Here is a 115,343-nt window from a genome sequence, read left to right as displayed (position 1 = left end):
CGTCGAAGATTTCAGGATCATAGGCGCCATCGAGCATCGGACCGAGAAACACCTCATTGGAAAGCAGATCATTACGATGCTTGGCCATACGATCCGCCTCACTGTCGCTTTGCGCGACGCAAGCGCTCAAGTTCAAAGTGACGGATACCTTGGCCCGCTCGCCGAGTGTGTCGTGAACAGCCAAAGCGCCTAAGCCATGGGCAAGATTCAAGTGATGCACCGCCGACAGCGCCTTGCCGTAATCACGCACACCCGGCGCATGGATGCCATTGCCATATCCGAGATATGCCGCGCACCATGGCTCATTCAACGTAGTCCATGTATCGACGCGATCGCCGAAAGCCTCGGCCAGAGCATGTACGTAATCGCCGTACCGCAATGCCGTATCGCGATTCGCCCAGCCTCCCTGGTCTTCCAAGTATTGCGGCAGATCCCAGTGATATAGCGTGACGACAGGCCGAATACCCGCATCGCGTAGGGCATCTAATACCTTGATGTAATGCTCCACGCCTTTGGAATTGACCTTGCCGTCAGCCAAGGGAACGATTCGTGGCCATGCAATGGAAAGCCTATAGGCGTTGACGCCGAGTTCTTTAAGCAACGTTATGTCTTCTGGGTATCGGTGGTATTCGTCGCAGGCCACCTCGCCGGAGGAATGATCTTCGATAGCACCGGGAACCGCACAGAAAGCATCCCAGATGGATGGCGTGCGCCCGTCTTCGTGAATGGCACCTTCGACCTGGTACGAGGCTGTCGCCACCCCCCATGTGAAATTTTTCGGAAAAACGAATGTCATAATCAAGCTCCTCATGAATTATGGAAAGTGAAAACGCTCCGCCCGGCATGACCGGTTCATTGTGTACCGAGCAGAGCGTGAAATTTCAGAACATCGAAACTGAGAATCAGCCCTTCACCGCACCGGCCATGATGCCGGCGACCAATTGCTTGCCTGCCACGAAGAATAGCAACAGCAACGGTGCCGTAGTAAGAATGACACCGGACATCACGATGGTGTAATCGGTGAAGTGCGCGCCCTTCAATGCAGCCGCAGCGGTGGTGAGCATGTAGCTCTTGTTTGCGCCGAGCACCAGCATGGGCCAGAAATAGTTCGTCCATTGGCCGATGAACGTAAACAGAAACAGCATGGAGGCCGCAGGACGCGCGGCGGGAACGCCGACGGAGATGAAGGTGCGGAACATGCTGCAGCCATCCACTCGCGCCGCCTCAATCAATTCGTAAGGCAAGGCGTCGGTGATGTACTGGGTCATCCAGAACACGCCGAATGCACTGACCAGACCCGGGATGATCACAGCGAGCAGATTGCCGTACAATCCGGCCTTGTTGGCCATGATATACAGTGGCACAACAGTGAGCTGCTGCGGAATGGTCATAGTGGCGACCACTGCAGTAAGCAGAACGCTGCGACCGCGGAAATGCAATTTGGCAAATGAGTAGCCGGCAAGCGTGCTGAAGAACACGGTGGATACGGATACGACCACGGCCACGGTGACGGTTCCGCCGAAAGCCTGCCAGAATTTCAGTTCGCCGAGCGCGCGACTGAGATTATGCAGCAGTGCAGTGCCCGGAATCAGAGCTCTCACACCATACTGGTTGCTTGGCGTATTCTGCGATGCGATAGACAACGCGTAATACAACGGGAATACAAATATCAGCAGTGTGACAATAAGAATTGCATAGCTTCCCCAACCAGGCTTACGTCCTTCGGATGTCATGCCGAGACGCGCATTGCGCTGCCGTTTGGCCGCACGCGCGACACTCTTTCCATAGACCTGTTCCAGGGCCGGAACGCCCACTTCCCTCTTATCGGATTCATTGGTCAAATCAACCATGATTTCCTCACTTTCTCTCTGCCACCTGCTGTGCGTCCATGCGGCCATTCACGCCAGTGCGGATGGCCTTCTGACGTTCGGCTTCATCCCGTTGCGCAGAAAGTCGCGCGGCTTCCTTGGACTCTCTGGATTGCCCGCCCGTGGCAAGACGCTGGGTCAGCGCATAATTCAGCAAGGAGATAGCGACAACAATCAGGAAGAGGATCCATGCCACAGCGGCCGCTCTGCCCAGGTTCGGCTGTCCGGGGGTCACACTGACGAAGCCGAGCTTGTACAGGTACAGGCTAACGGTTAGGTATTGGTTGTTCGCACCGCCACCGGCGGAAGCGCCGTTATGGAACATCTGAGGTTCATCAAAGATCTGCAAGCCACCAATGGTCGAGGTGATGATGACGAAGATTAGCGTCGGCCGAAGCATCGGCAGAGTGACAGAACGGAACGTACGCCATTTGCCCGCACCATCCACGACGGCCGCTTCAAGCACATCGCGGGGAATGGCCTGCATAGCGGCAAGCAAAATCAGCGTGTTGTAACCGATATAGCGCCAGTTAACAATGGTCGCGATGGCGACATGCGACCAGAATGTGTTGCCGTGCCACATGATCGGCTGCATGCCGATTTGCTGTAGCAGTACATTGATGGCACCCATTTTGTCGGAGAAAACCTGCGAAAAGATAATGCCCGCAGCGGAAGGCGCGACGATGTACGGCAGCAACACGCCCATACGCCAGAACGTCTTAGCTTTGAGATTTGCGTCAAGAACCCATGCGAGCCATAGCGCGATGATGATCTGCGGTATGGAGCTCAGCAGGAAGATAGAGACTGAGTTGCGCAATGCCACGTAGAAGGTCGGCTGATGCAGCACCCACATGAAGTTGCCGAACCAAGAAGCATTCGTGGTGCCGCAAGTGGAACCGCACACCGCGAATCCAGCATCGCCGGTGAGCGTGTTGAACTGCCTAGTCGCGATCCACATGGTGTAAAGCAGCGGAAACAGCCCAACTATGAGGAAGAGGATGAAGAATGGAGCGATGTAAAGGTATGGAGACGCTTTCCATTCGAACATCTCCAACCGGCTATGCCAGTCTTGTTTCGACTTGGCTTGGCTGTGACTTTGCCGTGCCGTCATATTGTTTTCCTTCCAAATAAATCTCTCATCGGGGAGGATGTACGCCCAGCGACACATCCTCCCCGATGTGCCAGTCGATCAGGACAGGGACTTCACGTCGTCGACGTATTGCTTCCACGCCTGGGACGGTGTCTGCTCCTTATTGACATCCACACGATCCAATGCGTTGCCGAACTTCGAATCGATATCGAAATACTGGGCACCCATATATGGAACAACCTTCACAGCCTTCGCTCGGTCTGCGAAGATCTTGCCGGTCGGAGCATTGTTGAGGAAGGTATCCACTTTGTTTGAAACGGTATCATTGGCCATTGCAGTCGGCGAGCTTGGATAGTTCGAAGCGGCCTTGAAGGTAGCTACCTGCTGCTCAGGGGCGGTAAGCCATGCCACCAGTTTGGCGGCCTCCTCCTTTACCTTGGAGCTCTCCGGCACTACAAGCCAGGAACCACCTTGGTTGGAACCGCCACCAGGAGTGACATCAGCGATGTCCCATCCCTTGAAATCGGAGCCTGCATTGCCTTTGATGTTGTTGACCAGCCATGCGGGACACATGATGGTGGCAAAGCCCTTATCAGACTTGAATTGCGCGTTCCAATCATCGCTCCACTGAGTCAGATGGGCGGACATATCGGTGGTGGCAGTCAGCGTTTCGAAGTTCTTCTTCATTTTGTCAGTGGTGGCAACGATGGTGCCGTCCTTCTTGACGTAGGCTTCCTTCATTTGGGATTTCATGGTGCCCCATAGCCCGCCCATGGCGTCATACCACGGCAAGCCAGTCTTCTGGGTATATTCACGGCCTACCTTGAAGTACTGATCCCAGGTCGCAGAATCTCCACCGAGCATCTTGGCGACTTCGGTACGATCGGTGGGTAGACCAGCCTTCTGGAACAAATCGGAACGGTAGCACACGGCAGTCGGACCGATATCGTTACCTGCGCCAATTATCTTGCCATTGGTCTTGCCGCCTTCGACCTTCCAGTCAAGCCAATCGTTCTTTTTGAGGTAGCTGCTCAGATCCATGAAGGAATCAGAGATCGCAAGCACTGATGGCATCCAGGCAATGTCGGCGGCATAGATGTCGTAGGCGTCAGAACCGGAAGAGATGGCCGTGTTGAAAGCCGAACGCGCCTCATCGGAACCCGAGGCGATAGTCTCTTCGATTTTGATGTTCGGATGCAGCTTTTCGTACTTGCTCCACAAGTCAGCACTTGGGCGCTCATTGGTGGGCTTACCATAGCCAAAATTATTAAAGGTTTGAATCTTGATAATCGTTTTTCCATCTTTAGTGGTAGCGTCTCCACTATTATTAGCAGTACCGCAAGCTGCAAGGCTCGCCACGGTAGCAACAGCTAACACAGCTGAAAACATCGCCTTTAACCTCTTCATTTTATCTCCTTCCGCATCACTGCGCTCGATTCGGAAAGCCTCATTACTTCCCTTATTTTTGGAACCGTTTCCAAAAACAGTTCTAGAGTAGCACACCCTACGAAAAACAACAAATCCATGCCGGATTAGCATTCGGGCATGGATTTCAAAAAATACAACCGCTGATTCGGGCAATACCATCAGACGCTATCACGTTTGATTAGTGACGCAGGCAACACTTGTGCCACAGTGTTCCATTCCCCGTGCTCCAACCGCCAACACAGCATTTCGGCAATCGCCTGAGCCATATCGTGCAACGGCTGGGCAAAAGTGGTCAGTTTCGGATTCGCCATCGTCGCAACCGGGAAATCATCGAACCCAATCACCGATACATCATTGGGCACTTGCCTTCCATGCTTGGCCAGCGCCTGCAACACACCCACTGCGATCTGATCGGACTGCGCAAAAACACCATCCACTTCGGGATACTGCTCGAGAATCCTTTCGCATGCCTCAAAACCGTGCTCCGCAGTATATTCTCCCGAGATCACTGCCAACGGCTTCATCCCCTGGTCAGCAAGACCGTTCACACACCCCATAGTGCGCTGCTTCGGTGCCACCATATCATCCGGCCCGGCAATGATGCCTATATTTCTGCGGCCTCTCTCAACCAACAATTCCGCAGCACAGTACGCCGCCCCCTCATTATCGACGTCCACATACGGATATCTCATACGAGGAAACGGGCGGCCTATGAATACCGTGGGCTTATCGAAATCATGAAAGACCTGTGCCAATTGTCGTGAATAGTGGAAGCTCAGCACCACCACTCCGTCTGCGCTGGAATCACGTAGCAGACGTTCCAGGGATTCCGTGTCCTGCAGTTCGGTCAACGCAAGGAACGGTAACATACGACGCTCGCTGAATGCCCTCGAAAGCTCACCAAGAATCCCCGCGACGAACATATCCTTGAAGATGAAATCCGTACGTTCAGGAATGGCTATGGCGACAATATTGCTTCGCCCACTCATCAACTGACGTGCTGCTGGATTCGGTACAAAATTCAGCTCCTCTGCGGCACGAAAGACCTTCTCACGGGTCGCTTTTGAAGCCGAGCCATGACTCAACGCACGCGAAGCCGTCGAAACAGCCACGCCGGCCCTCTTAGCCACGTCACGAATAGTTGCCTTCTGCCCGTTTGCCACGTCTCCTCCTGTCGCCGATCCCACCGTTCATCCATTGTAAGGCCACAACCCATATATCTCCCATGGCAGTCGATTCGGACGAAATCCGGCTTGAAAACGTCCGAATCGACATCCATCCTGCACCATCCGTCCGAATCAACCGCACACCGGGGACGACAACAGGGACAAAAAACAAAGCCAGACCCCACCCATACAACACAAAAAGCGCCGTCCGCGTGAAGCGGGCAGCGCTTTTGTTATCTCTCGTTACGAGCCTAGTGAAAGAATCTCACTGAACCTGGGTACGAGCGATCTTGCCGTTAAAGGACTCGGCCTCGTCCTTATCCTTGGCGGCGTCGTTGTTCCAGGAGAACATGGCAAGGATGACGATGCTGATATGGCCACCTTCACCGGCAAGATCGCCCGTGGCTGAGTGACTTAGGGCTTCGCTTAATCGGGATTCCGATCAAGCGGCCTCGGTCCATCGGAATCCGGTCAATTGGTCCCGATGGACCGGATCGCAAGCCTCAATTACCAATGGAAGGCCGTCGCCCGTTTGTGGGTGTCGGTCTTCCTCTATTTTCAGAAGATTTCACGGTTTTGAGGTTTCAAGGTTCCGAGATTCCAGAACCACGGTTCCAACGAATAACCCCGTACTCGAAAAAACGCGATCCTCGCCACCAATCCCCGGCCAACACAGGCAAGGGGGCCCTGAATCGACAGAAACCAGAAGAAACCATACCCCCATACACGAAAAACCCGATTCATCGCACCAAACACCTGTAGTGTGGCAAAAGGAGCCAACACAACGCAAAAGACCGCCGTCCGAACGAATCGGGCGACGGTCTTAATGCTTCAGATTCCGGCTCTCAGCTCGGAATCAGGCGATCTCACTGAACCTGGGTACGAGCAATCTTGCCGTTGAAGGACTCGGCCATATCGGCATCGGCGTCCACCTGGTTGTTCCAGGAGAACATGGCGCGCAGCTTCGGACCAACGGTCTCCAGGTGCGGGTGGCTGTACTCTTCCTGCAGCTGCTTGAACTTCGGAGCGCCAGCGGCCTGATCATCCATGAACTCCTTGGCGAAGGAGCCATCCTGAATGCGCTTGAGCTGGTACTGCATGCGCTTCTTGGTCTCTTCGGTGATGACGGTGGAGGTGTAATCGCCGTACTGGGCAGTGTCGGAGCAGCTCCAACGAGCCTTGTTCAGGCCGCCTTCGTTGGCCAGATCCACCAGCATCTTCAGCTCGTGGAACACCTCGAAGTAGGCGATCTCCGGCTGGTAGCCAGCCTCGGTCAGCACGTCGAAGCCCAGATCGCACAGGTGGTTGATGCCACCCATGAGCACGTCCTGCTCGCCGAACAGATCGGTCTCGGTCTCCTCGGTGAAGGTGGTCTTGATGGCGCCTGCACGCAGAGCGCCCAGAGCCTTGGCGTAAGCCAGGCACAGCGGCCAGGTCTTGCCATCCGGATCCTGCTCCACGGCCACAACGACCGGGACGCCACGGCCGGCGGCGTACTCACGACGCACGATGTGGCCCGGGCCCTTCGGAGCGACCATGAAGATCGGGTGGTCCTCGGACGGCTTGATGTAGCCGTAGTGGATGTTGAAACCGTGAGCGAAAGCCAGAGCAGCGCCCGGCTTCAGGTTCGGCTCAACCTCTTCCTTGTAAACCTTAGCCTGGTACTGGTCAGGCAGCAGAATCATGACCACGTCGGCTTCGGCGACGGCCTCGCCGACCGGCTTGACTTCCAGGCCCTGCTCCTTGGCGTAATCCACGGACTTGGAGGTCGGACGCAGACCAACGACGACGTCCACACCGGAATCGCGCAGGTTCAGTGCATGAGCGTGACCCTGAGAACCGTAACCAAGGATGGCCACCTTCTTGCCTTCAAACACAGACAGATCGGCGTCCTTTTCGTACCAGATAGTTGCTGCCATGATTGGCGCTCCTTTTATTTTCTTTTATCGCTTCGGGATCGTACTTTCCCCGAAAAATCTTTCGATTTCTGTTACTTGTTCGGTTGTTGCAACGGCTTATGATTCCTAGGATGTTACTCCCCCCGGATTGTGTCCGAGAAATCACACCGCCTCTCCTGCGGAACCGTTCTAGTCCCGTTTTCTTTATATTGGTTGCTGACGTTCACATAGTGGTTATGTTTTGCGTCAAACGCTTTTTGTGAGGGCTTCGGGCGATTCCACCCGGGCACCGCCGAAGCCCTCACGGACATCACTTAGTGAAATCGACGTCCTTAGTTTCCTTGCAGCTCAGCACCGCAACAAGGCAGCACACGGCCATCACGCCGAGATACAGACCGACGGAGTGCACACCCCAGTGGTGGGACAGCCAAGTGGCGATGGTCGGCACGAATGCCGCGCCGACGATGGCGGCCAGATTGTAGCCGATGCCGGAGCCGGAATAACGCACGTTGGCGTCGAACAGCTCCGGCAGGAACGCGCCAATCGGACCGAATGCGGTGCCCATCAACGCGAAGCCGATGCACAGGAACAGCAGGTTGGCGGCGAAATTACGCTGGCCGACGACCGACGGATCAAGCAGGAACGGGAAGAGCAGCGCGAATGCCACGAGGCAGCAGGACGAGATGACGATCACGCGCTTGCGGCCGAATTTATCGGCGTTCACACAGGAAATGACGATGAACGCGGCGAACACGCAGATGGCAAGCATCAGCATGAGCAGGTATTCACGATTGGTGAAACCAAGGTTGCCGCCGCCCTGCTCGACGGTTTTGGTGCCCCAAGCGAGGGACCAGGTTGCCAGCGTGTAGAACAGCGTGTAGGTGACGGCCACCAAGAACGTGGCTTGGATGACTTCCTTCCAGCTCTTCTTGAACACTTCGGTCAGCGGAGACTTGACGACCTTCTTCTGTTCCTGAGCCATGCGGAAGATCGGGGTCTCCTCCATCTGCACGCGCACCACAAGACCGACGATCACCAGCACTGCGGACAGCAGGAACGGCACACGCCAACCCCATGCCAGCATCGCATCGTCATCGTTGAACGTTTCCAACAGGAAGTAGGTGCCGTTCGACAGGAAGAAACCGATCGGAGCACCCAATTCCGGGAAGGAGCCGTACAGCGCACGCTTGTCTTCCGGAGCGTTCTCGGTGGCTACCAAAGCGGCACCCGACCATTCGCCGCCCAAACCGATGCCCTGCACGAAACGGCACAGGCACAGCGCAGCGACAGCCACAATGCCCCACTGGCTATAAGTCGGCAGGCAGCCGATCAGGAACGTGGCGACACCCATGGTCAACAGCGAAACCACCAGTGTGGTCTTGCGGCCCATGCGGTCGCCGAAATGGCCGAACACCAAGGATCCGAGCGGACGTGCAATGAACGCGATGGCGAAGGTCAGCAGGCTGGCTAGCAGCGCGACGGTCGGATTGGTGGTGTCTCCGAAGAACACCTTCGGGAAATAGTTCGCAGCGGCGGTGCCGTATGCGTAGAAGTCGTAGAACTCGATGGCGGTGCCGACCATGGAAGCGGCGATCACGGTTTTCACCGAATCGCGCATCATTGCCTGCGCTTTACCAGCGGCTGCTTCGACTGCACTCATTGGATTACTCCTGTTACGTCTGTCATGTGCTACCGGCTCTCAACATGCGCCGATAACGTCTTTCTTCTATTCTCTTGTTGCAGTCTTCATTTCGTTGCCTTACGCCTTGTGGGCGGCAACAAAAAGGCCCCGCAGTATGCAGGGCCATCAACGTGTGTGTTTTGCGCGCCTCAAACCCTGCCTCCGTTGGCGAGGGATTGAAGCTGCATTGCTCGAATCAGTCCGCCAACGAAAGCGGAATAATAATTCGTGCGGACAGCAGTACGCGTGCAACCATTCCGTTCATCGTGGCGAACCTCCTTTCGCAAAGTCTTGTATTCGGCGGGCGATCCGCTCGAACTAAGCCGTAAAGATAAGCGCGTCCACATATCCTTTCTACTAAAGGTTCACTATGTGGACGCGCAATTTTGAATTTGATATTCGTTTTTCGGATTATCTCAGATCATCCAAATCATTTCAGCAGCAACGTCAGCACGCCCGCAATAGCCATGCAACCGGCGGCAACAGCGAAAATCAGCAGATACTCGCCAGTCACCGCAATCGCAATCGCGCAAACGACAGCGCCAATCAACGAACCGAACGTATTCGCCAAACTGAACGCGGCCAACGAACGACCAACGGAACGCACATCCGGTAACGTCGCAAGATTCAACCCTTGGCTCACGCCGTCATACACCACATACGCGAAACCTGCAAACAGCGCATACAACGCGACTGCCATCGCTCTATCGATCGGTGTCAACGGAAGTACTACAGCAACCACAAACAACAGGCAGGCGGCAATTGCGGAAATACGGGAATCCTTGAAAGCGCGGGCGATACGACCAAGCAGAAGCGCAGCCAACAGCGAGCCGACGAACGCGGCAACGGCCATCACCGACATAACCGCAGCCGCTCCGGACAAACCAAACATGGCGACCTGCGAAACATCACCCAAACCATCCTGCGCAAGATACCACTGGTAAATCGCAATGCCGGAAGTGGCTGCGATGGCAAACATGCGCGCGGCAAACGCAATGAAGAACTTCGGAGCGCCCTTCGGCGGGCGATACTGCGAAAAATAATCGCCCTTCTTCACATCCTCACGAGGCAAATAGCTGCTGGAACCCTCAAACGGCAACACCAGCAACGTAGCCATACCAGCCACCACCAGGCACAACGCAAACACCATCATGGCGAAACGCGTGGTGCCATTCCAACCGGAATCGTCGGCGGCCCACGTAAGCGAAACGGCCGCGATAATGCCCAACACCTGGCCGAACGCCTGGCCAACGCCACGCCACGCGTCCGCACGATCACGGAACTTGTCGGGCACGCGCTCACCGAAAGCGGCCGCCAGCGGCATCGACACCATCGCATATCCGATCAGCGTAAACAGCCAGAACACGATGACCAACGGCATGAAATCGCATGTGGAAAGAATCGCCACCGACGTGGCAGTCAGCACCGTGCCGGCGATGATCCACGGGGTGCGGCGGCCCAGCGGGCAGTACGAATGGTCGGATCCGACGGAAATCCACGCGTTCATCAGGAACGTCAGCAGCGTGCCAACGACGCTGAGCAGCGCCAGATCGGTGACGCGGTCGGTGCCGGAAAGACGGCTGATGGTCTGTGGAATGAGCACGGAGTTGAGCGCGGCCATCGGCGCGGTGAACAGCAGCGCGCCAAGCGCGAAGCCGGCGGTGAGGCGATGCACCTGCGGCTTGGTGGGCGTAGTGCCGTCGGGCGCGGTCATCGGATCGCGCAGGTCAAGGAACGACGATTCGAGGTTCGGCACGGCGGCATCAAGATGGGCGAACGCGGTCAGCGGGGAGCCACTTTCCGTGTTGATGAGGGTCTGCTGCACTTCCGGGCGCTCGTTGGAAGCCTCGGGCACGCGCGGATTCTGCTGTACGGCCAGGCGCTTCAGGGCCGCTTTGGCCTCTTCGGTCAGCGTTTTTTCGTAATCGGGACGGTCATCGATGCCGGGGCGCACAAATACCTGGCCCGGCAGCGGCTGCGGCTGCATTGGAGTCTGCCGCTCATCTGCATTATGTTGATTGTCTTCAGTCATCTCTTGTTTCTATTCCTGTTTTTCTTGTTTTATATTGTCGCTTCTCGTTCTTGCTTCTATTTCGTTGCTCGTTTCGAAATGTCACACGAATATTCAGTACATATGAGAATCGCCCGGACGCACTGCAACAGTGCATTCGAGCGATTCTTTCGGCGAAATCAACCATATCAATACGTCCTGTCAGACAGCAGAAACATGCGACGGCAATCTCAATATCGATATCGCATAAGAAAAGCCCGGATGCGATTATCGCTTCGTATCCGGGCCGGTTGTGTGAGTCTGTTCAGTTATGATCGCGGATTCTGTACCGTTCGATCAGCCCTTGACTGCGCCGGAGGTGACGCCTTCGACGATGTAGCGCTGCAGGAACAGGTACAGGATGAGGATCGGCAGCATGGCCAGCAGCAGGGCCGCCATGATCAGGCCGATGTCGTTGGAGTATGTGCCGTAGAAGATCTGGGTTGCGATCGGGATGGTGTACAGCTCGCGGCGACCCAAGACCAGGGACGGCAGCAGGTAGTCGTTCCAGAAGGCCATAGCATCAATGATGGCCACGGTGGCCACGGTCGGCTTGAGCAGTGGGAACACGATCGTCCAGAAGGTGCGCCACTTAGAGCAGCCGTCAATGCTGGCGGCTTCCTCAAGCTCGTTCGGAATGTTCGTCTTGATGGCGCCATGGAACATGAACACAGCCAGGGAGACCGAGAAGCCGACGTGCATGAGGATCAATGTGACACGGCTATTGAGCACGTTGAACAGACCGCCATAGACGGAGACCAACGGAACCATGAGCACCTGGAACGGAATGACCATAGAGGCCACCATGAGCGCGAACACGATGCCGCAGAACTTCCACGACGGGTTACGCACAATCACGTATGCGCACATCGCGGAAACCAGAATAGTCAGGATGGTGGCGCTGACGGTGACGATGGTCGAGTTGCCGAACACGGTGAGGAAGTTCATCTTGTCCATGGCCCTCGGGAAGTTTTCCAGAGTGAAGCCATGCTTGCCAATCAAGTCCATCGGAGCGGTGTTGATATCCGCCTTCGTCTTGAAGACGTTGATCACGACCAGAATGAACGGCGCGATGAACAGCAGCAGCAGAATCGTCAGAACGACGATCATCAGTGCATGCAGAACCTTGGTGCGAGTGCTGGTTTGACCCTTCATTATGCTTCCACCTCACCCTTCTTACCGACGTACACCTGCAGCAGGCCGATCACCGCACAAACGATGAAGAGGACCAACGCCTCGGCTTGGCCTGTGCCGTAGTTCTTGTACACGAACGCCTGGTTGTAGACATGCATTGCCGCAAGCACCGACTGGTTGAACGGTTCACCCTTGGTAAGTGAGAGGTTCAGGTCGTAGACCATGAAGCAGCGGGTGGTGCTCAGGAAGATGCACTGTACGAAGGAGGAGCGCATCAGCGGGATGACCACGTGCCACATCGCCTTGCCCTTGTTGCAGCCATCGATCATGGCCGCTTCCTTCAAACTCTGGTCGACGCTCATGAAGCCTGCCACGTAAATCAGCATCATGTAGCCTGCGTACTGCCAGACCGAAACGAGGATCAAGCAGAGCATTGCGCCGTTTGGCGTGGAGAGCAGTGATGCGTGATCTGTTTGCGTCGCTGCTTCGGCGACGGCCACGAATGCACGGTTGAAGACGAACTTCCACACGTAGCCCAGAACGATGCCGCCGATGAGGTTCGGAATGAAGAAACCCGCACGGAAGAAGTTCTGGCCCTTGATGCCGCTGGTCACCAGATAGGCGAGCAGGAAGGCGACGATGTTGGTCAGGATGACGGCGATGACGGAATAGACGAATGTGCGGCCAAGCGACTGCCAGTAAGCGGTGTCGGCGATGGCTGCCTGATAGTTGGTGAGACCGACGAACGGCTTCTTTGTCGAAACGCCATCCCAGCTGGTGAATGTGAGGTAGAGGCCATAGAAGAACGGTAGAACCACAACGGCGAAGAACAGTACCGTCGCCGGACCACCGAACATCAGAAACTGGCTGATCTTATAAGAAAGCTTGTTTTGTTTCATGATGGATCCCATTCTTGACGGGGATGTAAGGCCCGCAGTCGATGTTAACTGCGGACCTTGCATCATGTTGCCTTATTAGTGGGTTCAGGCGGTTGCGCCAGTAAACTTGGCGGACTTCCAGTAGGTCTCGACGTCCTTGGCGAGGGTTGCACGATCCTCATCGCCGGCAAGCCACTTCTGGAACTTGGCACCCAACACGGAGTAATGATCATCCGGCAGGTAGTTGTAGTTGTCGATAAGCTTGCCTTCGTCGGCATAGGACTTCACGGACTTGCCCAGCGGATCGGCCGCTTCAATCTCGTTGTTCTTGAACGGGGAAATCAGAGCGGCATCCTTGGAGATGAACTCCTGACCTTCCTTGTCTTCGGCAAGCCAGTTCAGGAAGTCCTTGGCGGCCTTACGCTGCTCGTCAGAGGTGTTGTCGGAGGAGTCGATGAAGAAGTACTTGGAGCCGCCGCCGACAAGCTTCTCATTGGAGCCGTCATCGGTGTTCTGCGGAACCGGCATGAGGCCCATGTTCTCGGTGTAATCGTACTGGTTAAGCACGGACCAATCCCAGTTGCCGCCGAACATGAAAGCAATTTCGCCCTCGGCCAGCTTCTGCTCAGTCACCTCACGCTCGGCGGAGATAGCGGAGGACTTGGCGTAGTTGTTGTCCTTCATCACGTCGAAGAAGTCCATCAGGGAGTTCCACTTGGCGTTGGAGCTGAGGTCAACCTTGCCGTCCTTGAGCTCATGGCAGAAGGCGTCCGGATCTTCCTGCTCCTCGTAGACTTCCGGCAGGAGGTGCCCGGCGAGGGACCAGTCTTCCTTCATGACACCGGTCGGGGATTCCATGCCGCCGGCCTTGAGCTCGTCGATGAGATCCTTGAACTCGTCAAGGGTCTTGTAGTTCTCAGGCTTGAATTCCTTACCGGTGACCTTCTTGATGGCGTCAGCATTGTAGATCAGGCCACGGGCTTCGACGGAAACCGGGAAGCCGTAGGTCTTGCCGTCGATGCTGATGGCGTAGTCAGTGTCCTTGACCCAATCCTGATCGGACAGGTCAACAGCGTGTTCCTTGGCCAGCGAGTAGACATCCTTGGCATCAACCATGGAGATGGTGTATGGATCCTTGGAAGCGTACTTAGTGGCGAGGTGAGCGGAAACGGTGTCGTTGGAGTAGTAGACCTCGACGTCTACGCCCTTCTCCTTGGAGTATTTCTTGGCCATGTCCTCCATCTGGCTTTCAATCTCGACCTTGGAGTTGAAGATAGTGACCTTGGTTCCGCTGGAGCTTGACGATCCGCACGCGCCCAGCATGCCGACGGTCATCATGGCAGCCACGACTGCCACACCGGCTTTCTTCCATGAAGAGAACTTATTCATTTCCAATCCCTTTCTATCCACGATCCACCCCGCAGCTTTGCGTGGTGAAGTGATATCGAACAGCGAGACCCAACTTTCCTTGTTGTGTTCCTCAGTTCTTGATAGATGACTTTATCAAACCGGTTCGAGCCTTGTCAAACCGGTTCGAGAAAACCTTGGAAAGCCCCTCATCATCGGCGTGTCGCAACGCCTTGAAGCGTTGCAATCATTGATTGATTACAGTTAATAAAAAATGGCGTGCGGTATAATGACCATCAAAACCGCACAGCCCGTCCCAACACCTGTGATACAGCTGTGCATCGTAACGAAGACGTGCGTTTTACGGAGGACAAATGGCATCCTGGCTCAACAATGCGATTTTCTACGAGATCTATCCGCAGTCGTTCAACGATACGAACAGCGACGGCATCGGCGATTTCCAAGGCATCATCAACAAACTCGACTACATCAGCAACCTCGGCTGCAACGCAATCTGGATCAACCCCTGTTTCGACTCATCGTTCTACGATGCCGGCTACGACGTACGCGACTACTACACCACCGCCGAACGCTACGGCACCAACGAAGACCTGCACCGACTGTTCGACCGCGCACATGAATTCGACATGCACGTGTTGCTTGACCTGGTGCCAGGGCACACCGCAATCGACAATCCATGGTTCCTGGAATCCGGCAAAGGCACGCGCAACGCATGGACCGACCGCTATATCTGGCGTCCGATGACACAATCGCCGAATCTGAATTCGCCATACGAATCAATCCGAGGCTTCCTTGGCGGCATCGCGGAACGCCCCGACGCCGCGGCCGTCAACTGCTTCTCCACGCAAGCGTGCCTCAACTACGGATTCGGAACCGTCACCGAAGACTGGCAGTTCGCCGCCGACTCACCCGAAGCGCAAGAGGGACGCCTGCTCATCCAAAACATCATGGATTTCTGGCTCGGACTAGGCGCGGACGGTTTCCGCGTAGACATGGCCGGCAGCCTCGTCAAGGAAGATCCCGACTATTATTGGACCAAACAGCTGTGGCGTCAGGTGCGCGCACACCTGGACGAAACCCACCCCGATGCCGTGCTGATCTCGGAATGGGGCGATCCAGTCAATGCGCTGCACTCCGGATTCGACATGGATTTCCTCCTACATTTCGGTCCCTCGCACTACCTCGACCTGTTTCGAGAGAACCCGTATTTCTCCGCCTCCGCCAACGGTGACATCAAGGCGTTCGTAGACACATATCAGGCCATGCTCGCCGACACCAAAGAACTGGGATACATCTGCGTGCCGTCGGGCAACCATGACATGATCCGCATGCGCGACACTCTCACCCCAGACGAGATGAAACTCGCCTTCGCGTTCCTACTGACCCTGCCCGGCTGCCCGTTCATCTACTACGGCGACGAAATCGGCATGCGCTACGAGCACGGGCTACTGTCGAAGGAAGGCGGCTACGAACGTACCGGATCACGCACGCCGATGCAGTGGAATCGCAATACCAACGCCGGTTTCTCGGCGGCGCACAGCGGAGACCTGTATCTGCCGATCGACCCCTCCGACGACCGTCCGGACGTGGCTTCGCAGGAAGGCGACGCAGCGTCGCTGCTAGAAACGGTACGGTCGTTCAACACCTTGCGACTGGCTCATCCCGCGCTGCAGGCCGACGGAGCAATCGTATTCCTACATGCCGAGGACCATGCCCACCCACTGGTATACGCGCGCAGCGCAGGCGACGAGCGAATCGTAATCGCCATCAATACGTCCGACGCCGACGCAAGCTGCACGCTGCCCGACGATTACGCGGACCAGCTTGCGCACGCCGACGTCCTGCTGGCGGTTGGCGACGCAGCGGCCCGCTGCGACGGCACCTTGCTGCATACGCCCGCCGGCAGCGCGACGATATTCGGATAAGTCACAATATACGATCAGGGGGCATTTCGACCAAGTCGCGAAATGCCCCCTGATTACTGTGGAAGGCTCGTTCAGGAACGCTCAACCTTACGCCCCTTCGTATCGATCTCACCATCGACACGGCGAAAAATCCAGTTGTAAATCCATGCGCAGCAGTATTGCGGTAGCGAAATACCCATCATCAGCAATAGCGGAATAGCGTAGACGAAAAACTGCACGTATAACGCGGCGAAAGCGGCAAGTATCACCAGCATGCACAGCGTGCATGGGAAGAAGCCAAGCGCGAGTTTCGCCGCGTTCCTCAGCATCGTCGACGTGGGATTGTCGTAACGGGACAGCAACGGGAAAAAATACTGCGCAATCGCAATGATGACCAGTCCGGCGAACACCACGACGATCATCATCGGAATACGCAAAGCGTCCGACGACCAAGCGAGCATGCCGTCGACCGTCAGCACCGCCGCAGCCAACAGGAATGCCAGCCACGGCAGCAACGACTGCTTGAGGTTGCGCTTGAACGAGTCAAAAAACTGGCGCGACACATACGTCTCCTCATGACGGACCATGTGCCACAGCACGTTGTGCATTGCCGTGAACGAAGCGCCAGCCGTAACGATCGGAATGCAGCAGAGCAACGTGAGCACGTTAAGGATGATGAGATCGAACAACACACCCATGATGGTGAAGAACATGTTGTCCTGATCGAACAGGTTCGACATCTTTGACATACTGCACACCTTACCCGCTTGTGCTTGGATTTCAGCTGATTCTCGGGAAAAACGATTTCTTGAGAACCAGAATGCGAATCGTCCTTCCTGAAGGAGAGGTGACAAGAAGGACGATTACAGATTTATGGATGCACGCGCGATCAAGCGACGACCGGTGGGTTGATGATCAGATCGTCCGTACGATGTTCACCCGCGGAATCACGCCATGCGAGCGTGGCGACCGGCGTGGTGTTCTCCACACCAAGACCGCGACCCGGCTCGAACGTGAGCGTAGCCTCGGTAGTTGCGCCCTTCCACGTGAAGCTGATGGACGTGTCACCGTCGGCGCTGTACGAAAAGGTTCCGTCGAACGCGTCAATCTCATTGCGGAACTTGGCGAGCGCATTCAACGCCTTCACCACCGGACGCTGCAGATTCTCATCAATCTCAGCAGTGGAATAGTAGTGACGATTGATATCGCGGCCATTGTTGGTCTTGCGCAGCAGCTCCATGTCGTTCTTGCCGGCAAGCGCGCCAACATAGTAGACCTGTGGAACGCCTGGCAGGAAGAACTGCACTGCGCGAGCCGCAATATAGTGCTGATCGTTGCATCCCAGCGCCGAATAGTAGGTGCTGTTGACCTGATACAGATCAAGATTGGACGCGGCAGCGCCGGTAGCGGCCTGCGATTCGCCGTGCGTGTTCGCGTGAATGGTGTTGACGAGATTGTCAACGTCCTCATCAGGCACGAGCCCCTTGAGCGAACGATCCAACTGGTCGGAACCAATATCGATCACTCCGATGCCATCATGCGTATCGAGTACGGTGACGGCATTGTTCGGACGGATGTCGGTCCAATGCGCGACCGGCTCAACGTGACCGGTATTCAACGAATGCAGCAGCAGCGGCGGAAGCGCGAAATCGTAGACGCGATCGACCTTCGATGCAATCTCAACCTGCTTCTTGTAGTAGGAATGCACTTCGATGAGGATTTCCAGACCGCGCTTGACACCCTCTTCACGCAGGCGGGAGATGAGCTTGAACGTCTTCGGAGTCATGAAGCAGCTCGTGCCAGCTTCCTTAGCGCCGTAGCCGACGGCGTCGAGACGAATGTAGCTGACGTGGGATGCGGCCATCTGATCGAAGATGGACATGAGGTATTCCCAGCCCTTGTCGGAATCGGTGTCGATGTCCACCTGCTGCGGGGTGAAGCTGACCCATACCAGACGGGTCTTGCCGGCGAACTTGTAGTGGGTGAACGGCAGGCCCGGGCGCGGGCGGTAAATGCCGGCCAGATCCTCTTCGGTGGCGCCGTTCGGGAAGACGGAGCTCATGGTCAGAAACATCGGGTAATACTCGGATTCCTCACCTTTTTCAAGCACGTCTTGGAACTGCTTGGATTCCCAGCTCATGTGGTTGACGATGGCATCGACCATGATGCTGTGGGTCTTGGAAAGTTCAGCAACGTCGTCCCAGCTGCCGAGACGCGGGTCGACTTTGGTGTGGTCGATCGGGTCGAAGCCTGCATCCGCACCATCGAACGGAGTGAAGAACGGCAGGATATGCACGCCGTCATACACGCCGTCGAAGCGGGTGCGCAGGATGTCGGTCATCGAGCTAAGAGTGCCATCGCCGAGACGATCGGCGTATGTGATGAGTTGCACTTTGTTTTTCATGGGACCTCCCTTGGTTCATGGATGCAGGTGCAATGTGTGCGCAGTGTATGCGTGCTTTTACATACTTGTATGTATCGAACCGGTTTGATATTACCTCGAAAGGGACGTTGATGTCCAGTAATACCGCAAAATGCGCGTGTCGAACCGGTTTGATGCGGTGTTCTACACAACCCAGCCTGTCCGACCCCAATGTGTCCGTTTCTGCAGAATCGGACATCCAAACATCTCACACATCACACATGTCCGATTCAGCAGAATCGGACACATATGCACAAGTCGGATGATGAGCACGACTATCGACGGGCGTCCGCTGGTTGTGGACGCCGCTGAAATCGATGCGATCCACACCGGGCACACGCATGAAGACGCGCAGCATCAACGCGTGGTATCGCCTGGCACCAGCGTCATGGGAATAAGCACGTTCGGCTCGAACGGCTTGGGGATGTTCCTGCGTGAAGCGTTAGCCGCGGCCACTTCCTCATTGGCAATAGCCTGCACGATATGGTCGGCCACCGACTGTGCGATCGCCGCGAAATCCTGCGCGGCCGCGGTCAGCTTCATGCCGGCCAAATCAGTCAAATACGTACCATCGTAGGCAACGATCTGCAGCTCGTCAGGAATGGAAATTCCGCGGCTCAACGCTTCGCGCACGCAGAACGACGCACCAATATCGGAACTGACCACGGCATCGACGCCGTCGGCCGTCACCTTGTCGAGCGCATTGTTGACCGCACGATGATAGCCGGCAAAATCCATCACTTCGCCAGCTTCAACATACTCGTATTTCACGCCTGCGGAGGTCAATTCCTGTTCCAACGTGAGGTAATAGCGCACCGTCGGGAACGTGGTCTTTCCCAAATCGAACGGTCCTTCCTCGACTTCTCCGCGCGCAGCCAAATCGAAGAATTGACCTCGCGGACCGCCAATCACCACCACATGTTTGACACCATTGCGGATCAGCATCTGCGCAATCAATCGCCCACCCTGCTCGTGGTCGGATCCGATCGACGAAATACCGTCTCCAAGCACACGGTCGAACGCGACGATCGGGCGATGAATCGACGTCCAATAATCGCCGGGATGCGAAGTGTGCGCACACATGACGATGCCGTCCATCATGTGCCGACGCAACATGTCGACATACTGGATTTCGCCGCCCGCCTCATCTGCGGTAGAGCACAGCATAGTGCGTAATCCTTGCGCAGCGAGCGCATGCTGCAGATGTGCGGTAAACGTTGCAAAGAACGGGTGGCGGATGGTGGGCACGATGACGCCGACCAGATTCGTACGATCATGATACAGATTGCGGGCAAGCTCGTTCGGCACATAATTGAGCAGTTGCATGGCTTTGCGCACACGTTCGCGCATGTCATCAGACACGTACCCGTTGCCGTTCACCACCAGCGAGACGGTGCTCAGAGACACCCCGGCCTTCTTCGCCACATCGCGCATACCGACCATGATCACACCTTCCCCGTCATCACTGTTCTATCGCTGTATTCTCACGTGCTTACCGCTAATATTACATTCATTTACATTCTCTCGAACCTGTTCGACAGTCCGGTGTGTATATCGTTCGCCGGGGGCACCCCTAACTTTATTTCCATCATGTGATTTTCATGATGCCCTCTTGAAATCACATTCATGGGCCACTTTTGCGCTGCATTCGATACCGCATCGATGGAATATTGGCCTGAATGGTCTTGCCGTCAGCACTGCCGCCTTTCTGCGCAGCGAGAGCCGCCAGAATAATGCCATCGTAGGTTTCAGCACCATACGTGGTGGTATTCTTCAGATCCACATCAGTGGATTCGAGACGCTTGATGAAATCGTCAGACGGGTTGGCGCCAGGAATGGTGCCCTTCGAACCTTCCAACAGGCCGGCGTCAAGCTCACTCGAATAGTCGGAAGTGTTGCCGTCAACGAAATACAGCTTCTTAGTGTCGACTCCCACGGAAGCGAGGGCCTTCAGCAGCGGCTTGGTCCGGTCGAATGCAATCACCAGCGTTGCATCCGGACTGGCGGCCTTGATGGCGGTTGCGCCCAGCTTCTTTCACGTTACTCAGCGACCGTCCGTGTAACGTGAAAATTACGCCGGATTGGCGAGCAGCGCAATGCCGAAACCGGTGGCCACGCAAATGAGAGGCACCGCGACGGTTGCTATTCCATAGCCCAGAGCCAGCGTAAAACGACGCTGGCGAATCAATGAAACCACTTCGTTGAGCGCCGTGGAGAATGTTGAGAAACCACCGAGAAATCCGACAACGAACATCATGACCGTGTCCATATCCACCGATTGCGAATAGTAGGACATCATGGCGATGCCTGCGCATAGCGAGGCGACGCCGTTGATGACGAGCGTGGATAACGGGAAGTTGCGGTTCGTTCTCCGATTCTCGCGGTTCCAGCCTCGTTGAATTGACACGTCGAGCACGTAACGGGCCATGGCGCCCAGACCGCCGAACAGACAGATCATCCACATCATCAGCGCACCTCCCCGGTAGCCGGGTCGGCGACAAGCGAAATCTCCGCAGTGATCGGTTTGGGCTCGAAGCTGGGCGGAAGCAGGTTGGCCGGCTGCTGGATTGGTTGCGACTGCTGGATCGGCTCGGGCAGCTGCCCCAAGTCTGGAGTATCCGGCTCGCGCAACAACGGCTGCGATGACTGTGCCAGCTGAGGAACGACCAGCGGAGGAATCTGCGGAACGCGGCCTGTCTGCATAGGCTGGATGGCAGTCGACGGCACGGTTGGCGTTTCGACTCGCGGAACCTGTCCCGTCTGTGCAATCTGCTGGGCCGTCTGCGCGGCCTGCTGCGCCGCCTGCGCGGCTTCCATTGCGGCCTGCGCGGCAGAACGCGCCACGTCGGCCACTTTCACATGGCGTACGCCCTGCGTGTCCGATTCGGCAGAATCGGACACGGAAACAGCTGAAAACGCACCCCGAACCCGCTTTCGAGTACTCCGTGACAGCAGTGCCTGCATCAGAACCACGCCGGCGGTGGCAGTGAGCAAACCACCTGCAAAATTTCCCGCAAGATAGCCAAGCGCACTGGCGATATGCCGCTCGTGCAAACCTTCCATCGTTTCCAGCATCACGCCGGACATAGTCGAAAGCCCGCCGAGCAAGCCGAGCCCAACACCACGGCTGACAACCTGCCGCACCCGGCGACGCAGCCACGAAGCGGTCGCCATGAATTCGGTCAGCATCGCGAACAGGAAGCAGGCGACCATATTCGACACAAACGTGCCCACAACGAACGGCGTCCCGCCAACCGACGGCAGAAGCATATCCAACGCATGCCGACAGCCGACTCCAACAAATCCACCGACGAACACCACAACATACATCAGTCCGTCGGCGAGCGGATTGAACCGCGCCTGCATACGTTTCATCGGTGCCAGGGGAATCGTAGGCGGATCCATGGTGTTAGCGGCGGGCGCGGTTGTACCAGCATGCGTCACCTCAACAGCGTCGATTGCCTGCGTGATAGGATGCGAGTCCTCACCCGCAGTCACCACGTCTCCCAGCGATTGTTCTTGCGATTCCATTGCGCTCCCCCTGTACTGGCCTTCCGTGGACAGCGTTGTTCCGCCCATAGGCCGTGCAACAACGAGCTGGGCCGCGGTTGCTGCCTTCCTAACGCATATGAGTTTACACGGAGCGCAAACGTATGCACCCTAGATATCCGATTCCGCAGATTCGGACATCCAGAGTCCAGCCGAATTCAGCCAGGCTCAGTCAAGCCGGGCATCACACAGCCGCCGCATCGCAGGTCGCACCTCGCGCTCCTCCTCGCCACTGAACAGCACCACCAAATAGTCACCGGCACGCAGCCGCGTATCACCGCGCGGCACGATCTCACTTTCGCCGCGACGCAGGCCGATGATCAGACACCCAGACGGCCAACGCACGTCACGCACCCGCTTGCCGTCCGCAATCGCCCCCATTTCCAATGGCAGTTCCATAATGCCGCTGCCCACATGGCTTGCGATCGCCATCTGCATGCCTTGCGCGCGCACATACCGCTCCAGCAACTCCCCATAGATCGGTTTGGTGCGCAGCAGATCGGACACCAACAGCGCGATGAAAGCGACGGCCGCGACCGGCAGCATGTGCGTCAACGTTCCAGACATCTCCACAGCCAACAGAATCGACGTGATCGGCGTTTTCACGGACGCGGCGAGCGTGCCCGTCATCACGCACACCGCAAACACCGCCACTGCGTCGGATGGCAGATCACCGAATCGATGCAACACTTCACCGCAGATGCCGCCAGCCAACGAACCGACCGCAAGAATCGGCATGAAAATACCGCCAGGCGCGCCTGAGCCGAAACTCGTGGATGTGAACAGCATCTTCGCCACGAACAGCAGACACAGCATTCCCAAGCCGACGCGCGCATGTTCGGCGGTATCAATCAGATTCGAGCCGCCGCCGAGCACATCGGGCAACCAGATGCCGACAGGCAACGCGATCGCAATCGCAATCATCGGGCGGCTCCATGCCGGCAGTTTGCCGTACAGCGTCTGGAAGCCAAGCAACGAGCGGTTCATCAGCGAACCAACCAAACCGGCCACCAATCCCAACGGAATCAGCCACACATACTCTTCCAACGACAGCTGACCGATATCACCGAAATCCAAAACCGGACGCAGACCGAAACAGTATTTTGAGACGAAATCGGCGGTCAGCGATGCGGCGGTGGCGCCCATCAGAATCGCAGGGGAAAAACTCCGATGCACCCCTTCCAAAGCGAACATCATGCCGGACAGCGGCGCGCTGAACGCGGCGGACAAGCCGGCCGCGGCACCGGCGGTGACCAGATAATGCTCCTGCATGTCCTCACGGCGGCGGCCGCGCAAACGGTGGGACACACACTGCGCGCCCGACGCACCAATCTGAATGGACGGCCCCTCACGGCCGAGCGACAGACCAAACAACGCGCCCAACAGTCCGCCGACGAAACGGACTGGCAGAATCGTCTGCCAACGCATCTTCAAGCCGCATATCACCACGCCGTTGGTCTGCGGGATGCCACTGCCACCAGCCATCGGCTCCTTGCCGACCATCCACGCGATCGCCAGCGCGGCCGCCACCGCGGCAACCGCCCACGGCGCAATCAGCCACGGGGTCTCGCGAATCCGCGCATATATCCAACGGGACGCATCCGTGCCGTATTCGATGCCGAGACGGTATACGACAACCAGCAATCCTGAAACCAGACCAATGACTATGCCGGCCGCCGCCATCTTCCACTTCAAGTGGTCGAATCGCGGAATCAGCCGGCGGATATCATGTGCCGCGTCGTTACCAGTCAAGCCGGGAAATTCGTTGCAGACGGTCAGTCGACCAGCGAATTGATCTGGATGACATGGTCGCGCTGTGGGCCGGTGCCGATCACGGAGATACGGCAGCCGGACAGATCCTCAAGACGCTTGACGTAATCCTGACAGGTCTTCGGCAGATCATTGAAGTCGTGGATTTGGGAAATATCCTCGTCCCAACCCGGCATGGATTCGTAGATTGGTTTCGCCGCCGCGAATTCGGACTGATCAGTAGGCATATCGTCGCGGCGTTCGCCGTTGACATCATAGGCCACGCACAACGGGATTTCCTTCAGGCCGGTAAGCACGTCAAGCTTGGTGAGCACGATGTCGGTCAGGCCGTTGACCTGAGCCGCATAACGATTGACGACCGCATCGAACCAGCCGCAACGACGCGGGCGACCCGTAGTCACACCATACTCATGACCCTGCGCACGCAGCCACTCGCCATCCTCGCCAAACAGCTCAGTCGGGAACGGACCCTCGCCTACGCGGGTCACGTACGCTTTGGAAACGCCGATCACGCGGGTGATCTTGGTCGGGCCGACACCGGTACCGGTGCATGCGCCGCCGGCGGTCGGGTTGGAGGATGTGACGAACGGATACGTGCCGTGATCCACGTCGAGCATGGTGGCCTGTCCGCCTTCGAACAGCACGGTCTTGCCTTCGTCAAGTGCCTTATTAAGCACCAGCGAGGTGTTGGCCACGTACGGCTTCAGACGTTCGCCGAGCTTGAGCAGCTCGTCGGTAGTCTCGTCCACGTCGATCGGACGACGGTTGTACAGCTTGACGAGCATCTGATTCTTCTGATGCAGGCTCGCCTCGACCTTGTCATGCAGATGTTCGGCGTTGAACAGGTCGTGTACGCGGATGCCGACGCGGTTGATCTTGTCCGCGTAGGCCGGACCGATGCCGCGGCCGGTGGTGCCGATCTTATGCTTGCCAAGGAAGCGTTCGGTCACCTTGTCGAGCGTGCGATGGTACGGCGCGATCACGTGCGCGGCTTCGCTCACCAGCAGTCGGGAGCAGTCCACGCCACGGCTTTCAAGACCATCGATCTCCTCGAACAGCACTTCGGGATCGACGACGACGCCGTTGCCGATCACGGGGGTCACGTTCGGGCTGATGATGCCGGAGGGCAGCAGGTGCAACGCATACGATTCGTCGCCGACCACCACGGTATGGCCCGCGTTGTTGCCGCCGTTGAAGCGGGCGACGTAGTCGACCTTCGTGCCGATCAGATCCGTTGCCTTGCCTTTGCCCTCGTCTCCCCACTGGGCACCGATCAAAACAATTCCAGGCATATTGTTGCACCTCCGTGCGTACGCGATTCTGCCTTAAGCCTTGCGCCTAAAGCCTTACAAAGGTTACTCTTCACCCTCTACCGTGTCTGGGGGATGCTCACGGCTCCGGACCGACCGTAATCGGATTGCAACCGGTCCGAAAAACAGACCAGAAAACGCCCGAAAACAGTTCGAAAGACCGTTGGCTAGTTCAGCGCGCGCCCGGCACTGCCGAGCTGCTTGCATGCTTCGACCACACGCGCGGCCATCGCAGATTCAGCTTCACGACCCCAGGATCGCGGATCGTACAGCTTCTTGTTGCCCACCTCACCGTCGATTTTGAGCACCGAATCATAGTTGGAGAACATGTGACCGGCCACCGCACGGCTGAATGCGTACTGCGTATCGGTGTCGATGTTCATCTTCACCACGCCGTAGCTCACGGCCTGCGCGATCTCCTCCGGCGCGGAGCCGGAACCGCCGTGGAACACCAGGGCGAACGGCTTACCGGGAGCGACATCCAGCGAGTGCGCGGGGGCGGGCATTTCGCCGGCCTTGATCGCGAGCGCGACCGTGGTCTGGATTTCGTCGAGCAGTTCGGGGCGCAGTTTCACCACGCCCGGTTTGTATGCGCCGTGCACGTTGCCGAAGGTGAAGGCGGCCATGTAGCGTCCGCGCTCGCCGAGGCCGAGTCGTTGCGCGACGGCGATGCCTTGCGCGGGCGTGGAATACAGTTTGTCATTGATTTTGGCGCTGTGCCCGTCTTCTTCGCCGCCGACCGCGCCGATTTCGATTTCCAGCACGGTGTGCGCGGCTTGGGATTTGTCGAGCAGTTCTTCTGCGATGTCGAGGTTTTCGCCCAGCGGCACTGTGGAACCGTCCCACATGTGTGACTGGAAGGTCGGTTCCTGACCGTGCTTCACCTGTTCGACTTCATGGTCGAGCAGGGGGCGCACCCATTCGTCCAAATACTGTTTGGCGCAGTGGTCGGTGTGCAGGGCGATGGTGATGTTGGGGTATTTCGCCGCGACTTCGTGCGCGAAGGCTGCGAAGGCAAGCGAGCCGGTGACGCGGTCGTTGACGCGTTGCCCGGAGAAGTAGGCGGCGCCGCCTACGGAGACTTGGATGATGCCATCGGATTCCGCCTCGGCGAAACCCTGAAGTGCGGCGTTCAAGGTCTGCGTGCTGGTCACATTGATCGCGGGATAGGCGTAACCGCCGCGGCGTGCGGCGTCCAGCATTTGCGCATAACGTTCCGGCGTTGCAATAGTCATGCCTCCATTATCGCCCAACCCTATCCCACTTGTCATGTGACAACATTCGCCATCTTTCCTTTCCGCTTTCCCGACCGTCCGCTCCATATCCAGGTCACCCGCCCCACTAGGGCCATATGCCGAGCGTTTTCGTCTCATATCCCGACACTTGCGGGACCGACCAATAAACATGGCGAAACCATTGCGATCGTTCCATCGGAAGTCATAGAATATCCACCGGATCGCGCGACGAAGAGCCCAACCGGGTATTCCCGCACGGGCATGCCGCCGCACGTAGATGTTGCGACCAATACCCACGAGGAGGCTTGATGCACCAGGTTTTCGCCATCTTCCTTCGAGACGTGAAACGCATTCTGAAGAACCCCGTGGCGCTCGTCGTCACGCTGGGTGTGGCCATCATCCCATCACTGTACGCATGGTGCAATATCCTCGCCAACTGGGACCCGTACGCGAACACGGGCAACATCCAAGTCGCTGTGGCGAACGAGGACAAGGGCACAACCTCCACGCTGGTCGGCCATCTCGACGCTGGCCAGCAGACCGTCAACCAGCTTAAGAAGAACCATCAGCTCGGCTGGCGTTTCGTTCCCAAGCAGCAAGCCATCGAAGGCGTGGAATCCGGCAAATACTATGCGGCGATCGTACTGCCGGAAGACTTCAGCTCCAGACTAATCGGCACCGTCACCGGTAAAGGCGACCGACCGTCGATCACGTACTACATCAACGAAAAGCTGAACGCGATCGCGCCGAAAATCACCGATACGGGCGCGACCACGATCGACGAGCAGATCAACACCACTTTCGTTTCCAGCGTGGCCGACGCCGTGGCAAAGGAAGTGAAGGAGGCAGCGGGAGAAACCACCGACAGCGTGAAAAACGCGCAAAGCGACGTCGTCAACGATCTGACCGACACCATCAACCAGCTCGAAACCGTCCAACAGCAGCTGCGCGACACCCGTTCCACGCTCGACAAGGCCCTCACCACCATCGATTCGGCCAAACAGTCCAACATCGCGCTCGCCTCGGAAATCACCAACTCGCTTGACACCGTCGGCAAGGCGTCCGACTTGCTGAGCGAGACGCGCACACAAACCGAACGATTCTCGAACACGCTGGTCGGAGCGCTCGACAACGGCAGCACGCAACTGTCCGGCCTGCAGGTCAACGTGAGCAATGCCACCGGCACCGTGCTCAGCGGACTGAACACTACGCAGGACGCGCTCGACCAAGTGTCCAGTACCATGCATCACGTCAACACCACCACCGGCAATGTGCTCGACGGCGTGGAGAAGGCGTTGCAGGCCAGCCAGCTGGATCCGAACAGCCAAACGTATAAGGATCTTTCCGCGCAGCTCACCGAAGCCCGCAAACAGCTGACGTTCCAGCAGCAGCGCATCGACGCCTTCGATCAGGACACCACGGCTACGATCAACGCGGGGAAGAACACCGCGAACGGGTTCAACGACGATGTCACCACGCTGGCGAAGAACGGCACGGCGTCGATGGCGAGCGCACGCACGACCATCACCGGCACGGTCATGCCGAATCTCAACACCGGGCTCGATACACTCAGCCTGGCCAATGGGTCGCTGTCCGGCACGCTTACCACGCTGCAAAGCACGCTGGAACAGGGCAACGGGCTGCTCGACCAGTTGTCGCGCACCGTGACCCAAACGAACGCCACCATTGCTGGCACACAGACGCAGCTCGCCAATCTCGCCAAACAGCTCAACACCACGCGCACCGATGTGGCCGCGTTGAGCAGTTCGGCGATGTTCCAGCAGCTTTCCCAAGCGCTCGGACTTGACGCGAGCGAGGTCGGCTCGTTCGTGGGCGAGCCGGTGCATTTGGACGAACAGGTCCTCTACCCAGTCAAAAACTATGGTTCCGCGGTCACGCCGTTCTACACGAATCTTGCGCTGTGGGTCGGCGGATTCGTGCTCGTCGCGATCTACAAGCTTGAAGTGGACCGCGATGAGAAGATCCGCATGTACACGCCACGCCAAGGCTATATGGGCCGTTGGCTGCTGTTCGTCACGGTCGGATTCCTGCAGGCGATCATCGCCACGATCGGCGATCTCGCGCTGGGCATCCAATGCGAGCATCCGTTCCTGTTCATCCTCGCCGGCATTTTCGCCTCGTTCGTCTACGTGAATATCATTTACGCGCTCGCCGTGGCGTTCCGGCATATCGGCAAGGCCGTCGCCGTGATTCTGGTGATCATCCAGATTCCGGGCGCGGCAGGCCTCTACCCCATCGAGATGATGCCGGAATTCTTCCGCCGTCTGAAACCGTTCCTACCGTTCACCTACGGCATCAACGCGATGCGCGGGCCGATCGGCGGCATGTATGCCAACCATTATTGGATCGACATGCTCTCGCTGTTCTGGTATCTGCCTGTGGCGCTGTTCATCGGCTTGGTGGTCCGCAAGCTGGCGTTGAACCTCAACCGCCTGTTCGACAACCGTCTGGCAGACACTGATCTGATGATCACCGAACATAACGAAGGCACGGTGGAACCGTTGCGGCTCACCGAGACCGCGCAGCAGATCGCCGAGGAGTTCCCCGAACTCGCCCGCAGACGGGCGATTCATTTCTTCCGCCTGTACCCGCGCCTGGTGCGTTGGGGATTCCTCGCGCTGGCGGTACTGCCGTTCGTGTTCCTGCTGTTGCTATTCATCACGCGCATGAAGCTCGCCATGCTGCTCGGTTGGATCATTTCGATCATCGCCATCGACACGTATCTCATCGTGGTGGAGTATCTGCGCGAACGGTATGCGAATTATCTGGGCGAGGAAGCGATGAGTGCGGAAGAGTTCCGCAGTGCGATCCTGCACGAGAACCTGCTGTTCCGGCCGGGCATGCATTACAAGCCGATGCATGCCGTACGTACGAGGCTGTATGAGGCTGCGCATGGTGGTTCAGCCGGACATGCGCCTGAACATGCGGCTGGAAACACGGACGGAAATGCTGGCAGGAGTCTGCGTGAGGAGGGGAACGAACAGTGAAAATGATCTGGGGCATCTTCAAGCGGGACATGTGCCACGCCACCCGCAACGTGATCGCCGTGATCGTCTCGATGGGTCTGGTGGTGGTGCCGGCGCTGTACGCCTGGTTCAACATCGCGGCCAGCTGGGACCCCTACGGCAACACCAAGGCATTGAAGGTCGCCGTGGCCAATAACGACAAGGGTTACAAGTCGGATCTCATACCGGTGCGCGTCAACGTGGGCGAAACCATCATCAGCACACTGCACGCCAACGACCAGCTGGACTGGCAGTTCGTGAAAAGCGACAAGGCAATCGACGGGGTGAAATCCGGCGAATACTATGCGGCAATCGTAATTCCGAAAGGTTTCAGCGCCGACATGATGACGCTGTTCTCCCCCGACATCAAACACGCGCAGCTCAAGTACTATCTGAACGAGAAAATCAACCCGATCGCCCCGCATATCACCGATCAGGGCGCGACAACCGTGGTCAACACGATCGACAAAACCTTCGCCAAAACGATTGCGCAAGTCGGACTCGACCTGGCCTCAAGCATCCTACACTATTCGCAAAGCCCGCAAATGGCCGAATACATGCGCAACCTCAACGGCAATCTCACCACCACGGCGGATACGCTGAGCGGCGCATCGCAGCAGGTGACGTCGTATTCGCAGCTGCTCGGCTCGGCGAACGACATCGTGGATTCCACGGGCAAACTGCTCGCCTCGGCGACCAAGGCGGGCAAACAGGCCCAGAACGCGTTGAAGCAAGGCAAATCAGGTGCCACGTCGCTCACTTCGGCAGGTGCGAACGTCACCTCCTCGGTGAACACCGCGCTCGACCAGGTGTCAGGCGCGTTCGACCAAGTAGCTGCCAAGGTGAACAAGGCGTTCGACGCGATCGGCAAGGGCTCAGACACCGCAGCCAGCCAGTTGACAACGTTGAGCGAACAAGTCTCCAGCGGCGAATCGCTGTACGACACGTACATCACAAGCCTCAACCACATGCGCGAATCGGTGGAACAACTACCGGACAGTGATTCCGCGAAACAGGCGCTGCTGGAAGCCATCGACCGGGAGATCACGCTGCTGGAAGCCGCCAAAGGCGATTCGCAGAAGCTCGCGCAGCAGCTGAAAGACGCTTCCACGCAGGTCACGCAGGATACCGCAGCCGCGGAAAGCTCCCGCAAGGAGATCCTGAACCGCATCACCTCCGCGAAGCAGTCGATCAGCAATGTGCGCGACGATTACGCCACGAACGTCAAGCCGAAAATCGACGCGCTCGCCTCCACAGTCAGCACGCTGATCTCCCAAACCGACAGCATAATCACCCAGCTGAGCGGCACCGCCGACGGTCTGGACGATGTGACGGGCGATGTGGGGACGAATGTGACGTCCATCCGTTCCACGCTCGGCGCGATCGCGAAGAAACTCGACTCGTCGGCAGCGACGGTGAAGGAGCTGATCACGAAGCTGGAGACGGGCGGGAACGCCGGTGACGGCAACAGCGATGGTGGCGACGGTGACAACGACGCCAGTTCGTCCGATTCGGGTGAATCGGACGAACTACGTGCACTGGCCACCGCCAACGCGTCCACACTGTCCACGCTGATTTCCGCGCCCGTCGCACTGCATCGCGTCTCGGTGTACCCGATCGCGAACTACGGTTCGGCCATGGCGCCGTTCTATACGATCCTGTCAATCTGGGTGGGTGCGATCATCCTGTGCGCCATGCTGAAAGTGACGATTTCGGACCGCGAGAAGGCGCATGTGCTGGGCTTGGGCGACACGCTGCCGCGCATCGCCGGCCCGTCCGGCCCGGGGAACGCCTCACGTTGGGGACTGCGCCTTGACCACGAGTATTTCGGACGGTACGCGATCTTCGCACTGCTCGCGTTGCTGCAGGGCACACTGGTTTGCCTGGGTGACACGTATTTCCTTGGCGTGCAGGCGAATCATGCGCTGCAGTTCCTTGCCGTGGGGTGGCTTGCCGCGCTCGTGTTCTCGAATATCGTGTATACGCTGACCGTGTCGTTCGGCGATATCGGCAAGGCCGTGGCCGTGGTGCTGCTGGTGATGCAGGTCGCCGGTTCGGGCGGTACGTTCCCTATCGAGACGCTGCCGAAGTTCTTCCAAATGCTCTACCCGTTCCTACCATTCCCGCACGCCATCGATGCCATGCACGCCGCGATGGCCGGATCGTACGGCAATGAGTACCTGCTTGACATGGTGTATCTCGCCTTGTTCCTGATTCCTTCGCTGCTGCTGGGATTGGTGTTGCGCAAGCCGGTGATCCGGTTGAACAACTGGGTGAGCCGCAATCTGGAGTCCACCAAGGTGATGTAACGAGGCGGATTTGACCGGGCTGGTTTGAGCCGGTTTAGATCGGTTTCGGCTGGTACACGGTCTGGAAGTCCGATTCGGGAGAAACGGACAACCAAGATGGGCGCATTACACCTTAGACGTCCGATTCTGCAGAATCGGACAATCAGCGGCGTCGCGCAAACCACACGTTGATCAGAGAACCGGCAACCACCAGCACAACACCGATCCAGAACGGCATGCCCAGCGCCACGCCCAACAGAAGCGTGCTAGAAGCCGTGGAAAACAGCGGAGTCGCGTACGAACCAATCGCAAGCGTTTCCATACTGCCGTGCAACATGCCGTATCCCCAGCACGCGTAGCCGCCCGAAATCGAAGCGGCGCACGCAATCAGCGCAGCATATCCACCGATGCCGGGCGCCGTGTCCGGCAAACCGTCTCCCGAAACGAAATGGATGGTCCACAGCACAACGGCCACACAACAGAAGAAAATCGTCGTGCCGTCGTAACCGCCGGACAACGACGGCGTAAAAGTCGCATAAATCGCCCAAATAAAGGCGCCAACAAACGCGAGCACATACGGTAGGGGGTTACTGGCGATATTGTGGACCGCTTCCCGCATATCAAGGCTTTCTCCGCCAACCGCCATCGCCACACCGATGGTTGCGATCACCGCGCCAGGAATCGCTTTGGCGACCGCACCACGTTTGTGCGACACGGCGGCGGTCATCAGCACCAGCAGCGTCGGCCACAAGTAGTTGACAAGGCTGACTTCCACGGATTGCGCGTTCGTTGTGGCCAGGCCAATCGACAGCGAGATTGACGCCTCGTATGCGATGAACATGAGTCCGCCTGCGATTAGGTACTTGCGTGGCGCTTCGCGGATTGGTTTCGGACGGCGCACAATGAACAGCATGACACCACCGACGGTGTAGACGAGCGCCGAACCGAGCGTGGCTCCGAACGATTCGGAAACGAGTCGCACGAGGCCGGCCATGAAGCCCCACAGGACGATTGCGAACAGGCCGATGAGTGTCGCCGCATGTGATATGGCATGGCCAAATAGGGGGGTACTGGGGCATTCGCCTGCGGATTCGGCGGGAAGTTTCTGATCCGTATTCACGGATTCCAGCCTACCTGCCGCCCACCCCGCATGTCCGATTCACCAGAATCGGACATTCCTGCGACCTGAGATGCCGCAAAGCATCAGCAGCTTGTCATAAACGTCGCATTCCACGCCACCATCTTTCGGCTGCATTGCGATTCGCAACCGAATTTTGCGACGCAACCGACAGTTGCGCGGCGCGAAGTTGATTTCACGGGTCTTTTACGGCAATAGAAAAACCCTTGGAATTCCAACGATTCCAAGGGTTTCGAATGGAGCGGATGACGGGAGTCGAACCCGCCTTTAAAGCTTGGGAAGCTTTCGTTCTACCGATGAACTACATCCGCAAGGTTGTGCCTTTTGGGCACGAAACTTCAGTTTAGCACGCAACGGATGCGTATGCGGACACAGACCGACATGCGATACCAATTTTCCGCAATATCACGGAGACTCAACCACGCGGCCGCTGCGAATAGTCGCGAGAATATCTGCCAGCCGAGCCGCCCGAATCATGCGCGGATCCATACTGCGTTCCAAATTGCAGTCCACCGGCACCAGCCATCGCAGAACGTCCGCCTTGCCGAATATCCGCCGCCGCAACGCCGCTCGTGGCATAGCCACCGGCCAAATATCCGGACTGCACGCCCTGCTGACGCATCTCCTGCCCCATCTGCATCAGCCGCGCAATGCGATCCGAGGTCGGCGGGTGCGTAGAAAACAGCTTGGAGAAACCTTCCGCCGAAAACGGATTGGCGATCATCATCGCAGCCACCGACTGCGTTCCCGCGGTCTTCTTCATCGGCATCGCGGCCGCGCCGCCGGAAATCTTGTTCAACGCGGAAGCGAGCGCCTCCGGATCTTCCGTAAGCATGGAACCATCTTCGTCAGCATCATATTCTCGCGTACGTGAAATCGCCATCTGAATAAGCGAAGCGGCAATTGGCGCAAGAATCGTACTCAACAGCACACCCAGCAATCCCAAGCCGCCGGAATCGGAACCTTCGCGGTCGTCACGGGAACGGCCGCCGCCGAAATACATGAGCGAATATCCGAGATACGAGATGACGGTGGCCATTGCGGACGCAATCGCGGATGTCAGGATGTCGCGGTTATAGACGTGCATGAGCTCATGACCGAGAACGCCGCGGATTTCACGTTCGTTGAGCATCTGCAGAATGCCCTGTGTGCAGCAGACCGCCGCATGACGTTCATTGCGTCCCGTTGCGAACGCATTGGGACTCATGGTTGGGGCGATATAAATACGTGGCATAGGTTTGCCCGCCTTCGCCGACAGTTCGCGCACGATTTTGTACAGTACCGGCGCTTCCTGCTCGCTGACTTCCTGCGCGTGCATGCTGGCGATCGCCAGCCTGTCGGAAAACCAGTAGGAGGCAAACGTCGATCCCAGACCGATGAGAATGTAGAATCCGAGCGTACTCTGACTGCCACCGGTCGCCCACCAAATGAGCATGATGACGCCCCACATCAACGCGAATAACAGCGTTGTCTTCAAGCCATTGCAATGGCCATGCACCTGCAATTTGCCGTTCATGGGCACCAGCGTAGAAACGGAGTCTGAGTTTTTGCTGGATATGCGCTGGAGACTGGGCCGTGGGAAGGACTAGGGGCAGTTGCGGAAGTTCGCACGCTCAGCTTCTCCCGGATGTCCGATTCTGGCGAAACGGACAAGCAGCAGGTCTTTCGCGCACATTACATGTCCGATTCACCAGAAGCGGACAAGTACAGGATAAAAAACGTCTTGGGTGTCCGATTCTCCAGAATCGGACACCCAAGACGCATGAAAAAAGTCTGAAACCTATCGGACCGGGTTTCAAACACCCACCTTAGGCGTGAGCCAGGGCGCGCATCTGCTCCGGATCGATGACCTTCTTATGCTCGCGGCCTTCCTTCGCACCTTCGGCACGTTCGAACGCGTCGACCTTCTTCCAACCGGCGAAGTCGATCGGCTTGACACCGCGCGACTCCAGCAGTCGGTCGATGGATTCCGGATCGCGGTCCGCCGCCACACGACCACCTTCGGCTGCCTTGGACAGATCCTCCAGCATGTTGGTGACGATGAGCAGCGCGTCGGACTTGGTGGAGCCGATCAGTCCGACCGGGCCGCGCTTAGCCCAACCGGTGGCATACAGACGTTCACGCACCTGCGCGCCGTCCTCGGCCGAAGCGGTCGTGGTGATGCGTCCGTCACCGTTCGCGTTCGCCAGATGCGCGTGACGCTCGTCGTACGCGATGCCCGGCGCGGTGGCCGGCTTGTAGCCGATCGCATGGTACACGGCCTGCACCGGATACTCTTCAAACTCGCCGGTGCGGCTCATCTTGCCGTCAGCCGACGTTTCGGTCTTCTCCACGCGAATGCCAACGACCTTGCCGTCCTCGCCCAGCACTTCGACCGGCGCGGAATTGAAGTGCACATAATACTTGCGATCAGCCGTATTACCCTCGTAATCCACGTCACCGTCATCTTCCATGTCTTCCGCCATCTCACGAATCGTGAACAGCTCTTCGACCATCTGACGGGTCAGCTTGTCTTTGCCGGCCTCTTCAATCGTGTCTTCATCCAAATCGAAATCGTCTTCGTTAATGATCAGCTGCACTCCCGGCAGCTTCTCCATCTCACGCAATTCCTGTACGGAGAACTTGGCTTGCGCCACACCGCGGCGGATGAACAGGTGCAGCACGCGAGCCTTGTTCGCCTTGACACCCTCGTACACATTGTCTGGAATGTCAGTGCGTTCCTTCAGATCGTCGGCATTGCGCATGAGTTCGCGCGCCACATCCATGGCCACGTTGCCACCGCCGATCACGGCGACTTCCTTAGCTTCAAGCGGCCACTCGCGAGCGCCGGTCGGATAACCGTCGTACCATTCCACAAACTTGGCTGCGCCATACACGCCATCCAGGTCAGCGCCCGGCAGTCCAAGCGGCTTGTCCTCAACGGCACCGGTGGCGAACAGCACTGCGTCGTAGCGTTCCAGCAGCTCGTCGAGCGTCACGTCCTTGCCGAATTCCACGTCGCAGTACAGATGGATGTCCGGATTGTCGAGCGTCTTTTCGAGCGCCGACGCGATGAATTTGATGGACGGGTGGTCGGGGGCCACTCCGTAGCGCACCAGGCCGAACGGCACAGGCAGCTTTTCGAACAGGTCGATGCGCGCGGCAGTGCCGAGGCCAAGCCCCTCGCCGAGCTTCTTCAACTGGCGCAAGAAAATGTCAGAGGAGTAGACGCCTGCAGGGCCGGCGCCGATTACAGCAATACGAAGTTCATTAGTTTCAGTCACGCGCTCTAGCCTAATGCATTCCCTGCATTTGCGACAGGGGTGCTTATGCACTTTCTTACGACTTCTTCGCCTTGTGCGCACTGGCGTTGGTGTTTGCACTGAATCCAGATGAATCCAACGTGTGGCTGCATTAATCGTACGCAATGAGCGCGGCAGATGCACGTACAATCGCAAGTAGTCGCAGAATCGCGGGATGTAGGAATCCGAAATATCGGAATTCGCCCATCCCGCAATCGCAAGCAAGTACTTATCAAGTACCAAGCAATCGTAAGAAGGTGGCAATGCGCATTCACATCACATATACCGGCGGCACCATCGGCATGATTGACTCGCCGAACGGCCTGATTCCGGGAGCCGACACTCGCGGATGGCTGTTCCGCCTGCTGGAGGACGCGCACATGGACGCAAGCCTGTTCACGTTCACCGAGCTTGATCCGCTTATCGACTCGTCGAACGCGACGCCTGACAATTGGCAGACGATGGTTGATGACTTGCGTGCGCATCATGATGATGCCGACGCGTTCGTGGTGCTGCATGGCACCGATACGATGAGCTATTCGAGCGCCGCGATTTCGTATGCACTGGCTGGTTTCGGCAAACCGGTGATTTTCACGGGCTCGCAGCATCCGCTCGGCAAAATCGAATCGGATGCCATTGCGAATGTCACGGGCGCGCTGAACGCCGCGATGAGCGGACGATTCCACGGTGTGGGACTGTTTTTTGGACATCACCTGTTTGCCGGAAATCGCGTGAGCAAGTCGTCGAGTTGGGCGTTTGAAGGATTTTCGGCGCCTTCCGTCGGACCGCTGGCTCGTACGGGCATGCCATGGCACTGGTATGCAGACGATGTTGCTTCGGTCGGTTGCGGCTGGACGTCACCTCAGCCTTACTCCCGTCACGATGTTGCTGTGATTGATATGACGCCCGGCATTTCCGCGGCGCGATTGGAAGCGATGCTTACGCCGCATCCGGAAGCGGTATTGCTGCGCGCGTACGGCGTCGGCAATGTGCCGAGCGACGAACCGGGATTGACCGACGTGATTGCCGACGTGCTGCATGACGATGTTCCCGTTGTGATCGCGTCGCAATGTCAGCAGGCGGAAGTGCTGCTCGGCCATTACGAGACGGGCGATGCGATCGCTCGTGCCGGCGCGATCGGAGCCGGTGATATGACGCTGGAAGCCGCGTATGCGAAAATCATGTTCCTGCTGTCACAAGGCGTGACCGGAGCCGACTTTGGCAAGTGGATGCGCGTATCGATCGCTGGAGAAATCTCGCCAAGCTCGTTGTAAACGCTTCCCCAAAACGCCGCGCATGACACCGCTCCCCGCAATCACGCGGATTCGCCGCGGTCGAAAAGCACAGTGAGCGCCCACAGAATGCTGACCACGTCGATAACCTCCTGCATGAATGCGCCAACGACCACGGGAATCAGGTTGAATGCGGCTGCGACCATGCCGATGATGGCGAGGCTGAGACCGATCAACACCGCCTGAAGCATCACGTTTTTCGTACGGCGTGCGATGGCGATGGCACGCGGCACAGAGGCGATATCATCATTCATGATGACCACTTGCGCGGATTCGGAAGCTGCGGTGGACGTGCCGTCGGTCATGGCCATGCCGATGTCGGCGACTGCAAGTACAGGAGCATCGTTGACGCCGTCGCCGACCATCATGGTGACTTGGCGATTCCTGGATTCGCCAGTTATACGCCGCATGATGCGGGCGGGCATGGACTGGTTTTGATGCGTGGACTCGGTGGCGTTCTTAACAGCGGCAACCTTATCTTCAGGGAACAGCTCAGATTGCACGTCATCGATACCGACCTCATTTGCGATGATGCGAGCGGACGCGGCCTTGTCGCCGGTAAGCATGGACAGCTCCTTGATACCAAGCTCATGCAGACGGGCCAAGGAACGTTTCGCATTCGCACGGGGCACGTCGCGAAGCACGATGCGGGCGGCCAGTTTGCCGTCAATCGCCACGTATGCGGCCATCTCGTCCGGCGCAAGCGGAGCGAACAGCGAGTTTGCGGTTTCGGACTTGCGGACGGGCGTCGTCTGCGCCGCCTCGGCGGAAGGGGTGATGGAGGGGTTTGCGGCCGCAGGCTGCGCATCGTCAGACATTCCGTCTCGTACTCCTAGAGTGTCCGATTCTGAAGAATCGGACAAGCAGCGTTCACTCGGCGCATGCAGCACCGGCATGAATCCGGATTCGTCGGCCGTCGCATACGCAAAACGCCCCACACGCACCCGGTGCCCGTTCACTTCGCCGGAAACACCTTTACCTGAATCCTCCACAATGTTCTTCACCACCGGATAGTCGCGCCCATGCCCAGGCAAATCACGCTCAGCGCATAACCGCTGCCCTGACGCATACCGCGCGTACAAGTCGTCCATGGCCTTGCGCCCGGCCGCCGCAATACCTTTCGACAGAATGTGCACCGAGTAACTTTCCACCACACCGGCCATCATGAGAATATGGTCTTCATTGAACGGCGAACTCGTTCCGAACGGTTTCTCCACGCGCACGACCTGCGGTTGCTTGACGGTAAGCGTGCCGGTTTTATCGAAGAAAATATGCGATACGCGGCCTAGATTTTCCAACACGTCCTGTGCTTTAATCAGGATTCCCGCTTTGGCAAGACGCCCTGTTCCAGCCACATACGCAACCGGCGCGGCAATCAGCAGCGGGCAAGGCGTGGCGAGAACCAGCACCTGCGCGAATCGCAGCGGCAGCCCGGAAACCGCCCATGCAATCCCAGCAATCGCAAGCGAAAGCACGGTAAACGGCACTGCAAGCATATCCGCGGTCTTCACGACAGCGGGGCGCGACTCTTGCGCCGACGAAACCAGCTCGAGAATCTTCTGATACTGCGAATCCTGCGCAAGTTGCGTGGCACGCATGGTCAACGTGGTCGAGCCATTGACTGCGCCAGACATCACGCGAGCGCCCGCATACACTTCACGCGGCACAGGCTCGCCGTTGATGTTGCTTAGATCCAGCGTGGCTACACCCGACAGCAGCTCGCCGTCGACAGGCACCGTTTCGCCAGGCAGCACCAGAATCACGTCGCCAAGCCGCACCTGATCGACGGGGACCGTTTCGAAGCGCTCTCCAGCCGCATCATACGTTTGCGAAGCACCTTTTGTGTCCGATTCTGGAGATTCGGACACATAAGCATGCTTTTCACCGTCTTGGTTGTCCGTTTCTGCAGAATCGGACATTCTGACGGCACGGAATCCGTCGGCTGTCACGTCGGCCGTATGCTCGCTGCCCGTAGCATGCACATGCCCGCGCACTCCCGGCAGCGCAACCACGTGCGCGGTTCGGGGTGCCGCGTCGATCAGTGCGGTCAGGTTGCTTTCGGCCTTCGACTGCGCGAATTCCTCGATCGCCTCGCCGGATGAGATCATCAGCACCACGGCCCAAGCGGCCCAATATTCCTGCACTGCAACCGTCGACGCAATCGCAACGACCGCCAGCAGATCGACGCCAACATGGCCGTTCCGTAGATCGTCGATCATGCCACGCACCGTCACCACAATCGTGTATACGACCAGCGCGATCACTATCCACTGCCCAACACCCGGATTAAACGAGCTCAGCCAACCAAAGCCAGCATGCAAATCGTGAGAAACCCACGCAGCCTCGCCCCACGGCCTCCACTCCCCCAGCAATGCCAACGGAATCGCGGCCAGAATGGTGATCGGCAGTAACGGAACCTGCTTGCACAGTCGCCAGCAAATATCGATGATTCTACGCATGAGAATCTCCTTACGCTCGTATCGGACGCCTTGTTAACCCATCGGCGCCTCGCCCGCGCGAGCCATCGATACACGGCGTAAAAAGATATTTCCAGCGTAGCAAACAATTGCGATTTTCGTGTCGCAATTGCCAAAAAATAGAAAAGCAGGACTGTACGATTGTTCGCACAGTCCTGCTTCTGCTTTTAACTTTTATTGGTTTTCGTTGGTTTTCCGCGGTTTTACCGTTCTCGCGATGACGTTCACAAGACGTTCTTGCGATTAAGCAACTCCAGTTACGTCTTCGCCGTCAGCCTATCGGGTGGTCGCCACCCGTATTGCAGTCCGCCGCAGCCGACCGCAACCTTCCACGGCCAACCGCGGCGGTCTGCGCTTTACCACAGGCCGAACGGGTCGAACAGGCCGCCTCCGTCACCGTAGCCGTTGCTACCGTTGCCGTCGCTCTGTCCATTTCCGTTGCCGCCATTGCCGCCATTGCCGTCGTTACCGTTACCGTAACCGTTGCCATTGTCGTTCTGGCTCTGGCCATCATTGCCGTTGTTCTGCTGGTTCCGGTTGTTGGAGGAGTTCGTCTGGGATTCCTCTTGGTCGAGCGTCACGTCAAGCTCCATGGTGTTGCCGTCGCGCACGACCGTCAATGTCACCTTGTCGTTCATGGCGGAGGCGCGCACGTAGCCGAGCAGCGAATAGTTGTTGTTCACCGCCTTGCCGTTGAACGCCACGATGGAGTCGCCGGCCTTCACTCCGGCCTTGGCCGCCGGGCTGTTGTCGACCACGGACTGCACCTGCGTGCAACCGCGGGTCACGCCGTCCGCCTCGACCGTGGAGCTCTTGATGGTGACGCCGAGCGCCACATGCTGCACGGTGCCGTTGTCGATGATTTCGTTGGCCACGCGCTTTACCAGGTTCGACGGAATGGCGAAGCCGATGCCGATGGATCCGGCTGTGCCGGAAGATGTTGTGGTGGATGCGATGGATGAGTTGATGCCAATCACCTGGCCGGCCGCATTGAAGGTCGGACCGCCGGAATTACCTGGGTTGACGGCCGCGTCAATCTGCACGGCGTTGGTGACGATGTCGTTGTTGTTGTCATCGGACACGGTCACCGGGCGGTTGAGCGCGGAAACGATGCCGACGGTTGCGGTGTCATCGTAGCCGAGCGGATTGCCGATGGCCATCACGGATTCACCCACGGCAAGATTGTCGGAATCGGCAAATTCCGCGGCCTTCAGACTGCTCGGAGGATTGTCGAGCTTGATTACGGCCAGATCGGTGGTGGTGTCAGTGCCGACGATTTGCGCTGAGTAGATGGTGCCGTTGGCAAGCGTCACTTGAATCTGCTTCGCGCCGGAAATCACATGGTTGTTGGTGACGATGTAGCCTTTGTCGCTGATGATTGCACCGGAGCCTTTGGCGCTGCCGTCGCTGGTTGCCACGTCAATGGACACCACAGAATCGGACACTTCTTTCGCCACTGCGCTCCAGTCTGCGGCCTCGCCGGATTTGGCTTTCGCCGAACCAGATCCGGACGTGTTGGATTTCACGCTGGTCAGTGAGCTGGAGGTGGGTACGGTCACCCATCCATTGGTGATTGCCGCGTAGCCGACTCCGAGGCAGAGGACCGCGGAAACAAGTGCCGCCACCACGCCGGTCATCACATGACCGGTCACGCCGGAAGCGAACTTCGGCTTGGCTGCAGCGCCATTTTGCTGCGGGGTACCGAACGGATTACCGTTATTCGGATTCCCAAACGGATTACCGTTATTCGGATTATTCGGCCCGGCCGGCGGCACGTTGGCACCGCCTTGCGCCGTGGGCTTCATGAACGGATTACCGTTATTCGATTGCGCGTTCTGCTGATTGTTCTGCTGATTTCCACCCACATACGGATTTCCGAAGAAAGGATTGCGAGACCGCTGCGACTGCTGCGGAGCCTGCCCGTATGTGCCATATTGCGGCTGCGGAGGCATGTTCGGCGCGTCACTCGCCGTACCGTTCGCAGTGCCGTTCGCGGCTGCGGTGCCATCAGTCGGCTGCGTCGGCACGGGACCGTACGCACCATATTCCGGTGCCGGACGGTACTGCTGGGCCGGCGCATCCTGCGCGGAACCGCCAACCACGGTACGCTCGCCCGCTGCGGAAGCGTAATCCGGAGTATCGCCCGCCACAGTCGCGGATTCCGCCGAAGCGTCGTCGTTCGCAACAGGCATGGCGGCCGTCGGCTGATTCTCAATACCGCTCTGCACGTCAATCGGTTCGGTAGCCGACTCTGCAGCATACGGCTCGCCTGCGTAAGTTTGCGTCTGTTCCGCATCAACCGGCGGCATCGGCACGGTCTGCTGTTCGTCATTCTGCGGCTGCACGGCGTTCTGGTCGTTCTCTTCAGCCATTTTCGCTCCTTATTCGTCTCGCGGCATTTCACAAATCAGCAATCGTGCCGCTCGAACTGCTATCTACGAGTAAAGATACTCGCTCTGGAAGTTTCCTGAATGTTTGTTGAAAGTAGCAACCAAATACGTTCAACATCACCATTGAATCTGAAAATCGCGCCAAAATGCGATCGGCACCTTCATCGCACGTTCCGCATCTTCCTTGTTTTCATTTCACCAATCGCATTCTTTGCAGCACTTTCAGGAATCGCCGTTATCGCATAAAATATTTCGCATGACAAGCCTCATCGAATCATCTACCGACATGGCGCAAGACACGCAAAACGCGGCAACCGCAGTGTCCGAGAATCTCATCGAACATCCGCGTGGAGCGGAACCAGGCAAGCCGGGCCGCCGCGACGCCTTCTATTTCGAGCAGAAAACCCGCCTTCCCGACGCGGCCGACGGCAAGGGACGCGGCGGCGCACGATACGGCCGCACCGGTACCATTCATACCCCCCACGGCGATATTCACACTCCGGCGTTCGTGCCCGTGGCCACGCAGGCCGCAATGAAAGCCGTGCTGCCCGAAACCATGAAGGACCTCGGCGCACAATGCCTGCTGTCCAACGCGTTTCACCTGTATGAACGCCCCGGTGAGCAAGTGCTCGACGAAGCCGGCGGTCTTGCCAAATTCATGAACTGGAACGGTCCGACCTTCACCGATTCCGGCGGTTTCCAAGTGCTTTCGCTCGGCGCGGGCTTCAAGAAAACCCTCGCCATGGATGTGACCGGAATGAAATCAGACGACGTGATCGCCGAAGGTAAAGAGCGCCTCGCGTTCGTAGACGAGGACGGCGTAACGTTCAAATCGCCGCTCAACGGCTCACTGCACCGTTTTTCCGCCGAAATTTCAATGGGAATCCAGCATAAGATCGGTGCCGACATCATGTTTGCGTTCGACGAGCTGACCACACTGATGAACACGCGCGGCTACCAGGAACGTTCCGTGGAACGCACCTACCGTTGGGCGCAGCGTTGCGTTGCCGAGCATAAGAGGCTTACCGAAGAGCGCGTCGGTAAGCCGTATCAGGCGCTGTATGGTGTGGTGCAGGGCGCGAATTATGAGGATTTGCGCAGGCATGCGGCCGAACAGATCGCTTCGCTGGATTTTGACGGCGTTGGCATCGGAGGCGCGATTGAAAAGCGCATTATCGGCGACACTTGCGCTTGGATTTGCGATGCGATGCCGGAAAGCCGGCCACGTCACGTGCTCGGCATCGCTGCCGTCGACGACATTTTCGCATGTGTCGAGAATGGTGGAGACACGTTCGATTGCGTCGCGCCGGCGCGTTGCGGCCGAAATGGCGCGATTTTCACGCGCGACGGACGTTACAACATCAAGCGCGCGCAATTCAAGCATGATTTTGGCCCGCTTGAAGAGGGCTGCGATTGCTACACGTGCACGCATTATTCGCGCGCTTACGTGGATCATGCGTTGCGCGCCCGCGAATTCAACGGTTTCACGCTGGCGACGATCCACAACGAGCACTTCTTCGTCAAACTGCTGGACGACATTCGCGCGTCGATTGACGGCGGATATTTCGACGAATTCCGCGACGAAGCCTTGGCACGCTTCTACGCCAACGGTTCCCGCGGCTAATGCATTTCACGTGGGCTTTCCGCCCAAACGAATGCTGAGCCACACTTCCGCATTCCAAGGCGCCGACGAACAAACCCGTCGGCGTCTTTTTTCATGCATGTCGCACCGCTTGAATTTTCCTACGGAAAATGGCGGAATTTAAGGATGGCTCCGTCGTACGGAAGCTCCCAGAGCTTCCTCCCTCCTCGCGTCGCGCCGCTTGAATTTTCCTACGGAAAATGGCGGCGCGACACGCCGATTTGAGGTTGCGTGGGTTTTGGTGTAGATTAATTCACTGTCTGCGAGCGTGGCGGAATGGTAGACGCGCTGTCTTCAGGTGGCAGTGAGTGTATGCTCGTGGGGGTTCAACTCCCCCCGCTCGCACCATGATGAAAGGCCGGAGCCGAAAGGTTCCGGCCTTTTTCGTTTCCCAAGCGGCAGTAAGGCTCAGCGGCTCCCGACACCTCCAGTGACTGGAAAAATCAGGACTCGTGTTCGTCTCGGTAATGGTTCCCCCATGTCTTCATCGCCTTGATGATCGGACGTAAGCTTTCGCCGACTTCGGTCAGCGAGTATTCGACGTGGTCGTGAACGCGGTCGGCGCTTGGACCGAAGAGACTCTGCCGGCAATCCCGAACACTGCCAAGCATCTGGCCGACGTGGTCGGACGTGCGCACCATAAGTGTCCGATTCTGCAGAATCGGACAGTTTGTAGAGAATGGTTAGCGCACGAGGAAGACCATGATGATGATCATAGCGAAGCCGGTCAGGTCGGTGAAGGTGAACGTTTCGCCAGCCCATGCCACTGCGGTGATGGTGGCCATGACCGGTTCGCTGGTGCCGAGCATGGTGGCACGCACCGCGCCGACGCGCATCACGCCTGCCATGTAGAGCCAGAACGCGAGGAACGTGCCGCATACGATGGTGTAGAGCAGCAGGAGCACGCCTCGCGCGTCCAGTGCGGGAATGTTCGCCCACGGTTGCGCGAACGGGCATAGAATGAGTCCGGACATAAGGAATGTGATGCCGTTGATGGTCATGTTGCCCCATTTGAGCATGAGCATGACCGGCAGGATGGACATGGCCGCGGTGCTCACTGCGTCAACCAGTCCCCATGCGAGCCCCTGCCATGGCAGCGACAGCGAGGCGAAGTTGCCGCCGGTGGCGATGAGGAACGTGCCTGCGAATGCCAGGAGCACGCCGACCAATTCATGCTTGAGAGGCAGTCGTTTGACGCGCAGGCATACCCAGGTGAGCACGAAGACTAGGTTGAGCGTCTGCAATACGGTGGCGGTTCCGGAGTTCGTCCAGTCGATGGTCATCAGGTAGGAGACCTGCACCAGAAGTACGCATATCAGCGTGGTGACCAGATATTTCGGATACGATTTGACGTCTTTGACCGCTCCGGCGAGTTTCTGCGGCGTGGTGATGGCCGATCCGACCAGGAAGATCAGGCTGGCGAATAGCGCGCGCACGCAGGAAAGCCAGACCGGATCCAGCTGGTAGTCGCGCATCAGCAGTTTGGCCACGGTGCTGTTCATGCCCCACATGGCACCGCCCAGCAGTGTCATGCCAGTGCCGATGAACAGACTTTTCGGCGTCTGCTCCAGCACATGTTCCGTTTTTTTCGCGGTTTTTTTCGCAATTTTTTGCGATTCGGAAGTTTTCTGCGATTGCGACGCCTGTCCCGACGTTTGCTTTGCCACGGCCTATCCTCGCTCTCTCCACGGCTTTCACGGCAAATTCACGGCGATTGTAACGCACACGGTGCGCATACTAAACGTCAGTTATGCAAAACAGATTTATTCCGCCAAACTTGCGTTCGGCGCCGCCAAAAAACCGAGGATTTTGTCAAGATATGATTCGAGCACGGCATTCGGCATGGAGAAAATTTCGTGCAATGACTGGCTGTACCACACTTTTTCGATGGAACCGCCACCTTCTCGCACACGTTCAACGAAGTCATCTTGTGGTCCGTTGAGCACCCACACGTCGCGGCCGGCTTGGAATAGCAATACCGGGGCTTCGATGGCTCCGCACATGTCGGGTTTGAGCACGGCTCGGGAAAGCGCCATCGCCTGGTTTGCCCAATCGAAAGTGGCAGCATTGGTCTGGCATGATCTGTCTGTCAAGCGCTGTTTGTGGAACCAGCGGATGCGTGCTTCGGAAGCTCCCTTGTAATCGTCGGGATTGAGGTTTCCGTCGAAATCGGTATGGCCGAACACGCGCGATTTGCCGAAGCCAAGCCCGCAGATCACGCCGACCACAATGCGTGCAATCCACGTTGGCATGCCGACCACCGGCGCAATCATCGGCGCGGACAGTACCGCTTTGTCGAACAATGACGGATAGCGTTCCAGCACGGCCGCGCCGATGCCGCCGCCCATGGAATGGCAGTACAAGTACATTGGGCCATCTCCAGCCACTTCGCGACCCACGGTCTGCGCGAACGTGGCGAAATCGGCCACATACCGGCGCCAATCGTCGATCCATACCAGGCTCGGGTTGCTCATGTCGTGCGTGGAATGGCCATGTCCGCGATGTTCGAACACGCATACGGAATAGCCGGCCAGTAGGAAGTACCACACCATTTCGCTGTATTTGCGTCCGAATTCGGTGAATCCGTGCGAAATCACCACCGCACCGCGGAATACGCCCGATGCGCCGTCTTCACGCAATGTGTCGAATTTGTGCGCGTCGTAGCAGTAGTAATGCAACCGTCCAGAATGCTCCAGCTTAGGTAGCGTATTGCCATCCCAATCAACGACGGCAGGTTCCATCCAGCCCTCCGCCATGCAGTTACGCAGCGCAGGCAGTACCGTTTCGTCCATTTCGGCGTCGTAGCGCGCCTCATCGATGAGCGTGATAGTCATGAATTCCATCTTAGGCGAACAAAGCCAAGACAAAACTAAGCACAAGCATGTGCGCTGTATAACGATGTATCAACAGTGCGTCACGTACTGTATCGCCACCCCGCGCGTCATCCTCGCATACTATGGAAGCATGAAATGTGTTTCACTACTGATGGTGGTGACGTTGTCTCTCACCAGCACACCAGCATATGCGTATGCAACAACTCCCGTTGACGGCAACGACGATATCTCCACTGCCGCGAATCCCAACTGCCCAACATGGCTGCAATGGCTGTGTGGGAAAAGAAAGTGATCGCATAATGACCACGTCGGAAAAGCATCCTAAGATTCATCGCATCGCGTTGGTCGACAATGACCCGCGAGCGCTGGATTCGCTCAGTGCCGTCATTGCCTGCAAAGTGCCGACCGCATATGTGGTGTGGACTGCGACTTCTGGCGATGAGGCGATAGAACGCTGTCAGGACGCGAACAGCAATGTCAGTTTGTTGATTCTTGATATGTCGATGGAGGGTTTGCAGGGGCCTGCTACTTGTCGTCGGTTGCGTTTGATGGGCAAGCATATGCCGATTCTTGGTGCGACGAGTTTTTCCATCAAGAGTTATCGGGACAAGCTGGTGGAGGCTGGTGCGCAGGGTTTGGTTGGTAAGGAGAATGCCGACCAGTTGGCGCAGATTATTATGCGTATGTGCAATGGCGAGGTGATGGAGGGGTTTGAGACGCCTGCGTTGGCTAATTTGCGTATTAGCAGGGAGGCTGAGACTGCGCCTTCGCTCACTGTTCGTGAGGAGCAGATTATTTCTTTGTGTGCGGAGGGCATGCTTGATCGAGAGATTGCCGAGCGTTTGGGGATTTCCGAAGCCACCATCCGCAAGCATATGCAAAGTATTTTAAGGAAACTCAACTGTAAGACTTCGCGTCAGGCAGTGGCATTGTGGGTGAGGTCCAATGCGTTCTAAACCTGCAGCTCAGTACATTACGTGGCGGAATCGTGTGCGCACGTTGCATCCGAATTTGTGGCATCCAATCCGTTTTATCATCATGTTGATCGTGCTCGTATGGACCGTATATGGAGTTTGTTACGAACCGCCTACCGACATATCTGGCGTGGTTTGGATTGCGATGCTGGTTGCAGCGCTCGTGGTATCTCCATTATTCCCAAAAAGCATGTCGGTGGCGATTATTGTGATTGCCTATGCTGGCGATCTGTTTACCTCTTACGCAAGTTCGGGTAATTCTCTTCCCACGCATCTCTACGCTTATGGCATGCTTGCGTACAGTACCAATGTCATTATCGCGGCAGCGCTGTTCACATATTACATTGCTACTATCCTGCTGATTTCGCCTCCTAGCCCAGGCACTAACCCTGTCTCCATGATCAGCATGTATGCCATGGTGCTGCTGCTCGGCAGGGCGTTGAGTTGGAGCGAGAAAACGACGCGGAAGCGTTTTGAAGCGGCGCAAAACAAGAATCGGTTGCAGGAGTTGGAAAGCCGCGCACGCATTGCCGACGCTATTCACGATGCGGTGACGGGCGATTTGTCGGCGGCGGCGTTTGTGGCACAACGGCATGTTGACGGCGTTTCAGGCAGCCCTAGTGTCACTGCCGGAAGCCCTGTCAGCGCAGCCGATGCAGCCGACGCCGAAGACTGGCGTCAGATCAACGAATACATTCTTTTCGCATTGACGAATGTGCATCGCGTTATCGACGAATTGAATATGGATGCCACCGTCCTCCCCGGCGATGCTGACGGCGAAGCGCTGGCCAACCTGCTGCGAGCCACCATGAACGACGGCGACCGACGTTTGCGTAAACTCGGCTTCGAAATCACGTCCATATGGCACTGTGCGGGTGGCAAACCGAGTGCATCGCGGGAGACCGCCGAGCTTGTCAATAATCTGCTGCGTGAAATCTATGCGAATATCGCTCGTCATGCTGCCCCGGGAAGCAAGGTTGATCTTTCGGTGATACTTAGACCGAATGCCATTGAAATCACTCAAATCAATCCCATGAAAGAAGGGATAGCCGGAGCTGACGGGCACGATAACGAACTTCCTGGCGGCCATGGGCTTGCCTCGTTCAAGAAGCAACTTGAATCGCATCAGGGCACGCTCACCGCGTCCGCGCAGGACGGCAGTTGGACGCTTTTCGCGTATATTCCGGTGACTGTCATCGACGATTCGCCGGGATTGTTTGAGCAAGTGCAGGCGTGATCGTGCATATTGCTATTGCAAATCTGACGTGATTCACGTGTTTTCTGATGTGATTCACGTTTCGACTTTGCTTGGCATTCGCCTATTTCTAACGATTTTCGGCTTTTCCAAGCCCAAATTGGGGGGGGGTACACAAATGTGGTACCCTCTCGCTTGCGAAGTCGCTTTCGCCTGTTTTATGTTGGCAATCGAGAAGGGAACGCGTTCGCCCACGACGCTCGGATGCTTGGCAGTCCGTGAGTCGCGGGGGAACGCGTTTTGCTTTTGTTCGTCGCTTTTGCTTGCGATGTTGCAGCCATCATTACAGCGCTATCGGCTCAGCACTACCGTTCCAATGCTTCCGCGAGGAAATCGCGCTGCAGGATCAGCAGATTTTCAGCGACGGTTTCGTCATTGGTCATATGCGTGATGCCGGTCAGCGGCAGAAACGTGTGCTTGCGTCCGGCCGCCATCAGCGCTTGGCTCAGGCGTAGGCTGTGCGCGATCGTCACATTGTCGTCGGCGAATCCGTGAATGAGCATGAGCGGGCGATCAAGCTGAGGCGCGTCGGAGATGATGCTGTTACGTTCATACACGGCCGGATCAAGACCCAAGTAGCGTTCGGTGTAGTGCGTGTCGTACAACGTCCAGTCGGTCGGGGGTGCGCCCGCGCAGGCCGCAGCGAAGGTTTCCGGCGCTTCCAGCACGGCGAGCGCGGAAAGGAATCCGCCGTACGACCAGCCGACCATGGCTACACGGTTGAGGTCGGGTTGCGGGATGGTGGTTTCCGAGGATTCCTTGTTTTCTTGCGCAGCCAGTGTTGCCAACGCTTCCGGTAGCGCACGTACGGCGTCTACTTGGTCTTCGAGCGTCACGGATTTCATGGTTTCGTAGATGGCACGGTCCCATTTCGGCCCGCGTCCGGTGGTGCCGCGTCCGTCGGCGGTGACCACGATGTAGCCTTGGTCGGCCCACCATTGCGCATCCCAGTAGAAGGATTGGTTTTCGACGACTTGCTGGAATCCGGGACCGCCGTAAGGTTTCATGAGTACCGGCAGAGTGTCGGCATGCGCGTATTCGCTGCTAGCCGAAGGGAGCACGATTGCCGTGTACAGGCCACGTTCGCCAAGTCGGGTGAAGTGTACGTTCGGCGTGAATCCGGGGGTTTCGGCATGGTTTTCGATTGGTGAGACCACCATTGACGCCACGTCTGTACCATTTTCGTCGGTTGTGACGACGTTCATGCAATGCTGCATTTGCACAGTTGCATCATCCATGCCGCGTCCGGTCACCACGCAGCCGTTGCCCGCGCGAGACATGGTCCATTGACCGGGCGCGTAGGTGAGGGGTTCCCATGTGCCGTCATAGCGGATCGACACCACGTCGAAGCTGCGGGCGTCATGATCGGCGGCGTTGGACTGCCAGAGGAATGGCAGGCTGTCGTCAGGCAACAGTTCGGGGGTACGTTGTACCACGCAGAGCACGTCGTCGTCGGTCACATTGAGCACTTCGCGCACCTGCAGTCCGGCCGGCGTGAAGGGCACGCCATCGACGGTAAGGCGGTTCGTGTCGGTATCCATGTCGTTCATCGCGCAGATCAGACGTCCGTTCGGCGTGAACGCGGGCGTACCGTGGATCAGGTCGAGCCAGTAGGCGTTGCTGTGTTCTTCGAGCACGCGCGTGCTGCCCGGGCGTTCACCTTCGGCATATTCGGGGATGGCGATGGAGAAGGTTTCGACTTGGTCGCCTTCGTCGTCGGTAAATCCGTTTTCCGCGTCTCGCATGGTGGCGATCGGTTCGCCCACGTGGATGGCGAGTACCTGATCGTGCTGCTGGAGTCGGTCTTGCACGAGGATGATCGGCTCATGCCCGCTCGTCCAGCTGACTGCGGCCAAGTATTCGTAGGTTTCATGATCCCACTGCACCTCATTGGCGATTGCCCCGTAGCAGCAGTTGTCGCTGTCGAAGCCGAGTTCCAGCAGGGTCAGTCGCACGTTGGCATTGGCGGTCAATGCTTGCGGATAGCGGTTGGATCGTGCAGGATTCGCAGGATTGGCTGGGTCTGAAAGATGCCAGATTGGTTCCGGGGATTCGTCGTAGGTTTCGAACAGCACATATTTGGAATCGGGAGACCACCAGAAGCCGTCGTAGCGGTCCATTTCCTCGCCTGCTGCGAATTCCGCCAAGCCGATCTTCCATTCGCCGTCTTGCGGGATTGAAGCGACTACCGAAATCGCGTCTCCGATTTCGCAATCGTCGTCACCGAAAGCCGTGTCGAAAGCGGTATCGGCAAGATCGACATTCACCAGATAGGTGCCGGTGGTGTACATGACATGCTGCCCGTCAGGGCTGATACGCGGATTCAGTACCGGCTTGAGCTCGTCTTCTTCTATGGCGATAGCTCGCGTCACGCCGACTGCGATGTCGGTGAGGAAGAGTTGTCCGTTGATGGTGAAGGTCACGCGGTTGCCACTTGCGTCGATGGAATAGCCGACGATTCCGGAACCACCTTCGCGTGCACGTTCGCGACGCGCCCGTTCCTCAGCGGGAACGTCTTCGGCGTCGGCATCGGCGAGCAGCGTGCGTGGATCAGCAAGCAGCATTTCGCTGGCGTTGCCGTTTTCGTCGATCACGCTCATCCACAGTGAGGTGACGGTGTCTTCCGATCCGTCGGAACGCAGGAACAATGCACGGGAACCGTCTGCAATCACACGCGCGGAACGCGGAGCTCCGCAGGAAAACCGCAGTGTACGAGCTTTTTTACGAGGAAACTGTCGAATCGCATCTGTCATATTTCCAACCTATCACCATTCCATATCTCCTTTCCCACAGACATCCATCGCATAGCATGGAATCGAAATGATGGTGACAAACCCAGAATCATATACCCCCTAGATGGTATGAAGACCGAAATATTGAATGAAATTTTTGCAATTAAAGGGCTTACGAATTGGCGCTCGGCGCTCTACCGCGTAGGATGGGTGAGGATAGAAAGGGACAAGCATGAGTGTTCTCGACCGATTTGAGAAGAGCGTGGAAGGCGCCGTCAACGGGGTTTTCGCCAAGTTCGGGTCCAAGGACCTGCAGCCCGTCGACCTTTCCAGCGCGCTGGAACGTGAGATTGATAAAGAGGCCATGCCCGTCACGCGAGACCGTACCGTGGCGCCGAACGAGTACCGTTTCAAGCTCAGCACACCGGATTTCAACAACATCGTCGATTGGGGTGCCGAGGCGCTAGCCAACGAGCTGGCCGACAACCTCACCCAGTATGCGAAGGACCAGCATTACGCATTCGTAGGCCCGGTCGTGGTGATCTTCGAAGAGGACCTCGACTTGACCAAGAGCAACTTCAAGCTGACGAGCGAATCCGTGCAAGGCAACACCGTGCCCGTCACCACCGAGGCGCAAACCGAGGATTGCCCGATGCTGGAGATCGGCGAGCACCAGTATCTGCTTACGGAAAGCAAGACCATCATCGGCCGCGGATCCGACTGCGACATCGTGATTGACGATCCGGGCATCTCCCGCCGCCATATGGAGATTGACGTCACCGACAATGGCAGCACCGTCATCGCGCGCGATCTGGGCTCCACCAACGGCATGTATGTCGAAGGCCACCATGTCGAGGCGGCCACGCTGCTCGACGGCAACACCATCACCATCGGCCGCACCCGAATCCTGTATTGGGCCTCTTCGCAGGATCAGGAGTAACCAACCCCAATCTCGGGAGTTGCCTCTATGCTCACTGAACTTACTTTCGCGATCCTCAAGTACGGCTTCCTCGTACTGCTTTGGATCTTCGTAGCCTGCACGGTGCGTTCGCTGTACAGGGATGTGGAAACGCTCAGCCCGCGCAAGTCGCGGGCTCATCGCCGTAAGGAGCGTCGCGCGCGCAAGGCCGTCGAAGCGCCAGCGCCCGTGGCCGCCCTCGCGCCGGCGGTCGGCGCTACATCAAGTGCCAAACCTACCTTGCTGGTCATCATCGATGGCCCTCTTGCCGGCAGTTCCGTCCCCCTGACCGGCAACACCATCACGCTTGGCCGTTCCGCATCGAACACCGTGGTCTTGGATGATGAATTCGTCTCATCCCACCATGCGCGCGTCTACACGGATCCCGCCACCGGCAAATGGGCCGTCGAAGATCTGGGTTCCACCAACGGCACTGTGGTCAACCAGCAGCGTCTGAACGCGCCGATGATTCTCGGAACACGCATTCCCGTACGCATTGGCGCAACCACCTTCGAATTGAGGTGACCTGTTTGCCGACTTCCCCCGCTTCACAACCGCTGTTCATGTATTCCACCGTCGTTTCCGACGTGGGTACCGTACGTTCCAACAATCAAGATTCCGCGTTCGCAGGCGAGCATCTGATCGCCATCTGCGACGGCATGGGAGGCCATGCGGGAGGCGACACCGCCTCCACCATCGCCATCCGTTCGCTGGCCCACATCGAGCAAGACAATGTGCAGGGCGATGTCCAGATTATTGCCCACATGCTGAAAACCTCGGTGATGGCCGCGCATGACGCGATCGTCGGTAAGGCGAAACGTGAACGTCGCCTCGCGGGCATGGGCACCACCGTCACTTCCGTCGCACTGGTTGCGGGATATTGGGTTGTGGCGCATATCGGCGATTCCCGCGCGTATCTACTACATGACGGCCGTTTGATCCGCATGACATCCGACCACAGCTACGTGCAGCATTTGATTGATACCGGCCGCATCAGCGAGTCCGAGGCGCGCAATCATCCGCAGCGCAACGTCGTGATGCGGGTTTTGGGCGATTTCGATATCGACTCGCGCCCGGACATCGCCGTACGCAAGGCGCATCCGTCCGACCGTTGGCTGCTATGCTCCGACGGCTTGTGCGGCGTGCTTGAGGATTCCACGTTGCAGGAGGTGCTATCCACCTGCTCCGATCAGGAAGAATGCGCTCAACAGCTGGTTTCAATGGCGCTTCGTGCCGGCAGTACCGACAATGTCACCGCGGTCATCGCCGACGCGACGCTCGCCCTCGACGCGGACACGTTCGACCTGCCACATCAGACACCGCTGGTCGGCGGCGCGGCCAGCGCAAGCCTCGAACCGATCGCCGACATCATCAACGAGCCGGTCGCATCCGCACCCGCACTGCGCGAAGGTAAGAAGTCGCCGGCGGCCCGCGCGGCGGCATTGCGCAACGGTAAGAATCCCGACGAAAACGACAATCCTCAGGAACAGCGCGTGGCACAACCATCCACAGTACGCGAGGAAAACGGCGACCGCACCAATCCCGATACCGGAGAAATCCCCGTCGTACAAAAGGATGACGGCCGTATTTCCGCCGATCCAAACGATCCGGAAGTCGCCAAAGCCATCCACAACGAACATATCGAGCAACGCAAGACGAAGCGATCACGCACCCGACGCAACCGCGTGATCGCCATCATCATCACCATCGTGATACTGCTAGGGCTGGCAGGCGGCGCTTTCGCAACCTACCGCTGGAGCCAAACCAAGTACTATATCGGCGACAATAACGGCGAAGTGTCGATTTTCCAAGGCGTGCCGACCAGTCTGTTCGGCTTCCAGCTATCGCATGCCATCACCGACACCAATATGAAGACGAGCGAACTGCCGCCAAGTTGGCAGGAGCAACTCGCGCAGGGCATTTCCTTCGATACGTACGGCGAGGCGAAAACGCATACGCGCCTGATTAAAAAGCAGCTGAAACAGCAGCAGGACGCCGAAGCGCAGAAGGTGCAAAACAAGACGAACAGCGGATCCGACAGCAAGTCGTCAAGCAAATCCTCTGATACGACTTCCGACAAATCGTCAAGCAAATCAGGTGATTCGAGCAACGCTTCGGCAGACAAGTCAGGCGGTGACCAGTCATGATGGCAACCCGTCTGAAGCAATTCGGCCTACTCTTGTTCAGCATGCTGATTTGCGGCGTCTCATTCTTCCAGATGTTCGAACGCACCGCTGGCGGTTTTCCGCATAGTTACCTGTGGATGCTTGCATTCGTCGGCGCATTGTTCCTGACTGCCTGGGGATTGCTGCTGCGGTTCCAGCCGTACGCCAACCAAGCGATCATGTGCTGCGTGATGGTGCTGACGGGCACCGGCATCATGATGATCGCCCGCATCGATCAGGATTTGAACACGTCCGTCGCGTTCAAACAGTTGCTTTGGCTGTCGATCGCGCTGGTTGTGGCGGATCTGCTGGTGATTTTCATGAAGGATTACCGTGTGTTGCGGCGGTTCTCGTACGTCAGCATGGTAATCGGTTTGGTGTTGCTGCTGTCGCCGATGCTTCCGGTGGTCGGTTCCGAACAGTATGGCGCCCGTATTTGGGTGAAGATTCCCGGTTTGGGATCGTTCCAGCCAAGCGAATTCGCGAAGCTGTTCCTTGCGTTCTTCTTCGCCTCCTACCTATATGACCACCGCGACCAGCTTGCGGTCGGCGGCAAGAAGGTGTTGGGCCTGCAGTTGCCGCGCATCAAGGATCTGGGGCCGATCATCGTGGTGTGGATCGTGTCGATGGGCGTGCTGGTCATGCAGCACGATTTGGGCACGTCGCTCATGTTCTTCGCCATGTTCGTATCCATGCTGTATGTGGCCACAGGGCGTACCAGTTGGATTGTGATTGGTTTCATCGCGTTCGCCGTGGGCGCGTTTGCGGCGGCCAACATTTTCAGCCATGTCGGCGCCCGTGTTGGCGCCTGGCTGCATCCGTTCGACTCGACGCAATACAACAAGGAGTATGGCGGCTCATACCAGCTCGTCACAGGTATTTTCGGCTTGGCATCAGGCGGCTTGATGGGCACCGGCCTTGGGCAAGGTCACCCGTCGCTCACTCCGATCGCCAACTCCGACTACATCTACGCGGCACTTGGCGAAGAGCTGGGTCTCACCGGCCTGATGGCCATTCTGATGCTCTATTTGCTCATCATCGCCGCCGGGATGATCACTGCGATGAAAATCAAGGATGGGTTCGGCAAACTTCTCGCATCGGGCCTCGTGTTCACCATGGCCTTCCAGGTGTTCACCGTGGTGGGAGGCATCACGTTAGTCATACCGCTTACGGGTTTGACTCTTCCGTACATGGCCGCCGGCGGATCCTCACTCATAGCGAATTACATGTTGGCAACACTCTTAATGGTGATTTCCAACTCGGCAAACAAACCCGAATCCGATATCGACAGCGACACGTTCCAATACGAGGCGATGCAGGCACTGAGCGCCCGCAAGCAGAGCCGCGCCCGCAGAAGCGTTGCCTCCGAGCAATCCGCTGCACAATCGCAAGCTGTTTCACAAGCAGCCACGCAAGCCGTTCCGCAAGTCGCCATACCGGCCACCATGCAGCAATCGCAGGCAACGGAAATCATCTCCACGGAAACGCCGGTCGCAGGCACGCCAATCGTGCCCCCTGCTCCCCCATCGAATGGGTTCGGCACAGCTGACATGACGAGCACGCCGAACCCATCGGGCAACACGTCAGAGGGGAGCCAAGCATGAATAAATCACTTCGCCAACTGTTCACCATCGTGGTGGCGCTGTTCGTCATTCTGGGCATGTCCACCACGATCATCACGGCGATTCGCGCGAACCAGCTCAACAGCGACCCGCGCAACACCCGCGCCCTCTACCACGAGTATGGTGCTCCGCGTGGCGCGATTCTCGCGTCGGACGGCTCCGTCATCGCCAAATCCGACCCGTCGAACGACGCGTTCTCCTATCAGCGCTCCTATGCGGCCGGCGAGCTGTATGCGCCGGTCACCGGCTTCTTCTCCATCAGCCAGCGCGGTTGGAGCGGTATCGAAGCCTCGCGCAGCTCGCTGCTGTCGGGCCAATCCGACCAACTGGTGTGGCAGCGGTTCAAATCGCTGTTCACCGGCCAAGAGAACAAGGGCGCGACCATCGAAACGTCCATCGATCCGAAGATCCAGCAGGCCGCCTACAACGGTCTCGCCAACAATGACGGCGCGGCCGTGGCCATCGAAGTGAAGACCGGCCGTATTCTCGCCATGGCGAGCACGCCAAGCTACGATCCGAACCAGCTGGCAAGCCACGACACGTCCGAAGCGAACGGCAACTATTCCACGCTCTCGCAAAACGAATCGAACCCGATGCTCAACCGCGTCACCTCCCAGCTGTATCCTCCGGGATCCACGTTCAAGACGGTGGTGGCGGCCGCCGCGTTGGAAACGGGCGAATACCAGACTGACACCGAGATTCCGGCCGGATCGAGCTATACGCTTCCAGGCACGGCCACGCAGTTGACGAACGACGTGTCGCAGGCCGACGGTTCGGATGGCAAGATCACGTTGGAAGACGCGATGGCGTATTCGTCGAACACCGCATTCGCCCAGCTGGGAGTGGCTTTGGGTGACGAAAAGGTCTCATCCATGGCCGAAAAACTTGGTTTCGACAATCCGATCGCCGTCGACGGTTCCGAATCCACGGGCACGCCGTGGGTAAGCGTGGCGTCGAATTTTCCAACCGATGTGTCCGACGACAAGCTCGCCTTGGCGTCCATCGGCCAGGGAGACACCGTGGCGACCCCGCTACAGAACGCACTGGTGGCTGCTGCAGTGGCGAACGGCGGCAAGGTCATGCGCCCGACGTTGGTGGATTGCGTGCGTTCCTCCGATCTGTCGGTCATCTCGCAGACCAAGCCGCGGGTGATGAGCCGCGCGTTCAGTTCGGACACCGCGGGCAAGCTCACACAGATGATGGAAGCCGTGGTCACCAAGGAAAACCAGAATCTGGCCATCGACGGCGTGCAAGTAGCAGCGAAAACCGGCACCGCGCAGATCGGCGACGGCAACACGTCCATCGACGGCTGGGTGATAGGATTCGCCCCTGCGGATGATCCGAAGATCGCCGTTGCCGTGGTGGTGCACAATGTGGACTTGTATGGCTCGTTCGCCGCAGGACCGATTATGAAAGCGATGATGCAGGAGGCGCTGGCAGAGTGAAACTGATTGAAGGACAGCTCATCCACCGACGCTACAGGTTGGATGCCCGTCTAGCCCAAGGTGGCATGGGCGAAGTGTGGAAAGGCTACGACATCCAGTTGGGCCGACCAGTGGCCATCAAGGCGTTGCGTGGCGATTTAGGGGTCACGCAGGAGGCCAAACTGCTTCGCTTGCGTGCGGAAGCGCATAATTCCGCCAATCTTGCACACCCGAATATCGCCGCGTTGTTCGAATATTACGAGCATGACGGCATCGGCTTCCTCATTATGGAGTATGTGCCCAGCAAGTCGTTGGCCGACCTGTTCCACGAGCAGAATGGTCCGATGGAGCCGACCCGCTTGCTGCCGATTCTCATCCAGACCGCCCGTGGCCTGTTCGTCGCCCATTCGCATGGCGTGATCCACCGCGATGTGAAGCCGGCGAACATCATGGTGTCCGATTCCGGCGAGGTGAAGATCACCGATTTCGGCGTCTCCTACTCCACTAATCAGGAACAGATCACGCAGGATGGCATGGTGGTGGGCACCGCGCAGTACATTTCCCCGGAGCAGGCGCAGGGCCAGCATGCCACACCTCAATCCGATATCTATTCGCTTGGCGTCGTCGCCTACGAGGGTCTGTGCGGGCATCGTCCGTTCACGGGTGCCACGCCGGTTGACATCGCCGCAGCCCATGTCAACAATCCGGTTCCGCCGCTGCCTGACTCCGTCGATGTGCAGCTGCGTGAATTCGTCATGTCAATGCTGGCCAAGGATCCCCTTGACCGTCCGAAGGACGCGTTGACGGTGTCGCGCACATTGTCCCGCATCGAACGCCGTCTGCTCGACCAGCAGACACAATTGGCTGACACGATGGTGGTGCCTACAGGTGGAAGGCTTCCGCGCCGCGTGGTTAGCAGACCTCATATCTCCTTGATCACTGATGGGAAGGAACAGGGATGAACATCAACATGCCTACCTCTTTGGCTGGTGAACGTTACCAGCTCGGCCAACTGGTCGGCCGTGGCGGCATGGCCGAAGTGCACGTGGCGCTCGATACGCGTCTTGGGCGTACCGTCGCGGTCAAGATCATGCGTGCCGACTTTGCCAACGACAAGATCTTCCTTGAGCGTTTCCGTCGCGAAGCCCATTCCGTGGCGCAAATGAACAATCCCAACATCGTGAACATCTACGATTCGGGCGAGGAAGTCGTCACCACCGAAACCGGCCAGACCGAGCATCTGCCGTATCTGGTGATGGAGTATGTCAAGGGCCAGACCTTGCGCGACATTCTCAAAGTGAACGGCGCTTTGAGTCAGCGCGACGCCGAACAGGTGATGATGGGTGTGCTCAACGCGCTCGATTATTCGCATCGCATGGGCATCATCCACCGCGACATCAAGCCCGGCAACATCATGATTTCCGAGCAGGGCGTGGTCAAGGTCATGGACTTCGGCATCGCCCGCGCGCTCGACGATTCCGCCGCCACGATGACGCAGTCACAGGGCGTGGTCGGCACCGCGCAGTATCTGTCTCCCGAGCAGGCGCGCGGCGAAAGCGTCGACATGCGTTCCGACCTGTATTCCGCAGGTTGTGTGCTGTATGAAATGCTTACTGGAAGACCGCCATTTACCGGCGATTCCGCAGTGGCGATCGCCTACCAGCATGTTTCAGAGGTCGCCACTCCCCCAAGTTCGGTTGTTCCAGGATTGCCGAAGATGTGGGATTCGATTTGTGCGAAAGCGATGGCGAAGGATCGTCAGAACCGTTACGCCACGGCTTCCGAATTCAAGAACGATCTGCTGACGTTCATGAACGGCGGTGTGCCGATGGCTGCCGCGTTCAATCCGTTGACCGATCTGACCAATATGAGGGCACGCAAGCAGGCCGAAATGACTGCGAATACCGTGGCCATGACCCCTGCCGGCGAAACGACCGCAACGCAGGCGTTCAATCCCGTCACAGGCCAGTTCGAGGCCGTGCCGAACCCACAGAACGGCGTTGCCACGAAAACCCGTGCGGAACAGCGTGCGGAGGCCGCGAAGGCACGCAAGAAGAAGCAGATCATTATCGGCTCCGTCGTGGGCGGTCTGGTGGCTTTGCTGGTCATTCTGGGCGTGTTCTTCATGCTGAACAAGAGCGACTCCGCAGCCGACATGGTGGAAGTGCCTGATTTCACCGCCACGGCGAATATTTCCGAGGCGCGCGTCGAAGAGCAGCTCGCAGCCAAAGGACTGAAGCTCGACGCCCGCGAAGATTCCGATTCGAGCAAGCCGAAAGGCACAATCACCAAGCAGAATCCAAGGGGCGGCAAGAAGGTTTCCAAGGGCTCCACGGTTTCCGTATGGTTCTCCACCGGCCCGCAGTCGGTCGCAGTGCCGGATGTGTCGAACAAGAGCCAGGACGATGCGAAGTCCATTCTTGAGGCCGCCGGCTTCAAAGTGGGCAACGTGCGTACGGTAGACAACGCATCCATCGAAAAAGACAAGGTGGTAAGCACTGATCCTGCCGCCAATTCGAAGCAAACCGAGGGCACGATCATCACGCTGTACATTTCGTCCGGCATGACCAAGATTCCCGACAATCTGATAGGACAGCCGAAGGATTCGGCCATTGCGCAGCTCAAGCAGGCCGGTCTGGCGCAAATCACCATTGAAAACGAGTATTCCGATTCCATCGCTTCCGGCGCTGTGACCCGTGTCGATCCAGGTGTCGGAAGCACGGTTGAGGCTGGTACCGCGGTCACAATTTGGGTGTCCACCGGCAAGCAGCAGATCAGCGTGCCCAGCGTGGTCGGCATGAGCTATGCGAATGCCAAGAGCCTGCTGGAAAGCTACGGCTTCCAGGTCACGGTTTCCGGTCCGGAGGATGGCACCGTCACGGACATGTCTCCAACCGCCGGCACCCAGTCCGACAGCGGAGCCACGATCACGTTGACCACCAAATCCTCCAGCGCCGATAATGGAGGCACCAACAGCAACAACAACGGCGGCAACAGCAACAACGGCAACAACAGCACCACTCCCGGCGAAGGCAACTGATCGATCGTCACAACCGCGATAGCCGCCATAAGTCACAATGAAGGCCCGACTGGAAATCCCCAGCCGGGCCTTCATTCTTACGATTGCGTTTTACGAAACCCACATTTTCCCGAGATGCGTTCCCGAGATTTTCGCGCGATTCACATATTCCGCGATCCCCTACAGTCCTTACGTTTCACGTGTTTTCGTGCCTTCAGGCCGCGACCTTCGGCTGCAATCCGGCGGAACGCTCCACCGCGTTCTCCTGCCCGCACACCTTCAGCCAGTTCGCAAGCAATCGGTAGCCGTCCTGCGTCATCACGGATTCGGGGTGGAACTGCACCGCGTACATCGGCTTGCTGCGGTGCTTAATGCCCTGCACGATGTGGTCGCTCTGCGTCCACGCGGTCACCACCAGATCTTCCGGCACGGAATCAGGCTCCACGGCCAACGAATGGTAGCGAGTGGCGGTCATAGGATTGGCCACTCCTTCGAAGATCTCGTCGTCGATGTGCTCCACCAGACTGGTTTTGCCGTGCATGATGGTAGGCGCATGGCTTACGGTGGCGCCGAACACTTCGGCCAGTGCCTGCATGCCCAAGCAAACGCCGAACATGGGCTTGGACTGCTCCGCGCATAGGCGGATCATGCCTTCGCTGGCACCGGATTCCGCCGGAGCACCAGGCCCTGGGGAGATCAGCACGCCGTCATATTCGTCGATCACACCGTCCTCGCTCGGGTCGATCGCATCGTTGCGCACCACCGTCACCGTGGCACCCAACGTCTTCAAATATCCGACGATCGTGTACACGAACGAATCGTAATTATCCACGACCAGAATGCGTGCGGAATCGGTCATCATGCTCCTATCGACGTTGGAATGCCGGCATCCGAATATTTCGAATCGTTCGAATGCTTCAAATCCTTCGAATATTCCGAATGCTTGCGTTGTGCGAATACTTGCGTTTGAACAGCAGTCTACGTGCGCAACATGTCATAGCATGACGCGCGTCTCACGCAGCAACCGCAGCAACTGCAAAAAGCGCCTTATACGGCCGTGTAATTCGACATTTCCTGCAATGTCGGAATATTCGTCGCAGCCCACGGGAACAACCATTCAAAGCACGATGCGGCCGCCGCGAAAATCAACAACGCCATCAGCACGAGTCGAATCGGAAGTACGCCCGGCTGCAATCGCATCAATCCTCCGTACAAGCTGAATTCCGGCTTTTCGCGACGTCCCGCGCGCACGTCGGCGAGGTACGGCCAACGCCATGCCACGAGCGCGGAAAGGAAGATGATCACGTATGCGGCAAGCGCGCCGAAAATCCACGGTTCAAGCGAGCTGACGGATGCGACGATCGACGATTTTTCGTTGTTGACGAATTTGACTTTGCCGTTGGAGTCGGTGGATGTGAGCTCCTGGGGGATGCCGTCGGACACTTTCGCCCAGTATGAGAATTCCGCGTAGCTGATCCAGCGGTGCGTCGGCGTGGAATATTTCGGTTCGCACGTAGTCATGGTCAGCATGCGTTTGGTCGGTGTAGCGCCGGGATTTTCGGGGTTGGCGGCGACCACTTCGATGTCGGTCGGCAGCACGATTTTGTAGCTCGTGTAGTGGTACACATACCAGTAATCCTGCGTGCGGATGATAATCGGGTCGCCTTCCTGCAGTTTGTCGACATCGCCGAGTGGCTGTCCGTAGCCGTTGCGGTGGCCTGCAAAAGCGAAGTTGCCGACTTGGCCGGGCATTTGCGAGTCTTTATAGTGGCCGAGGCCGTGTTTGTTGAGTTCGGTGAGGGAAGTTCCCTCAACGAGGTTGCGTTGCCATTGGCTGCCGAATCGCGGAATGTAGACTTGGGCGATCAGCTCACCTTCCTGCGCGCTTTGCGGTTGCGTTGGCGGGTCGCCTTCCTGCGCCTGCGCGATGGTGACGTTGTCGGATTGGCCCGGGTCGGACCATGATACGGATTGGCGCGTTTCGATTTGGTTGTGTTCGGCTTGCACGCCCGTCCACCACATTTGCCATGCGATGTAAAGCGCGCAGACGGCCGCTGCGGTCAGCATGAGTTCGGCGAGTATGCCAAGTATCGTCCATACCACGCTTTTGCGGCGTTGTCTATGTGCCACGTGCTTCATCGTTTACTTCCCCTCTTGCGATTCCTGCACATCTTGTAATTGCTGCGTTGCGTCCGTTTGCTGCGTTTCTTCTGTTCCGTCGCTCATCGCCTGCGCGTATTGCAGCGGCTGCTGCAGAGCGTCGGTCGCCTCGAAATGCAGTTTTTCTTTTTCTTCGACCTGCCAGCCTAAGCCGAACGCGCTGACGTACTGCCGGTATATAGTCACGTCCTGCGAATCGTCGAGCGCTTTTTTCATATTGTCGACCGGCCCGATCGCGGAAATGGTGAATGGCGGCGAATACTTTTTGCCCTGCAGGAGCAACACGTTGCCGGAGCAGCGCACCGCGGAGTTGAAGAGCACGCGCTGGTCCATGATCATCATGGATTCCGCGCCGCCCGCCCACAACGCGTTCACTACGGCTTCGATGTCTTGCTGGTGCACCACGTAATCGTTGATGTTGGATGTCGACCCGCTGGAGTCGACCATGTTTTCCCAGAGCGGCGAGTCGTCGAGCGTAACCACGAGTCCGGGGCCTTCCACCGCGGGCAGCAGGGTGCCGTTGCCTGCGCTTTCGCTGTCTTTCAGGTCGGTGTCGTCCTGGCTGCTCAGTGTTTTGCTCAGATCGTTCACGCGGGAGCTGAGCGCGTCGACTTCCGTCTGCAGGGAGTTGACTTTTTTCACGCGTTGTTCCACGAGTTCGGCGGTATCGTTGGACACCACGACGGAACGGTTCACGCGCAGGTTCGTGGCGAGTAGGAATCCGGAGAACATGAGCACGAGAAATGCCACCGCTCCGGCCACTTTCGACCGTTTCGCGGCGTGCTTTCCGGTGTGCTTCGCCATGCGGACCTTCCTGATTCCTGTTAAGCATTCGCTGTGATTGAGAACAGTTTTTACGCTGTGAGTTCGCCGCTTTCGAGTCTACCCACTATTATGACTTTTAGCCTATTAAAGGAGACTATGCTGATGGCTGACGAAGAGCTGCACGAAACCACCGCGGACGATCAGAACGATCTGCAGTCCACGGGTGACACCGCTGCCGTTGAAGAGGGCAACGAAACCGTTCAGGATGCCACTGAGGAAACCACCGTCGAATCCGCTTCCACTGATTCCGACGACGATGACGATCTCGACATTCCGATGGACCGCGTCGAAGCGGTGCTGAACGCCACTGTCGACAAGGATGCTCTGACCCCGCAGATGCAGCGCATGATGAACCGTCAGGCGGAAAACACCCGCCGCGTGGAGGAGACCATCAAGGGCACCAAGTCCAATCCACGCTGGTTTGTGCCTCTGTTCTGCACGCTGATGGTCATCGGCCTGATTTGGGCCGTGGTCTACTATCTAACCTCTGACTACCCGATTCCGAACATCGGCGCATGGAATCTGGCCATCGCGTTCTCGATCATCATGATCGGATTCATCATGACCATGTGGTGGCGCTGACCCACCGTTTCGCGTTTACTGTTTAGGCAGCCTCAGTAGCACGTTTGAAGCGAGGGCGTCTGCACTTCTTCGTACAGTCAGACGCCCTTTTCGCATACCCTTTTTACGATCCTTTCGCAAGCTTTTCGTAATTTTTCGCACTTGTCGTGCTTTCGGTGAGATTGCGTAATCTTTCGGACACTATCATCTTTCGCAATCGTCTTGCTATTTCTGCGACTCGCCTATCACTTGTCTCGTGCTTTTTCTCAATTTCCGGTTTGCTTGTTCAGATTTTCGACGTGCGCAGCAGCACATGACCGCCACCTTGCATGGTGGTACCAAACAGGTAGACCGTTCCACCGTCGGCAAGCTTCAATTTCTTGCGTAACTGCGGTGCCGTAAGCGGGAAATTACGTACCGCGATATTCGCTTGTTTCACACCATTCAGCAATCGTTTTGTATCTTTTTTATTCATGCTTCCGACTGCTTCAATCGCAAATCCTCGTCCCGGAAAATCGGCTATCTGCTGTTCCGACACGAACAGATGGCTGCTCGGACCGATCTGCGTCACACCGAATCGTTCTTCGACCAGATCGAAACAGCCGGCCTTCATAATCGACGCATTCGGCTCATACAAGTACCTTTTCGCATCCGGCAGCGGTTTGCCGCCAATGCGCAGGCCTTGCGTATATTTGGCGGAATCATAGTCGATCCGCTGATCGTCGTTCACGCAGAACACGTGCGGCGCAAGACGCTGGTACGAACCCGCACCATCCACGCTGTCGCGCGCATTCGCCTGCGCCGGCCGTCCCAGTACCAGCAGCAGTTCCTTGCATTCGTTGCCGGTGGCCACGATATGCACTTCGCGTACGGCCCCATCGAAATCGACGACTGCTTTGCGCCAGTCAAGCATCGGCGAGAGTTTGACCAACGTGAAGCGCGATTTGGCGAGCAGCAGGTCGCGCAATTCGAGCACATTCGGTGTGCAATCTTCGATGGCGTAAGTGCGCGAGCCATGCTCGTCGCGACGGGCCGGATCAAGGTAGATAAAGTCCACCGGATCCATCTGACTGAGGTATTCCACACCGTCGCTGCACACGATGCGAGCCTGGTCAAGCCCCAGCGCGGCCATATTGTGTTCGGCCAGTTCGCACAGGTGCCGTTGCCGTTCCACATAAGTGGCTTGGCTGAATCCGCGCGCCAGATATGAGAAGTCCACCCCGAACCCGCCCGTCAGATCCACCATAGCCCTCTTCGCCACCAATGTGTCCGATTCTCCAGAATCGGACATCCGTAAGCCCGTTTTAGCTTCTTGAGTGTCCGATTCGGCAGAATCGGACAAGTGGAGCGCACTTTTTGCCGTTTGCATGTCCGATTCGGCAGAATCGGACATTCTGGCGTGCACGGTTGCGGATGGTACGAGCAGGGTTTGTGTGATTTCGGACTTGTATTGGGCGGTGAACTGTGAGGAGCACTGCTCCATGGAAATGTGCGGAGGGTATACGATTCCCTCGCAGGAGGCCCATTGCGGCAGTTTTTTGCTTGCGATCTGCCATCCGGCGATCTGGTCGAGCGCCAACGGCAAATCGAGTCCGTCTACGCGCTTGGCTTTCAACGCCAGTTCGCGCACGTCCTCGTCGCGATGCATCGCCACGAATTCGCGCGTCTTGTCATTCATGATTGTCATTGGTGACGCACCTGATTTCGTTTTGTTGATTCGTCATCTATTATGGGGATTTTTTAGTTTCGCAATATGTGGATAAGTCGTGGATTATTGTGGACGAATGTGGATAGCGTCTATATCTTGTGGACAGTCTTGCGGCCATCCACAAGATATAGAACGGCATTTTTCCCCATTTTTTCGCTATGCACAGACGGTTTATCCACATTTTCTACCGTTGAAAAGCCGGGGAATTCGCCGTTTTGTGAATATCTCTGTGGATAATGCACCGAGTTATCCCCGGCTTACCCACAGTTCAACCCTCACTTATCCACAAGGTTATCCACAAATGTGGATAAGTGCATATCTGCAATTCCCCCGAATCTGTTTTTTCTCCTGCCTGCCAACTAGAAGAACATGCCAAGAAGGGGGTTGACGCGAAATGGATTGCCCATATTGCATGCGACGACAATCGCAATAATCACGACCAACATGATTGCGCCGTAAATCAGCGTGCGCTGCTGCAGGCTTTTGCCGCGCAACGCATGCAGACCCGAAACCAGCAGCCAAGTGAACACGCCTCCGATGATGAATCCGCCAACATGCGCCTGCCATGCGATGTTCGGCGTGATGATCGGCATCAGGAAGTTGATGAGCATCCAGATCATCATGGATCGAATGTCGATACCAATGCGCTGGTATACCACCAGAATGGCCGCGAACAGGCCAAATAGCGCGCCGGAAGCGCCGTATGAAGATGTTATCCAACCATCTTGCGAAAACAGTGCCCAGACCATCATGCCGGCGCCTCCGCCCAGTCCTGACAGCACATATAGCGCGAGGTATGGCAGATGCCCCATCATGCGTTCCAATACGGGCCCGACGCACCACAAAGTCAGCATGTTGAAGAGAATGTGCCATAGGGAGGCCGGCTGGTGCAGGAACATTGACGTAATGAAGGTCCATGGACGGTGGGTCGCCAGCGCGGGCATGAATACGCCTGCGCCGACGAACGAGTTGTAGCTGGCCGGCCAGGCGATTTTCAATAGTGTTTCGACAATCCAGACCGCGACGCATATCACCATGATCGTGACGGTGATCACGGGATCGCCGTTGCGCCAGCGGTATCGCATGGAACGTGCCGAGAAGAGGTCTTTGAACGACGGGGAATCGGGAAACAGACTGAAACGTTGATAAGCCATGTTTCAACCCTACTGGAACGTGCGAATCCGCGAATCTGCGAAATCATTGCAAATGATTGCATTCTTGTGAATCCTCGGCGCGTAAATCCACCCAATCAACACATTCAAGGAATTAATATAGTGAACAGAGTTGGCTTGAACGAGCAGGTCAGCCAATGTTCGCCGATATTTGGGAAAGGATCCGTCATGGAGAACAAGTCTTCTAACGGTTGGAAGTTCTTCGCACTGCTCTTCGGAGCTTTGCTTGCCGGTGTCGTCGGTCTGTATGTGTACAAGCAGCAGAATCCGGATTACGATCCGTGGGAGGAGCCGTGGGAGAACAGCTCGTCTCCTGTCGATCTTGGCCTGACCAAGGATGCCGAAGAAGCCAAGGAAGCCGACACTGAGGCCACCGCCGCTCCCGAAGCCGCCTGATTCCTACTTCCTTTCAAAAGCCCTGCCGCCCTTTCGCGCAGGGCTTTTTGTTATCCAGACACGTTATCCAAACACAAAAAGGGACGATTCCAAAGAATCGTCCCTTCATCATCACGCCTTATCTAGCGCTATCAGGCGAGCGGAGCAAAAATAATGACGCGTGTGTCTGCAAGGCGCACCGAGGGAAGGCGTACAAAAGTACGTCGACCGAGGAGCAACGCCACAGACACTCCGTCATTACTTGAGCGGAGCGAGTGGACTGACGCATGCGGTATCAAGGCGTGGAAGGCGAAGGCGCACGAAGGTACGTCGAGCCTTCCACAACGCAGATAACGCTCCGTCAGTCTGCGAGCGGACCCGTCTTCCAGATGCGCTCGAGGTAATCCTCCATCGAACGATCGGAGCTGAAGTAGCCCGAGTTCGCCACGTTGATGAGGGCCTTGCGGTTCCATTCGAGCGGCTGGGCGTAGAGAGCCTCGATTTCCGACTGGATGGCGGTGTAGGCACCGAAGTCGGCGAGGGTCATGAACCAGTCCTTGGTGAGCCAATCGTGGACGAGGTCTTCGTACACGGTCTTGTCGCCGTTGGAGAAGGTGCCGTCTGCGACCATGTCGATGGCGGCCTTGAGGCGCGGATCGGCCTCGTAGTACTTCTTCGGCTCGTAGCCTTCGGCGTAGAGGGCGTCCACCTCGTCGACGGTCATGCCGAAGAGGAAGAAGTTCTCAGCGCCGACGCGCTCACGGATTTCGACGTTGGCACCGTCGAGGGTGCCGACGGTCATGGCACCGTTGAGAGCGAACTTCATGTTGCCGGTACCGGAGGCTTCCTTGCCGGCCTGGGAGATCTGCTCGTCAAGGTCGGTGGCCGGGATGAGGTGCTGTGCGAGGCGAATGTTGTAGTTCCACGGGAAGTAGACGTTCAGCTTGCCCTTGACGTCCGGGTCGTTGTTGATGACGCGGGCGACGTTGTTGATCAGCTGGATGGTCTGCTTGGCCAGATAGTAGCCCGGAGCGGCCTTAGCACCGAACACGATGGTACGCGGCATGACGTCGTCTGCAGAGATCTTGCCGGACTTGATGTCGGCGTAACGTGCGATCACGGCGAGGATCTTCAGTGCCTGACGCTTGTATTCGTGCAGACGCTTGACCATGGTGTTGATCATGGTGTTCGGGTCGATGTCGAAGCCGTATTCGCGCTTGGCGTAGTTGGCGAAGTCAACCTTGTTGGCCTGCTTGACGGCAGCGAACTTCTTGACGAATTCGTCGTCTGCGGCAAGCGGTTCGAGGCCTTTGAGCAGTTCGAGGTCGCTCACCCACTTGTCGGTGCCGAGGCCTTCGGTGATGAGGTCGGACAGGCGCGGGTTGGCGAGCTTGACGAAGCGGCGAGGGGTCACGCCGTTGGTCACGTTGGTGAACTTGTCGGGATACACGTCGGAGAAGTTCTTCAGGGTGACGTCCTTGAGCAGCTGGGAGTGCAGCTCGGCAACGCCGTTGACGTGGGAGCCGCCGTAGGTGGCCAGGTAGGCCATGCGCACGGAGTCGCCGGTGTAGATGGCCATGTCCTTGATGGTGGCTTCGTCGACGCCCTTGGTCTTGAGCTCGGCTGCGAACTGGTCCTGGATCTTCTCGATGATTTCGAGGTGACGCGGCAGAAGTTCGCCGATGAGCTTGGACGGCCACACTTCCAAGGCTTCCGGAAGCAGGGTGTGGCAGGTGTAGTTGAAGGTCTTGTTGGTGACGGTCCAGGCGGTATCCCAATCGTAGCCGTACTCGTCCATGAGGACGCGCATGAGCTCCGGGATGCCGATGACCGGGTGGGTGTCGTTAAGCTGGAAGGTGATCTTGTCTGCGAAGGTGGTCAGATCCGGCTTGTCCTGGCCCGGGTAGAAGACGCGGATGGCGTCATGGATGGAGGCGGACACGAAGAAGTACTGCTGCTCGAGACGCAACGCCTTGCCCTGCGGGGTGGAATCCTCCGGATACAGGATCTTGGAGATATTTTCCGCTTCGACCTGCGGCTTGACGGCATCAAGGTACTCGGACTTGTTGAAGGTGAGCAGGTCGAACTCGTCGTAGCTCTTGGCGGTCCACAGGCGAAGGGTGTTCACACGGCCGGAAGCATAGCCCGGAACCATGTAGTCGACCGGGACTGCACGCACGGACCAAGCCGGCTTCCAAACCTTCTTGCCGTTCTCTTCGACGACTTCGCCACCGAAAGAGACCTTCTGGTCACGGTTGTAATCGATGTGGCCCCACGGCTCTTCGTTGGTCAGCCAGTAGTCCGGGGTTTCGATCTGCTTGCCGTTTTCGTCGAACTTCTGCTCGAAGATGCCGTACTTGTACTGGATGCCATAACCGAATGCCGGCACGCCCAGCGAGGCGAGCGAATCAATGAAGCAGGCGGCCAGACGACCGAGGCCACCATTGCCGAGTCCCGGCTCGTGCTCGGCGTCGACGACGTCCTGCACGGAGAAGCCGAGTTCCTCGACCGCGGCATTGAACTGCTCGGTCAGACCGGCGTTGAGCAGCGCGTTGCGCAGCTGCTTGCCCATCAGGAATTCTGCGGACAGGTAGCCGACTGCCTTGGTGTTGCCATTGACCATGTCAGCCTGGGTCTTGAACCAGGAATCCATGAGGTGGCGGCGCACCGCGGTAGACGCGGCGACGTACACGTCGGCCGGCTTGGCCTGCTCGACGGTGACACCCTGGGTGTACTTCAGCTGCTCGCGGATTTCGTCTGCGAACTGCTCCGCGGTGACCGCGGACTTCGGTGCGGTAATTTCAGTCATTAATCGACTCCCTTTGACGGATTACTCTCCAGAAACATTATGCCCTGCCCCAGCGTCCTTGCATTAGCGGCCGCATGAACACTAAGTAACATCATGCATACGTTCTCATATACAGCATACTATGTAATCAGAAAAAGACGAAATTTCAAACGATTACAGGCTAGCATTCGTTTGCAAAAAATGTAAACCGACTGCAAAAACGTTGCGAACGACACGCAAACGACATGCAACAAAATTGCGAACGCCGTCAGAAATCGCAAATATTTTTCCTCTCTTCACATCCCTGTTCAGTTGTGACTACGTTGTCTGCAACGCCTCATCACAGTCGCTTGCAAGCGGCAAAATAACACGTATGGCTGTTATTCGAGAACAAGATCTGCATAAGGGACATGACGCTTTTGCACAATGGCTGCAAACGTCTCATCGCATGATCGCCGACAATATTCCCGCAAATACCGACGCGGCACGCGATTTCCGTCTGGAATTCTCTCCACGATTGCCACGCCAACTGTGGGCGATGGCGGTGCGTTACTCGCTGCATCTGCTGGAGAAAAAAGCGCCCGGAGAGGGCGTGGAAGTGCGTGTCGCACCGTGGGGCGCCATCAAGATTCTCGACGGGCCGGCATCCGATCCGCATAATCTCACGCCGCCGGACGTGATCGAACTGGAACCGGACGTGTGGATGAGACTCGCCACGGGCATTACCAGCTGGGCTGAGGAGAAGGAAGCGGGACGCATCACGGCCGTTGGCGAACGCGACGATTTAAGCGGCTTGCTGCCGTTGGTGTGAAGGCTGCGAGAAGACCTTCACAGGCGCAAAAACGCATAGCAAAACCGCGATGCGGATATACCCAACAGGCATATCCGCATCGCGGTTTCACAAAGTACCTGATATGCCGATTAGTCCTGCTTCTTCGGCTTCAGCGCGCTGGGCATCGGCATCGGGATGGGCTTGTGCGACTTCGGCGCAGCGGACTTGGCTACCGGGAACTCTCCGCTCGTGGCCTTCGCCGCCGCCTCCGCGGCCCACTTCGCATACTCGTCGAGGTCATCCTCGGCGTCGGTCTGCGCGGACTCCTGAACATCTTCAGAAATCTCATCTTCAGCGTCCGCATCGTGAGAATATTTTGCTTCGATATCGGCGAAAGGATCGAAAGAACCCGAACCAGGCTCCTGGGCACCGAGCTCCTTGGCGAGCTCATCGTAGTCGGTGTCGGTGGTCAGGTACTTGAGCTTTCGGGCTATTTTCTGCTGTTTGGCTTTCTGACGTCCGCGGCCCATCTGACCCCCTGAGGATTACTGTGCTATCAATTCATCAAACAAGAGAGTACCACTTGTTATGCCATATTTCGTTGTCGGCTCAGACTTTTACGATAAAATCGCTGATTTTCTTAAGAAAAGGACACGTATGACGGACGAAACCCAGGAGCAGCAGATCACCGCTGTCGGCAATGAAATGAGCGCGAGCTTCCTCGCAGCGAAGAAGCGTTCCGACGCAACGCTCGCCGCAATCGAACAGAATCCGGGCAAGTTCACCATGCTTACCGGCGACCGTCCGACCGGACGTCTGCATCTCGGCCATTATTTTGGTTCGATTCGCGAGCGCGTCGCCATGCAGAATCGTGGCGTGAATTCGAATATCATCATCGCCGATTATCAGGTGATCACCGATCGTGACACGACCGAGCATATCGAAGACAATGTGCTCAATTTGGTGCTTGATTACATGGCTGCCGGCATCGATCCGGAAAAGACCATGATTTTTACGCATTCCGCCGTTCCTGCGGAGAACCAGCTGATGCTGCCGTTCCTGTCGTTGGTGACTGAGGCCGAGCTGCATCGCAATCCTACGGTGAAGTCGGAAATGGAAGCTTCCGGCCATGCGCTGACCGGCCTGCTGCTGACTTATCCGGTGCATCAGGCATGCGACATTCTGTTCTGCAAGGCCAATGTGGTGCCGATCGGCAAGGATAACCTGCCGCATGTCGAGATCACGCGCACCATCGCGCGTCGTTTCAACGAACGTTACGCCAAGAAGCATCCGGTGTTCCCCGAGCCGGCTGCGATTCTGTCTGAAGCGCCGGAGATTCCAGGCTTGGATGGCCGCAAGATGAGCAAGTCGTACGGCAATTCCATCATGTTGGGTGCCACCGCGCAGGAGACCGCCAAGCTCATCAAGAAGAGTCCGACCGATTCCGAGCGTCGCATCACGTTCGATCCGATCGCACGTCCGCAGGTTTCCGCACTGCTGACGACCGCCGGTTTGGTCACCGGTCGTGATCCGAAGGAGATCGCCGAGGAGATCGGCGATTCCGGTGCGGGCGCGCTGAAGGCGTATGTGATCGAATCGGTGAACAGCTTCCTCGAGCCGCATCGCGCCCGTCGCGAGGAACTCGCCAAGGATATGGATTACGTGCGCGATGTGCTCGCCGAAGGCAACAAGAAGGCCAACGCCATCGCCAACGAAACCTTGGAGCAAGTCCGCGACGCCATGGGCATGCGCTACTAAAGCTCCAGAAACGCCATAATCACGCTTTAAACAGCGTTTCAGCATCGACAAAGGCCGGATTGCGTATTGTGCAATCCGGCCTTCCTGTACTTGAATCAGCTCATTGTCGATCGCATGCGATCAGATTTGCGCGCGCTTTTCGCCGGAAGCGATTTCCGCTGCAACCAAATCGTCATCCACCTTGCGATCATCGGGATCATCAAGATAATGATCGAACTCGTGCAACACTTCAGCATCGGGAGCCGGAGTCAACAACGACACCGCCACAATGAACAACAGTGAGATGATGAACGCCGGAAGCAGCTCGTAAATAGCGAAGACACCACCAAGCGGCTTGATGAAATTATGCCAAATCAGCACGGTCGCAGTACCGGAAAGCATGCCCGCAATCGCACCGAATTTATTGGTACGACGCCAATACAGCGAACACAGCATCAGCGGACCGAATGAAGCGCCCAAACCAGCCCACGCATACGAAACAACTTGGAAAATCGACGAATTCTGATCGAATGCAACCACAATGCCGAAAACGAACATAACCAGCAGTGTGATGCGGGCAACCATCATCACCTGACGATCAGTAGCCTTGCGGTAGAGCAATCCGCGGAAAATATTCTCACCAACCGCGGAAGCACCGATAATCAGATACGATGAAGACGAACTCATGGACGCAGCGAAAATGCCCGACACCACGATGCCGCACATAAAGCTTGGCAGCAGCGCCTGCGAAACCACAATGAAAATGTTCTCCGCAGCGGACTGCGTGACGAACTGCGTCGGCATCATCGCACGGCCAACCAAGCCAATGCACACGCCGCATGCAAGCGACACCACACACCATGTGGTTGCGATGATACGGGACTTTTTGATCTCTTCAGAACTGCGGATCGACAGGAATCGCACGAGCACCTGCGGCATACCGAAATAGCCAAGGCCCCACGCAAGCATGGAAATCATGGTGATCACGCCGTATTCGGTAGGAGCGCCGAACATGGCCTGACCGGCTTTGATGATCTGCTCGCCGGCCTCGTTCAGGATTGGCGTGGCCATTTGCGTGCCGTCAAGGAATCCTGGAATGCCTTTGAGGAAGGCGACGGTGTTGTCGACTCCGCCGACGGACGCCACGGAACCGATGAACACCACGGCCAGCGCGAAGAACATGAGCAAGCCTTGGATGAAGTCGGTCACGACCACGGAAAGATAGCCGCCGATCAAGGTGTAGGCGAACACGATGGCCGCACCGATCACCATGGTCAGGTGGTAGTCCCAGCCAAACAGGGTCGAGAAAAGTTTGCCGACCGTCACGAAGCAGCTGCCGACATACACGCAGAAAAATACGAGGATGATCAGCGCCGCGATGGTGGAGACGATGTTGCGTTTGTCATGGAATCGTTTGGAGAAGAAGTCCGGAATGGTGATCGCGTCACCTGCCACCACGGAGTAGCGGCGCAAACGCCGTGCGACGAGCTTCCAGTTGAGGTAGGTGCCGAGAGCCAGGCCGAGGGCCGTCCACAGCGGGTCGGCGGCACCGGTGAAGTAGGCGACGCCCGGCAGTCCCATGAGCAGCCAGCCGCTCATATCGGAGGCTTCGGCGCTTAAAGCCGTCAGCCATGGACCAACGCCTCGACCACCCGCGAAATACTGACGAGTGGATGAATTGGATCGCTTGGAGTAGATGAAGCCGATGGTGAGCATGGCCACAAAATAGATGACCATCGCCAGCAGCACCCAAAAATCTTTGGTAACCATGAATTCTCTCTTCTTAGATTTCTAGCCGAATTTCTTTCGAATCTCTTTCTTCAAATCTCTGTCGAAACGAATTTCTTTCGAATCTCTTCTGAAAAATATGCGATTGTCCCAATGTACCGGTCGGACATTGCAACAATCGCATTTATCTCATTTACTCGCCCAAATTCCGAAATTCTGCGAGTTGTTATGCACCGTTCTGGATTCTAGGGAAAATTTGGCAATGCGTGCGGTATCAAGGCGTACCGAAGGAAGGCGCACGAAAGTACGTCGACCGAGGAACAACGCAGATAACGCTCCATTGTCAGATTTTCAGATGTCGTATCTCCAAGACTTATCGGTGATGACGCGGGCCATGGCTAGGCCGATCGGCAGGCAGATAATCACCATGAAGGCGCGGAAAGCCCAGTCGAGGGCGTTCAAGGTGTCGAATTGGCCGAGGTGGAACATGGCTTGATACATGTACAAACCGGGAACCATGATCACAATGGACGGCACGGTCAGGCAGATGCGCGGGTAGCCGAGATGTGGGGCGAGCCAGCTGCGATGAACCGCGGAACGCCATGCGGAGGCGAGCAGGCCTGCGAGCAGTGCGCCGATGAATGCGCCGGCTTCGGCGGGAACTCCCATGTCAACGATTTCCAAGCGCAAGGTGTCGGTAATGGCGCCAATGGTGGCGGCCACAAGACACATGCGCTGCGGGGAATTGAACATAGTGGAGAAGCCCCAGACGCCGATGAATGCGAACACGAAACGCAACAGGCAATTGACAACCGGATTGAGTCCCAACGGCTCGAATCCTTCCGGATTCAAATGCACGATCGAAGCGACCATCCACCCTGCGAGCGTCGCCATCAAAATAATGCACAACACGTACGCAACGCGCTGAATACCTGACGGAAAATCAATCTTCGCCATATCAAGTCCGCCCGTAATCAACGGGAATCCAGGAATCACAAACAGCATGGCACCGATGTAAGCCGTGTCATGCTGCAATGCGACGGGCTCGAAAATACCAATCAATCGCAGGGTGCCCGTGCAGGCGAGTGCCGCGACGGCCACGCATACGAACGTCACAAAGAACTGGTTGAGATGGTGGGCGAACAGGCGGCGGCGCAGCCAGTGGCCAAGTCCCGCGCCAATGAACGCGCCGATCATGTCGAAGGGGCCGCCTCCAAGCAGGAACACGAAGGATGCACAGGCGCAGGCCGAGGCGAATCCTGCAAATGCCGGCGAATACAGGGGCTTGCGCCGTTCGATCATGTTGAGTCGTTCGTGCGCTTGACGAACGGTGATGCCTTGCGATTGGTCCGCTTCTTTGCCGACATGGTCGAAATGTTCGGCGTATTGGCCTTTTGGCGGCTTATGATTGCGATTTTTGCGCGCTTTTTTCGTGGTCGATTCGCTTGACGTAACGTTGGCCGCGCTGGCGGTTTCACGCTTGGTTTCACGTTCAGCTTCACGTTCACCGCGATTATGCTCGCTTGCCGCTTCAATGTCACGCAAGTGCAACGGCTGCGCGGTGGTATCGGTCGCTTCGGCGCGCTCCGTCACCATTTCAAGCGCGTCAAGCACGGGATCGTCGGATCCCTCCTGATTCTGTTCGGCTTTCTGACGTTCGCGAAGACGCTTCGACAGGTCGGCCGACACCTGCGACGCATCACGCTTGTCGAGATGCTGCATAAGCCCTTCTGACACGTCGGATTGGCTGTGGTACATCGATCCTTTGCCGAGGTTCACGTTGAACCAGTCAGCGAAGTGTTCGAGCAGCCAAATGCGTTCCGTATTGACGCCGGTGGTTGGCAGGTCGATGACTTCGGTGATGCGGTCTTTGCCGTCGGTGCAGGAGGCTTCGATGTCGGTGAGGTTCACGTCGGCGCGTACGTGCACGCCGAGCGGGTAGGCGATGCGGTGCATCATTTCGCGGACACGGAAACTTCCGGTGCCCGCGCCGAGATCGAGCATGCCGACGCGTACGATCACGCTGGCTTTTGCTGCGATTCCCGCTTCAGCAACCGGCTTGTCCCAATCCCGTTCAATATCTTCCATATCGAGCGGAATGGAGTGTGTATGGAATTTGCTGACGGCCGAAGCGCTTTTTTCCGCGCTTTCGAAATTCGTCTCATGTTCATGTTCGTATTGTGCGCTCACAAGTTCAGGTCTAACGTGTGGGCTGGTCGGAGGATTTTCGAAATTTCCGTCGATTTCACCTTGTGGACACCACTGGACCACGATGCGGACATTTTCGGTATTTCCGTAACCAAACTGTCGATTTGCCGCGCATACAATGGTCGTGCATTACCGACCGAACTTAGGGCTGTGGGCTCGCAACAGATGGCCAAAACAATCGCGGAGGTGCCGCGAAGGACCAACAGACCGGGCAACCCGATGGTTCGGAGAAGGAGATCTGATGGCAGATAATAATCAACAGATCACGCCTGCGGACGCAGCTATCGTCTCGTCCGGCACGGGAACCAAGGGTCCCGAAGAGCGCGATCTTCCCGCATCCCTCAAAGAAGAAATGGATCTGTGTCTGCAGATTCTTCGCGAGGTCCTCGGTGAATTCGACGAAAAGCTGCTGGCGACATTCGATGAGGTGCGCGAATACGCACTGAATGCCAGCGCCGAACGCTTCGCCGGCATTCTGACTGATACCAATTCCGAGCAGGACGACCTGCAGAACGCGGTCAACACCATCGACAAGATGAATGTTGAAGACTCACAGCTGCTGGCCCGCGCATTCACGACCTACTTCCATCTCGCCAATCTATGCGAGGAGAACTATCGCGTTTCCGTGCTGCATCAGCGCGAATCCAAGGTTGAGGACACCGCGCCCGTCGATCCAGTCAACGAAATGACTTGCGCCTACCACCAGCTCATCAACGAGCTCGGTCCGGCCAAGGCAAAGGAACTGCTCGACCAGCTCGAGTTCCACCCGGTGTTCACCGCGCATCCGACCGAAGCCCGCCGTAAGGCCGTGGAAGGCAAGATTCGCCGTATCTCCCAGCTGCTCGAAGCGCATAAGCTGCTTGGCGGCTCGGACAAGAAGGAAAACTCCCGTCGTCTCTTCAACGAGATCGACGCGCTGTTCCGCACCTCCCCGATCGCACTGAAGAAGCCGACACCGGTTGAGGAAGCGGATACCATCCTCGACATTTTCGACAACACGTTGTTCTACACCATTCCGCAGGTCTATCGCCGTTTCGATGATTGGATCCTCGGAGACAAGGCCGGCCTAGTGCCGCCGGTGTGCCCCGCGTTCTTCCATCCGGGTAGCTGGATCGGTTCCGACCGCGACGGAAACCCGAACGTCACCGCCAAGGTGAGCCGTCAGGTGGCTCGCAAGTTCAGCGATCATGTGCTGGGAGCGCTCGAGATCGAGACCCGCCATATCGGCAAGAACCTGACCATGGAATCCACCACGACGCCGCCGAGCGCCGAGCTCAAGAGCCTGTGGAACCGTCAGAAGGAGATGAGCGAACGCCTTACCGACAAGGCAGCTCTGATCTCCACCAAGGAACTGCACCGCGCAGTCATGCTGGTTATGGCCGATCGTCTTCGCGCCACCATCGACCGCGATGTCGACCTGATGTACCATTCCTGCGAGGATTTCATCGCCGATCTGAAGATCGTGCAGCGTTCCCTCGCCGACGCCAACGCCAAGCGTTCCGCGTACGGCCCGTTGCAGGATCTGATCTGGCAGACCGAAACCTTCGGCTTCCATATGGTCGAGATGGAGTTCCGTCAGCATTCCGTGGTGCATTCCCGCGCTTTGGAAGACATCCGCGAACATGGTCTGCACGGCGAACGCGGCGAACTGCAGCCGATGACCCACGAAGTGCTCGACACCTTCCGCGCGCTCGGCGCAATCCAGAAGCGCAATGGCGTCAAGGCCGCCCGCCGTTACATCATCTCGTTCACCAAGAGCGCCCAGAACATCAAGGACGTGTACGAGTTGAACCGTCTGTCGTTCGCACGCCCCGAGGATGTGCCGACCATCGACGTAATCCCGCTGTTCGAACAGCTTGAGGATTTGCAGAATTCGGTGGATGTGCTTGAGGAAATGATCAAGATTCCTGAAGTGCAGGCTCGTCTGAAGGCCACCGGCGGCAAGCTTGAGGTCATGCTCGGCTACTCCGATTCCTCGAAGGATGCCGGCCCGACGTCCGCAACTCTGGCACTGCATTCCGCACAGGAGCGCATCGCCAAGTGGGCAGAATCGCACGATATCGACTTGACCCTGTTCCATGGCCGCGGCGGCGCCGTTGGCCGTGGCGGCGGCCCGGCCAACCGTGCCGTGCTCGCACAGCCGGTCGGCTCCGTGAAGTGCCGTTTCAAGCTCACCGAACAGGGCGAAGTCATCTTCGCACGTTACGGCAACCCGGTTCTGGCCATCCGCCACGTAGAATCCGTGGCGGCCGCAACGCTGCTGCAATCCGCTCCGAGCGTGGAGAAGCGCAACACCGACATGACCGAGAAGTATGCCGACATGGCAAGCAAGCTCGACGAAGTCGCACACAATCGCTTCCTGGATCTGCTGAATACTCCGGATTTCGCACCGTGGTTCTCCACCGTCACGCCGCTGACCGAAATCGGTCTGCTGCCGATCGGTTCCCGACCTGCAAAGCGTGGTCTCGGCGCCAAGTCCTTGGACGATCTGCGTACCATTCCGTGGATCTTCTCTTGGGCTCAGGCACGCATCAACCTCGCTGCATGGTATGGCCTCGGATCCGCCTGCGAAGCGTTCGGCGATCTCGCCACCCTGCGTCAGGCGTATGAGGATTGGCCGCTGTTCTCGACGTTCATCGACAATATCGAGATGTCGTTGGCTAAGACCGACGAGCGTATCGCCAAGATGTACTTGGCACTCGGCGACCGTGAGGATCTCAACAAGAAGGTGCTCGACGAGATGGAGCTCACCCGCGAATGGGTGCTCAAGATCGTCGGCGACGAATGGCCGTTGCAGCACCGCCATGTGCTCGGCCAGGCCATCCGCATACGCTCGCCGTATGTGGACGCACTGTCTGTCACCCAGGTGCTCGCCCTGCGTTCGCTGCGTAAGCGCGTCGATAAGGAAGAGCTCACGCACGGACAGAAGGCGAACTACACCTACCTGATCCTGTGCACCGTGTCCGGTGTCGCAGCAGGCCTGCAGAACACCGGCTGATCTTCGGCTGACCGCCTGGATGATGCGAGCGGGGAGGTTCCGTGCCGATAAACGGCGCGGGCCTCCCCGCTCGCGTTCCCGGATTCAACTTGTAAGCGCAACGCCTTCTTAAATTAGAAACTGAACACTTCCAAACCTAGACAAGGCGTTGCACGTCTATTTAGAATCCGGGGCAGTCGCTCGGTTGGATGAGTCCGGCACGATACCGTCAGAGCCAAGGAATAGCTGCGCGATTATCCCCAAGAAAACGTCCTCAGCCCCTGCCTTAGATGGCGATTCAATCGAAACAACTTCAGAAACACCGTTTATGATGAACCATAGCCTGTGATGAAATGACAAAGAGGTGGAATCAATGACGGACGAAACATTTGTGAACCAGAACGACGTGGAGGGCACGGCGAACGGCGTGTGGAGCCGCATGTTGGCGGGTAACCGTAGATTCACGGAAGGCAAGCTGGAACATCCGAACCGCAGTGTGGAAGCACGCAAGGCGGTTATCGACACGCATGAGCCGGATGCGGCGGTATTGAGCTGCTCTGATGCACGTGTCAGCCCCGATATTATTTTCGACGCAGGCATCGGCGATCTGTTCACCGTGCGCACGGCAGGGCAGGTCATAGACGATGCCGTGATCGCCTCTTTGGAATACGCGGTGGATATGCTCGGCGTGCGCCTTTTGGTGGTGCTCGGCCATCAGAATTGCGGCGCGATCAAGCAGGCATGCAAGGAATACGAGGCGTTGTTGCACGAGTTGACCGCCGACGCGGAGGATTCGCTGATGGCCGCTGACAGCGTTGCCGACCTTGACGAACGTATTCTGAACGCGAAATCGCTGATGCTGCGCACCGTCGGTTTTTCGATTTGGCAGGCGCACGAGTCGGAGCTGGAATCGACGGAGGATTTCGAGCGCGTGCACATCGCACGCACCATCGAGCAACTGGTGGAACAGTCCGAGGTGATTCAGCGCGCGCTGGCGGAGGATCGGCTGATGATCACCGGAGCACGCTACCAGCTCGACACCGGAAAAGTCGAAGTATTGAGCTTCTGATTTTCTATACGATTCATGACAGACGTCGATCTGCCGTTGTACGTGCAAGCACAGCCACCGCATACAACGGTAGATCCTGTATGTCACCATCCTTGCGTGGAGGCAACGGCGAGAACCGCACAGCATGCTCAAAGCCGAATCGTTTGATGGCGGCCTTCAGACTTTTCGCGTGAAGATTGATGCCGGCCTTCACTTCAATCGGTATAACATACCGATCGTTCTGCGCAAGAAAATCAAGTTCGTTCGTCGAATTGGCATTCGTCCAATAGCGGGGCTCAAATCCATACGAAACAAGTTCCTGACATACCAATTGCTCGGCAAAAGCGCCTTTCGCTGAACCAAATACCGAATCGCCATCCAAAATACTCTCCGGACTCGCGCCATTCATGGTACGCAACAAACCGACATCGGACGTATAAAGCTTGAACGCATCGACATCATCGAATGACTTGAGCGGATATTCCGGAGCGGTGACCCGCGCGACCTTCAATGCGATCGATGAATCAAGCAACCGCTGAATCGCTAATTCAAAATCTTTGCCACGTCCACCGGAACGCACCGCACCATAAAGAAACTTCTTATTCTCACGCGCAAGCTGGGAGGGAATTGAATCCCAAACCTGTGCAAGGCGCAAGGAAAATCCCCTCGGCATCGCATCGACATACTTCGAAAAATCACCGCGATAGCCCTGCAGGATGTCTTCCTGCACCTGCATTATCCGATTGAAATCAGCACCAGGATATGTATCGGCGAAAATCTCGACGGCTTCCGGCATGCCACCTACCACCATGTAGTATTTCAGCCATTCCATGAGCTGCTCGTGGAATACCGACATCATGTCCAGATCCGCGTTTTCGATGATTTCCGTAAGATTATGGCAGCCAACGGCGTCCAGAAATTCCAGAAAATTCATCGGATATAGACGGTAGCGATCCACCTTCCCCACGGGATAGGAAGTGCCTGGATGCACGGTGATGCCCAACGATGATCCGGTTGCGATCAGCGCGTATTCGCAAGCTTCCTCTGCGAAATATTTCAACGCCTCGACGGCTCTGGGAATCGCCTGCACCTCATCAAGCACAATCAAAGTCTTCCCGGGTTCAATGCGCGTTCGCGAAGCCAAAGCGATACCTGCAATCAACCGTTCAGGACGCAGAGAACCGGAAAAAAGTTGATCCATAGCCTCATTGTTCTCCAGTGAGACATACGCCATCGATTCAAACTGAGTGCGTCCGAGCTCTTTAACCAACCAGCTCTTACCGGTCTGTCGGGCACCGTCCAGAATCAAAGGCTTGCGATGCGCATCGTTCTTCCATGCGATAAGCCGTTTCATCATCCAACGTTTCATAGATGCACCTCGCTCGATCAACTTTCCCAATACACCATTTGCTGTCGGAATGGCGAATTGACAGGAATAGTCGTTTTAAACAAAAATACCATTTTCTAGGGGATAATCACCAGCTTAAGCTACATTTTCTAGGGGAAATTAAAAGTTTACACATACATAATCTCCATATCAACATCATATCGACGTCATGTTGCCCCACTGGACTAGGAGCAACCGAATACCGACAAGGACCGGCTGATGATCACCGGAGCACGCTACCAGCTCGACACCGGAAAAGTCGAAGTATTGAGCTTCTGACGTTTTTCCGGAAAAGACAGCTTCCAAGTCCGTTGCGTCGCGCTGTTTTGACATGCCGTTGCTTTAGATTGGAACCATGTCACTCGGTTTGAATATCCTCCTGATCTTCATCTTCCTGCTGCTCGGTTCCGTGTTCGCCGGCACCGAACTGGCGTTGGTCAGTCTGCGCGGATCGCAGATCGACCAAATGGAACAGGAGGATGCCCGCGGCAAGCGCGTCGCACAAATCGCACGCGATCCGAACACGTTTCTGTCGACCGTGCAGATCGGCGTGACGTTGAGCGGTTTTCTTTCCGCATCGTTCGGCGAATCGTCGATTTCGCCATACATTGTGCCGATCGTCGAAAGTTGGGGCGTGCCGACGAGCGTGGCCGCTCCCCTAACAACCATTGTGCTGACGTTGATCATTTCATACTGTTCGATTGTGATTTCGGAGTTGGTGCCGAAGCGTATCGCCATGCAGCGCAACGAGCAGATCGCGCGTGCCGTGGTGCCCGCGATTCACGTGTTTGCGAAGGTGTGCAAGCCGATTATTTGGCTGATCGGCAAGAATACGAACATTATTGTGCGCATGCTTGGTTTTGATCCGAACGAGACCGACAGCGAAGTGTCCGACGAGGAGCTGCGCGTACTCGTCAACACCAATACGAACTTGAGCAAAGACGAACGCACGATCCTCGACGACGTGTTCGACGCGTCCGAAACGATTGTGGCGGAAGTGATGCGCCCGCGCGCCGACGTGGTGTTTCTGGATGGTGCCATGCCAATCGAGGAGGCGGCCGCGTACGTACGCGGAATGCCATACTCTCGTTATCCGGTGACCGGCAAGGATTTCGACGATGTGCTCGGCTTTGTGCACGTGCGCGATCTGCTTGACATCCGCGACCCCAAAGCACGGACGGTTGCCGACGTGACGCGCGAGGGCATTTCGCTGCCGGGCACGTCGAAGCTGCTGCCAAGCCTTGAATTGCTACGAAAGCGCGGCATTCATCTGGCGGTGGTCATCGACGAATATGGCGGTACCGACGGCATCGTCACGTTGGAGGATATGACGGAGGAGCTGGTCGGCGATATTCGCGACGAATACGATCTGCCGGAGGAGAAGGGTGGCGAACGCACGGAACGTACTGCGTTCGTCAATGGCGTCGCCACTATCGAAGGTGGTATGACGATTGAGGATTTCGCTGATTTGACCGGTATCGAGCTTGAGGACGGCCCGTACGAGACGGTTGCCGGCTATTTTCTGGCGCACACTGGCAAGATGGGCGAAGTCGGCGATGTGCTGTCTTCCGACGACGGTTACGACATGACTGTCACGCAAGTGGACGGCCGTCGTATCGAAATGCTGGAAATTCGCAAGCATACGGTTGATGACGATACTGCGAAATCCACAAAGACTGCAAAATAATCTGAAATTAATCGAAATAAATTGAGATAAATCGAAATAAAAACAGACTTGCGATTATGTGAATGCTGATTTTTCATATGTTCAATATCAACATCAGTCATCGCAAGTCTGTCTATTACGTTTGTCACGTTATTAAATCTGTCGATTTACTACAGATTCAGCCGCAGATTTAATCACAGATTCAGCTACGCATGGTGGGATGACATTCGTCGTCCCACCATGCAAGTTGCGCGATATTGGCGCGGATATGCTCGCAGGACGCGTGGAATTTGGCCTGTTCGCTTTCGGTGAGTGTGGGATTGAGGACTTCTTCGACGCCGTTCGCGCCGATGATGCACGGCAGGCTGGCATAATTGCCGCTTTCGCCTTGTTCGCCGGTAAGCAGCGTGGAGCAGGCGGTCGCATAGTGTTCGTCGCAGAGCACGGCTTGCGTAAGGCGTGCCGCGGTGGCTGCAATGGCGTATTCCGTGCACTCTTTGCCGGCATACACGCGGTATCCGCCTCGGCAGGCGTCCTGCTCAGTTTCCTCCTCGTCAAGAGTGAATCGTTGCGGATTGTCTTGCGCGAGTTGAGTGAGCGGCTTGCCTGCGATGTTTACGTTCGACCAGTAGGCGAACTGCGAATTGCCATGCTCCCCCAGCATGTATGCGCAGATTGATTTCTGGTCCACGTTGACGCGTTTCGCAATGGCGTTGCGCAGTCGTGCGGAATCCAACGCGGTTCCGGTGCCGATGATTTTGCGCGGATCATAGCCGGTGATGTGCCAGATTGCGGTTGCGACCACATCGCACGGATTTGAGATGGTGATGATCACACCGTGGAAGCCTGCGTTGAACAGTCGGGAGATCCAGGTGCGTGCAATGTCGGTGGTGACGAACAGTTCGCCGTCACGATTTTTGGCACTGGTTTTCACGTCGCCGGCAGCGTTGATTACCACGTCGCAGTCGGCTAGCTGCTCGTATTGCGTGCCGTAGTTGCCGATCACGCAATTATGCGGGTAGAAACTCAACGCATCGCTTAAATCCTGACATTCGCTGACTACCTTTTGATCGTTGATGTCGCACAGTTTCAGTTCTTCGGCCAGTCCTGCGGAAAGCACGGCATTTGCAACATGCGCACCCACGTGTCCGATTCCGATAATGCCGACTTTTCTCAATACAGCCATGGCCGGTCCCTTCCTCACTTGTTCGATCTTTCTGCATGACTGTTCGCATGCAAACGTTTCAGGTGACATGATTGTAGGCTTGCAAATCGCGGATGTTCAGCATTTTGAACATCTTATGGACACAAAAAGCTATACGAATCACCTATACGTCGTTATCAAACATTCGCAAGCCGTGGCAAATCATGGCAATCTGCGCAATGTGACGGCAACGGCGCGATATCGCAAGTATTTCAACATCCCAAGCAACGCAACAACATCGCCCTACGCAAACTCATCGCAGCATGGCAGCATGACGGCGAACGCAACAGCATCGCAAGCGTCACAACACAACATGACGGTTCAGCTCCCGCCGCACCTGCCTCCATTGCGGCAAATATGCGCTCATACGCCGCTGAAAGCCCTCTCCGTGCCCATTTTCCCACAGGTGCGTCATTTCATGCACAAGCACGTATTCCAGGAATCTGGGGTCCATAAGACCGAGTTGCAGGTTGAGTCGGATGCGGCCGGTTTTCGGCGTGCATGACCCCCACCTCGACGTCATGATGCGCAGTGTGACATGCGTTGGCTTCCGCTCGATGATCGGCGACCATTTCGCAAGCAGCGCCGGCAGTTGCGCATTGATGGCCTGTACGGCCCGTTCCTTCGCCGCGTCGCTCCACACGAAAGCGCGCGGATTATTCAAGCTATTGGGATCGTCTGGATTGTTTCGATCGCCCACGTCGCCCGAATTTTCCAGGCCATTCAGATTTTCCGGACCATTCGAACCATTCACACCGTCCAAACCATTGAAATCGCTTTGACGGATCTGTTCATCCTTGGCTTGCAGCATGGTGCGTCGCGCACGTTCGATCCACGGTTTGCGTTCCGTCACGAATCGTGCGATTGCCGCTTGTGACATGCAAGAAGGTGCGGAGATGACGATTTGCGCGTTCGGCGGTTTGATGCGCAAATACATGTTTTTGATGGACTTGCGCATGATGATCACCGTCATTCCAGCGATTTGCGTGGTTTCTTCGGATAGCGTGCGATTACGATTGCGCGCTCCCCTACTGGCTCTCCCACTGTTGTTACGCTGGCTACGATGATTGTTCGGCATGTCTGCATTATGTCACGACACGCCGAAGACGCACCGGATTTTGACTTTCGCTGATTATCACGTATTATTTCAATTCGTTGTGCTTAACAGTGCAGCAGAAACGGGCCCGTAGCTCAGGTGGTTAGAGCGCATCCCTGATAAGGATGAGGTCGGAGGTTCAAGTCCTCCCGGGCCCACAGTGATTAAGAGCGGCGCGGCCGCTTTTTTTCAACTATGGGGCTATAGCGCAGCTGGTAGCGCATCTGCTTTGCAAGCAGAGGGTCGCCGGTTCGAACCCGGCTAGCTCCACGGGGCTATGGCGCAGCTGGTAGCGCATCTCCATGGCATGGAGAGGGTCAGGGGTTCGAATCCCCTTAGCTCCACAGGCAGGGTTTCCGGTGATTTCCGGAAACCCTTTTTTCATACCCAAATCCAAAATCCAAAATCCAAACCCGCATCCCAATTCCTCCACCCGCTGGAGAAAACCGGACGCAGCCAAGCACCTCACAGTCCAAAAACCTCCACCGAGTGGAAGAATCCTCCCGCCAACAAGCCTCCCAGCATCCCAAAACCTCCAGTCACTGGAGAAAACTAGACGCAACCAGACATCCCACAGTCCAGATTCCCCCAGTCACTGGAACAAATGACCCGCTGAGGCACCTTCCAGAGTCCGTATTATTCCAGCGCATGGAAGAATTACCCCGCTGAAAGACCATTGCAAAAGGCCGTCTCAGACGGGACTTGCATCACCGCTTGAAACGGCCTCGGATTATTGATTATTACGATTGCTGACGATACTTACGATTGCTGACGATGACTACCGCACTACGTCCACGCCGGCAACCGTGCCAGAATCGTTCGGCACGTTCTGTGCATCCTGTGCATTCTGCTTGGCAAGTTCGTCGCGGATTTGCTGCAACAGCAGGATCGTTTGCTCTTCGGTGGAGATTTCCGGCTCTTTGGCGGCTTCCTCCTCGGCTTTGCTCCGTTCTTCCGAAAGCTTGGTTTTGGCGAGCAACGCCTCGGTCACATCACGGAATTTGTTGATCGGCACGAGAATGCAGAAATACACGGCCGCCGCGATAATCAGGAAATTCAATATCGCGCCAAGTACCGCGCCGAATGAAACCGTCGCATTATTGAATGTAATTGCCAGCAGACCATCCATATTCGGTTTGCCGAAAATCATGGCGATGAACGGATTAATCACGTTGTTGACGATCGAATTAACCACCGTGGTGACGGCACCGCCCATGACGACACCGACCGCCATGTCGATCATGTTGCCGCGTGCAATGAATTTCTTGAATCCTTCAATCATGATGATTCTCCCAGTATGTGAGATTACGAGATGCTGTTACGGACGTACTCTCTCCCACGTTTTCCGCATTTCCATCCTATAGTCAACACAAGGCATGGCAATCCGTAAAAAGAAGCAAGTCCGGAACCAACGCTCACCAAAAGCGTCTCCAAATCCTGAACAAGGTCTTGTGCTGCCCTTATTCGTGCACATAGAATGAGGCCGTCTATTGATAACCTAACTATCCCGAAGGGGAAGAATATGCTCACTGATGAGTACGTCAAGCGCGTGTACGCGCAGGTAGAGAAGCGCGACGGCGACCAGCCGGAATTCCTGCAGGCCGTTCGCGAGGTTTTCGAAAGCCTCGAACCGGTGGTCGCGAAGCATCCGGAATATGAGAAGGCGGGCGTGCTCGAACGCATCGTCGAGCCGGAACGTGTGGTGAAGTTCCGCGTCGCATGGACCGACGATGAGGGTAAGGTGCAGGTCAACCGCGGTTACCGCATCCAGTTCAACTCCGCAATCGGCCCGTACAAGGGCGGCCTGCGCTTCCACCCGAGCGTGAACGAGGGCGTCATCAAGTTCCTCGGCTTCGAGCAGATTCTGAAGAACTCCCTGACCAGTCTGCCGATGGGCGGCGGCAAGGGCGGCTCCGACTTCGACCCGAAGGGCAAGTCCGACGCCGAAGTCATGCGTTTCTGTCAGGCCTTCATGACGGAACTGTGCCGTCATATCGGCCAGTTCACCGACGTTCCGGCCGGCGACATCAACGTGGGCGGCCGCGAGATCGGCTACCTGTTCGGCCAGTACAAGCGCATTCGTGACGAGTATTCCGGCGTGCTCACCGGCAAGGGCCTCGAATTTGGCGGTTCTCTGGCACGCACTGAGGCCACCGGTTACGGCCTGTGCTACTACACCGCCGAGGCAATGCGCGTGCTGCGCAATGACTCTTTTGAAGGCAAAACCGTGGTCATTTCCGGCTCCGGCAACGTGGCCATCTTCGCCACCGAGAAGGCTCAGGCCCTCGGCGCGAAGGTTGTGACCGCCTCCGATTCCAACGGCTACATCTACGATCCGAACGGCATTCAGCTTGACGTGGTCAAGGACATCAAGCTGGGTCATCGCGGCCGCATCAAGGAATATGCAGAGCGCGTGCCGGGCTCCGAGTACCACGAGGGCTGCAAGGGCGTGTGGACCGTTCCGTGCGACATCGCCCTGCCGTGCGCCACCCAGAACGAGATCGACGAGGAGTCCGCCAAGGCCCTTATCGCCAACGGCTGCACCGTGGTGTGCGAAGGCGCCAACATGCCGTCCACTCCGGAGGCAATCGCCGTCTACCAGTCCAACAACGTGCTCTACGGCCCCGCTAAGGCCGCGAACGCGGGCGGCGTGGCAGTTTCCGGCCTTGAGATGAGCCAGAACTCCTACCGCCTTTCCTGGACCTTCGAAGAGGTTGACGGCAAGCTCAAGTCCATCATGGAGAACATTGTTGCCAACTCCCTGGAAGCCGCCAAGGAATACGGCCACGAGGGTGATCTGATGCTCGGCGCCAACGCGGCCGGCTTCGTCAAGGTCGCCAACGCGATGGTCGCCCAGGGCGTGCTGTGATCTAGTCGATTTAGCCAATACGGCTGATTATCGGGAAGAAATTGAGGGTCTGTCTGGTTTATTCCAGGCAGACCCTCTTTTCGTATTTCAACACGTATTTCAGCGCACCCAATCTAGTTTCAATCATATCTGAAACAACCACTCAAAAAACATGATAGTTTTAGCTATCACCGCAACTTCCTCTCATACAGCTCCGCTATCTCGCTTATATATGGCAGATTTGAGAGTTCGTACGGTGATATTTCGCCTATATATGGCAGCCTTGGTAGGCAAAACAACCCAAAACATACCCCCGAACTGGCTTTTTCGCAAGTTGATCTGCCATATATAAGCGAGATGTCACCGGTCAGAGGACGAAATCTGCCATAGATAGGGCAGACATGGGCAGGGGAGAGACGCAAGAGAGACTGTTTTGGCAAATACGAAGGCGGTCTGTGCCGTGATTGGAATCACGATACAGACCGCCTTGTTGCGCTTGAACTCACTATCGCCGCTCGCTGCTGTTAACAGCCCGCAGAGCTATTAATCGTCGCCAAGCGTGACGTGGATGCCGCCGACGAGGGTGCTCACCACGTTGTACAGCAGCGTGAGAATCACCACGAGCACGGTGATCAGCACCACTTCCACAATGGAGAAGATGGTGACGGCACTCAGAACGGTGCTCAGCGAGAACACGTTCGTCAAATCAAATCCGCCGGCATCCAAGCCCGTGGAGGACACGATCTGCGTAACCTGGTCGAACACGCCAACCACGTTCAGCATGCCCCACAGAATAGCTGCCGCAACGATCTGAATAATTCCTCCCGCGATGGAAAGCATGAACGCCACCTTAGCGGCCGACCATGCGTCGATACGCGTCAGAGACAGGCTCATACGGCGTGCGCGCGGAGTACCGCCACGACGCTTCTCACGAACCTTCACGCCGCCGGAAGCGGGGGAGGAGACACCCTCATGTGCCTGAACCTGATCCTCACCAATCAGCGGCTGGCTGGAAGCGGAACGTGCCACGCGCGGTGCATGCCCATCCTCCGGCATTTGCTGTCCTTCGTTGTTCTCGCTCATCGTTGCTCCTTGCAAGATTGTGCCCAGTTCTTAGCTGAGGCTACCAGTTTTCACAGACGATTGTCCGTGCTTCGATCAGGCCTCTACATTCTCGCCATCGCCGGATTCGGCGTTGGTTTCAGCAGGGGCTTCAACGGCAGATTCAGGCGATTGCGCAGTACCCTCGTTCGCAGTTGCGTCCACGGTCGCATTTTCCACGTTTTCCGCGGATTCGTCGTCGTCCTTTTCCTCGTTACGCGCGATGGAGATGATCTCGTCGTTCTTGTCAGGCTTAGCGAACGTCACGCCCTGAGTGGTACGTCCAGTGCGCTTGACCTCATCGACGTTGGAACGGATGACCTTGCCGGACTTCATGATGGCCATGATCTGGTCATCTTCCTCAACGATCACCGCGCCCACGAGGGAACCACGGCCTTCGGCGAGCTGCACAGCCTTGACACCAAAGCCATTACGGCCCTGCAGGCGGTATTCGCTGATGGCGGTACGCTTGGCGAAGCCTTCGTTGGTGACCACGAACAGATCCTTGTCGGAATCGCCCCAAACCACGTCCATGGCCAGCAGTTCGTCGCCTTCGCGGAACTTCATACCCTGCACGCCGGCAGTCTGGCGTCCCATCGGGCGCAGTTGCTCGTCGTTGGCCTGGAACTTCAGGCTCATGCCCAGCTTCGACACGAGAATGATGTCATCCTCTGCATTGCACAGTGCGGCACCGATTAGCTCGTCGGCGTTCTCGCCGTTTTCGTCGGCCATGAGACGCACTGCGATCAGGCCGCCCTGACGCGGGGAATCGTATTCGGCGAGCGCGGTCTTCTTGACCTTGCCGGAACGAGTGGCGAGCACCAAGTACTTGGCCACTTCGTAGTTCGGAATCGACAGCACGGTCTGGATCGTCTCGTCAGGGCCGAACTGCAGCAGGTTGGCCACATGCTGTCCCTTGGAATCGCGCGACCCCTCCGGCAGCTCGTAAGCCTTCAAACGGTACACGCGTCCTTTGTTGGTGAAGAACAGCAGCCAGTTGTGAGTGCTTGTCAGGAAGAAGTGGTCGACCACGTCGTCCTCACGCAGCTTGGCTCCCTTGATGCCCTTGCCACCACGGTGCTGCGCACGGTATTCGTCGGCCTTGGTGCGCTTGATGAAACCGGAGTGGGTGACGGTCACGACCACGTTTTCTTCCGCAATCAGATCTTCGACGTTCATTTCACCGGAGTACGGCAGGATCTTGGTTCGACGTTCGTCGCCATACTTGGACACGATTTCGTCAAGCTCGTCGCCCACGATTTTGCGTTGACGCTCCGGCTTGGCGAGAATGTCGTTGTAGTCGGCGATACGACGCATCAGCTCGTTGTGTTCGTCGAGAATCTTCTGACGTTCCAATGCGGCCAGTCGGCGCAGCTGCATGGCCAGAATGGCGTCGGCCTGCACTTCGTCCACGTCCAGCAGGTCCATAAGGCCCGTGCGTGCGACTTCCGCGGATTCGGACGCACGAATGAGCGCGATGACCTCGTCAATCATGTCGAGGGCCTTCAGGTAGCCCTGCAGAATGTGGTCGCGCTCTTCTGCCTCACGCTTGAGGTAGGCGGTACGGCGTGCGATGACTTCCAGCTGGTGGCCCACCCAATGGCGGATGAACGCGTCCAGAGACAGCGTGCGTGGCACGCCATCGACCAGTGCCAGCATGTTGGCACCGAAGGTCTGTTGCAGCTGGGAATGCTTGTACAGGTTGTTGAGCACAACCTTCGGCACTGCGTCGCGCTTGAGCACGAGCACGAGACGCTGTCCGGTACGGCCGGAGGTTTCGTCACGCATGTCTGCGATGCCCTGGATCTTGCCGTCACGCACCGCTTCGCGGATGGAAACGACCAGTCGGTCCGGGTTCACCTGATATGGCAGTTCGGTGATCACGAGGCACATACGGCCCTTGATCTCCTCGGTGTTCACCACCGCGCGCATGGTGATCAGACCACGGCCGGTACGGTAGGCCTGCTCGATGCCCTTGTGTCCGAGAATCGTTGCGCCAGTAGGGAAGTCCGGTCCCTTGATGATGCGGATCAGGTTTTCGAGCAGCTCTTCGCGGCTTGCGTCTGGGTGGTCAAGCGCCCAATGCACGCCTTCGGCCACTTCGCGCATATTGTGCGGAGGAATGTTGGTGGCCATACCGACGGCGATGCCAGACGAACCATTGCACAACAGGTTCGGGAATCGTGCTGGAAGCACGGTCGGCTCCTGCGTCTTGCCATCGTAGTTCGGCAGGAAATCGACGGTGTCTTTGTCGATGTCACGCACCATTTCCATGGCGAGCGGAGCCATACGGCATTCGGTGTAACGCATTGCTGCGGCCGGATCGTCGCCGGGGGAGCCGAAATTGCCTTGGCCGTCGACCAGCGTGTAACGCATCGACCACGACTGTGCCATACGCACCAACGTGTCGTAGATCGCGAAATCGCCGTGCGGATGGTACTTACCCATGACCTCGCCGACCACGCGGGCGCACTTGGAGTAGCCACGGTCGGGGCGGTAGCCGCCGTCGTACATCGCGTAGATCACACGGCGATGCACCGGCTTCATGCCGTCGCGCACGTCCGGGAGCGCACGGTCCACGATCACGGACATGGCGTATGCCAGATATGAATCGCGCATTTCCTGCTGCAGATCCTTCTTCTGGATGCGTTCGCCCACCATCAGGCCGTAATCGGTGTTGTCGGCCTCCTGCGGGCTCAACGGCTCCATGGAGCCGTCAGGCACGAACTGGCCGTCTTCGTTGCTGTTGTTTTCGTCTGCCAACTTCTAAGTCCTTCTAAATCCTTATGAAACCTTGCCTGAAGTCCTTGAAATCCCTACGCGTCGATCCAGCTGACGTTGCGGGCGTTGCGCTGGATGAACAGACGGCGAGGTTCGACTTCGTCTCCCATGAGCATGGAGAAGGTTTCGTCGGCTGCGGCCGCGTCTTCGATCTGCACCTGCTTCAGAATGCGGTGGTCAGGATCCATGGTGGTTTCCCACAGTTCCTGGTAGCTCATTTCACCCAGACCCTTGTAACGCTGGATGCCTTCGCCCTTCGGCAGCTGACGGCCGGCGGCCTTGCCTTCGGCGAGCACGCGGTCGCGTTCGGCGTCGGTATACACGAAGTCGTGCGCACCCTTGGTCCACTTAAGTCGGTACAGCGGCGGCATGGCCACATACACGTAACCGGCGGTGATCATCGGGCGCATGTAACGGAAGAACAGCGTCAGATTCAGGGTTGCGATATGCGCGCCGTCCACATCGGCATCGGCCATGATGATGACCTTGTGGTAGCGGACTTTGTTCAGGTCGAAATCCTCGCCGTAACCGCCGCCGACCGCAGTGATCAGCGATTCGATGGTTTCGGACTTCATCATGCGGTCAAGGCTTGCACGCTCAGTGTTGAGGATTTTGCCTCGCAGCGGCAGAATGGCCTGCGTGATCGGGTTGCGTCCCTGAATTGCGGAGCCGCCTGCGGAGTCACCCTCCACGATGAACAGTTCGCACTCTTCAGGATTGTTGGACTGGCAATCCTTCAGTTTGTCTGGCATGCCCGCGGATTCGAAGATTGACTTACGGCGGGTATTCTCACGTGCCTTCTTGGCTGCAAGACGCGCACGGGAGGCTTCAATGGCCTTCTGGATGATGTTCTTGGCTTCGCTGGGATGCGCATCGAACCAGTCGCCGAGCTTGTCGGTCATCACGCGCTGTACGAAGGTTTTCGCTTCGGAATTGCCGAGCTTGGTCTTGGTCTGGCCTTCGAATTGCGGGGTGGTGAGCTTCACCGACACCACTGCGGTCAGGCCTTCGCGCACGTCGTCGCCGGAAAGGTTCTCGTCCTTGTCTTTGAGGATGTTCTTTTCACGTGCGTAACGATTGACGAGCGAAGTCAGAGCCGCACGGAAGCCTTCTTCGTGGGTGCCGCCTTCGGTGGTTGAGATGGTGTTGGCGAAGGTGTGCACCGCTTCGGAGTATGCGGTGGTCCACTGCATGGCGATTTCCGCGGAAATGCCGATTTTCAGATCTTCCGCTTCGAAATCGATGACATCCGGTTCGACCGGGGTTGCCTTGCGGGACTTCACCAAGTAATCGACGTAATCCTTGATGCCGTCGTTGTACTGGTAGGTGACTGTCTGATGCTTCTCGGCATTGTCGTCACCGTCGCCTGCGACTTCGTCTCCTGCCTGGTCCGGCTCGCGCAGATCGGTTAGGGACAGCTTCAGGCCCTTGTTCAGGAATGCCATCTGCTGGAAACGGTTACGCAGAATCTCGAAATCGTAGGTGGTGGTTTCGAAGATGGCGCCGTCGGCCCAGAAGGTCACGGAAGTGCCGGTGGATTCGTCTTCGCCCATCGGTTCGCCTTTGAGCAGACGCGAGGTCGGCTTCTGGTTGATGTAGGTCTGGGTCCAGTGGAAACCCTGGCGGCGCACTTCGATGTCGACGCGGGTCGACAACGCGTTCACCACGGAAATACCCACACCGTGCAGACCGCCGGAGACCGCGTAGCCGCCGCCACCGAACTTGCCGCCTGCGTGCAGCTTGGTCATCACGGTTTCCACACCGGAAACACCTTCGCCCGGCACTTCGTCGACCGGAATGCCTCGTCCGTCATCGACCACGCGCACGCCGCCGTCCGGCAGAATCGTCACTTCGATATGCGAGGCATAGCCCGCCAGCGCCTCGTCGACGGAGTTGTCGACGATTTCATACACTAGGTGGTGCAGGCCACGGGGGCCGGTGGAGCCGATGTACATGCCCGGGCGGATTCGCACCGCCTCAAGGCCTTCCAGCACTCTCAGATCAGACGCGTCGTAATGCTCCGGAGCCAAGGTGTCGTCGAGCTGCGCATCTTCGAGCTGATCGTTTTGGATCTGATCTTCCTGCGTGTTTTCAGCTGATTCGTTCAGCGAATCCGCATCAAGGTCTGCCACAGAGATTCCTTCCTGCATTTTTCCCGCCAATGAGGGTCATTCACGCAGGTGATACCACCTAGAACGCAAATAAAGGCCCCTTCTAGGCGTTTACATACACTGCTTGATATTCTACTCATGCAGGGGGACAGCGCGCCAGAGGCATTTATCCTTGAAATTCAGCCGTTTACCCCTGTTTTTCGCGTTCGGAAAAGTATTTTCCAGCCCTCGCAAAGGTCATCTCCGGGGACATATTCGACGAACGGCCGATCGCAAACCAACTATCACACCGATATCACACCAATATCGCGTGATATTTCGCTAATATCGGGTCCTTCTGGCCATTCGCCCTCGGCTGAATCCCTGTTGCTGGGGGCCGGTGACGCGCACTTCGTTGATGGTCAGGCCCTCGAGTCTCCTGCGAATGGTGTCGGTCAGCAGCGGAATCATGTACGTCATGGTGGTGGTCCATGCGGGGCTGTCGCATCGGATCGTCAGAATGCCGTCGCGCAGGTCGACGGGGTAGGAGTGGCGCGCGTTTTCGTCACCGACCACCTGGTCCCAATGATTCTGCATCTGCGCGATTTTCAAATGCGGCGTCCACGAACCTTGCGTTGCGATCACGTTGAAGATATTGCCGACCGTCTGCGGGTCGCGTCCGGGTTTGCCGAAATTCTCCCATGCCTGCCGCGCACGTTCCTCACGTTCCTTGTAACGTCCGGCGCGTTTGCTGATGCGTTCGAACACTTCGGCGGGCAACTTGCGTTGGTCGAGATGCAATGTTTCGCAGATTGGAGGATTAGGCATCAGCGGTCAGTCTCCCTTCTTGCCGCAAGCTGCGCCATCATCGCCGCCAAATCGGCATCGCCGCCATCTTGCGATTGCCGACGCAACGCGGACACGTCAATTACATGCGCGTGCACGACGTCCGTTTGCGGAATGTCGCTTGCCGCAGCGACGGTGATCAGCACTTGATCCTGCCTCATCGCGAAATCGAGGATCTGTCCACGACGGGATTCGTCAAGCTGTGCGAACACATCATCGAGAATCACGATCGGCTTGCTTTCGAATTGTGCGGAAACCGCTTCATATAGCGCCATTTTCAACGCCAAAGCCATGGTCCACATCTCGCCGTTGGACGCGAATTCACGGGCGGGCATGTCGTTGAGCAGCAAGGTCAGGTCATCGCGATGCGGGCCGATCAGATTCTGCCCGCGTGCCACTTCGCCCGGGTAGATGCGCTGGAAATGACGGCTAATTTCCGCGCCCGGATCGTCGAACAGCATCACTTCGTCGAAGGATGGCTCGTATGCGAGCGCCGCCCGCTCGCCGTCGCCTGCCAAAGACGCGTAGATTCGCGCGAAAGGCTCCCCTAAGCGTGCGATTACATCGTTGCGTTCCTGTGTCAGTCTCATGCCGAGATCGATGAATTGTCCTGTCCAGATTTCCAACCCGCTTAAGACCGTCTGCTGGCTGTATTGCAAATCGGTATTCGTGCCGTCGCCGAGTTGTTTGAGCAGTGCCGTGCGTTGTTTCGCCACGTGCGTGAATTGTTGCAGTAGCTGCGCGTAGTGGGGGAGCAGCAGGGAAGCGGCCTGGTTGATGAAGTTACGTCGGGTTGCTGGGTCGCCTGCTACCAAACGCTGATCTTCGGGGGTAAAGGAGACGGAGGGCGTGCGCCCGATGAGATCGCGCATGTATTGCGATTTTCCGCCATCGATTCGCGCCCGATTCGCACCTCGCGCCACGATGGTCGCTTCGTAGGTGTGTTGCGTTTCGTCGTCTTCCACATTGGCTCGGATGGTGGCCGAAGCGCACCCTTTTTCGATTAGCGGCAATGATGATGACGTGCGATGGCTTGATCCCGTGGAAAGCACTTCGACGGCTTCCACAATATTGGTTTTGCCGAGTCCGTTGGCTCCTTGCAGAATGTTGATTCCCGGTTCGAAGTCGAGCACGCAATGTTCCCAAGAACGGTAGTGGTCGAGCGCTAGGCGGGAAATATACATTCACAATCCTTGAGAATAAAGCAAATTTCTTACGTGGACAGTCGCAATTATTTACGAATATGATTGTTCATGAATATTCATGCAAACGGGCTGAACCGGCAGTAATAGCCATGTTCAGCCCTGTTTTTGCGATGCACCCACGTTTTGTGCGGAGCGGTTTATGTTCAGCTGTTGAAACGCATGGGCACAAGCAGGTAACGGTAGTCCATGGATTCCGCGGAATCCGACTCCTTCTGGCCGTTGAATTCCACAGGCTTGACAGCGGTGGTCATCTTCATGCGCACGAACGGTTCCGCGATGGCGCTCAGGCCTTCGATCAGGTAGGTCGGGTTGAAGGCCACGGTGATGTCTTCTCCATCCATGTCGATGTCGAGGATTTCCTTGGCTTGGGCTTCGTCCGCGGTTCCTGCGGTCAACGTGAGCTCCTGGCTGGTGAAGGCCATGCGGATCGGCGCGTTGCGCTCGGCAACGAGGGAGACGCGCTTGATGGCACTAATGAGATCCTGCTTGTTGATGACCGCGTGAATCGGGTATTCGTCGGCATACAGGCGGTCGACCGCGGGGAATTCGCCGTCGATCAGCTGCGAGGTAGACACGCGTCCGGCGTTCTCGAAGCCCAGCAGCGACGGATTCTCCGTGTCGAAGTCCACAACGATGTTCTGGTGCTCATCCAGGGAGCGTGCCACGTCGCGCAGCAGTGCGCCGCGAACGAGTGCGGTGGCGTTTGTGTCCGGGTTTTCCGGCGTCCACGTAAAGCTCGAACGAGACAGACGGAAACGGTCGGTGGAGCTCATGATCACCTTGTCGCCTTGGAACTGCACGCGGATGCCGGTGAGCACGGGGCGATTCTCCTCGCGGGAAACGGCAACGGACGCCTGGGTGACGGCCTGGGTAAAGGTTTGCGCGTCCACTTGGCCCAGTTTGGCCGGAATTACCGGAAGATCCGGATATTCGGCATCTGGCATGAGCTGCATGGTGAAGGTGGACTTGCCGGAGGTGATGGTCATGGTCGATCCATCGGTGGAAAGATAGGTTTTCGCAGCAGGAAGCGACTTGGTGATATCCGCCAGCAGCTTGCCGAGCACCAAAACGGATCCGGCTTCATCGATGCCTGCTTCAATGTGATGGCGGGCGGAAATGGCGTAATTGAAGGCGGAAAGCTGGAGAGTGCCGTCGATGGCCTCCAAACGGACGCCTGCCAAAATGGGGGATGCAGGACGAGCGTCGATCACGCGGGTGGTCCAGGCTACTGCGTCGGCCAGCGCTTGGGAATTGACTTCAACTTTCATGGCTAATTTCCTCGTTTCATTCGGTCCATAAGTCATTTTAGCGAGCTGTCAGAGTTTTGACGAAGCGTGGGGAATTCCCCACTTATGGTGACGATGATGATTTTCTTATAACAATCTATATTCGTCATAATAAGGCCTGTGGATAATGTGGGTAAGTGATTAGACCCCACATTTTGCAAGGGTTCAGTTCACCTCACTACCTGTGGATAACTTTTGAATGGAGTGTGGACAAATCATGGGGTTATCCACAGGCTCGGCAATGAGAAAAAGTTATCCACAGAAGCCTGTGTATAGTCCACAATTCATCCACCGCCAATTTTCGCGTTTCCAACGGGTTTTCCACCGAGAAATCCCTAATTTGTGTATAACTATGTGGATAACTTCAATAAAAATCTTCCACAGCCCGGCGTGTCAGCCCGGTCGGTAAAGTAGCCGATAAAGGTTTTACTAATATTCACACTTAGCGTCTGAAATGCGCCTAAAAAGGCGGAAAACGCCAAAATCGTTTTTGAGGCGTCCAAAAACACACGTAAACGAGCGAAGTCGCGGAAAACGTTATTTCTCGCCGGAACGCTGCTTGAGCTGCAGTGTCAACTCCGTCACATAGTTGTAGATTTCCTGCTTTTCCTGCATTTCATCGCTGATACGGGTGTAGGCGTGCATCACCGTGGTGTGGTCCTTGCCTCCAAACACCTGGCCGATGTCGTTCAGACTCATGCTGGTGAGCTCACGCACCAAATACATGGCGATCTGGCGGGCCAGCGCGATTTTCTTCGTGCGAGAACGGCCGACGATGTCATCGAACGTGATGTAGAAGTATTTCGCCACCTGGGTGATGATGTCGGTGGGCTTGATTTCCACATCGGTCGCGAAGAAGTCCTGCAGAGTATGCTCCGCCAGCGCGCGAGTCACCGGCTGTCCGCTCAGGGAAGCCATGGCAGTCACGCGGTTCAGTGCGCCTTCCAGCTCGCGGATGTTCTCGGTGAAACGTTCCGCAATAAGGTTGAGCACGTCGTCCTGAACGTTGGACCCATGGGCGATCATGCGCAGAATGGCGATTCGCGTCTCCAGATCCGGCGGCTTGACGTCGACGGTCAGGCCGGATTCGAAGCGGGAGATCAGGCGTTCGTTGAAGCCCTGCAGATCCTTCGGAGGCACATCGGATGCGATCACAATGCGCTTGTTCGCCTGGTGCAGGGTATTGAACGTATGGAAGAACTGTTCAAGTGTCGCGTCTTTGCCGCTGAGGAATTGAATATCGTCGATCAGCAGCACGTCGACTTCACGGTAGCGACGGTTGAATTCCTTGATTTGGCCGGAATTCTGGTTGGTGTCGCCCAATGCTTCGATGAATTCGTTGGTGAACTCCTCGCTGGTCACATAACGGACCTTCAGTGAGGGATCCTTGACCAGCGCGTAGTTGCCGATGGCGTTCAGCAAGTGGGTTTTGCCCAGGCCGGAGCCGCCATAGATACACAGCGGGTTGAAATCATGGCCGGAACCTTCCGCGACGGCCAATGCGACGGTGCGCGCGAAACGGTTGGAATCGCCAGGAACGAAGGTGTCGAAGGTGGCGTTTTTGTTCAGGTGGGTCTTAGGATCCAGCAAAGGCCTGTTCTGGCCTCGTTGGAAGGTGTTGGGGCGTTCCGGAGGCATGACGACCGGAATGGGAAGCTGGCCCTGCGTGGTTTCCTCAACATGAGGCGCGGGGGTAAAATGAGGGTATTCCTCGACGGCCGGCTGGGCGGGTTCCTTCTTTTCCACGATCTTGAATGCGGGGAAAATATCCTGTTCGGCGGCCTCTCGCAACGCCTTCAGCAAAGGTTGGCTCAATTCGTTCTGCAACGTCTGCTGCGCGGCCGCGCTGGGCACGCACAACACGATGGTGGGACCCCACATGCCTTCCGGAAAAACATTTTCCAGCCAGCTTTTGTCACGTACGGAAAGCGCGGGATTCTGGTGCAGCAACGCCAGCGCGTCGGACCATACTCCGCGAGCCTGATCGAGAGGATCGGTTGTCGTATCGGCCACGGATTCCCCTTTCTCGACAGACTTCTACCAGTAGTGCAACTGTTTATTTGTACTCTCTTTTCCCCGAGTTATCCACCGGTAAGCGTGTTGAAATAATTGAATTGTGAATAACAGTGATGTAGTTTGTGGATAACTTTTGTGGGGAGTTTGGCGATATACCAACGTTTTTTGTGGATTGTTTTGTGGGGAGAGTCCCCATGAAAATGTGAAGGAATTAGCGGAGGCAATTACTCTGTTCAGGGGTCAGAGTAATTTGGTAGAGCTTGACTCATGAGGAGCCGTGCCTTGGCATGGCTAAAACACCGGGAGCATTAATTATGAAGAGGACATTCCAGCCGAACAACCGCCGTCGCCACATGAAGCACGGTTTCCGTCAGCGCATGCGCACCCGCGCAGGCCGCGCTCTGATCAACCGTCGCCGCGCCAAGGGCCGCAAGTCCCTCGCTGCCTGATTTAACGGCATAGAGTGGTGGAACGGCTGAAAAGCCATCGCGATTTTGTCGCGGTGCTCAAACGCCGTCGTAGGGTATCGCGAGAAGACATCGTCGTGCATTATTTGATGCACGACGATGCCATTATTGACGATTCCACGGCGAAGCGGGGCCGACGTGTCGGTTTGGCCGTTTCCAAGGCTGTCGGCAACGCAGTAACGCGTAATGCCGTTAAACGTCGTTTCCGCGTGCTTGCACGAAAGTACGAATCTGCCTTACCTGAATCCTGCGATATCGTGTTGCGTGCAAAGCCAAGTGCTGCACATGCTGATTTTCTATCGTTGGAACAGCAGATCGTAGCATGTTTTGAAGCGGTGAATCGTAAGGCCGTGCGTCAGTAATGAACGCCGGTTGTGACGGAAATTGGATGATTCGCGCCATTCGCTGGTACCAACGTCATATTTCCGCGAATACCGCACCCTGCTGCAGATATTATCCAAGTTGTTCCAATTATGCGATTCAGGCGATTGAACGATTTGGCCGCCTTAAGGGTGGCCTTCTTGCGTTATTGCGCCTTCTTCGCTGCAATCAGTGGAACCGTGGGGGAATTGACGACGTTCCGCAGCTTTATTCCTTGTTTTACAGATGTTCGTGGTCGAAGGCACACGAGGAACCTCGGCTCACGCCTCTGAACGTAGAAAAACCTATAGGCGATAAGGAGACTGGCCTGTAATGAATCAAAATCAATTCCTCCTCGACAGCGGTTTCTGGGGCTGGCTGTATAAGCTCCTGTATCCCGTCGAGTGGCTCATGACGCAGATCATGGCCGTATTCCATAAGTTCCTGGTGATGCTGGGCATGAACGAGATCGGTTTCTCGTGGGTCATGTCCATCGTATTCCTAGTACTTGTGGTCCAGGCATGCGTTTTTCCGCTGTTCTACAAGTCCATGAAGGGTATGCGCAAGATGCAGGCCCAGATGGCCGTCCTGCAGCCAAAGATGCAGCGTATCCAAAACAAATACAAGGGCAAGAACGATCCCGCCAGCAAGGAAGCCATGCAGCGCGAGATGATGAAGCTCTACCAGGACAATGATGCGAACCCGATGGGTGGCTGCACTTCCATGCTCCCTATGTTCGTGCAGGGTCCCGTATTCATGTGCATGTTCTATACGCTGTCAGCCATTCCGTACATCGCACGCGGCAAATTCAGGGACGGACAGGGTCTTGGCGCTTTCGACATCGCCACAGCCAAGCAGTTCACGTCCACCACAGTGTTTGGTGTGAACGTGGCTGATAACTTCACGACCGCCGCCGTGCATGGCAAAGTAGTTATCGCCATCTTCGTTGCATTGATGTGCTTCTGCCTGTGGTTCATGCAGTACAACAGCATGAAGCGTAACATGGCTCAGTCTGCGGCAAACAAGCAGACCGAAATGATGCAGAAGATGATGTTGTGGATGTTCCCGATCATGTACATTGTCTCCGGTATTGCCATGCCGTTCGCTGTGCTGGTGTACTGGCTCACCAACAACATCTGCAATCTGTTGCGTTCCATCTGGCAGATCCACGTCTTCCCGACTCCGGGATCTCCGGCCGCCGAAGCGAAGGAAAAGCGTGATCATGTTCATGAGAACGCCCGCCGAGCCAAGGCCGGTCTGCCATCCCTCGAGGAAGAGGCGCTGCAGAAGGCCAAGGAAGCCGCCGAAGTGAAGGAAAAGAACGGCTACCAGCGTCATCAGCCGAGCCGTAAAAAGAAAAAGAAGTGAGTAAGAGTGTGTCCCGTGTTTCACGTGAAACGCGGGACACACCACTTTTATCAGCGTTTATCGTCGACGTGGTAAACAGTAATTAGACTTTACATAGCAAGACTTTTAGTAATAGAAACCCCGCTCAAAGGAGTACAACCACCATGGCGCAAGATGAGGAAAAGACCATCGATCAGCTCAATGAGGAAGCTGATATCGCTGCCGATTATCTTGAAGGACTGCTCGATATCGTTGATTACGAAGGTGATATCGAAATGGGCGTGCGCAACAATCGTCCTACCGTGCAAATCGTCGCCGATGATGATACGGATATCAAGCATCTCATCGGACGCAACGGCGAGGTCGTCGACGCATTGCAGCAGCTGACGCGACTTGCCGTGCAGCAGAAGACCGGCGAACGTTCCCATCTCATTGTGGACGTCGACGGCTATCTAAAGCGCAAGCGTCAGCGTCTGCATGACATCGCGCTGGACGCCATCGACGAGGTGCACGAGACCGGAGAGCCGGTCGACCTGAAGCCGATGAATTCCTTCGAGCGTAAGATCGTGCATGACGTGGTGCGTGAGGAAGGCATGAAGTCCCGTTCCCACGGCGAGGAGCCACATCGTTACGTTACGGTGTATCTCAAGGCTTCCGCCGCCGAGGAAACCGAAGACGAGGATGAGGCCTGAGTTCGGCTCGTTTCACGTGAAACATGGCGTCACTATTTGGTGGCGCTTTTTTTTATTGCGATTGGTGAATGACTGCACGCGAGTCGTGCGCTGGATACGTGACGCCTATGTGCGCATGGACTTGCTTACGGTCTGCGTAGGCCGTGCGATATTGCCGGCATTGGTCGGGGAGTAATGGCTGGAATACCAGCAATGAGGAAGAGCAGGATATAGGATGGTGCCCATGAGTGATGTGACAGACGAACTTGATGATTCGCCGATTCTTGAGGAAGTGCTGGGGGATGCGTTGGACAAGCTGCGTGTCTTTCATGCGAAACTTGCCGAAGAAGGCGAACCCCGTGGCTTGATCGGGCCACGAGACGTTGGGATTATTTGGGAACGCCATATTCTGAATTCGGCTGCCATTGTGCCTTTCGTGAGGGAATCCACGGCCAATAAGCAGTTTAAAACGGTTGCCGATATTGGCAGCGGTGGCGGTTTCCCCGGTATCGTTGCGGCCGCATGCCTGCCGGATCACCAGTTCACGCTTGTAGAGCCTATGGAGCGGCGTATCGAATGGCTGAACGAGTGCGTGGCGGACATGGAGCTGGAGAACGTTGCGGTGGTGCGTGCCAGGGCCAATGAGATGATCGAGGCCATTGTGGGTGCGTCTGGCACTCAAGGCGGCAACCGTGGCAATGGGAACGCCAGAAACGGTAGAAACGGCAAAGGTGGCAGGAACGGCAGGGGAGCGGTTGCCCGCGGTCCTGTACTGGATTTGGATGGCAAGCCCATTCAGGCAAGGCATCCGTTCGCCGTGGTGACCTGTCGTGCCGTTGCGCCGATGACCAAACTATCCGGGTGGACGTTGCCGTTGCTTGAACGCGGTGGATGTCTGGTCGCATTGAAGGGAAGATCCGCTCAGGAGGAGATCGAAAAAGCCTCCATGGAGATCGCCAAGTGCGGCGGCGTTCGTCCGCGAGTGGTGAATGCCGAGGTCGGTCCGGGGCTTGAATCGACCCATGTGCTCATGGTGGATAAAAAGTAAGTTATCCACAATTTAGGCGAGTTGTCCACATTATCCACAGCTGGGGAATCGTTGAAATAAACCGCAGAGAAAATGTTGGAATGGCAATAAAATATCTGTGGATAACTTTTTGTGAGTAGCGCAAGTTATCCACTGACTATCCACAGTTATCCACATTTGCGCACAATGGGTGAGATGGGCTGATTCTGTCCACCCAAATGATGAAACTTGAATGTTAAGCATATCGTAAGGAAGGCTGACGTATGACTGGACCTGAAGGACCAGATAACCTGACATCGATGGAATCGGCAACGGAAACCATCAAACGAATTTTCGGAGGATCGGATTCTCCTCTTGGTTCGCAGATCGCCGACGAATCGTCTCGCTATCGCGCCTTGCAGAAGGCCGTTTGCCCAAAGCCGGAGCAGACGCGCCTAATTGCGGTCGCTAACCAGAAGGGCGGCGTTGGCAAAACCACGTCTGCGGTGAATCTTTCCGCTGCGTTGGCTCAGTTCGGTTCCAAAGTGCTGCTGATCGATATGGATCCACAGGGCAATGCGTCGACCGCGTTGGGTGCTCCGCATGCGTCGGGAGAGCCGTCGGTATACGACGTGATCGAAGGTAGGAAAACCATTGCCGAAGTCAAGCGTGCCTGCCCTGATTTCGATCTGCTTGATGTGGTGCCAGCCTCCATTGATTTGAGTGGTGCCGAGCTGGAAGTCGCCGACATGGAAAATCGCAATGTGCTGCTGAAAACCGCGGTTGACGAGTTTCTTGAGAACAGCGAGGAACACTACGATTACGTGATTATCGATTGCCCTCCAAGCCTTGGACTGCTGGTAATTAATGCCATGTGCGCGGTGCATGAGATGCTGATTCCGATCCAGGCTGAATACTATGCGTTGGAGGGGCTTGGCCAGCTTATCAATACCATCGGGCTGGTGCAGGAACATTTCAATCCGTCACTGCTCGTTTCTACCATGCTGATCACCATGTTCGATAAGCGAACCCTGCTCAGCCGTGAAGTGCATGACGAGGTCAAAAGCCACTATCCGACCATCGTGTTGGACACCACGATTCCACGAACGGTGAAAATATCGGAAGCGCCAAGCTTTAATCAAAGCGTTATCGCCTACGACCCCAAGGGCATGGGTGCAATCTCCTACTGCGAGGCCGCGTTGGAACTCGCACGTCGCTCGCAGACGGTGTTGCAGGCTATCGATGCAAGAAGGAATGAGAACTGATTATGGCTACGAAATCACGTTTAGGCAGGGGTCTCGGCGCGCTGTTTCCGTCTCTTCCAGGAGAGTCGGCAAAATCGGAAGCTGCCGCTGAGCCGGCTACTCCTGCTGCAGGGGTGAAGGCCGATAACAAATCGTCCGCGAAAACTTCCGGAAATATGGCTGACAGTGCCGACGTGCCGTCTGTGGAAAAGAATGCAGGCGCTAAAAGCTCCATGGTGACAGCCAAGGCTTCCGTCGATGCCGTCCGCGACATGAAGAAAAACGTTTCACGTGAAATCAAGAAGGGAGGCGTTCATCGTGCCAGCATGCCTTCCATCACGCTGAACGAAGCGGCTCATCCAGCTGACATGTTCTTCGGTGCCACCAGTCCTGTCGCTCCTTCTGCCGATGTGAAGCAGGGGAGTGTTTCACGTGAAACTATAGCGGTAAAAAAGAACGAAGATGCAAAGAACAGCGAACCGGAACTGCTGCCGGTGCAGGGTGGATACTTGGTTGAATTGCGTCTGAGTGACGTCGGACCCAACCTGCATCAGCCGCGTACTATTTTCGACGAGGATGATCTTCGTGAACTTGCCGATTCCATCAAGGAAGTCGGCGTGCTGCAGCCCATTGTCGTACGGAAACGTCCTCTCGCGCAGATTGAGGCCGCGCGCAAGGAGAACGCCGCCAACAATGCCGAGCCGCACAATATGTTCGACGGTCGCATGGATAGCATGTATGAGCTCATCATGGGCGAGCGTCGTTGGCGTGCTTCACAGATCGCAGGTCTGAAAACGATTCCTGCGATCGTCAAAACCACGGCAGACGATGACATGTTGCGTGACGCTCTGCTGGAGAATCTGCATCGCGTTGCGTTGAATCCGCTGGAAGAAGCGGCTGCCTATCAGCAAATGATCGACGATTTCGGTCTGACACAGGCGCAATTGTCGAAATCTGTATCGAAATCACGCCCGCAGATCGCAAATACCTTGCGATTGCTGAATCTGCCTGCAACCGTGCAAAAGAAGGTCTCTTCCGGACTCTTATCGGCAGGTCACGCGCGTGCGCTGCTGGGATTGCCGGCCGAAGCTGATATGGAACAGCTTGCGACGCGCATTATCGCCGAAGGACTGTCTGTTCGCAGCACCGAGGAAATCGTGTCGATGAAGGCCGCCGAATCGGATCAGCCGAAGAAGGCGAAGACCAGCAAACTGAATCCGTGGGCGGGAACGCCGATGCAGGTCGGCCTTGAAAAGAGGTTCGACACGAAGGTGTCCATCAAGGGATCCAAGGAACATGGTCGCATCGAAATCGTGTTCAAATCCGAAGACGACATGAAGCGCATTGTCGACATGCTCATGCCTTCTGCTGAAGAATAGTATTTCTCGAGTTTCTCTGTCTGATCAGTGTGATGTTCGCAGAAGGGCGGCATATTCTATTCACGACACACTCAAGGCTGTTTGACCAAGCTTACAGTCGTGAACAGAATATGCCGCCCTTCCGTTCGTTTTTCCAGTTTTTGCAGGGCATGACCGTGTATCACGGTCACATAACGGTCATTCATACAGTCATGATTGTGAGATGACTGTATGAATGACCGTCATGGGGAGTGCTACTGCTCTAGGTAGGCTTGGGCGTCAAGGGCAGCCCGGCAGCCCATGCCGGCGGCACTGATCGCCTGACGGTAAATACTGTCAACGCAATCGCCTGCTGCAAAAATACCGGCAGTGCTGGTGCGTGTGCTGGCGCCATCCACCTGAATATATCCAGCCGCATCTCGCTGCACAATGCCGTCAATAAAAGTTGTGGCGGGGGAGTGGCCGATCGCTACGAAAATACCGTTTGCGGCAATCGTGCCAATCTCTCCGGTGATGACGTTGCGAATGTTCACGGATTGTGCTCCGTTGTCGTCTCCCAATATTTCCTCCACCACGGAATCTGTGATGATGGTGATTTTCGGATTCTGTTGAGCGCGTTCCACGAGAATCTGCGATGCGCGGAATTCGGAACGACGATGAATCAACGTCACCGACGATCCAAATCGGGAAAGAAAATCAGCTTCAGTGAATGCGCTATCGCCGCCGCCGACCACAATAATCGGCTTATCTCGGAAGAAGAAGCCGTCGCAAGTCGCACAATATGACACGCCCTTGCCGGAATATTCCGCCTCTCCGGGGATGCCGAGCTTGCGGTATTCCGATCCGGTTGCGATGATCAAAGCACGGGTTTCGAAAACGTCTCCCAGATCGACGCGCACGGTTTTCACGCCGGTGGCGTCATCGTTGCTCACGGAAACAACGTCATCCCAAATGATTTCTGCGCCGAACTTCTCCGCTTGGCGTTGCATATTGTCCATGAGTTCCGGTCCCATAACGCCATCGGGGAAGCCTGGGAAATTCTCCACTTCGGTGGTGTTGACGAGCTGCCCGCCTGGGGTCAGCGCGCCCGCGATGACCAGTGGTTTGAATCCAGCTCGGCCCAAATATATGGCTGCGGTATATCCGGCAGGGCCGGACCCGACAATAATCGCATCTCGCAAATCACTCATATTCCCACTGTAGCGAATCGTCAAAACGGACATCCACGCATCTCACGATTTCGCGCATTCCTTTTTCTTATGGCGTATTATCAAGTACCTTCCGAATCGGATCATCTACAGAGTTTCACGTGAAACACGAGTTGTTGTGTGTGGTTATGTGAGGGGCTGTGTGTGCAGTTGCTGGTGGTGGCTGGATTCTTGGCAGTGCTTGAGCGGAACATGAGAAAAGGGCTTGCGCTCCATGCGGAACGCAAGCCCTTTGGTTATTTAAGTGTGACGCCTGCTTGTGCAGGCCTTGGGTCACTTGTTGATGACCTTCTTGAACAGATCGGCGCTAGCCTTGGCGAGTGCGAACTGGCCGAAGCCTGGATCGATGGAAGCGAGGTTGGCGTTGACGATCTGGTTGAAAGTGTTGTTCTTCATGATGTTTCCTTTCGTTCGGCTTGGCGGCGTTCTTGTTTTCTTTTCTTTCCTCTGGCCGCTGCCGTAAGTCTTGTTTATTGTTTCAGCGCGGGTGGCGTTGCCGTTTCCCCGCGTGTGGGGTGCGGCTCCGGTTTTCTCTCCGGTCCCTGCCGCATCGTGTCTCTTTGTTCTGTTGTGCCTTCATTATAGGCAGGTGCAACCGTCAATGTCATGCAACGATCGTTGATTCTTTTGTATTTTCATCGGCTAATCTTGAAATAAACGTAATGATGCTGTGATGAAAGTTGATCGTCGATTGCCGGGCAGTATCGCCGTCGCAAAAAGAAGTGGTGTGATCTTTGAATTTTCTGTCTTTTTATGAAAGTCTCAAAATCGTTCTTCTGTAAGATTTTTGGCAATCTCGTCTTTTTCTATCCCTTTTCTATCTTCCTTACCTGCGGGAGTATTTGCGCTTGTTGCCGACGAATGTCACGGTACATTGATTGATAGCGAGCTGATTGGCGTGGCTATTCGACGGGCTGATCGGCATCAGGCATAAGAAAGGAACGTGATATGGCGACTATTCCTGAACAATACGAGAGTCAGCGCGTGGGCGTGCAGGGATATCGCGTGCTCAATCTCGATTTGGACGGCGTCTGCGCGGATTACAAAGGTGCGATCCGCGATTATCTGCATCGGCAGGGCATTGACGTGCCGGAACGTGCGTTGCGGGCCGCGCACTACAATCTCACCCGCGAGGATGGATGGCCGTTCGACACGCTTGACGATTACATCGAAACGCATAAAGCCGCGGAACGTGAGCATCTGTATGCGACGATGAAGCCGCTTCCGGGGGTAGCGCAGGCGCTGCAACGATTGGCGGGCGAGCACGTGTACATTCGCATCGTCACGCATCGGCTGTTCGTGTCCGGCCAGCATCAGATGGTCGTTTCCGACACCGCGCAATGGTTGGATAGCAATCACATTCCGTACATGAGCCTGTGCTTCACTGGGCTGAAAGACAGTATGCAGGCCACGATCCACATCGACGATTCGCCGGCGAACATCGAAACCCTGCGCGAAGCCGGGCAGCACGTGGTTGTGTTCGATCAGCCGTACAACAGCGCGTACGATGGTCCTCGAATCGACAGCTGGAGCGACGTCAACGTCGAAAAGCTCCTCACCCTCTTCGAACACTGGCCGGAGTAAGTGGTCTGCGCGGCGGATTGTCTGTACAACCCCGGTTGTATGTCTGCACAAGTCGATTTGACCACTAATTTGGGATATGTAGTTGATTGACATCAACGATTTCGGCAGACAATCGAGTGGCAGATACAAAGGAGGGCACGTGCATATTACACGTGCCCTCCATGCGCGTCTTTTCCGGAAAACGTTAGAAAGACGGTGACAACGATTAGAAGATCTGCAGGGAATCGATGTACAGCTGGCTGCCGGGCAGACTGTCAAGCGGCACCCACAGCATGATGTCCTGCGTTTTCACAGACTTGTCGAACTTCACTTCGGTAGTGCCGGAATCGTCGAATTTGAACTGTGCCACCTGCTCACCCTGGGACGGGCTGTTCGTCGCGTTCACGCGAATGTATCCCTGGCCGCCCGAAGAACGAATCTTGATGACCATGCGAGACACGTTCTGCGGTTGGCTCAGGTGCACGTAATATCCGTAGCCCTGCTGTCCGTCAGGGTTCGACAGGAACTGACGATTGTCGATTTCGTATGCAGTCGTGTTTTCCGGCTGCTTCGGATTCGGTACCTTCTTCGACTGCTTGTCAGCGGTCACGACCTTGTCTTCGGTTTTCTTGAGTTTCTTGGATGATGAATCGCCAGATGCCGGCGCATTGGCGGAAGTATCGGAAGAATCCGCGGAATTGGACGAATCGGTATTGTTGGACTTATCGGTATTGCCGGACTTATCAGAATTGGAAGAATCCGCGGAATTCGCATCCGTCTGATCGCCCTCGCCGAACGGCACCTTGTCAAGATTTATTTCCGGCCATGGTCCTTCGGAATCAGTCGTAACCGAATCTGAAGGCTTCATCAAACCCTGAATAGCGAAACCAAGCGCTACCGCAACAACAAGAACGGCAACGATAATCGCAACGACCTTCGTTTTCAGCTTGCCAAACAGTTTCGCGTCGGCAACGTCAGTACTCGCCGACGTGGGAGAAGGATTCTTCGGTGTGAAGCTCGGCGGAACTGCGGCTCGACCGGCGGCATACGCGGCGTCGATCGCCTCCTGCTCTGCCTTCAACGCGCGAGCGGACTCCTCGCCGGGCTGAATGACCTGACCGTCCGCGCCGATCACTGGAATGCGGCCGGTTTTTTCCAACTGGGAATCGTCTGACGACATGCCGTCGGACGGTACTGAAACCCTGATGGGGAAGGAGAAGGGGGAATCGCTGGTGTCGGTCACGCCATCGATGTCTTCTTCGCTCAGCAGCTCACGGCCGCTGCTCCACAACGATTTCACCGCTCCGCTGGTGGCTGCGACGCTTTTCGCCAAAGCCTCCTTGCCATCGGAAAAATCGTTATGCGGTTCGGGAGCCGTGAACGTCATTTCCGGAATGCTTCCAGTCACCGCCAGCGTATCCGGTAGCAGGAGCGTATCCTTCTCAAGGATCTGCAGCAACGGAACATTGGCGATCGAGCACTCCGAATCCATGGAAGGCAACGTGACATCCATACCCCCCAACGATGACAGCGGCTGGTACTCGCCAAGCAGCGCCTCCAATTCCGCGAGAGTCGCCATCGGAACGGTGGGGAAGCCGTCGGCCTCTTCAAGCTCAAGTCCGCGCTTGCAGATCACACGGAATTCCATCGGCGTGGTCGGCGCGAGCGCGTCCAGACGGAAATCAGTCGACAATGTGGACGGACGGCGGGTCAGCATCGCATACAGCAATGCCGCAATCTGCCGAATCGCAAGCTGTTCCCGATTTTCCAAAGCCTGCGCGCGAGAAGTGTCGGCAAGCATGACGCTCACCGGAGCGTCTGCAATCTGAATGCCGGAACGGGTCAGGCGCACCGTGTCGGTGCTGATGGAGAAATGCGTGAGATTGTCTTTTTGCAGCACATGCAACGATTCGATGACTTCGCCAATGATGGAACGCATGGCTGTATAGCTCAACGGCTGGTTGGCGTTCAGCGCAAGATATTCGCTGAGGGCCATGCCTTCGTCAAGCTGTGTCACCACCAGCGCGACCTTGCCGACATGCTGGAGTTGCAACACTTTTGTGAAGTGGGAGTCGTGCGAAATGGCCAGCATGGAAGCGGTTGCGTTGACTTCCTGCAATGCCTTGCTGCTGCTGACGATAAACAGCTGGCAATCCCGTGCGAGCACATGGTCGCTGGCCTTCCAGACCTGCAGTCCGGTTTCTTCGCGCAACGGCGAAACGAGCACGTAGCGATTGCTGATGGTATCTCCCAGCTGAGGTTTCATGGGTTCCTTCAACTTTTTGTAAACGTTTGTTCTGCCTATGGTCACTCGCCGTTTTCGGCGTCGCCTTGCTCCAGTCTATCGTTGGGGCTGGTCGGCTTGCGAAGTCCGGGAATACGTGAGGAAAGCAGTACGATCGCCTCGTCGAATTCCTCAGAACGCAGCAGCCGCAACATGCCCGCGTAAACGATGAAAGTCACTATGGTCAACAGCGCAGCGCACACCACTGCCTGAATCCAGTTCATATGACCGTCCACCGCTCCGATCTGGGCGCCGACGAGCTGGTAGACGCTGTCACGTGCCATCACGCCGATGAGCATGGCAGCTGCTGCCGCGCCAATCGATTTCAGATACGAGATGGCTATGCGCGGACCGTCGATATTGTTTTCGAAACGTTTGCGCAACATGACATACAGGATGGGAATCGGCAGTATGTAGCTTATGGCTCCTACCGTGCCGATCATTGTCGTCCATTCGGTAGGGGGAAGTAGCTTCGCGCCGATTATCACGCCTACCGCTTGAATGCCCATGGCGAACAGCATGAAAATGAACGGCGATTTGCCGTCTTCGAATGCATAGAACGTGCGCTGGATAATCAGATACGCGCTGGCGAACGGAAGTCCCACGCCAAGCGTGACCAACGGTCCCGCCATAAGAATCGCCTCTCTGACGCTCACAGACGGCAGCAACGCGAGAATGATCGGAACGGGCATCACTACGAAAGCGACCGAGAAATAACACATGATCACGCCCATATTGCGCATTGCCTGGCTTAAATCGGTGCGCGCTTCGGCGATATTATGGTCGGCGATCGCACGGGATATTTTCGGGAAAATCGCGGTTGCAAGCGAAACGGCAATCAGCGAATATGGCAGCATGTAAATCGTGTACGCGTTCTGGTATGAGGCATTGCCGGCCACATCGAGCGGATTGATACCGAACTTCTGCTGCGCGAGCATCGGCGCGTTGGTGGACGTGCGCGTGATTACGATATTGGCGAGCTGGTCGATTACGACAATGCCGACGCTCCAAGCTGCGACCGGTCCCATCGAACGCAAGCCGATGCCGCGAAGTCCGAATTGCGGGCGGTATTTCAATCCGATTTTGGTCAGCGGAATGAACAGCACCAACGCTTGGAATGCCACGCCCAATGTCCATGTTCCGGCCGTCAAAGCGATTTTGTCGGCAGTCCAGAAATCAAGCGGATGTTCCGTGGCGCGGCCGAACAATGCGATGAATGTGCCGAAACCGATGCAGCTGATGATGTTCGCACCCACCGAACTCCACGCATACGCGGTGAAATGGTCTTTGGCCGCAAGAATCTGGCCAATCACCGTATACAGGCCGTAGAAGAAGATCTGGGGCATGCACCACAAGGTGAACGAGGTTGCCAACGCCATGGTTTCCGGGCCGCCGTTCACATACAGTCTGGTGAGCAGTGGCGTGGACAGCGCCATCAGAATCGTCACCGCCAACAACATGGTGATGGCGAGTGTGATGAGCCTGTTGAGCTTGGTTTCGGCGTCTTTCGCCTTCAACGTGCGCACGATCTGCGGCACGAGCACGGCGTTGAAAATACCGCCGGAAACCAGGGTGTAGATGACCTGCGGAATCATAGACCCGGCCTGGTAGGCGTTTGCCGCATAGCCGGTGGTGCCTAAAGCCCAGGCGAGCAGAATGGTACGGATTTGCCCGGTCACGCGCGAGGCCGCGGTGCCGGAGGCCATGATCAGTGAATTACGGCCAACGGAAGAACTCATTCGTCGGGATCTTTCTTACGGTGGAATTGGCGCCACAGTCCCAAAGCTCCAAGCAGCACGGCGATGCCGATGATGATGAAGCCGGTTTTGTCGCTGATTTGCAATGCGCTGGTGATGTGGGTGGTTTGTGTTGCTCCGAATGCGATGCCCTGCCTGTCCTGCAGGCTGAGTGTGGCGTCCGCGGTGCCGGAGGTGGCCACACGGATGATGAATGCCACTTGGGCTTCGCCGTTTGCGGGTACCTCCACGGTGTCGAAACGCGAAGTGACAATCTGCATGGAGTTGGTCAATGATGAGACTTTTACCGTGACCGGATAGGGGTGGCTGTTGCTGATGGTAACGGGCATTTGCGCGGTTTCGCTGACCACGTTGACGTTTTCCGTCGGTGTGATGGTCACTCCGTTGATGAGCAGGGACGCCAGTTGCCCGGCTCCTTCCACCATGGTGCTTCCGGCTGGATTTTCGCCGCCTAGCGCGTGCAGGGCCATGATGCCGTGCGCGTTGACGAGCTGTCTGCGCCACGCTTTGAGGCCTGCGGGGGACTGCTTGGCATCGTCGGCGACGTCGGTGAGGATGGACGCGTTGAATCGTTTGATGTCGCTTGTCGAGGCTGCCAGCGTGTTGAGCGTCTGCCTGAGATTGGCTTGTGTCGCATCATTGATTCCGTCGGATTGTGGTACGATCGCGGCCGCATCGTCACCGCTCAAGGCGGGGTCGGCGTTGCTTAATGTGTTCAGATCGGTGATGTTCAGCCACGGCGATTGTTCGACGTCCGTCATCAGCGCATCCACGACGGCTGGGTCGGAATTGTCGTTTAGGCAGACCAGCAGGTTGCGTTCCGCATACGGCTGTTCCATTTGGTAGAACGCGCTTTGCGCGACGAATCGTGCGAGACGCCCGGCCGTTGTTCCCTCGTCATCCGCTTCGGCGTCGGCACTGGTCGCCTTGCCCTGTGCAAGGTTGGAAAGCACGCTTTGCGCGGTCAGTACGGTGACGTCGCCCGCGTCGGTGGCCACTATGGCCTTGCCTGTTTCTGCGGTAGCCGCATCGTTCTCTTCGAAATCATGCGTGGCGATGACGGTGTCGTACCCCTGCTGCTTGGCTTTCGTGAGCGCCTCGATCGTCCAATTGCCGGTGCCCTGCCATGCATACGTGGTCATACTTGCGTTCGGGTCGCCCAACGCCGATTGATAGTTTTCCAAGGCCTGTTCGGCGTTCCATTGCGAGGTGCCGACGCTTGCCG

The 115,343-nt window shown here is 56.8% G+C and carries 84 protein-coding genes, 5 tRNA genes and 2 pseudogenes (2 of these 91 running past the window's edge); 36 read left to right on the top strand and 55 right to left on the bottom strand.

Going from position 1 to position 115,343, the window contains the following annotated elements; translation table 11 throughout:
* The 11 genes from CE168_RS06635 to CE168_RS06580 all read right to left on the bottom strand — a co-directional run.
* A protein-coding gene (locus tag CE168_RS06635) for a GH1 family beta-glucosidase (RefSeq protein WP_099571640.1) crosses the window boundary here: on the bottom strand, positions 1-796 show its 5' portion. 605 nt of this gene lie to the left of the window's left edge; only the first 796 of its 1,401 coding nucleotides appear in the window; the start codon lies at positions 794-796; its stop codon lies off the left edge, out of view.
* Between the two features lie 106 nt (positions 797-902).
* Positions 903-1,850, bottom strand: coding sequence for a carbohydrate ABC transporter permease (locus CE168_RS06630; protein ID WP_099571639.1), 948 nt, complete (start codon positions 1,848-1,850; stop codon positions 903-905).
* A 7-nt stretch (positions 1,851-1,857) separates the two neighbouring features.
* Positions 1,858-2,979 (bottom strand): carbohydrate ABC transporter permease, encoded by a 1,122-nt coding sequence (locus tag CE168_RS06625; RefSeq protein WP_099571637.1) that lies wholly within the window; start codon positions 2,977-2,979, stop codon positions 1,858-1,860.
* Positions 2,980-3,057: 78 nt separating this feature from the next.
* Positions 3,058-4,365 (bottom strand): ABC transporter substrate-binding protein, encoded by a 1,308-nt coding sequence (locus tag CE168_RS06620; protein WP_099571636.1) that lies wholly within the window; start codon positions 4,363-4,365, stop codon positions 3,058-3,060.
* 179 nt (positions 4,366-4,544) lie between these two features.
* Positions 4,545-5,549, bottom strand: coding sequence for a LacI family DNA-binding transcriptional regulator (locus CE168_RS06615; RefSeq protein ID WP_099571635.1), 1,005 nt, complete (start codon positions 5,547-5,549; stop codon positions 4,545-4,547).
* An 869-nt stretch (positions 5,550-6,418) separates the two neighbouring features.
* Positions 6,419-7,471: a ketol-acid reductoisomerase gene (gene ilvC, locus CE168_RS06610; protein ID WP_080788065.1), complete on the bottom strand. Its 1,053-nt coding sequence runs from the start codon at positions 7,469-7,471 to the stop codon at positions 6,419-6,421.
* A gap of 289 nt (positions 7,472-7,760) precedes the next feature.
* Positions 7,761-9,110, bottom strand: a complete 1,350-nt coding sequence (locus CE168_RS06605) for an MFS transporter (RefSeq protein ID WP_099571633.1) — start codon at positions 9,108-9,110, stop codon at positions 7,761-7,763.
* A 451-nt stretch (positions 9,111-9,561) separates the two neighbouring features.
* Positions 9,562-11,163, bottom strand: coding sequence for an MFS transporter (locus CE168_RS06595; protein ID WP_099571631.1), 1,602 nt, complete (start codon positions 11,161-11,163; stop codon positions 9,562-9,564).
* A 315-nt stretch (positions 11,164-11,478) separates the two neighbouring features.
* A complete protein-coding gene (locus tag CE168_RS06590; protein WP_080788062.1) occupies positions 11,479-12,336 on the bottom strand; it encodes a carbohydrate ABC transporter permease in 858 nt (285 codons plus the stop codon).
* On the bottom strand, positions 12,336-13,214 hold the full coding sequence (locus tag CE168_RS06585; protein ID WP_236824352.1) for a carbohydrate ABC transporter permease: 879 nt from the start codon (positions 13,212-13,214) through the stop codon (positions 12,336-12,338). The genes CE168_RS06590 and CE168_RS06585 overlap by 1 nt, the downstream gene beginning before the upstream one ends.
* Positions 13,215-13,298: 84 nt before the next feature.
* Positions 13,299-14,582, bottom strand: a complete 1,284-nt coding sequence (locus CE168_RS06580) for an ABC transporter substrate-binding protein (protein WP_099571629.1) — start codon at positions 14,580-14,582, stop codon at positions 13,299-13,301.
* 332 nt (positions 14,583-14,914) lie between these two features.
* Here CE168_RS06580 and CE168_RS06575 point away from each other — a divergent pair, with 332 nt between their 5' ends.
* Positions 14,915-16,486 (top strand): alpha-amylase family glycosyl hydrolase, encoded by a 1,572-nt coding sequence (locus CE168_RS06575; RefSeq protein WP_099571628.1) that lies wholly within the window; start codon positions 14,915-14,917, stop codon positions 16,484-16,486.
* A gap of 71 nt (positions 16,487-16,557) precedes the next feature.
* Here CE168_RS06575 and CE168_RS06570 read toward each other — a convergent pair whose 3' ends face one another.
* The 9 genes and pseudogenes from CE168_RS06570 to fbaA all read right to left on the bottom strand — a co-directional run bounded on the left by CE168_RS06570 (position 16,558) and on the right by fbaA (position 26,751).
* A complete protein-coding gene (locus CE168_RS06570) occupies positions 16,558-17,214 on the bottom strand; it encodes a YesL family protein (RefSeq protein WP_080788059.1) in 657 nt (218 codons plus the stop codon).
* A 140-nt stretch (positions 17,215-17,354) separates the two neighbouring features.
* Positions 17,355-18,869 carry a sucrose phosphorylase gene (gtfA, locus tag CE168_RS06565; protein WP_099571627.1) on the bottom strand — a complete coding sequence of 505 codons (1,515 nt, stop codon included), beginning with the start codon at positions 18,867-18,869 and terminating at the stop codon, positions 17,355-17,357.
* Between the two features lie 375 nt (positions 18,870-19,244).
* Positions 19,245-20,330, bottom strand: a complete 1,086-nt coding sequence (locus tag CE168_RS06560; RefSeq protein ID WP_099571626.1) for a LacI family DNA-binding transcriptional regulator — start codon at positions 20,328-20,330, stop codon at positions 19,245-19,247.
* A 214-nt stretch (positions 20,331-20,544) separates the two neighbouring features.
* Positions 20,545-20,910 (bottom strand): annotated as a pseudogene (locus CE168_RS06555) (ABC transporter substrate-binding protein); the annotation flags it as partial.
* Between the two features lie 48 nt (positions 20,911-20,958).
* A complete protein-coding gene (locus CE168_RS09040; RefSeq protein ID WP_003832500.1) occupies positions 20,959-21,354 on the bottom strand; it encodes a fluoride efflux transporter FluC in 396 nt (131 codons plus the stop codon).
* A complete protein-coding gene (locus tag CE168_RS08945) occupies positions 21,354-22,418 on the bottom strand; it encodes a fluoride efflux transporter FluC (protein ID WP_180753733.1) in 1,065 nt (354 codons plus the stop codon). The genes CE168_RS09040 and CE168_RS08945 overlap by 1 nt, the downstream gene beginning before the upstream one ends.
* A 186-nt stretch (positions 22,419-22,604) precedes the next feature.
* Positions 22,605-24,188, bottom strand: coding sequence for a ClC family H(+)/Cl(-) exchange transporter (locus CE168_RS06545; RefSeq protein ID WP_003833659.1), 1,584 nt, complete (start codon positions 24,186-24,188; stop codon positions 22,605-22,607).
* 23 nt (positions 24,189-24,211) lie between these two features.
* Positions 24,212-25,498, bottom strand: coding sequence for an adenylosuccinate synthase (locus CE168_RS06540; RefSeq protein WP_080788054.1), 1,287 nt, complete (start codon positions 25,496-25,498; stop codon positions 24,212-24,214).
* A gap of 185 nt (positions 25,499-25,683) precedes the next feature.
* The gene (fbaA, locus tag CE168_RS06535; protein WP_033512850.1) at positions 25,684-26,751 is read right to left on the bottom strand and encodes a class II fructose-bisphosphate aldolase; all 1,068 of its coding nucleotides are present in this window, start codon (positions 26,749-26,751) and stop codon (positions 25,684-25,686) included.
* Between the two features lie 308 nt (positions 26,752-27,059).
* Here fbaA and CE168_RS06530 point away from each other — a divergent pair, with 308 nt between their 5' ends.
* Positions 27,060-29,759, top strand: coding sequence for a YhgE/Pip domain-containing protein (locus CE168_RS06530; RefSeq protein ID WP_099571624.1), 2,700 nt, complete (start codon positions 27,060-27,062; stop codon positions 29,757-29,759).
* Positions 29,760-29,761: 2 nt separating this feature from the next.
* Positions 29,762-32,086: a YhgE/Pip domain-containing protein gene (locus CE168_RS06525; protein WP_099571623.1), complete on the top strand. Its 2,325-nt coding sequence runs from the start codon at positions 29,762-29,764 to the stop codon at positions 32,084-32,086.
* A gap of 142 nt (positions 32,087-32,228) precedes the next feature.
* Here the strand turns inward: CE168_RS06525 and yddG are convergent, their stop codons facing one another.
* The 4 genes from yddG to CE168_RS06505 all read right to left on the bottom strand — a co-directional run bounded on the left by yddG (position 32,229) and on the right by CE168_RS06505 (position 36,466).
* On the bottom strand, positions 32,229-33,185 hold the full coding sequence (gene yddG / locus CE168_RS06520; RefSeq protein WP_099571622.1) for an aromatic amino acid DMT transporter YddG: 957 nt from the start codon (positions 33,183-33,185) through the stop codon (positions 32,229-32,231).
* A 255-nt stretch (positions 33,186-33,440) separates the two neighbouring features.
* A tRNA-Gly gene (locus tag CE168_RS06515) sits at positions 33,441-33,514 on the bottom strand.
* 104 nt (positions 33,515-33,618) lie between these two features.
* Positions 33,619-34,719: a zinc metalloprotease HtpX gene (gene htpX, locus CE168_RS06510; RefSeq protein WP_099571621.1), complete on the bottom strand. Its 1,101-nt coding sequence runs from the start codon at positions 34,717-34,719 to the stop codon at positions 33,619-33,621.
* A gap of 292 nt (positions 34,720-35,011) precedes the next feature.
* Entirely contained in the window at positions 35,012-36,466 is a 1,455-nt protein-coding gene (locus tag CE168_RS06505) for an FAD-dependent oxidoreductase (protein WP_099571620.1), read from the bottom strand.
* Positions 36,467-36,747: 281 nt separating this feature from the next.
* On the opposite strand from CE168_RS06505, the gene CE168_RS06500 reads away from it, so the two are divergent.
* Positions 36,748-37,758: an asparaginase gene (locus CE168_RS06500; protein WP_099571619.1), complete on the top strand. Its 1,011-nt coding sequence runs from the start codon at positions 36,748-36,750 to the stop codon at positions 37,756-37,758.
* Between the two features lie 41 nt (positions 37,759-37,799).
* Here the strand turns inward: CE168_RS06500 and CE168_RS06495 are convergent, their stop codons facing one another.
* Positions 37,800-40,235, bottom strand: a complete 2,436-nt coding sequence (locus CE168_RS06495) for a heavy metal translocating P-type ATPase (RefSeq protein ID WP_099571618.1) — start codon at positions 40,233-40,235, stop codon at positions 37,800-37,802.
* Positions 40,236-40,609: 374 nt separating this feature from the next.
* Positions 40,610-42,625 (bottom strand): S1C family serine protease, encoded by a 2,016-nt coding sequence (locus tag CE168_RS06490; RefSeq protein ID WP_099571617.1) that lies wholly within the window; start codon positions 42,623-42,625, stop codon positions 40,610-40,612.
* A gap of 304 nt (positions 42,626-42,929) precedes the next feature.
* Between CE168_RS06490 and tgt the strand changes: the two genes are divergently transcribed.
* Both tgt and CE168_RS06480 read left to right on the top strand, forming a co-directional pair.
* The gene (tgt, locus tag CE168_RS06485) at positions 42,930-44,267 is read left to right on the top strand and encodes a tRNA guanosine(34) transglycosylase Tgt (RefSeq protein WP_099571679.1); all 1,338 of its coding nucleotides are present in this window, start codon (positions 42,930-42,932) and stop codon (positions 44,265-44,267) included.
* A gap of 280 nt (positions 44,268-44,547) precedes the next feature.
* A tRNA-Leu gene (locus tag CE168_RS06480) sits at positions 44,548-44,633 on the top strand.
* Positions 44,634-44,728: 95 nt separating this feature from the next.
* On the opposite strand, the gene CE168_RS06475 is transcribed toward CE168_RS06480, so the two are convergent.
* The 3 genes from CE168_RS06475 to CE168_RS06465 form a co-directional block, all read right to left on the bottom strand.
* Positions 44,729-44,926, bottom strand: a complete 198-nt coding sequence (locus CE168_RS06475) for a winged helix-turn-helix transcriptional regulator (RefSeq protein WP_099571616.1) — start codon at positions 44,924-44,926, stop codon at positions 44,729-44,731.
* Between the two features lie 42 nt (positions 44,927-44,968).
* The gene (locus CE168_RS06470) at positions 44,969-45,952 is read right to left on the bottom strand and encodes a DMT family transporter (protein WP_099571615.1); all 984 of its coding nucleotides are present in this window, start codon (positions 45,950-45,952) and stop codon (positions 44,969-44,971) included.
* Between the two features lie 96 nt (positions 45,953-46,048).
* Positions 46,049-47,119, bottom strand: coding sequence for an alpha/beta fold hydrolase (locus tag CE168_RS06465; protein WP_180753731.1), 1,071 nt, complete (start codon positions 47,117-47,119; stop codon positions 46,049-46,051).
* A 188-nt stretch (positions 47,120-47,307) separates the two neighbouring features.
* Between CE168_RS06465 and CE168_RS06460 the strand changes: the two genes are divergently transcribed.
* Together CE168_RS06460 and CE168_RS06455 are read left to right on the top strand one after the other, a co-directional pair.
* The gene (locus CE168_RS06460) at positions 47,308-48,075 is read left to right on the top strand and encodes a response regulator transcription factor (RefSeq protein WP_236824351.1); all 768 of its coding nucleotides are present in this window, start codon (positions 47,308-47,310) and stop codon (positions 48,073-48,075) included.
* Between the two features lie 307 nt (positions 48,076-48,382).
* Positions 48,383-49,330, top strand: a complete 948-nt coding sequence (locus CE168_RS06455) for a sensor histidine kinase (protein WP_236824350.1) — start codon at positions 48,383-48,385, stop codon at positions 49,328-49,330.
* A 323-nt stretch (positions 49,331-49,653) separates the two neighbouring features.
* On the opposite strand, the gene CE168_RS06450 is transcribed toward CE168_RS06455, so the two are convergent.
* Complete coding sequence (locus tag CE168_RS06450; RefSeq protein ID WP_099571612.1) at positions 49,654-52,101, bottom strand: S9 family peptidase; 2,448 nt, start codon at positions 52,099-52,101, stop codon at positions 49,654-49,656.
* Between the two features lie 211 nt (positions 52,102-52,312).
* Here CE168_RS06450 and CE168_RS06445 point away from each other — a divergent pair, with 211 nt between their 5' ends.
* From CE168_RS06445 to pknB, 7 genes are read left to right on the top strand one after another with little or no spacing between them, the layout of a single operon-like run.
* On the top strand, positions 52,313-53,020 hold the full coding sequence (locus CE168_RS06445) for an FhaA domain-containing protein (protein ID WP_003833618.1): 708 nt from the start codon (positions 52,313-52,315) through the stop codon (positions 53,018-53,020).
* Between the two features lie 27 nt (positions 53,021-53,047).
* Entirely contained in the window at positions 53,048-53,563 is a 516-nt protein-coding gene (locus CE168_RS06440; RefSeq protein ID WP_003833616.1) for an FHA domain-containing protein FhaB/FipA, read from the top strand.
* Between the two features lie 5 nt (positions 53,564-53,568).
* Entirely contained in the window at positions 53,569-55,185 is a 1,617-nt protein-coding gene (locus CE168_RS06435; protein WP_099571675.1) for a PP2C family protein-serine/threonine phosphatase, read from the top strand.
* Positions 55,182-56,807 carry an FtsW/RodA/SpoVE family cell cycle protein gene (locus CE168_RS06430; protein ID WP_099571611.1) on the top strand — a complete coding sequence of 542 codons (1,626 nt, stop codon included), beginning with the start codon at positions 55,182-55,184 and terminating at the stop codon, positions 56,805-56,807. Before CE168_RS06435 ends, CE168_RS06430 begins: the two co-directional genes overlap by 4 nt.
* Positions 56,804-58,270, top strand: a complete 1,467-nt coding sequence (locus CE168_RS06425) for a peptidoglycan D,D-transpeptidase FtsI family protein (protein ID WP_099571610.1) — start codon at positions 56,804-56,806, stop codon at positions 58,268-58,270. Before CE168_RS06430 ends, CE168_RS06425 begins: the two co-directional genes overlap by 4 nt.
* On the top strand, positions 58,267-59,211 hold the full coding sequence (locus CE168_RS06420; protein ID WP_003833608.1) for a serine/threonine-protein kinase: 945 nt from the start codon (positions 58,267-58,269) through the stop codon (positions 59,209-59,211). Before CE168_RS06425 ends, CE168_RS06420 begins: the two co-directional genes overlap by 4 nt.
* Complete coding sequence (gene pknB, locus CE168_RS06415; protein WP_099571609.1) at positions 59,208-61,289, top strand: Stk1 family PASTA domain-containing Ser/Thr kinase; 2,082 nt, start codon at positions 59,208-59,210, stop codon at positions 61,287-61,289. Before CE168_RS06420 ends, pknB begins: the two co-directional genes overlap by 4 nt.
* Before the next feature lie 193 nt (positions 61,290-61,482).
* On the opposite strand, the gene CE168_RS06410 is transcribed toward pknB, so the two are convergent.
* The 3 genes from CE168_RS06410 to CE168_RS06400 form a co-directional block, all read right to left on the bottom strand.
* Entirely contained in the window at positions 61,483-62,127 is a 645-nt protein-coding gene (locus tag CE168_RS06410) for an anthranilate synthase component II (protein ID WP_099571608.1), read from the bottom strand.
* A gap of 188 nt (positions 62,128-62,315) precedes the next feature.
* Positions 62,316-63,407, bottom strand: coding sequence for a class E sortase (locus CE168_RS06405; protein WP_099571607.1), 1,092 nt, complete (start codon positions 63,405-63,407; stop codon positions 62,316-62,318).
* A 3-nt stretch (positions 63,408-63,410) separates the two neighbouring features.
* Positions 63,411-64,232 carry a DUF881 domain-containing protein gene (locus tag CE168_RS06400; protein ID WP_099571606.1) on the bottom strand — a complete coding sequence of 274 codons (822 nt, stop codon included), beginning with the start codon at positions 64,230-64,232 and terminating at the stop codon, positions 63,411-63,413.
* Positions 64,233-64,349: 117 nt separating this feature from the next.
* Between CE168_RS06400 and crgA the strand changes: the two genes are divergently transcribed.
* The gene (gene crgA / locus CE168_RS06395; protein ID WP_099571605.1) at positions 64,350-64,835 is read left to right on the top strand and encodes a cell division protein CrgA; all 486 of its coding nucleotides are present in this window, start codon (positions 64,350-64,352) and stop codon (positions 64,833-64,835) included.
* A 265-nt stretch (positions 64,836-65,100) separates the two neighbouring features.
* On the opposite strand, the gene CE168_RS06390 is transcribed toward crgA, so the two are convergent.
* Positions 65,101-66,501: a class I SAM-dependent methyltransferase gene (locus CE168_RS06390; protein WP_099571604.1), complete on the bottom strand. Its 1,401-nt coding sequence runs from the start codon at positions 66,499-66,501 to the stop codon at positions 65,101-65,103.
* A 380-nt stretch (positions 66,502-66,881) separates the two neighbouring features.
* Positions 66,882-67,676, bottom strand: coding sequence for a rhomboid family intramembrane serine protease (locus CE168_RS06385; RefSeq protein ID WP_099571603.1), 795 nt, complete (start codon positions 67,674-67,676; stop codon positions 66,882-66,884).
* Between the two features lie 186 nt (positions 67,677-67,862).
* On the opposite strand from CE168_RS06385, the gene CE168_RS06380 reads away from it, so the two are divergent.
* Positions 67,863-68,090: a hypothetical protein gene (locus tag CE168_RS06380; RefSeq protein WP_099571602.1), complete on the top strand. Its 228-nt coding sequence runs from the start codon at positions 67,863-67,865 to the stop codon at positions 68,088-68,090.
* A 340-nt stretch (positions 68,091-68,430) separates the two neighbouring features.
* On the opposite strand, the gene CE168_RS06375 is transcribed toward CE168_RS06380, so the two are convergent.
* Complete coding sequence (locus CE168_RS06375) at positions 68,431-70,878, bottom strand: glycogen/starch/alpha-glucan phosphorylase (RefSeq protein WP_099571601.1); 2,448 nt, start codon at positions 70,876-70,878, stop codon at positions 68,431-68,433.
* A 352-nt stretch (positions 70,879-71,230) separates the two neighbouring features.
* Here CE168_RS06375 and CE168_RS06370 point away from each other — a divergent pair, with 352 nt between their 5' ends.
* Entirely contained in the window at positions 71,231-71,668 is a 438-nt protein-coding gene (locus CE168_RS06370) for a sterol carrier family protein (RefSeq protein WP_099571600.1), read from the top strand.
* Between the two features lie 110 nt (positions 71,669-71,778).
* Here CE168_RS06370 and CE168_RS06365 read toward each other — a convergent pair whose 3' ends face one another.
* On the bottom strand, positions 71,779-72,159 hold the full coding sequence (locus tag CE168_RS06365) for a DUF3073 domain-containing protein (protein ID WP_099571599.1): 381 nt from the start codon (positions 72,157-72,159) through the stop codon (positions 71,779-71,781).
* A gap of 127 nt (positions 72,160-72,286) precedes the next feature.
* Between CE168_RS06365 and trpS the strand changes: the two genes are divergently transcribed.
* On the top strand, positions 72,287-73,387 hold the full coding sequence (gene trpS / locus CE168_RS06360) for a tryptophan--tRNA ligase (RefSeq protein ID WP_065446534.1): 1,101 nt from the start codon (positions 72,287-72,289) through the stop codon (positions 73,385-73,387).
* 120 nt (positions 73,388-73,507) lie between these two features.
* Here trpS and CE168_RS06355 read toward each other — a convergent pair whose 3' ends face one another.
* Complete coding sequence (locus tag CE168_RS06355) at positions 73,508-75,136, bottom strand: sodium/proline symporter (protein WP_099571598.1); 1,629 nt, start codon at positions 75,134-75,136, stop codon at positions 73,508-73,510.
* A 309-nt stretch (positions 75,137-75,445) separates the two neighbouring features.
* Positions 75,446-77,182: a threonine/serine ThrE exporter family protein gene (locus CE168_RS06350; RefSeq protein WP_236824354.1), complete on the bottom strand. Its 1,737-nt coding sequence runs from the start codon at positions 77,180-77,182 to the stop codon at positions 75,446-75,448.
* Positions 77,183-77,543: 361 nt separating this feature from the next.
* Between CE168_RS06350 and CE168_RS06345 the strand changes: the two genes are divergently transcribed.
* Both CE168_RS06345 and CE168_RS06340 read left to right on the top strand, forming a co-directional pair.
* Complete coding sequence (locus CE168_RS06345; protein ID WP_099571597.1) at positions 77,544-80,300, top strand: phosphoenolpyruvate carboxylase; 2,757 nt, start codon at positions 77,544-77,546, stop codon at positions 80,298-80,300.
* A gap of 352 nt (positions 80,301-80,652) precedes the next feature.
* Positions 80,653-81,348 carry a carbonic anhydrase gene (locus CE168_RS06340; protein WP_099571596.1) on the top strand — a complete coding sequence of 232 codons (696 nt, stop codon included), beginning with the start codon at positions 80,653-80,655 and terminating at the stop codon, positions 81,346-81,348.
* A 13-nt stretch (positions 81,349-81,361) separates the two neighbouring features.
* Here CE168_RS06340 and CE168_RS06335 read toward each other — a convergent pair whose 3' ends face one another.
* The gene (locus CE168_RS06335; RefSeq protein ID WP_099571595.1) at positions 81,362-82,696 is read right to left on the bottom strand and encodes an ATP-binding protein; all 1,335 of its coding nucleotides are present in this window, start codon (positions 82,694-82,696) and stop codon (positions 81,362-81,364) included.
* 228 nt (positions 82,697-82,924) lie between these two features.
* On the opposite strand from CE168_RS06335, the pseudogene CE168_RS09360 reads away from it, so the two are divergent.
* A pseudogene (locus tag CE168_RS09360) lies at positions 82,925-82,993 on the top strand (carbonic anhydrase); the annotation flags it as partial.
* Between the two features lie 76 nt (positions 82,994-83,069).
* Complete coding sequence (locus CE168_RS06330; protein ID WP_099571594.1) at positions 83,070-84,401, top strand: hemolysin family protein; 1,332 nt, start codon at positions 83,070-83,072, stop codon at positions 84,399-84,401.
* Between the two features lie 181 nt (positions 84,402-84,582).
* Here the strand turns inward: CE168_RS06330 and CE168_RS06325 are convergent, their stop codons facing one another.
* Both CE168_RS06325 and CE168_RS06320 read right to left on the bottom strand, forming a co-directional pair.
* Entirely contained in the window at positions 84,583-85,566 is a 984-nt protein-coding gene (locus CE168_RS06325) for an L-lactate dehydrogenase (protein WP_099571593.1), read from the bottom strand.
* Between the two features lie 319 nt (positions 85,567-85,885).
* Positions 85,886-86,557: a YgjP family zinc-dependent metalloprotease gene (locus CE168_RS06320; protein WP_099571592.1), complete on the bottom strand. Its 672-nt coding sequence runs from the start codon at positions 86,555-86,557 to the stop codon at positions 85,886-85,888.
* Positions 86,558-86,764: 207 nt separating this feature from the next.
* Here CE168_RS06320 and CE168_RS06315 point away from each other — a divergent pair.
* The 3 genes from CE168_RS06315 to CE168_RS06305 all read left to right on the top strand — a co-directional run bounded on the left by CE168_RS06315 (position 86,765) and on the right by CE168_RS06305 (position 87,024).
* A tRNA-Ile gene (locus tag CE168_RS06315) sits at positions 86,765-86,838 on the top strand.
* A 39-nt stretch (positions 86,839-86,877) separates the two neighbouring features.
* Positions 86,878-86,950 (top strand) — tRNA-Ala (locus CE168_RS06310).
* A 1-nt stretch (position 86,951) separates the two neighbouring features.
* Positions 86,952-87,024: transfer RNA gene (locus CE168_RS06305), tRNA-Ala, on the top strand.
* 434 nt (positions 87,025-87,458) lie between these two features.
* Here the strand turns inward: CE168_RS06305 and CE168_RS06300 are convergent.
* Positions 87,459-87,962 carry an MscL family protein gene (locus tag CE168_RS06300; RefSeq protein ID WP_099571591.1) on the bottom strand — a complete coding sequence of 168 codons (504 nt, stop codon included), beginning with the start codon at positions 87,960-87,962 and terminating at the stop codon, positions 87,459-87,461.
* A 240-nt stretch (positions 87,963-88,202) separates the two neighbouring features.
* Here CE168_RS06300 and gdhA point away from each other — a divergent pair, with 240 nt between their 5' ends.
* Complete coding sequence (gene gdhA / locus CE168_RS06295; RefSeq protein ID WP_099571590.1) at positions 88,203-89,549, top strand: NADP-specific glutamate dehydrogenase; 1,347 nt, start codon at positions 88,203-88,205, stop codon at positions 89,547-89,549.
* Positions 89,550-90,071: 522 nt separating this feature from the next.
* Here the strand turns inward: gdhA and CE168_RS06290 are convergent.
* The 7 genes from CE168_RS06290 to dnaA form a co-directional block, all read right to left on the bottom strand.
* Positions 90,072-90,611 carry a DUF3566 domain-containing protein gene (locus CE168_RS06290; RefSeq protein ID WP_099571589.1) on the bottom strand — a complete coding sequence of 180 codons (540 nt, stop codon included), beginning with the start codon at positions 90,609-90,611 and terminating at the stop codon, positions 90,072-90,074.
* 75 nt (positions 90,612-90,686) lie between these two features.
* The gene (gene gyrA / locus CE168_RS06285) at positions 90,687-93,392 is read right to left on the bottom strand and encodes a DNA gyrase subunit A (protein WP_099571588.1); all 2,706 of its coding nucleotides are present in this window, start codon (positions 93,390-93,392) and stop codon (positions 90,687-90,689) included.
* Positions 93,393-93,445: 53 nt separating this feature from the next.
* Positions 93,446-95,560, bottom strand: a complete 2,115-nt coding sequence (gene gyrB, locus CE168_RS06280) for a DNA topoisomerase (ATP-hydrolyzing) subunit B (protein WP_099571587.1) — start codon at positions 95,558-95,560, stop codon at positions 93,446-93,448.
* A gap of 282 nt (positions 95,561-95,842) precedes the next feature.
* Positions 95,843-96,328 carry a DUF721 domain-containing protein gene (locus CE168_RS06275; RefSeq protein WP_099571586.1) on the bottom strand — a complete coding sequence of 162 codons (486 nt, stop codon included), beginning with the start codon at positions 96,326-96,328 and terminating at the stop codon, positions 95,843-95,845.
* Entirely contained in the window at positions 96,328-97,530 is a 1,203-nt protein-coding gene (recF, locus tag CE168_RS06270; RefSeq protein ID WP_099571585.1) for a DNA replication/repair protein RecF, read from the bottom strand. The genes CE168_RS06275 and recF overlap by 1 nt, the downstream gene beginning before the upstream one ends.
* A 164-nt stretch (positions 97,531-97,694) precedes the next feature.
* Positions 97,695-98,819, bottom strand: coding sequence for a DNA polymerase III subunit beta (gene dnaN / locus CE168_RS06265; protein WP_099571584.1), 1,125 nt, complete (start codon positions 98,817-98,819; stop codon positions 97,695-97,697).
* Positions 98,820-99,374: 555 nt separating this feature from the next.
* Entirely contained in the window at positions 99,375-100,850 is a 1,476-nt protein-coding gene (gene dnaA / locus CE168_RS06260) for a chromosomal replication initiator protein DnaA (RefSeq protein WP_099571583.1), read from the bottom strand.
* Positions 100,851-101,167: 317 nt separating this feature from the next.
* Here dnaA and rpmH point away from each other — a divergent pair, with 317 nt between their 5' ends.
* From rpmH to CE168_RS06215, 8 genes are all read left to right on the top strand, one after another.
* A complete protein-coding gene (gene rpmH, locus CE168_RS06255; RefSeq protein WP_003807168.1) occupies positions 101,168-101,302 on the top strand; it encodes a 50S ribosomal protein L34 in 135 nt (44 codons plus the stop codon).
* A 17-nt stretch (positions 101,303-101,319) separates the two neighbouring features.
* Positions 101,320-101,682, top strand: coding sequence for a ribonuclease P protein component (gene rnpA, locus CE168_RS06250; RefSeq protein WP_099571672.1), 363 nt, complete (start codon positions 101,320-101,322; stop codon positions 101,680-101,682).
* Between the two features lie 26 nt (positions 101,683-101,708).
* Positions 101,709-102,014 carry a membrane protein insertion efficiency factor YidD gene (gene yidD / locus CE168_RS06245; RefSeq protein ID WP_004222749.1) on the top strand — a complete coding sequence of 102 codons (306 nt, stop codon included), beginning with the start codon at positions 101,709-101,711 and terminating at the stop codon, positions 102,012-102,014.
* The gene (gene yidC, locus CE168_RS06240; protein WP_099571582.1) at positions 102,014-103,048 is read left to right on the top strand and encodes a membrane protein insertase YidC; all 1,035 of its coding nucleotides are present in this window, start codon (positions 102,014-102,016) and stop codon (positions 103,046-103,048) included. The genes yidD and yidC overlap by 1 nt, the downstream gene beginning before the upstream one ends.
* Before the next feature lie 143 nt (positions 103,049-103,191).
* A complete protein-coding gene (locus CE168_RS06235; protein ID WP_099571581.1) occupies positions 103,192-103,719 on the top strand; it encodes a Jag family protein in 528 nt (175 codons plus the stop codon).
* Positions 103,720-103,933: 214 nt separating this feature from the next.
* On the top strand, positions 103,934-104,746 hold the full coding sequence (locus CE168_RS06225) for a 16S rRNA (guanine(527)-N(7))-methyltransferase RsmG (RefSeq protein WP_099571579.1): 813 nt from the start codon (positions 103,934-103,936) through the stop codon (positions 104,744-104,746).
* Between the two features lie 278 nt (positions 104,747-105,024).
* Entirely contained in the window at positions 105,025-105,969 is a 945-nt protein-coding gene (locus CE168_RS06220) for a ParA family protein (protein ID WP_099571671.1), read from the top strand.
* Between the two features lie 2 nt (positions 105,970-105,971).
* On the top strand, positions 105,972-107,327 hold the full coding sequence (locus CE168_RS06215; protein WP_099571578.1) for a ParB/RepB/Spo0J family partition protein: 1,356 nt from the start codon (positions 105,972-105,974) through the stop codon (positions 107,325-107,327).
* Positions 107,328-107,560: 233 nt separating this feature from the next.
* On the opposite strand, the gene trxB is transcribed toward CE168_RS06215, so the two are convergent.
* Both trxB and CE168_RS09260 read right to left on the bottom strand, forming a co-directional pair.
* A complete protein-coding gene (gene trxB, locus CE168_RS06210; RefSeq protein WP_099571670.1) occupies positions 107,561-108,496 on the bottom strand; it encodes a thioredoxin-disulfide reductase in 936 nt (311 codons plus the stop codon).
* 291 nt (positions 108,497-108,787) lie between these two features.
* The gene (locus CE168_RS09260; protein ID WP_260805169.1) at positions 108,788-108,910 is read right to left on the bottom strand and encodes a hypothetical protein; all 123 of its coding nucleotides are present in this window, start codon (positions 108,908-108,910) and stop codon (positions 108,788-108,790) included.
* A gap of 552 nt (positions 108,911-109,462) precedes the next feature.
* Here CE168_RS09260 and CE168_RS06205 point away from each other — a divergent pair.
* Positions 109,463-110,098 carry a 5' nucleotidase, NT5C type gene (locus CE168_RS06205; RefSeq protein WP_099571577.1) on the top strand — a complete coding sequence of 212 codons (636 nt, stop codon included), beginning with the start codon at positions 109,463-109,465 and terminating at the stop codon, positions 110,096-110,098.
* A gap of 205 nt (positions 110,099-110,303) precedes the next feature.
* Here the strand turns inward: CE168_RS06205 and CE168_RS06200 are convergent, their stop codons facing one another.
* The 3 genes in view from CE168_RS06200 to CE168_RS06190 are tightly spaced (at most 41 nt apart) and all read right to left on the bottom strand, a layout consistent with a single transcriptional unit that may run on beyond the window.
* Positions 110,304-112,343, bottom strand: a complete 2,040-nt coding sequence (locus tag CE168_RS06200; RefSeq protein ID WP_180753728.1) for a hypothetical protein — start codon at positions 112,341-112,343, stop codon at positions 110,304-110,306.
* A gap of 41 nt (positions 112,344-112,384) precedes the next feature.
* Positions 112,385-114,100 carry a murein biosynthesis integral membrane protein MurJ gene (gene murJ / locus CE168_RS06195; RefSeq protein WP_180753727.1) on the bottom strand — a complete coding sequence of 572 codons (1,716 nt, stop codon included), beginning with the start codon at positions 114,098-114,100 and terminating at the stop codon, positions 112,385-112,387.
* On the bottom strand, positions 114,097-115,343 hold the 3' portion of the coding sequence (locus tag CE168_RS06190) for a DUF6049 family protein (protein WP_099571575.1). It continues 916 nt past the right edge of the window; only the last 1,247 of its 2,163 coding nucleotides appear in the window; the start codon falls outside the window, past its right edge; the stop codon is at positions 114,097-114,099. The genes murJ and CE168_RS06190 overlap by 4 nt, the downstream gene beginning before the upstream one ends.

Origin of the sequence: Bifidobacterium sp. N5G01 (assembly GCF_002742425.1) — a bacterium.
In the GTDB taxonomy this organism is placed as follows: domain Bacteria; phylum Actinomycetota; class Actinomycetes; order Actinomycetales; family Bifidobacteriaceae; genus Bifidobacterium; species Bifidobacterium hominis.
The sequence above is the reverse complement of the archived record's forward strand: the minus strand, read 5'-3'. Positions and strand labels throughout refer to the sequence as shown.

What these genes read in the sequence shown, in the direction of transcription:
- CE168_RS06630 (WP_099571639.1), bottom strand. Translation starts at nt 1,850, where the DNA reads ATGGTTGATTTGACCAATGAATCCGATAAGAGGGAAGTGGGCGTTCCG.
- CE168_RS06625 (WP_099571637.1), bottom strand. Translation starts at nt 2,979, where the DNA reads ATGACGGCACGGCAAAGTCACAGCCAAGCCAAGTCGAAACAAGACTGG.
- CE168_RS06620 (WP_099571636.1), bottom strand. Translation starts at nt 4,365, where the DNA reads ATGAAGAGGTTAAAGGCGATGTTTTCAGCTGTGTTAGCTGTTGCTACC.
- ilvC (WP_080788065.1), bottom strand. Translation starts at nt 7,471, where the DNA reads ATGGCAGCAACTATCTGGTACGAAAAGGACGCCGATCTGTCTGTGTTT.
- CE168_RS06605 (WP_099571633.1), bottom strand. Translation starts at nt 9,110, where the DNA reads ATGAGTGCAGTCGAAGCAGCCGCTGGTAAAGCGCAGGCAATGATGCGC.
- CE168_RS06595 (WP_099571631.1), bottom strand. Translation starts at nt 11,163, where the DNA reads ATGACTGAAGACAATCAACATAATGCAGATGAGCGGCAGACTCCAATG.
- CE168_RS06590 (WP_080788062.1), bottom strand. Translation starts at nt 12,336, where the DNA reads ATGAAGGGTCAAACCAGCACTCGCACCAAGGTTCTGCATGCACTGATG.
- CE168_RS06585 (WP_236824352.1), bottom strand. Translation starts at nt 13,214, where the DNA reads ATGAAACAAAACAAGCTTTCTTATAAGATCAGCCAGTTTCTGATGTTC.
- CE168_RS06580 (WP_099571629.1), bottom strand. Translation starts at nt 14,582, where the DNA reads ATGAATAAGTTCTCTTCATGGAAGAAAGCCGGTGTGGCAGTCGTGGCT.
- CE168_RS06575 (WP_099571628.1), top strand. Translation starts at nt 14,915, where the DNA reads ATGGCATCCTGGCTCAACAATGCGATTTTCTACGAGATCTATCCGCAG.
- CE168_RS06570 (WP_080788059.1), bottom strand. Translation starts at nt 17,214, where the DNA reads ATGTCAAAGATGTCGAACCTGTTCGATCAGGACAACATGTTCTTCACC.
- gtfA (WP_099571627.1), bottom strand. Translation starts at nt 18,869, where the DNA reads ATGAAAAACAAAGTGCAACTCATCACATACGCCGATCGTCTCGGCGAT.
- CE168_RS06560 (WP_099571626.1), bottom strand. Translation starts at nt 20,330, where the DNA reads ATGGTCGGTATGCGCGATGTGGCGAAGAAGGCCGGGGTGTCTCTGAGC.
- CE168_RS09040 (WP_003832500.1), bottom strand. Translation starts at nt 21,354, where the DNA reads ATGATGTGGATGATCTGTCTGTTCGGCGGTCTGGGCGCCATGGCCCGT.
- CE168_RS08945 (WP_180753733.1), bottom strand. Translation starts at nt 22,418, where the DNA reads ATGGAATCGCAAGAACAATCGCTGGGAGACGTGGTGACTGCGGGTGAG.
- CE168_RS06540 (WP_080788054.1), bottom strand. Translation starts at nt 25,498, where the DNA reads ATGCCTGGAATTGTTTTGATCGGTGCCCAGTGGGGAGACGAGGGCAAA.
- fbaA (WP_033512850.1), bottom strand. Translation starts at nt 26,751, where the DNA reads ATGACTATTGCAACGCCGGAACGTTATGCGCAAATGCTGGACGCCGCA.
- CE168_RS06530 (WP_099571624.1), top strand. Translation starts at nt 27,060, where the DNA reads ATGCACCAGGTTTTCGCCATCTTCCTTCGAGACGTGAAACGCATTCTG.
- CE168_RS06525 (WP_099571623.1), top strand. Translation starts at nt 29,762, where the DNA reads ATGATCTGGGGCATCTTCAAGCGGGACATGTGCCACGCCACCCGCAAC.
- htpX (WP_099571621.1), bottom strand. Translation starts at nt 34,719, where the DNA reads ATGAACGGCAAATTGCAGGTGCATGGCCATTGCAATGGCTTGAAGACA.
- CE168_RS06500 (WP_099571619.1), top strand. Translation starts at nt 36,748, where the DNA reads ATGCGCATTCACATCACATATACCGGCGGCACCATCGGCATGATTGAC.
- CE168_RS06495 (WP_099571618.1), bottom strand. Translation starts at nt 40,235, where the DNA reads ATGCGTAGAATCATCGATATTTGCTGGCGACTGTGCAAGCAGGTTCCG.
- CE168_RS06490 (WP_099571617.1), bottom strand. Translation starts at nt 42,625, where the DNA reads ATGGCTGAAGAGAACGACCAGAACGCCGTGCAGCCGCAGAATGACGAA.
- tgt (WP_099571679.1), top strand. Translation starts at nt 42,930, where the DNA reads ATGGCGCAAGACACGCAAAACGCGGCAACCGCAGTGTCCGAGAATCTC.
- CE168_RS06475 (WP_099571616.1), bottom strand. Translation starts at nt 44,926, where the DNA reads ATGGTGCGCACGTCCGACCACGTCGGCCAGATGCTTGGCAGTGTTCGG.
- CE168_RS06465 (WP_180753731.1), bottom strand. Translation starts at nt 47,119, where the DNA reads ATGACTATCACGCTCATCGATGAGGCGCGCTACGACGCCGAAATGGAC.
- CE168_RS06460 (WP_236824351.1), top strand. Translation starts at nt 47,308, where the DNA reads ATGCGTATGCAACAACTCCCGTTGACGGCAACGACGATATCTCCACTG.
- CE168_RS06455 (WP_236824350.1), top strand. Translation starts at nt 48,383, where the DNA reads ATGCTTGCGTACAGTACCAATGTCATTATCGCGGCAGCGCTGTTCACA.
- CE168_RS06450 (WP_099571612.1), bottom strand. Translation starts at nt 52,101, where the DNA reads ATGACAGATGCGATTCGACAGTTTCCTCGTAAAAAAGCTCGTACACTG.
- CE168_RS06445 (WP_003833618.1), top strand. Translation starts at nt 52,313, where the DNA reads ATGAGTGTTCTCGACCGATTTGAGAAGAGCGTGGAAGGCGCCGTCAAC.
- CE168_RS06440 (WP_003833616.1), top strand. Translation starts at nt 53,048, where the DNA reads ATGCTCACTGAACTTACTTTCGCGATCCTCAAGTACGGCTTCCTCGTA.
- CE168_RS06430 (WP_099571611.1), top strand. Translation starts at nt 55,182, where the DNA reads ATGATGGCAACCCGTCTGAAGCAATTCGGCCTACTCTTGTTCAGCATG.
- CE168_RS06425 (WP_099571610.1), top strand. Translation starts at nt 56,804, where the DNA reads ATGAATAAATCACTTCGCCAACTGTTCACCATCGTGGTGGCGCTGTTC.
- pknB (WP_099571609.1), top strand. Translation starts at nt 59,208, where the DNA reads ATGAACATCAACATGCCTACCTCTTTGGCTGGTGAACGTTACCAGCTC.
- CE168_RS06410 (WP_099571608.1), bottom strand. Translation starts at nt 62,127, where the DNA reads ATGACCGATTCCGCACGCATTCTGGTCGTGGATAATTACGATTCGTTC.
- CE168_RS06405 (WP_099571607.1), bottom strand. Translation starts at nt 63,407, where the DNA reads ATGAAGCACGTGGCACATAGACAACGCCGCAAAAGCGTGGTATGGACG.
- CE168_RS06400 (WP_099571606.1), bottom strand. Translation starts at nt 64,232, where the DNA reads ATGGCGAAGCACACCGGAAAGCACGCCGCGAAACGGTCGAAAGTGGCC.
- crgA (WP_099571605.1), top strand. Translation starts at nt 64,350, where the DNA reads ATGCTGATGGCTGACGAAGAGCTGCACGAAACCACCGCGGACGATCAG.
- CE168_RS06390 (WP_099571604.1), bottom strand. Translation starts at nt 66,501, where the DNA reads ATGACAATCATGAATGACAAGACGCGCGAATTCGTGGCGATGCATCGC.
- CE168_RS06385 (WP_099571603.1), bottom strand. Translation starts at nt 67,676, where the DNA reads ATGGCTTATCAACGTTTCAGTCTGTTTCCCGATTCCCCGTCGTTCAAA.
- CE168_RS06380 (WP_099571602.1), top strand. Translation starts at nt 67,863, where the DNA reads ATGGAGAACAAGTCTTCTAACGGTTGGAAGTTCTTCGCACTGCTCTTC.
- CE168_RS06375 (WP_099571601.1), bottom strand. Translation starts at nt 70,878, where the DNA reads ATGACTGAAATTACCGCACCGAAGTCCGCGGTCACCGCGGAGCAGTTC.
- CE168_RS06370 (WP_099571600.1), top strand. Translation starts at nt 71,231, where the DNA reads ATGGCTGTTATTCGAGAACAAGATCTGCATAAGGGACATGACGCTTTT.
- CE168_RS06365 (WP_099571599.1), bottom strand. Translation starts at nt 72,159, where the DNA reads ATGGGCCGCGGACGTCAGAAAGCCAAACAGCAGAAAATAGCCCGAAAG.
- trpS (WP_065446534.1), top strand. Translation starts at nt 72,287, where the DNA reads ATGACGGACGAAACCCAGGAGCAGCAGATCACCGCTGTCGGCAATGAA.
- CE168_RS06355 (WP_099571598.1), bottom strand. Translation starts at nt 75,136, where the DNA reads ATGGTTACCAAAGATTTTTGGGTGCTGCTGGCGATGGTCATCTATTTT.
- CE168_RS06350 (WP_236824354.1), bottom strand. Translation starts at nt 77,182, where the DNA reads ATGGAAGATATTGAACGGGATTGGGACAAGCCGGTTGCTGAAGCGGGA.
- CE168_RS06345 (WP_099571597.1), top strand. Translation starts at nt 77,544, where the DNA reads ATGGCAGATAATAATCAACAGATCACGCCTGCGGACGCAGCTATCGTC.
- CE168_RS06340 (WP_099571596.1), top strand. Translation starts at nt 80,653, where the DNA reads ATGACGGACGAAACATTTGTGAACCAGAACGACGTGGAGGGCACGGCG.
- CE168_RS06335 (WP_099571595.1), bottom strand. Translation starts at nt 82,696, where the DNA reads ATGAAACGTTGGATGATGAAACGGCTTATCGCATGGAAGAACGATGCG.
- CE168_RS06330 (WP_099571594.1), top strand. Translation starts at nt 83,070, where the DNA reads ATGTCACTCGGTTTGAATATCCTCCTGATCTTCATCTTCCTGCTGCTC.
- CE168_RS06325 (WP_099571593.1), bottom strand. Translation starts at nt 85,566, where the DNA reads ATGGCTGTATTGAGAAAAGTCGGCATTATCGGAATCGGACACGTGGGT.
- CE168_RS06320 (WP_099571592.1), bottom strand. Translation starts at nt 86,557, where the DNA reads ATGACGGTGATCATCATGCGCAAGTCCATCAAAAACATGTATTTGCGC.
- CE168_RS06300 (WP_099571591.1), bottom strand. Translation starts at nt 87,962, where the DNA reads ATGATTGAAGGATTCAAGAAATTCATTGCACGCGGCAACATGATCGAC.
- gdhA (WP_099571590.1), top strand. Translation starts at nt 88,203, where the DNA reads ATGCTCACTGATGAGTACGTCAAGCGCGTGTACGCGCAGGTAGAGAAG.
- CE168_RS06290 (WP_099571589.1), bottom strand. Translation starts at nt 90,611, where the DNA reads ATGAGCGAGAACAACGAAGGACAGCAAATGCCGGAGGATGGGCATGCA.
- gyrB (WP_099571587.1), bottom strand. Translation starts at nt 95,560, where the DNA reads ATGCAGGAAGGAATCTCTGTGGCAGACCTTGATGCGGATTCGCTGAAC.
- CE168_RS06275 (WP_099571586.1), bottom strand. Translation starts at nt 96,328, where the DNA reads ATGCCTAATCCTCCAATCTGCGAAACATTGCATCTCGACCAACGCAAG.
- recF (WP_099571585.1), bottom strand. Translation starts at nt 97,530, where the DNA reads ATGTATATTTCCCGCCTAGCGCTCGACCACTACCGTTCTTGGGAACAT.
- dnaN (WP_099571584.1), bottom strand. Translation starts at nt 98,819, where the DNA reads ATGAAAGTTGAAGTCAATTCCCAAGCGCTGGCCGACGCAGTAGCCTGG.
- rpmH (WP_003807168.1), top strand. Translation starts at nt 101,168, where the DNA reads ATGAAGAGGACATTCCAGCCGAACAACCGCCGTCGCCACATGAAGCAC.
- yidD (WP_004222749.1), top strand. Translation starts at nt 101,709, where the DNA reads ATGATTCGCGCCATTCGCTGGTACCAACGTCATATTTCCGCGAATACC.
- yidC (WP_099571582.1), top strand. Translation starts at nt 102,014, where the DNA reads ATGAATCAAAATCAATTCCTCCTCGACAGCGGTTTCTGGGGCTGGCTG.
- CE168_RS06235 (WP_099571581.1), top strand. Translation starts at nt 103,192, where the DNA reads ATGGCGCAAGATGAGGAAAAGACCATCGATCAGCTCAATGAGGAAGCT.
- CE168_RS06225 (WP_099571579.1), top strand. Translation starts at nt 103,934, where the DNA reads ATGGTGCCCATGAGTGATGTGACAGACGAACTTGATGATTCGCCGATT.
- CE168_RS06220 (WP_099571671.1), top strand. Translation starts at nt 105,025, where the DNA reads ATGGAATCGGCAACGGAAACCATCAAACGAATTTTCGGAGGATCGGAT.
- CE168_RS06215 (WP_099571578.1), top strand. Translation starts at nt 105,972, where the DNA reads ATGGCTACGAAATCACGTTTAGGCAGGGGTCTCGGCGCGCTGTTTCCG.
- trxB (WP_099571670.1), bottom strand. Translation starts at nt 108,496, where the DNA reads ATGAGTGATTTGCGAGATGCGATTATTGTCGGGTCCGGCCCTGCCGGA.
- CE168_RS09260 (WP_260805169.1), bottom strand. Translation starts at nt 108,910, where the DNA reads ATGAAGAACAACACTTTCAACCAGATCGTCAACGCCAACCTCGCTTCC.
- CE168_RS06205 (WP_099571577.1), top strand. Translation starts at nt 109,463, where the DNA reads ATGGCGACTATTCCTGAACAATACGAGAGTCAGCGCGTGGGCGTGCAG.
- CE168_RS06200 (WP_180753728.1), bottom strand. Translation starts at nt 112,343, where the DNA reads ATGAAACCTCAGCTGGGAGATACCATCAGCAATCGCTACGTGCTCGTT.
- murJ (WP_180753727.1), bottom strand. Translation starts at nt 114,100, where the DNA reads ATGAGTTCTTCCGTTGGCCGTAATTCACTGATCATGGCCTCCGGCACC.